Below are 115,343 nucleotides of genomic sequence, written 5' to 3' on the forward strand. Positions count from 1 at the left end.
TGGTGATCCACTCACAGAATCTATCCCATACGTTGGCGCTTTCGCGACGTTGTAAGGTTGTTGTCATTGTTTTATAAATGCGATTATTTGCAGATGAATTTTAGGTAGGTTTGACTACCTGTTACACATCTTAAAGAATTTATTGCGTTTTGTAAAGTACTTTCAGAAAAAACTTTCTCTTGGGATTTACGCACCCACAAAAAATCCCCAAACCTTTGTCCAAGGGGGACTTTGGATAATACCATTTTGGATTTTAGACTTCGGCTACGCTCAGTCGAACGATTTTGGATTGTGAAAAATGCACTTTATTCTTCAATTCGTTGCTGGCTGCTTGGATATGGAGTCTATACCCACTTCCGGCAAAGGTGGACGCACGGATAAATAAACCAATGGGCCGAATAGCGGTATCAAGGTTATTAACCAGAAAAACTGCGGTTTTTGCCAACCGCGACGTGCCATATCATCCCCCATTAATGTGGGAAATAATAGGGAGAGTAAGCAAAAATCTAAACTCATCACATTGATGAAGCGGTTAGTTTGCCACTCTTGCACAAAACTGCCCCAATCTCCTCCTCTTAAACCGTAGGTAACTAGAATAACCGTGGCTACCGTTAAGACTAAACCAGTCACACGAGAATCTAGCAGCTTGAGGAAGGTATTCTTTTGACCGATAAACTGATTATTTGGTTCTCGTAGGGCTAAGTACGGCAACAAAGCAAAAGCACCAACTGCCAAAGAAGCAGTAGAAAACAGCCAAGCAGGCATTTTTTGTCCTCTACCATCAATAAAAACTACTGCGCTATAAATAAGAGGCCAGATGCCCATGAGGTTGAATAGTGCTATGACTAATGGGTTAACGCCTTGCCACTGACCGATAGAAAGTTTTTTAATCAACTCGAACGTACCGGGTTGATCGGGAGGCGCGAGGAAAAAAGCATAGACAACAAATCCTAGCCACAGTAGACCAAAGGCAATTTTTCTAAGCATGAAAGATTTAAGTAGTATTAATTATTAATTTTGCCGCTACAAATCTGGCTATCTGCTTGCTATGGTATTGTTCACTCGCCTAGAGGCATAGCGGCTTGTTCCTAAATATCACCTGATACGATTTAAGGATTGAAATAACTGAAAGCTTCTGAGAGGTAATCAGCAGCAGATGCTACTACTGCGATCGCACTTTCATAATCTAGGCGCGTTGGCCCCAAAACCCCCACACTTCCTACTGGTATCGAACCTCGGCGATAGTTGGAAGAAATCAAGGTGCACGTACGTATCGGTTCTAATGGATTTTCTGCGCCAATGCGAACCGTTACCTTTGGTTTACCAGTATCCTCCGGTTCTGGTTCTTCAAATATTAATCGCCATAGTTGGTCTTGTTCTTCTTCCAGCAGGTGGATAATCGTTTGTACTTGCTGTAATTGGGAAAATTCCGGCTGGCGCAAAACTTCTGAAACACCCCGAACCATAATTTGTGTTGCAGTCGGTGCAAGAGTGCGACGAGTCAATTCGGCAACTGAGTTTTTCAAGAATTCCCCGTAGCGCTGGAACTCCTGATCTAGTTCGCTCCAGTTGAGGTAGGCTAATTCCAACAGACTTCGCCCCCGCAGGTGACTATTCAAAAAGTTAGAAACAATCTGCAACTCGCGATCAATTACCTCTGAATCCCGTTGTGTTTCTTCTGGTGTTGGCGACAAATCCATCAATTTGGAATGTGTCTCGTAACCATCAGTCACGACAATCAGCATGATCCGCCCCGCTTCAATTTGCACTAATTGCAGATGTCGCAATAGCGCTGTAGTGGTTTGCGGCATAGTGATCAAGCTAATGCAACCACTCAAGGTTGCTAAAATTTGCGCGGCTCCTTGCAGTAGGGTTTCTAAACTCCAATCTTCCCACTGGAGACGCTTTTGTAGTGCCATCTCTACTTCTCGCCCTAAAGTTTCCGTACCACTTCGTGGAAGCGAGCTACGCGTAGCGTCTCTCAGAGAAGGTGTAATTAGCTGATCAACATAAATGCGATAGCCTGAATCTGAAGGTACACGTCCAGCAGAAGCGTGTGGTTGGTAGAGTAATCCAGACTTTTCTAAAACGCCCATCACATTACGAATTGTAGCCGAGCTTACACCCAGGTCGTACTCTTCGACCAAAGCCTTTGAACCAACAGGCTCTGCCGTAGCAATGTAGTGACGTACCGTTGCCCAAAGTATATGCTGTTGTCGATTTGTTAGCTGAACTTCCATAGGTATGTTTTGCTGAAGCAAATTTTAATCAAACTCTGAAAAAATTTGTGGATTTAATCGAAAACAGAGAATATTAATAATTGATTAAGATAGCAAATTATACAATTATATTATGATAAGTATTTTTAAAGTTTATATACATACGGCAGTTTTTAAGAGTGCGATTGAAATAGTAGCTCAACTTTTTTTGCAAAAGCTGCTAATTCTAATGTACCCTTACTATGCTTCTTTATGACCGTATTTTTGCACAAACTTGCACTTGCAACAGTATTATTAGATACGTATTTTTTTGCAAGGTCTAATGCTGAACTGTGATTTGGACCAGTCGATAAGTTTTGTGCAGATGTACCTGATAACCAAATTTTAAGCTTTTCAGCAAGTCCCTAAAGCGATGTACTGCTGTTTTTAGCATAGCAAAAGCCAGATGGAAGAGTAAGTTCCATCTGAGGTATATGAGCAAAAGCTAATACTGGGGAATTGAAGGGTCTACTAATAAGGAATAGGCATCAATACCACCCGAAATATTTTGCACATTTGTAAACCCTTGAGCAATCAACCACTGGCACATTTGGGCAGAACGGATGCCGTGGTGGCATAACACAAGGGTTTCAGCTTGGGGATTGAAGAGAGTAGGTACTTGATCTCCCCATTCGGCAAATTGACTTAAAGGTAGGTTGACAAAGCCCTCAATGCTAGCGATCGCCAATTCTTGTGGTTCACGCACATCTACTAGCTGAATACTTGCATCACTAGAAGAAAGACGTTGCGCCAGTTCTTCTACACTAATTTGGTTCATGAGTTCCCTGTCATGAGGTTTTCGTAAACAGTCCTAATACTATTTTATGGTGACAGAAAATCTCTGCCTTGGCATGAGCATCCATTCTCAAGAGGAGACGGGGATATGGGGACATGGTGAGATGGTGATATTTTTATTCTCCGTGTCTCTCCCTGTTTGCGTCCTCTTCATCAAGAGGCTGGGCTTTCTGCTTAAATGGCTGTAAATTGTCTTTTTTAATAGGTTTAATGTGAATAGGCAACGTTCATTTATCGGTTTTATCGTAGCTGGTGCGATCGCCCTACTAGTAATTGCGATCGCTGGCTTTTACTGGTTTTTTGCCAAAAGTCCGGCTAATCTCATTGCTTCTAACTCTCAGCCTGGTGCAGCCATATTCGTGTCGAAACTTTCCCCTGTAATGGTGTCATTACTGGCAAATCCTGACCGTTTGCAGGCATTGGAGCGTGAAGAGGAACTATCTAAACTCAAAACCAGTTTATTTGCCAAGAGTGGCATAGATTACAAACAAGATATTCAACCCTGGTTAGGGAACGAAATTACATTAGCTATCACTACCTTAGATATTGATCGGGACTTAGAAAATGGACAGCAGCCAGGGTATTTGTTGGCACTAGCAACCAAGCAACCGGAGAAAAGCCACGAGTTTGTCGAGTTATTATTTTCCAAACGAGCGTTAGCTGGAGCAAACTTAGCTGTTGAACAATATAAAGGCGTAAAACTGATTTCTGACAATTCTCAACCAGAACAAGATTTGCTTGCAGGTGCTGTTGTCGGCGAAGGCTTTGTATTGTTTGCCAACGATCCTAAAGTGCTGCGAGATGCTATTAATAATGTCCAAGCGCCCGATCTGAACTTGACTAGCTCCCCCAAATACCAAAAAGCTAGTAAAGAACTGCCCAAAGGGGGTTTAGCTGTAGCTTTCTTAAATCTTCCCATCGTGGCAAAATGGCAAGGGTTAGAGCTGCCAGAACAAACCTATGACAGCGAAATCATTTCTCTAGCGTTAAACCCCAAAGGATTACTAGCAGAAACTACATTTCTGACTACATCGGAAATTGTCCCTCTATCTCCACCGTTATCTAAACCTGTAGGAGCATTGCAGTATATTCCAGGATCAGCAAGTTTAGCAATTTCCGGCTCGAATTTGAGCAATTTGGGTGACAGTGATTTAGCTAAACTCTGGAAACAAGCAACAGCAACTCTATATGGTTCTAAGGAAGATGTGGTTTCTCGTTTAGCAAAACCTTTAGCGGATGTTCAAAAACGCTGGGGCATAAACTTGCCAGAAGATATTTTTAGCTGGGTACAGGGAGAATATGCCATAGCATTGTTACCTGATAAAGAACAAACAACCCCCCATTGGATTTTTGTGGTGGAAAAATCCGAGAGTGTAGAACAAGGCGTTGCTCGTTTGGATGCGATCGCTTCATCCAACGGACTCAGCATCAGTCCCCTGATTATAGATAAGCAAAAAATCTCTGCTTGGACAGAGTTAACTACGGCGACAAAAAAAAGTGATGCCAAAGAGGGAGCATCTTTCAGCATTGAAACAAAAGTGCGAGGATTGCATACAACTTTAGGAAATTACGAAATTTTCACCTCTGACTTAGAGACGATGAATGAAATCCTTACAACGAAGGATAATTCCATAATTGACAATCCCAATTTCCAAGATAGTATCGCTGCAATTCCCCTACCAAACCAAGGCTATATCTATCTTGACTGGAAAAAGAGCCAGAATTTGTTAGAGCGACAAGTACCGATTCTCAAACTAGTGGAAGTCTTAGGGAAACCGTTTTTTAATAACTTGCGATCGCTCACAGTCAGTAGTTATGGAACTGACACGCGATCGCTTAAGGGTGGCGTTTTCTTCAAATTCCATAATTTGTGACATTTTCATAGAAGCTCAAAGTGCAAAAGGTAAAAACTTATTTTGCCTTTTGCCTTTTATTGACATGCAATATTTATGTAAATCTTATTATGTAAGTATTGTGTAATATTTATTATTCATATTTGTAATTTAGGGTTCACTTATTAAAATTAGCACATTTTGATTACAGGTTATCCTTTGTCTAAACATCCCAATTTCAGGAATTAAAATTATAAATTATATTGAAAATAATGATTATTAATTATAGCGTTTCCTAATCACATGAGGTACATCAGAGCAAGCTCCTCGCTTGCGAAGAGGGGGTTGGGAGTGGGGTTCTTGTACCTCACTCAACCGAGAACCGCATATCTTCATTAAGGAAATTATTAAATTTGCTTCTAGACCTACAAAAGTATTTTTTAATTTAGTGAGTATATCTCGCGTCGAGGGTTCTCTGTAAAAGAGAAAATCCTGCGTCCAACAGAGGTAATGACATCTAAATTATCGCTTGGAGAATTGTAGCTGCTGTCTAGACCAAGAAACAACCTAGCAATTAGCTGCCTGCTTTTCAAGCCATTACTTGTGGCACATTTTAATGTGGCACAACCAACTGAAATTTCACTGGAATTTTTTATTTAGAATATGTATATATCATTACTAATTGAAAAGCCTGTTGGAGGGCTACTATGAAATACTGTCGCCCCCGACTTCTTCACGGTGGTTGGCTGTTGGCCATACTTACCGCCATCACAGCTACGCCTGTAATAGCAGAGACAGCAAATTTTGGCAGTTTCAACTTATCAACAAACTTTAATCCAGCACAAGGAACAGTGCAGGGGTTTACTGGTGGTTCTTACTCATTGTCTGCCATAATTAACCGCGATCGCGATCAAAAAGCCTGTATTGGATTTGCCGATCCTAATCCCGATCATATTATGGTTTTGGACAAGGACTTTTCCCAGCTAACAATCCAAGTCGATAGCAACAACACCGACACCACTTTACTCATCCAAGGCCCAGATAACACTACGATTCGTTGCGGTGATGACACTGGCAAAAGTAAAGATGCTAGCGTTAGCGATCGCAATTGGAAAAGTGGCACATATCGGATTTGGGTAGGTACATTTAATCCTGGGGTCAAGCGGGATTATACTCTGACAGTGGAGCAGCAGTGAAGTCAGGAGTATGGGGTGTAACCAATGCCCCATGTCCCATGCCTAATCCCCAATGCCCCATTACCAATTTTTAGGTGTAACACTTGAGAGGATAATATGGGAGAGTAGCTTGTTGTGCTTTCCGAGGGTGCTATCTCGTGCTATCTACACTGCGTGCTGACTTTCGTATCATATTTGAACGTGACCCAGCTGCCCGTAACTGGTTGGAAGTTTTATTTTGTTACCCTGGTTTGCAAGCCCTGCTATTCCATAGGCTGGCTCACTGGCTGTATAGCGTTGGTCTTCCCTTTATTCCCCGCCTGATTTCTCACTTGGCTCGGTTTTTGACCGGAATTGAAATCCACCCTGGTGCAGCAATTGGGCAAAGTGTGTTTATTGACCATGGGATGGGTGTAGTAATTGGTGAAACTGCGATCGTGGGAGACTATGCCCTCATTTATCAAGGTGTCACCCTTGGGGGTACTGGTAAAGAATGTGGCAAGCGCCATCCTACTGTGGGTGAAAATGTCGTAGTCGGAGCTGGAGCGAAGGTACTGGGCAATATCCAAATTGGCAATAATGTCCGTATTGGTGCGGGTTCTGTTGTTCTAAGAGATGTGCCTTCAGACTGTACTGTGGTAGGCGTGCCTGGACGCATCATGTATCGTTCTGGAGTTAGGGTTGCACCTCTTGAACATAATAACTTACCAGATTCGGAAGCTGAAGTAATTCGGGCTTTAGTAGACCGAATTGAGGCGTTGGAAGAACAAATACAAACTCTTCAGCGCACCAACTCTTCTGCAAAAACTCCTGTGTTGGTAGGTTGTGTAGCTTCTAACCAAGCTGATTTACCACAAGATGCTCCTGTATGCAGCCTTAAAGATAAGGCAATACAACAGTTTCTAGATGGTGCAGGTATTTAAATAAGCAATCTGCATTTCTGTTTAGCTGCGACAAATCTAGGTTAATGACAAAAGAGCCACTCAGTAAAACTCATTTTTATCGTCAGAAGATACTAATAATTCTTCTAGTGGTGATTAGTGGCTCTTTACTCTAGGTATTCTGCAAATCAAAGACCTTTATCCCCATCCGCAATGGTCGAATTTCTTATGGCTTGACTATCCCAATACCCGATCTTGGCGAAAGTATTTTCAGGACAAAGCTAGCGGTAAGCTACCTTGGCATATTCCTATTGGCGGCGAAGTTGGGATACATGGTGTACCTGCGGGCAGAGATAACATGATTAGCGATCGCTACAATTGGACTTTGGGTTGCCCTTCCCTGAAAAACAAAGATGTACATGAACTATATCAATGGGTACAAAAAGGTACAGTTGTCGAGATTCTTCTTTAACTTGAAAAGGCTGTTCAAGGATTAATTTCTTCACAAGACCACTCTTGATTTTCGTCACGGTGATAAAGCCACCGATTTTGTGGTTCGCCGCGTAATTCTAAGTGGTCTACCTGCGCCGGATCGAGTAGCAGTAGACAAAAATTAGGCACTGGCTGTATGGGTTCGGGTGCTGGTAGTGCAAAAGCTTCTGGGGTCTGAACTCTGGGTTTACCAGGATACGGCCAACCAAACTGTAAACGCGCCGCATCACTCAATTCTTGCCACATAGCGATCCGCGCTGGCTGTAAATCCTGGTAAAAATCATCACCGCTTACCAGGGTCAAACAGCCAGCGATCCGGAATTGTTCTCGTGTATTGGGGAAGTACCAGCAAACTTCTGCCCAAGGTTGTTGCTGTATCTGGTCGGCTTTGGCGCTACGGTTATCGGTGATAAATTTTAGCTGGTTTGTTTCTTCTAGAAAGCCGCGAAAAACTAAGGTACGATTAGCGGGGTGACCATTTGCTTGTAGCGTTGCTAGTTGCAGGTAACGGGCATAAACAAGGCTGCGGTTGCGATGGAGTGCATGAGCGATCGCGCCTCGCCAAGGAGCAAGAGACATTATACAATTCTGTTGGTAATCTAGCGCCAGGTATTCCTGAACATACTACCACTTCAATACTCCTGGTTGAGCGCCAGTTAAATAATTTTGAGTCTTGCCACTCCCTACTGCTTTTTTATTTGCAAACATTGAGAAGCTCAGAACCCCGACTTCATAAAGAAGCGGGGTTCTTTTGCTGATTGAGTATTAGTTTTCCACTTGTTTGAGTTTTTGAAAAATTTCATCAAGTGGTGACTCGGATTCATCAGGACAAAATTCTAAAGCCAGTCTCACTTTTCCTTTTTTCCACCCCAAAGTACTAAATTGTAAAACTTCACAATTTAATCCTTGGGTATACAAATTTACTTCATCTGTTTCTTCTGCTCCAACATATTCCTTAATTGCTGTAATCAAATCACGAACTTTAAAAGTTTTAGCAATATTTAACTTATTAAAAGTGTCTGGTTCTATAGACACAACTTCATCATGGTTTAGTCTCTCGAATCCATCTTCCATAAAAATCTCCTGTCAATAAATCTATATTTTCAGAGATATAACAGTTCATCCGAAATAAAATGGTGATTCTATAGATTTAGTGCCGCTTAAATAAAAATTTACTAATAATTTTTGTCTCGCGCAATCTCTCTTAGCGATCTCGTAAGAGTAGGGGCAAAGAAAAACTCTGCCCTCCTCTGTGTTTCAACTTAAACACTCAACTCCCCATAGTTTTACGCAAAATTTTACTAAGTCCTGAGTTATGAGTAAAAGTAAAATACTCAATACTCAGTACTGTTTTAGTGAGATTCTTAAAAAAACCAACCGTAAGAATGCAAACCTTTACCCAAAAGATTTACACCGAGATAGCAAACCCAAACCACAAGCAAGCCGGTGGCGGCTAAAATTGCGGGACGACGCCCTTGCCAACCGCGAGTAATTCTGGCGTGAAGGTAGGCGGCAAACACTAACCAGGTGATTAATGCCCAAGTTTCTTTGGGATCCCAACTCCAGTAGGAACCCCAAGCTTCGTTAGCCCAAACGCCACCGGCAATGATGCCAATTGTCAGTAGGGGAAATCCTAATCCGATGATGCGATAACTAATGTTGTCGAGGGTTTCGGCAAGGCTAAGGCGCTGGGGTGAAAGAGGTTCAGCAGATGCTACGGCTTGAGATTCAGGGGTAGTTACTAAATTCAAAACAGCCGTATTACTGTTACCGTTGCCGTTGCTACTGCTTTCAAAACGGGCAAAGCCGTTATTTTCCACAGGAGGGGCTGATGGTTGAGAAATTAGTTCAGCGGCTTTGTGCAAGCGGTAGCCATTGCTACGATAGCCACCAGTACCAACAGAACTGCCTTGTAGTTGGATATTTTGACCGCGAGTGACAATTAAGAAAGCGATCGCTAATAATGATCCCACCATCAAAGCAGAATAACTTAACATCATGACGCTGACATGCATCATCAGCCAATTTGACTTCAAGGCAGGTACTAAGGGTTCTGACGCTTGCATCTGGGATGGTAGTGTCATGGTAGCAAAAGCTGCGATCGCCATTGCCACCGGAGCTGTCGCAACTCCTACTAAGCGGCTACGGCTACTATTTTCCGCAATCAGATGGACGGCAGTAATTCCCCAAGTTAAGAAAAACAGAGATTCATAGAGATTACTTAAGGGAAAGTAACCAGCTTCGATCCATCGTGCCCCTAGTAGAGTAGCAATGCACAAATTTGCGATCGCCATCCCAGCTGTCCCCAAAGCGGCTAGATAAGGCAGATTCGGAAAAGCCGCTCCTCCCCAATACACCAGCATTGTCAGGAATAATATGGCAAAGGACGCATTGTCCAGCCAGTTCTGGAGTACAACCAGATTCATAAAGTGTTCTCTCCGTGGATAATTTAAAATATGGATTCTGACTGTTCTGATCCTATATGTTTAAAGGGTCATGAGACAGGGGAAATAGGAAATAGGGAGTAGGGAATGGGGCAGAAGGGCGGGGAACAGGGGCAGAGGGTAAATTTCTTCTCCCTTGCCCCCTGCTCCCTTGCCTCTTTTCAATGCCCCACTCTCCTATCTAACAGAGTTGCTCTTATTACTTTCTGGACTAGGCAAGGTAGTCGTGTTCCTAACTTTTTTGAGTGCGATAAAAATGTCGTAGCGGTTACTACGACTGTCGCTGACAGCAGATGTCATCCCAATTGAGCGCGTTGCATCTAGCAAAGTTTGTTGATTGGGAATTAAAGTTGGTAAAGGGAAATTTTTCACAGTTCGTTCCACATCCAGGAAAAATTGACCATTTGTCGGATTGGGTTCTGTAGGAACTGTTTGTTGGAAGGGAAGAGTGCCACCTAGTGGGTAGTTAGGTTTGGGAACAATTTTATCAGTGATGGGAGCGCCCACTACCAAAAAGGCGACATCTTCATCTAACCAACCGTGGGTGGCGGTTAAGGTGCCATAAGGTGATACCCAATTAACAACGGGTTGACCTGCGACTTTCCCCGGTAGCACTTGGAATTGGTATTGATTTTTCATTACTTCATCCAGTTGACTGATGGATGCTTCAGCTGATTTGCGTAGGCTTTGCCCCCCGTAGGTATCGCTTGTCTGTACCATGAACAGCAAACCCGCACGAAAATCATTTGGTGAACCTTCTTTTGGAGTAGCAGGAATCACTGATAACGAAAACTCGCCTTTCATCCAACTAAGCAAATCTTTCTCTAAATCGAGATCGGTAAGCGATTTTATACCACCTCTGATCTGTTCTGGTGCGATCGGTGATAGAGGATTTCCCTGAGATGTTAAAACATAGTCTCTCCATAACCTCTGTAAGTTACCGCCAGCAAGCATCATTAAGGTTTCTGCTGGTACGCGGCTTTGCATTTTTCCAGCTTTGTTTTCCACCACCAGCACACGTTGACTATTAGGGTTTAACCAAGAAACGCCCTTGAAGCGAATTCCTTCTGACTCTAAGGTCATTGTCCCCGCTAAACCTTGGTTATTTTGCAGTTGAGCCAAAACTTGAGCAGGTAAAGGGCGATTTGGAGAAGCTGCGGCTATTTTAGCTGCTGTTGGCACATTTACATAAAACTGAGCAAAGGGTTGGTAATTGGCAATTTTTGGAAAATTCTCAGCAAAGCCCCCTGTTGTCGCTAGAGATGTTTTATTTTTGTAGGCGTCGATCGCTCGTTCTGTAGCTTTGGGACTATCAGTTATGACTAAAAAACGCTCATCTAGTAATGCCGCTGAGAAGTTTTCTCCTGCTTTTCCCTCACTTTGTTTAATGGCGATCCCTTGATAAGTACGGTCAATCCATTTGCCTTGTTTAAGGGTTTTTGGTTGTGCCAAAATGCTTTTGGCGATTTCAGGATTTTTCACTGGCAATACCATTACCATCGACTGCTGATCGCTAGCAGCATTTTCATTGGTGGTAACTGGTTTAGGTGCAGGTTTATTCCCTGTTGCTGGCGCAAGAATTGCGATCGTCACGTCATCGCCTACCCAAGGAGCGATGTCTTTCTGGAAGTCGTAACCATTATTAGTCAGAAAGCGATCGCGTAACTGGACTAAATTTTTGTCCAGTTCTGCTTGGGTATTTTTTGTCCCAAACTCCCGCAATTTCTGCCACTGTTGAGGATCTGTTGTCAGAGAAACTGCAAACAGAGCATCACCAGGAATAATATTTGCCCCTACTAGCAAATCGCTAGAAGATAGTTGTCTCTGAGCTAACAACCAGTATGCTGCACTCCCCGCACCAATCAATAGCCCAGCAGCCGAGAGCGTCAGCACCAGAGACGGTTTCTTATTTTTCTTCATCGGAACAGACACAAGAGGCAGTGCCATTGAAACCTATACCTCATACTTGCAAACTCATTACTTGCTTGATTGCTTAAGTCAACCAAAAAAGTTTCTCGTTATCTAGGGCAGCTAAGTGCATAAATTTCTCCATCCTAGACATTGATGATATTTCCGTAATCAACCTTCTCTACTGTTTCAAAAGCGTGTTTTCGTGGTTAGTTATCTTTTTTAACACGCTTTGTTTAATTTCGCAGGACACTTCCTTTTGATGGTTGCCTTTGCAAAAAGTCTCCAAGAGTTAAATCTGTCATTTCAAGCACTTCGAGGATATAACTAACTTGGGCATTGCTGCAAGTCATCAGCAACCCACACTACCTTCTATTTACATAACTTCCATATGTTGTATTGACTTTATCTAACCAAGATCAATTCAGTAATCGGGATTTCGCATTGATTACCAATCTTCCAAGTCAGATATATTCTGAATTCTCATTTTTGATATTTTCATCAAAATGATACAAAATTAATGTTGCTTTTACAGAGAAAATTCTGGTAATTCTTTGAAAAATCAAAAATTAAATACTTACATATAACACTTATCAGCCCCAGTTGCAATAACCGTAGGGTGGGCATTGCAAAAGAGGAAAAACTTTTAAATAAGGGACTTCCAGAAAATAAATTATCCAATTTACTCAGATAATATTCTTCTTTCTCCCCCTGCCCCCTGCTCCCTGCCCCCCTGCCTACACACCAATAGGATATTTTTTTAGTTGGAAGTCCCTAATACTAGGCTTGAGCATTAACAGCACTCAACTGCATAGACCCCAAATATTTGGTTAAATAAGGTGAAAAAACTTCATAAATTAATGTTAATGGCTGTCCATGATGCCAAAACAAGTAGTGGCGACCCCACAAAGGGCCAGTTACATTAAAACCCGACTCTAGGGCCAATGAGTCACCGTAGTAAATTCCTCGAACATCCCGATACAATTCTGTGCGAAGACGAGCTAAACTCGCCCAAATTGGTAATGAACGGTTTTGCAAATACTCATCTACATGACTAGCTTCCCACCATGAGGTGGCATAGGCTAATCGCTGACCAGAAGTAGTACGCAGCCACACTTGTCGTCGTAGTCGTGGGCCTGGGACAGCTTGGATTAACTCAGGAGCACCATCTAAGTCCATGCCAATCAATGACATATCAATAACATCTACTTCTACAGGCTCACCTGTGAGCAATTCTAAGTGACGTGTTGGGGAGCCGTCACCCAGAAGCATTAGCTGCCAAGCAGGTGCTAACTGAGTGTGAGGTAAACTTTGTTGAATTGTTTCCTCCCCTCCTTGCCAAATCGGAGTGAGGCGATACCAAGCTGGTGGCAGTGTTAGGTTGTTTGTCGGCGTAAAAGTAATAGTCAATGCTTTTTACAAAACTTCACCTATCTCTATAAAAGCATAAAAGACTAGTACTTTGGCAAGCCAACATTACTGTGTAGGAAGTAGGGAAAGGTTTTTTAGTTTTGTCAGATAGTCTGTACTTAGTAAGAGTTAAAGTCCTTACTAAAAACTCATTTACTTAGGGCGTGTCATCAGTTGATGTAAAGGAAGATAAAGTAGAAATGACCAAGCTACAAGGATTTGCTCGCCATGACTTGCCGTCGTTATGCTCTAAGGGATGACCAGTGGGAAAGGATCAAAGGCCTGTTACCAGGACGAGACGGTTATGTCGGTGGGACAGCCAAGGACAATAGGCTGTTCGTGGAAGCGGTGTTGTACCGCTATCGAGCCGGCATCCCTTGGCGGGACTTACCCGACAGGTTTGGGGACTTCCGAGTCGTACACACTCGTTTCAGTCGATGGAGCAAAACTGGGGTGTGGCAACGGGTATTTGAGGCGTTAGCCCAAGAGGCAGACAATGAGTACGCAATGATTGATTCCACGATTGTCCGCGCCCATCAACACAGTGCGGGTGTAAAAGGGGGGATGCAAACACCGAAGCAATTGGACGTAGCAAAGGTGGGTTGAGTACCAAGATACATGCGGTGGTAGATGCGTTAGGGAATCCGGTCAGCTTTCACCTCACACCTGGACAAGGCTGTGATCTAGATGGTGCAGATGTGCTGTTGCCTGACCTGAAAACTGACACTGTGTTAGCAGACAAAGGATACGATGCTGATGCACGGGTAATTGATGTTCTCCAAGCACAAGCCAAGACTGCCGTCATTCCCTCCAAGCGTAACCGCACCACTAAGCGCGACTATGACTCTTATTTGTACAAAGCCCGTCACTTAATTGAAAACATATGAGCCAAACTTAAGCAGTACCGTGCCATCGCCACACGTTACGACAAGCTCAAATTCAACTTTCTCGGTGCAATTTACCTCGCTGCTACCGTGATTTGGCTCCACTGATGACACGCCCTAGTAAAGTTGTGTTGAAGAAGTATTAGAACTATGTTCAGATTTAAGGGTCAATAGCCTAAGGTTTTTTAACCCTTGACTATTGACCCTATAACTAAACAATCAAAAATGCGGATGGGGAGACTCGAACTCCCAAGGCAAAGCCACACGCACCTCAAGCGTGCGCGTATACCAATTCCGCCACATCCGCATGGTTTCTCTAAAAATAGACTATAGCATAAGAAAATAATTATAGTAAGGTGATATCTAAATTCAGTTGCTCAAAAATATAAATTTTCTCAAGGCGGTATCAGACTGACAGAAATCTAGCAGCTGCACAAGTGATATTAAAAAGGGTAGAGCTACTGTATTAGGCAAGGTACGATGGCACAAGCCCAGTTACTAGGCTAGCCAAGACTTACAGCAGCAATGCTGTTAGTGTAGTAAGACCCGTAGAGCCAGCAAGCCTGCAATCTTAAGTTTGCTTAGAATCAGGGTGGCGAATCTCCTGTGATAATTTGAAATAATGCGGAAGTGTTGTTTCAAGTCGGATCAGAGAACATGTCAATCTACTGGTAATGATATCGAAACTAAAAAATGAAGTTTGACAAAATATTAATTGCCAATCGGGGAGAAATCGCCCTTCGCATTCTCCGCGCCTGTGAAGAAATGGGGATTGCAACAGTTGCCGTTCACTCCACCGTTGACCGTAATGCTCTCCACGTCCAACTTGCTGATGAAGCGGTTTGCATTGGCGAACCTGCTAGCAGTAAAAGTTATTTGAATATTCCCAATATTATTGCTGCTGCACTGACGCGCAATGCGACTGCGATTCATCCAGGCTATGGCTTTTTGGCAGAAAATGCCCGCTTTGCGGAAATCTGTGCCGACCATCATATTGCTTTTATCGGCCCAACTCCAGAAGCTATCAAGCTGATGGGGGATAAATCCACTGCCAAAGAAACTATGCAAAAAGCTGGAGTCCCGACAGTACCAGGTAGTGAGGGGTTGGTAGAATCCGAGCAAGAAGGATTAGGATTTGCCAAAGATATTGGCTATCCAGTGATGATCAAAGCCACAGCAGGTGGCGGCGGACGGGGTATGCGCCTAGTTCGTTCTGAAGATGAATTTGTCAAACTTTTCCTCGCAGCCCAAGGGGAAGCAGGAGCAGCTTTTGGTAATTCTGGCGTTTATATAGAAAAGTTTATTGAACGTCCCCGCCATATCGAATTTCAAATTTTGGCGGATAACTACGGTAATGTTATCCACTTGGGTGAACGAGATTGCTCAATTCAGCGTCGGAATCAAAAGCTATTGGAAGAAGCACCAAGTCCGGCTCTTGACCCAGACCTACGTGAAAAAATGGGGCAAGCTGCTGTCAAAGCTGCCCAATTCATTAACTACAGTGGGGCGGGCACTATCGAGTTTCTCTTGGATAGATCCGGTAAATTTTACTTTATGGAAATGAACACCCGGATTCAAGTTGAACATCCTGTAACAGAGATGATTACTGGAGTAGACTTAGTTGCCGAACAAATCCGTATTGCCCAAGGGGAAAGACTTAAACTTACCCAAGACCAAGTAGTGTTAAGGGGTCATGCGATCGAATGCCGAATTAACGCTGAAGACCCCGATCATGACTTTCGCCCTTCTCCTGGACGGATCAGTGGCTATCTTCCCCCTGGAGGCCCTGGTGTTCGGATTGATTCTCACGTTTATACAGATTACCAAATCCCACCCTACTACGATTCCTTGATTGGCAAGTTAATTGTTTGGGGGCCAGACCGAGCCACTGCTATTAACCGCATGAAACGCGCACTGCGAGAATGTGCCATCACTGGACTACCCACCACCATTGGGTTTCATCAAAAAATTATGGAAACTCCACAGTTTTTACAGGGTAAAGTCTATACAAATTTTGTGCAGGAAATGAACGGTTAAGGGAGTGGGGAGAAGGGGAGACAAGGTGATAAGGGGACTTGAGTGAGAACTTCCAACAAGTTTTTCCCCTTGTCCCCAATTCTGCTTGTTTCCTTGTCTTCTTCCCAATGCCCAATTCCCAATGCCCCATCTCTAATTCACACGAGATAGCATAGTCAGCAATCCTTGCTGACCTAATAGGATTTCTCGCAGCAGGCTGAAGATACCAACCCAAATAATAGGTGTAATGTCTACCCCACCTATAGGTTGCACCAGCTTTCGCAACGGGATTAAAAATGGCTCAGTGGGCCAAGCTATTAAATTAAAGGGCAAACGATTCAGATCCACTTGCGGATACCAAGTGAGAATGATACGAAATATAAATAAAAATGTCATTACCCCTAACACAGGACCAAGAATCCAAGCAGTCAAGTTAACACCAGTCATCGGTTTCAGGTACTATCTATCTGTAAAGAAAGAAAAAACTTAGGTGCAGACAAGCTGCGCTTTGCGTAGGCGTAGCCCGTCGTAGACATCGCCAGAAAATTTGAAGCTTTGTAAAGCACTCTCATCATCATTTTAACCAAATGCTGCCACTTCCTTCTGGAATAGAAAAGCAAACTCGCTCACAGCAGTTACCAAGTTTGGCAGTTCAGACTTAGAGGCTTCTCAAGAAAGTAATACACTATTAAAATTAGGATGAAGTGTGTAAAAAAAGGTTTAGAAGTATGACGCCTTCTTTAGCAAATTTTCTTTGGAGTCTGCTATGGGGTACTGCAATTGTTGTGATACCCGTTACAGTTGGTCTCATTTTCATTAGCCAAAAAGATAAAATTCAGCGTTCATAATCCTTATGAGAGTTAATTCAACTCTCATAATCGGTTGTCTGTCAACTATCTACATTAATTGCACCAAAACCAGCAGCTTCTGCGGCTGGTGGCAGTTGTAGATGAAAGACATAGGTGTTTTTACTTTTCGGTGAACAGCTTCAGAGCTTCTTTGCTAGAAGCTTTGAAGCTTCAATATATCGTGCCTAATTACAGTAGTGATTTTAATTGTGACTCGCTAACATAGATTTGATATTGGGAAAACAGCAATGATAAATTTTGGGCTGAACTCAGCCAGTTTTCTGGCTCAGGTAAATTTTGGGGCAAACTCAGCCAGTATTCTAGGAATTTTCCTGGCTGTGGCTGGGGCAGCACTGTATTTTCTCCGCACTGTGCGTCCGGAATTGTCACGGGATCAAGATATCTTTTTTGCGGCAGTCGGCTTGCTTTGCGGCTTCATTCTCGTGTTTCAAGGATGGCGGCTAGACCCGATTCTACAATTTGGTCAATTGCTTTTAGTTGGCACAACTGTGTTTTTTGCAGTTGAAAGTATTCGTCTGCGGAGTATAGCTACCCAGCAAGCAAAGCGCAACACTCCTATTGTGGACGAAGACCGGCCGGTTAGCGATCGCTATTCGTACAACGATCGCAGAAAGTATCAGGCTGAAATGGATGCAGACTTAGATCCATTGCCTTATGAAGACGAGGAGGAACGCCCCGTGCGTGCCCGGATTCGGGGTAGCAGGGATGAGATTTCAACTCGTGATGACTACTATGAGGAGCAACCCCCCCGTCGTTCAGAACGCCGTAACAGCAGCAGTAGTGAAAGACAGGCTCCAGCGGATAGAACGCGGCGGCGGACTTCTGGGCGTCCTGTGAATCGTCCTTCTGAAAGCTCTGAAGAAGAGAATTGGGGTTCTTCATCTAGGCAAGTTGATGATTGGCAAAGTTCGGGTGAGGAAGTCAGAAAACCTTCTCGGCGTAGTAATAACGGGTCTGGGCGTCCAGAAAGTCGTGAAGATGATGTCGCTCCCAGACCAAGAAGGCGTCGTCCACCCGCTGACTCAGCTCCTCGGAGAGGGCGCGAAGATGATGAGGCGATCCCAACTGATTATGTACCCTACAACCCGATTGAAAAGCCAAATGAGGGGCCAGATAATTCGACCGATTTTGATGATGATGTTTAAAACAGTTTGCACAGAAGTAGGTTTAAAGGCAACGGAAAACAGTTGAGGTGGAAAAATTTACGCCTACATTTTGGCTCCAAAGACCAATTCATTGGAGCCTGGTTTTTGGTTTAACAAGTTTGCTTGCATCTTGTGGTTCTAACAATATTCCCATAGGGCCTACTTCCCTCAACAGTCGCTACACCGAGGAGCAGCCTGCTTTGAGCGGAAATGGGCGCTTTTTAGCGTTTGTATCTAATCGGAATGGTAATCAGCAGCTACTGGTTTTCGACTTGGAGAGGCAACTGTTTATTGGCACACCGGGCATTAACCGAGCGGAGACAATTGCTGAAAGTCCTAGCTTAAGCTATACCGGGCGTTACATTGCTTATATTACTAGTGACCAAGGTAGACCTGTGGTGGCGCTTTACGATCGCGCTACGCAACAGTCGCAAATCGTCACACCAACCTATCGCGGCTGGGTCAGAAAACCAAATATCAGCCCAGATGGACGTTATGTTGTTTTTGAAACTGCCAGCCGTGGTCAGTGGGATATTGAAGTCCTAGACCGGGGGCCAAATATTGAGTTAGACATTCCTAATGGTGCAACCGTAGGTTCACCTCCGTAAGGGAGCAGGGGAAGTAGGGGGAGAATAATTACTGATTAATGATTAATGACTACTATATATATATGAAACGTGTTTTTTTTATACCTGTATTTATATGTTTAAGTTTATTGACTGGATGTTTTGGCTACCCTCGCATTTTGAGTTATCCCTTTGATCCGGGAGGTCGGAGTCTTAATAGTTTAGCGTCGGAATTAAACCCCCAAATTTCTGGGAGATACATTGTTTTTATAACTGACCGACGGGGTAGCCAAGATGTTTATATGTTTGATACGGTAACCCGTGATTTGGTTGATTTGCCAGGTTTAAACTCCTTTGATGCGATCGCAAATCATCCTAGCGTTTCCCAAGATGGTCGTTATGTTGTGTTTGCTGCTAGCCGTCAGGGGCGATCGGCTATTTTTCTCTACGACCGGGAAACACGCCAATCACGGAATTTGACTAATAATCTGCAAGCGGAAGTCCGCAACCCTACAATAAGCGCTGATGGTAGTAGGATTGCTTTTGAGTCCAGTAACAACGGGCAGTGGGATGTTTTAGTATATGACCGTTATGGACAGCCGTTGAATATACCTCAGGAACCGCGTTGAACTAGAGTTGTGAGTTGGGAGTTAAAAGTTAGGAATATTAACTCATAACTCCTAATTTCTAACTTTTGTTTTCTACTTGTTGCACAGATTCAATGAGTGATCGCACTTGTTCCGTCCCTTCTGAAGGTTCAAATGATAGGGGAAACTTACCCCGGAGGATCATCCGCAAACCGAGGGGTGCAAGACTCAGTAATCCTTTTAAATCCCGAAAATAATTACCGACAACTTGTAAACCAAATTGACGTTCATCAATCCAACCACCTTCTTTAACCAAATCCACCAATACTTTTCGGTGACGAATTGAGCGACTATCACTGGCTTGCTTGTGGGTGAGAATTTCTTGTTTAATTTTGGTGATTTGTTCTAATGGTGCAACTTCCATTGGACAAACTGAATCGCAGTACAAACAACGGGTGCAACCCCACACGCCTTTAGTACCTTCGTTGTAACTTTCTAAGCGATTTTCGGTGTCGCTATCGCGGGAGTCTGCTACCATCCGGTAAGCTTTGGCAAGAGCATGGGGGCCAACAAAGTTTGGATCGACTTCACGGGCGTTGCATTCAGAGTAACAAGCACCGCACATAATACAGTTACCAGTTTGATCGAGGCGCGATCGCTCTTGTGGTGTTTGCAAAAACTCTCTTTCTGGTACTTGTCGTGCTGCTGTACTTACATAAGGAGCAACTGCCTCTAGATTGTTCCAGAAACTGCTCATATCCACAACCAAATCTTTAATCACGGGCATATTGCCGAGAGGGGCGATCGTGATTTCAGCAATGGCATTTACTTTACTTTCTGATGATGGTATTTGTTGTATTCTGGCAAGTTCACTGCCAACATTTTCCTTACAAGCTAAAGCTGAACGCCCATTAATTCGCATCGCACAGCTACCACAAATGGTATTGCGGCAATTTTTGCGAAATGCCAAACTTCCATCTTGCTCCCACTTAATATGATTGAGGCAATCCAAGATTGTGTTACCTAGTTCTGCCTCTACAAGGTAGGTTTGCACAACAGGGGAGGAATTTTGTTGCTGTCGAATGACCTTAAAAATAACTTTCATGACCACTAACCAAAATTTTAAAATTGCTTCACTAGCCTCGAAAATCATGTGTCAAGGCAGGTAGTTGCGAAAAGTGAGCTATACATCTTTTTGCCCTTAATTCAAACCCTGGTGTTAATAGGCTGACGATTAAAGAGGGACTATTCTAGTTTAAGGATAACCATTAAAATTTTAGTTGTAGTAGTGCTGTAGACAAGATTTGTGTCAAATTCTGAGATAAAACGCCAAAAATCTAATTGCGGCTTTCCATTTAATTTACCTGTTTGGGAATGTAAAGGAAAGAGGGTTTGCTGAGAGAGAGGCTTAGGTTTATCTTTGAACTAGCGATAATATCCAAATTAAATGCATGTCAGGTTAGCAACACGTCTTGATGTCAATTTGAGTCAAGCAGTCTTGGCTGGAAAATTCCGTCAAGCGTTAGCGAAGCCGGAATTTTTTGATTATATGGAAGTATGAAAGCCCATGTTCAACATATATTAGTGGCAATCAAGCGCTAGGGATATGTTAAGAGATTTATTCTTCCCATAGACAGACGTGCAAAATCCTCTGATCGCTTTTGACCTTAGGATAATAAACCGAGGAAAAATCCTCACCACTTTCAAAGAAAAGTTAGAGCACCGGGAAACCTGGATGCGCGAGACTTTTCGCTTTTTGGCTTCCTCTCAATCAAGAAAATCTTGGATTGAACTCATAGGCCAAAATTGCTCGTCTCAATTACATAAATTTTTATAAAAGCCTGATGGCAATACTCGTGCTTGCAATAAAGGGTTAGGAAAATCGTCACTGCTTTTTTCTTCTTTAAGTCCAGGAATTTAAATAAAAATTTACCAGCAACTTTAATTCAAAATTAAACAACTATTTTGCTATTATTAGTCCATGCTAGTATTTAATATAAAATTACGAAGTCACAAAACCAGAATAAATAGCCGTATCAGCGCGGCTACTACTGCTTTGTTGATTCGTAATGTAGAGACAAGAAAATTCGCGTCTCTACTGGCAGGACAAAAGGGCTTATGCCCGTAGGACTCTATTGAAATACTATGCTGTCCAAAGCTTGAGAGTACGAGTAGAGAAAACTCTACTTGCTCATTGGCAAGAAAGGCAAGCATTGAAAGTGAAAAACCTGCAATTTCTTGGATCTACGACTTATTTGCAGTAGAACCTACCCAATTTGTAAAGGTGGCTGAAAGTTACACCGCTACAGTAGCGCCAAAGGAGAAAATAGTTTTCTTTCTGATGGTGAATAATGGTTAAAATTGCCGTAACATCACCAAAATAAATGTCTGTGGCAACTATGGCCTCTAGTTGGTTGTAGACAACCATAATAGAAGTGCTTTTGGCTCCTATCGGCAGGAATTCACACATTACACTAGGGTCTTAAGTAGCTCTATGCAAATGCTAAAAAGTCAAATGCTGGCATGAGACTACATCGTTTATCAGTTTGGAGAGAGTAAGGAAAATTTGAGCATAATGACTGAAACTGCAACCGCGCCATTAACCGGAAAAGCACTACTTGCTAAAGTAAAAGAACTTTCCACTTTACCACGCCGAGAAAGAGCTAAACAGTGCGGCTATTACACTGTTACTAAGAATAACCAGGTTCGTGTCAATCTCACCGATTTTTATGACGCTTTGCTATCTGCTAGGGGGATTCCTCTAAGTCCAGAAGCACCTAAAGATGGTCGTGGTCGTGAACCGACATATCGGGTTAGTGTCCATCAAAATGGTCAGATTGTGATTGGTGCTACATATACCAAAGCAATGGGCTTAAAGCCTGGAGATGAGTTTGAAATTAGGCTGGGATACAAGCATATTCACTTGATTCAACTCGGTGAAAGTGATAAAAAACTAACCTCACAAGATGTAGATTCTGACGAATCAGACGAAGATTTGGAAGACGAAGAGTAAGTTTGCTGATGGTAGGGATAAGTTTCAGGTGATGATAACTTGTCCTTACCCCGACAGCAAACTAGCAACTCTATTGAGAAAATTTTGTCTCAGGTAAAAAATACGATTAGACCCCTTGCAGAAGTCACCAAATTTAGTAGAGTCTTGATTAATCAGCAAGAAATCTATAATGCAAGAAGTCTATCGTGTTTTTTTGTTTATTTTGATAACTTTCTTTGAGCCATCGGTCAACGCCTTACTGGCCTTTATGGAAAATGCACCAGCACTAGTTATAGTGATGGCATTTTTTATTTGCTGGATAGTTTGCTGGTTACCAGTAGCAGCAGTCTCAGCAATATTGCTTAATTGGCAACCCCCTAAACATTTGCAGCCAGAGCAAAAGTTGCCGTTATTGGTCTCACTTTACCTATTAGCTTCTCTGATTCTCTGGGGAGTTATTTGGCTAACTAATAAATCTTTTTCAGATTACGGCTTTGTTGGCAATCTTTCAACTCTTGCTTCTTTAGCACTAGGTTTCGGTTTGGGAGTGCTGAGTCTAGCTATTGTATTTAGTGGGCAATTCGGGTTAGGTTGGTGTTCTTTTAAAAAATCGAATTTCAAGTTACTACTACCCATCTTGCTACCGATTTTCTTGATAGCATTGTTGGTGGGTGGGATAGAAGAGTTGGTTTTTCGAGGTTTCTTGTTCACTGAATTAGCACAGGATTACCCAGTTTGGGTAGCAGCAGCAATTTCTAGCTTGATTTTTGCCTTGTTACATCTGGTTTGGGAGCAACGCGAAACTGTACCCCAACTCCCTGGATTGTGGCTGATGGGAATGGTGCTGGTGTTGGCTCGCTTTGCCGCGAACGGTAATTTGGGTTTAGCCTGGGGACTGCACGCGGGATGGGTATGGGCGATCGCAACCCTAGACACAGCAGAACTAATTACTTACACAGGTAAAGTCTCTGACTGGTTCACAGGTAAGAATAAAAAACCCCTAGCTGGCTTGGCAGGAATCATTTGTGTACTAGGAACTGGAGTAATTATCTGGTTCTTCTCTAAGTATTTTTAATTTCGCATAATATAGAAAATGTGCGTTAACGCAATGTAACGCACCCGATTAATCTTTACTTAGTACTCAAAACCACTCACTCAGACCTTCTGATTCTGTCAATTTCCTGTTGTAATTCTTCAATTTGACGGCGTAAAGCTTCTGTTTCATTTGCGGAAGATTCTGCTGCAACATTTACTGATCCTGAAGCAGGCGATCGCTGATAATTTCCTCGGCGAATTTGCTGGTATTCTTCGGATACTGCCCACGCCCGTAAGTAATGCAAGCGCTCCACTGGGAAAGGATGAGTCAACATCGTACCCTGAGCGCCATTGTACATCAAGAATTTATATATCTGATTTAGTCCATCTTCATCCAGTGCCTGATAATTTTCTGACTGTTTGATAAACTCTTGTAAACTACACTCATTGGCATATTTGTTACTACCGCCAGAGAGTTTCATCATCGTTGACATCACGGGATTCAAGTCATCCATAACTAGTAGTGCAGCGCGATCTGACGATAGCTCGGCTTTACGCCGCCACTCGAAAAAGGCGTAAATCAAGCCTTGTGTTACAAAATTACCGATGCCGAAGGTCAATTCTCCCAAGGCGGAAGCAGCATTCATCGCCCACATCGCCATTTGAATTAAAATAGTATGACCACATTTAATATGCCCCAGTTCATGGGCTAACACCGCCCGAATCTCGGCTTCGTTTAGTAAGTCTAGTATCCCTGTATTTATGACTATGTAAGGATTCTCTTGCCCCAGTGCATAGCTATTTGCTTGGGGATTTTGCGAGACAAACAGTGTAGGTTCTGGGTAAATGTCCAAATCTCGGACGCATTCTCGAAACATCTGGTAAATAGTGGAATATTGACGCGGCCCGACTTGGATGGTGTTACCCATTAGATAGACTAACTGAGGGCGTTCGTAGATAAATTCCACAAATTTACGAGCAATTAAATCAAATCCCGGTAAATTTCGTAAAGCTTGCTCGGCTTGGCGATCTAGTGGATGCCTGAAGGCTTCGCTGGAAATTCCTGTGTAAGTTGGCATAATTCAGGGTGTTGGGTGATTGGTCATTGGTCATTGGTCATTAGTCATTAGTTTTGGACAAATGACAAATGACAAAGGACAACATAATGGAAATGGGGCTTTGTTAGTAAAAGTCACTTTGTATGGAATTAAAAGCGTGTGATTGAGGCAGAAGTTCATTTGTCACTACATAACTTTTTGCGATCGCAAGCGGGGTTCCCTTCCTGGCCCCATCATTTGACGATGGCACGGTTGGTAGCACGCGCCTTGCGCCTGGGACGTAGCGCCCTAATTCAAGTCGGGGCGGTTTGTGGCTATCAAGGGCGGTATCGTACCAGTTTCGTAGCATCAGCCCTGATGTGGCATGGCCCTGTAATTATTGTTGCTCAAGAAGCGGTGCAGCAACTTCTGCTGCGAGTGGAAATTCCCCGCCTACAGCAGTGGCTACCAGCCAACAAACCGATTAGGACAGGTGACGCTTGGCCTGGTGCTGAGTTCCAAGGGCTACTGTTGACCTCCCCAGAAGCTTGGTTAAGAGGACAATTTGCTGGTGGCGATCGGTTTCCTCAAGGTATTCCCACAATTATTGATGGGGTAGACGATCTCGAAGATTGGGTGCGTCATCAGCTTACCCAAGACATTCAACCCCATGATTGGGATCAACTCATGCTGGCTTACCCAAACCAAGCTGAGGCAATTCGCGAAGCACGGATACAGCTTACACACGAACTTTTTCAGCATCCTGTTAATCCCTATGAGTGCTATCTAATTTCCCAGCCAGAAATAGAAATTTTGAGTCGTCTGTATTTGGCTTTAGAGTCAGTACAAGCATTGCCAGAACCTTGGAAACAATTCTGGCAACAATTTCAAACCCTTGATAAAAATCTTTCTCCCCCTGCCTCCGCTGCTTCCCCTGCTCCCCCTGCTCTTTTCTGGGCGACTATTGCTCATCGACAAGGTTTATTCTCTTTGCACTACGCTCCAATGGTATTAGGCGAAATCCTCTCGCCCATTTGGCAGCGACAACCAGTAGTTTTAATTGGCAGCGCTATAGAACCGGAAACTGAGGCTCCGCTTTTTCGACAGCGCCTGGGTTTGGACGATTTAACTTGCCTGAAGTTCTCTTCGGAGAGTCAAGCGGAAGCAATTCAATTGTATGTACCCTATAAGTTACCCCTACCTAACACACCAGAATTTCAACCGGCATTTATTCACAAAGTCCGCACACTGGTTTGTCTAAGTGCTACAGCTCCAGGATTGACAGTTGTTTTGGTGGGAGATGTACCACTCAAGTCTCAAGTTGCGACAATTCTGGCCTCAGAGTTTGGTTCGCGAGTGCAAGTAGAAAAAACTTGTTTGGATGAAAATGGTATTTTGATTAGCGGTTGGGAATTTTGGCGAGAACATCAACGAGTTTTGCCCGCTCCCCATCTATTAATCATTGCTACTTTGCCCCTACCATCTTTGGAAAATCCACTCGTAGCTGGTAGGGTAGCTCTTTATAAGCGATCGCATCAAGATTGGTTTCGTTTATATTTGTTGCCAGCAGCTTTGAATGAATTACAACGTGCGATCGCTCCAGTCCGAGAAAGTCAAGGGATTGTTGCTTTACTTGATAGTCGTGTCGTTAACCGCAGCTACGGCGCTCAAATTCTTGCTGCCTTAAGTCCTCTAGCACGCATTAACTATCTCGATCCCAGTCTGTTTTCTAATACCGATGAGGAAAATTCCGCCTAAGTTCAGTTACCAATGCCCAATACCCAATTTACATTTTGTCAACCAAAGCGCGATCGCCTAAAAGCAAGCACTATTATCAGGTTATAAAAGATGATGCGATTCATCGCCTTTCTGTAGCCATCATTCCTGGCAAAATAAATTTAGAACCTAAGTAAAATTTGAGTTGCTGATTATGGGTGAAGCAAAGCGTCGTAAAACCACACAAGGGGAAACATACGGTCAAGAGACTCGAATCTTGCCTTGGGTTCCCATCACGAAAACTCAAGCCGAACTGTTTGTCAGTTGGACTACTCGTGGTGCCTGGATAGGTATTGGTCTTATGGTTGTAGGATGGGCAACTATCCGTTTTATCGGCCCAGCTTTCGGTTGGTGGCAAGTAGTCTCCTAATACTCCCACCCCTTCATGGGGTGGGATTCTTAACTAACTCATTGGGAGCGCAACCGCTTTCTCTTCAGTAACATAATCGAGTTGTTTAAACTTTTATTTTTAAGCTACTCGGTTTAATTGCAGTTGCTCAAATTCTGTATTTCGTGTTTGTTAAGCTACTTAATAATTTAAGCAAGTGATTAATAAAAAATAATTACTAACTTTTGACAAATAATAGAAATATATTATATATGCATTAAATTTAGCAAAACCAAACTAAGATAAGAATCTTTCCAAATTCTGGTAGTTTGGTTCGTACAAATTTTCGAGGATAATCCCAAATTACCTAAAAAATATTGCCTAAATGGCAACATTGCTCTGCTGAGTTTAGGTATTGTCAGTATTGAGTTGATCCATTGTAGAGTCTACACTCAGACTGATGTATTAGTTACGTAAAGTTAGTATAAAGGACTATAATTAATCTGCTTTTAGTACTTAATCTCAAATTTACACTGTTATCTGCTTGATTTTATATATACAGGAGGAACGAATTTGGTATACCTAATCATTTGTCTATACCAAAATCTACGTTAGAAAGAGAACAAATCAAACATTGATCTAAGAAACACTATAACGATGCAAAACTACGTTATAGCCTCTACACATAGTAAATTTGGCTGCATATAGTCAATAAAAGCGAAATCTGTAGCTTTTAGGTAGTTGACTAGTGCTAGATTTAAGTTACTCTTAAAGCGGATCGCTTCCTGTAAGAATCTACCCTGGCAGAAGTGTATAAAGATATAGTTAAATTTAGCAATTCTGTCCGAGATTTTGAATTTGCAAACTGAATAGTTTGATACGGCGCTCAAAACCCTGGTGCACTACCCTAAACAAGGTAGTCAATTAACGACTCAATATCATCTGTCTGGTAATTGTAATGAATAGTTTACAATACCAGTGGGTGAGAAAATCTAAAGAAAATATAAAAGAAACTCAAACGACTGTGGTGTCTGGAGGACAAAAGTGTTTCTGAGACTAGCACATCAACATCGACAATTCGTCCAAGACTTGGTAATGAACCTGCAAGCCTTGGCGGTTGTATTAGAGCGGCGCGGCTATCCTGCGTCCTGTTACACCTGTGGCGACCAAATGAATAGTGCATCATTTATGGTTAGCTTGGGTGATAACCATCTGATTCGGTTTTTAGTATCCGATTACGGAATTACTTGGACGGAAATGCGGGATGACCGCGAATTAATGAAGCTAGAAGGTGCAGAGGCAATTAGCCAATTAGACGAACTGGCTAATCTTGTCAAGCAATCTATGCAAACTGATACAGGCTCTAAAACTCTTGCCAAGAAGTATTAAGGTTCAAAGGTTGATGGCAAATTAAAAATTGATTATCGGTAACTGGTAATCGGTAATAGTGGCTTAGTTAGCGATCGCTCTTACCTATTCTCCATTACCATTAAGTGATTGGCTCGTGGCTAGCCCATCGCATATTTTTTTGTATCTGCCAAAACCTCACGAGCCGAATTTTAAGCCTTTAGCTGGAAGGTGTTAAAACACACCAAAGTCAAAGGTTGGGTAGTTGAGCGCTCCTCTTTTCCCCAAATCTCATCAAAACGCGATAACTTCTCTACGAGATGCTCTTGCTAGCTTGCTTCCCCGTAGGGGTACGTTAGCTCCGCTAACGCAGTTTTGGTTAATTATGTCTAAAATTTTTGCAGTAGCGATCGCCATTACCAGATTTTCCAATTGATCGTCAGCCACAAGCTTGAAAAAGACATCCTCTGGAAAAGCTAAAGTCCATTACCAATCAAAATAAAAGGTGCCCAATAGTACGGGTGACTAAAGCTACTAACTGCTGCTACAGTTTCATTGTGACTTAGAGACTTCCAGTCTCCAGTAATTAATGAGACTTGAGCTTGGCGTAAAGCTTCAGTTTTAGTTAACTTATCGGTGGAGAGGATACCATAAAAAGCACTCATGAGTGCTTGTGTACCACCATCATCTACAGACCACAAAGAGGCGATCGCGGCTCTAGCACCGGTTTGTTGCATCTGATAGCCAAAGCCTAAAATTTCCTCACCGTTACCTAACTTGCCCCCCAAGCCGGTTTCACAGGCGCTCAACACTACCAAATCGACATTGGGGAGTGACCAAGTAGCGACATTTCTAAAATTAACGCGATCGCCATTTCCGAATAAAATAAATGAATCTTCTGGTTTACCCACCACAAAAGCTGCATGAGTCGCTAAATGGACAATTGTATAATCATCCATTTGGGGTACAGCGACTTTAGGAGTAAAGGCATCATCTAAAAGCTTCGTAGTTTCAGGAACCGCAGCTGCTAGACTTTCCACTTCCCGCGTTGCAAAGGGTAAGCCAGCGAAAGCAACCTGCCGATTACCAACTTTGATTTGATAATTACCTTTAGTAAAAGCACCGGCTAGAACCCGCAAAGTAGATTGTTGTGGGGTATTTAAGTTAGTTAGGCTGGCAGATGTAATGTGATTCACATTGAAGCGCTGCACTAGCCATTGTTTGCCATCATATAAAGCAGTTAAAGGAATATAGCGTAACTGGTCATCTGGAGCGTAAATCAGAGTTTGTGTACCTGATAGCTTCAGGTCTTTTTCTATCGGCTTAATTAGCCAGTCATACAATTGACGTGCAGGTGCTTTGATATTTCGACTGGGATTGATTAAAGCTTGGCGGAAAGCACCAATTGTTTGATAGAGGTTTTCGCGTTTTACGGCAACGGTGCGATGAATTGGTGGAGATTCAGGAGTTACCAATACCAATTCCAAACTATCTTTTAAAATCAGTGGGTAGAGTAGTGCCGATTTTTGAGGTAATCGCGCCAAATTATCCCGAAGTTCGTTGAGACTCTCCAATTCCAAATTTTGCCGTCTAGCTGTACGGCTAATTTGCTCTACCTGTGCTTTTACTGAAGGACTATTGATAAATTCGTTAAATTTATCTAGAAGTTGCTGTTGATTTAAGACTAATTGCTCGATCCGTTGTTTCTGTTCAAGCGATCGCTGTTCGGGGGAAATTTTGCGTAGTGTTGTCAGTTCTTTACCCAGCACAACAGCATTATCCAGGCTTTGATCCAACTTTTGTTTAATTGGTTTTTCTGTTGCCGCTATATTAATACCTTTGACAGTACGTTGATTACCTGACACATTCTGGAGATATTCCTCTAGTTCTTCAACTTTAAGTAAATCCATTGTCCTTTGTGCTTCAACAACACGTTCCTGTTTGAGCAATCGTTCACCCAAAATGCGATATGTTTGGCTAACAGTTATGCTGTAAGCATCTGGTTGTGGCGCACTCAGTGTTGATGGATTCAAGCGAGCTTTCTCACGATTAATCAAGCAGTGCTTGTAGAAAAAAATTGCTAACTCTGGTTTGTTTTGGATATCGAATAAGTAACCTATGTTACTGTAGGTTTTGCCAAGTCGGACGAGATCCCCAAGTTCTTTGTTAATTAATATCGCTTGCTGATAGGATTTAAGTGCTTCGGGATACTTTTTTTGACTTTGGTAGATTCTGCCAATGTTGTTGAATGTTACCGCTTCCCAAGAGCGCTCTCCAAATTCTCTGCTGATCTCTAATGCTTTTTGTAATCTCTGCAACGCTTCTTTCAATTGACCTTGCCGAGATTCTTTAATAGCTTCTTCGTTGAGCTTTTCAATTTCTAAGAGCTGATTATTCTTGGGTAAAGCTTGAGCTTTTTCTCCAGAGTCGTACCTCAGCTTTGCATTTGTGCTTACCTGATTATTGTCTGGGTATACCATCCCAAAACCTAGTAAACTAAGTAGAGTCAAAGTAATAACACTCACATACCGGAGATTAGGCTGCATAACAAAACACTCCCTATACTCGGAAGGTAAATATTAAATCAATAAGTCCGGCAGCGCAATTAATTTTTATGCTATTCAATAATTTGGAAAATTTATAAGTGCTGAGAAATTTGAAGATGTCAGAAGAAAAACCCAGCCAACCAAAACTCCCACCAACCAGCGCCCTAGACAATCCATCAAGTCATGAATTTGGGAATTGGTTTGAATATCCTGTCAGAGTGCAACCCCACCACACTGACTATGCCGGTATTGTCTGGCACGGTTCCTATCTAGCTTGGATGGAAGAAGCACGCATTGAATGCTTGCGATCTATAGGGATTGAATTTGCTGATTTAGTTGCTATAGGTTGCGATTTACCAGTTGTGGAACTGTCAGTGCGCTATCACCGTTCAATTCAATTAGGTATGGCAGTGGTGGTAAAAACGCGCATGGCTGAAGTGACTGGTGTCCGAATTAATTGGGATTATGCAATTGTCTCAACTGATGGAGAACAATTGTACGTCACTGCCAAGGTTACTTTAGTAGCTTTAGATCGCGAAAGAGGGAAGATTATGCGTCAGTTGCCGGCGAGTGTTAAGGATGCATTAGCCAGGATTTCAGCATTAAATAACAATTGATCGAGAAAGGTTGTAAACACTACATAAACTTTGACGCCAGTTATGTCAAAGTTAAAAATTTTGTCACTTGATCTTTTATACTTCACTTTTGCATTAAAGGTGAAGTATACTTTGTTACTTTCCATTTTGGATCTGCGACAGATTTTGAGCAAACTGTGTTACGTAATGCCAAATATCTTGTGGAGTAATGCCAAAACTAATATTTAATAAAACAAGGATTGCCGCAAGAGTTAATGCAGTGCTCAGGGTTGCTTTCACCAACTTCCACAATATTATGAAAACTATCCAAGCTACAATCAACGTAACAATCATATATATTCATTCCTTAATAATTGCCCTTGTCTGAGAGTGGGTTGATTCAGAAAGGATAAGCTTTTGTTTTGGTAATAATCACTGGTATAAAAGATGCTAAACTCAATTTTGAATATCCACTAAAATGATTTTTTGTGATAACTAGCCTGGGGATATCTTACCTAAAAATGAGATAATTATTTATGTGTTATCCTGCTTTTTTTTGCAAAGCTTTTGTAAATTTTTTTAATTTTTCTTTGAATATCAATTATAAATATACATGAAAATTATGGCTGTTCCGGAAGCCACCAAGTATCTTCAATTTGTTAACTTTTTGTAGTTCAGTGAGTACGTCTTTGCGATAAAGTGAAATGATTTTCATATTAATTGGATTAGAGGTTGGGGATTAGAGATTGGGGACTAGGCATCAATTTCTAATCCCCAGTCCAATCTAAACTGAAGGTTTTTATCGCAGAGAAATTATCCGCGAGTGAGTTTCTAAATTTTCAGTCGCTGTTAAAACTTCTTGTCTTGCCCATTTATCTGCTGCCAAAATGTCATCTAAAGAGGGATTAGCACGGTTATCATTTTGATGGCGATCGCACACCCATTCGATACATCGGGGAATATCTAAAAACCGAATTTTTTCTGATAGAAATAAAGCTACAGCTTGCTCATTTGCGGCATTTAACACAGCTGGCATCGAACCACCAGCTTTACCCACAGCATAAGCCAACTGCATACAAGGATACTTTTGGTGATCTGGTTCACGGAAGGTTAAATTTCCAGCTTTGACTAAATCTAGTCGTTCCCAGTTGGTATAGATGCGATCGGGCCAAGATAGAGCATACAGTAAGGGTAAGCGCATATCCGGCCAACCGAGTTGGGCTAAAACTGAAGTGTCTTGCAGTTCAATCAGTGAGTGAATAATGCTCTGGGGATGAATGACAATTTCGATATCGTCATAATCCAACCCAAACAGAAAGTGAGCCTCAATTACTTCCAGCCCTTTATTCATCAAAGTAGCAGAGTCTACTGTGATTTTCCGCCCCATCGACCAATTAGGATGCTTGAGGGCGTCAGCAACCGTTACATCTGCTAACTTTTCTACATCCCAGTCGCGGAAAGCTCCACCTGATGCAGTGAGCAGAATTTTTCGCAAGCCTGCCTTTGGCACACCTTGGAGGCATTGAAAGATTGCGGAATGTTCGGAATCGGCTGGGAGTAATTTTACACCGTGTTTTTCAACTAGGGGAAGAACCACAGGGGCCCCAGCAATCAAGGTTTCTTTGTTCGCTAAGGCAATATCTTTACCAGCTTCAATAGCTGCGATCGTGGGTAGCAAACCAGCACAACCAACGATACCAGTGACAACAGTTTGGGCATCGCCGTAACGGGCGACTTCTATCACTCCAGCGTCACCTGCCAGTAGAATCGGTTGGGGATCGAGGTCTTTGATTGCTTCTTTGAGCGCTGGTAATTTCTCTTCTGAGCAAATTGCTGCTATTTTCGGCCGAAACTGCCGAATTTGAGCAGCGAACATTTCGACATTGCTCCCAGCTGCCAATCCCACAATCCGAAACTGATCTGGGTACTGAGTGACAATATCTAAAGTCTGAGTACCAATAGAACCAGTGGAACCAACAAGAGTAATCGCTTTCACAATTGCTTAAGGATTTACAGACAACTCCCACTATAAATTGCTGCGGACTCTTTAATAACAGCAATCACTATAATCGATACACTGACGAGGAGGAGGTGAGGGACAGAAGGAAGGTATCGGCGTGTCTCTATCTCCTCTTGTCCTCGTCCCTGCGCCAGCCCCAATCCGTTAATTTCAAGGTTTTATCACAGATAAATCTAAAATAATGGATGAATATTTACCATGACAAATAAACAACAAGATATGATAAATCTCCTGAATGAAATGTACTGGAATGAAAAATATTCTAATCCAATAGATTACTTTAGTCAGTTTATAAATGAATTAAAAAAATATGAGATTGCAGAAATATTAGTTTACCAAGATAAGTTCCCTTTTCAATATGTTCTTAGCTTTCTTTTATCGACTCCATTGTTATGGTTGAAGAAGTCTGTTATGGACTGGGTTGTAATTATGTCCGCATTGAACCCACAAAACCCTTCAGAATAGATATTGAAGATGCAGGTTATATAGATATTCATTTTCTGTGTAAATATATAAGAGCTAATGCTATAGAACTATTTTTACAACAATAAAAATTCAGCAAACAAGATAAGTAAAATCTACTTTATTACTGCAAAAAATAGCAGTAGATTTATTTATAGATGAGTTAGAAATTGAATTTCTAGATGGTGAGGATTTTGTACATCTAGATCAAATAGAAGTTGCAAGATTAAATCTTATTTATAGTGGAAGAATTAATCAACTTAAATATACTGAAGATGAACTTCGTGAATACATTCAAAAAGAGCTAAAAGCCCTTTCTATAGTTGAGGAGTAACAAGTGTGCCGTATACTGAGTGCTATATTAAACAGTATTTTGATATGCATTGCGTAATTCCTAAACTATTTCATCGGCTTTTAAAATACGCCCTAAAGCGGCTCACTTTTCATATAACTAGACAAAACCTGTATTTATAAATACTATATTTTTAAAGATAAACTCAGAAAGAATTGGCAAAAATAACTAAATAAGAAATATTTTCAAGTAATTGCCGATTTGTCCAGTTTGTTAATTATGTTGATGGAGGATTTAATATGCAAAATATTACTCATAAATTGCTGTGTTGCAGCCATAGGTAGAAGGATGCATAAAGGAGTTTGTTGAAGCACTCAACCTTATGGTGAAAGTTCAGATAGTTATAAAAAAAGTTTTATGGAAAAATGATTTCCTGTTTCCAGCAGCAATATGGCTTGCCAGCCGAATATTTATCTGGACTGCTATGTTACTGGTTGCACCAAAGCTACCGTTACCATCAGAAGAATTTTTGCCCCATTTTGGCTGGGGGGTTTTTGATGCCTGGGATAGTATGCATTATCGAGCGATCGCAACTTCTGGATATGAATTTGTGAATGACGGCAAGCAACATAATCTGGCCTTCTTTCCCCTGTTTCCCTTAAGTATTTGGGTTTTGATGAAGTTGGGCTTACCGTTTGAATTGGCAGGCACGTTAGTCAACAACTTGGCGTTTTTTGCAGCGCTTTACTGTTTGTACTTTTGGGTTAAGGAGCATTATGGCATCAATGCAGCGCAGTGGGGGACTGCTGTGGTTTCTTTGTATCCATCATCCATGTTTACCGGGGTGGTTTACACAGAGGGGATGTATTTGTTTTTGAGTACGGCGGCTTTGCGAGCTTTCGATCAAAAGCAGTATGGCTGGACTGCGCTTTGGGGGGCGATGGCGACAGCAACACGTCCTACAGGTATGGCACTAATTCCAGCATTTGCGATCGCAGCCTGGAAAGAACGCCGACCAGCCATTGCCTATATAGCTGGTTTGACTACCGCTATTGGCATACTTCTCTTCAGTTTGTATTGTGCGATTTATTTTGGCAATCCTTTAGCTTTTATCGAAGCACAGCGGGGATGGCGACCTTCCCTTGGGTTTGATTGGCAGGGTTGGTTAAATATGCTCATGCAAATTGTAGTCGGCACAAAGAATTGGCAATATGGTTGGATTCAAAACTCCTCTGGCGGCATTCAAGACCCTTGGTATCTGTTATTGTTTGGCATGATTGTTGCCAGTAGCTATCTTTTATGGCGTTTCCGTCAACATTTTCGTTCAGTGAAATTATTCTATGGCTTTTATGCTTTAGTCTTATTTTTGTTGATTTTGGCGAGTGCAGAGTGGATCAATAACTTGCTCAACTTGTTTATGGTCTTGGGTGGTGGTTATGTGTTATGGCGCTTACACACGCAACTGACCCCAGTTACAATTATCTATGGCTTTTGTGGTATTGGTTTGCTGCTAGCCTCTGGAGGTACTATCTCCTTGAGCCGTCTTGCCTATGGTATTGTGCCTTTGAATATAGCCATTGGTGTGCTGCTATCTCGCCATCCTCGTCAGGGATATTTAATATTGGGTGCTTTTGTGACATTACTAGCCAAAATAGCTGTAGGATTTGCCCAAGAGCGCTGGGTTGGTTAGAGAGTTTGATCCATTATTGCTAAGAAATTGAATTTAAATTTCCTAATGAATGTATCCAATCAAACGAAGATAGCGATCGCTTCATTATTCGTAGGTGTAGGTGCCATTTCTTTTGGCTCAATTTTTATGAAATTGAGTGAAATTGAACTCAGCCCCAGTGCCACTGTGTTTAATCGCCTTTGGCTTGCTAGTGTGGTCTTCTTGCTCTGGAATGGATACAAGGCAATACGGCAGCGATTCTCCTTAGAAAAACCTGTAGAACAGCAGACCTACACCAGTCAGGATCTATTCCTATTACTAGGCGCTGGTATTCTTTGGGCTGCTACTTTAGCTTTTTTAGCTTGGTCGCTGACTCAAACTAGCGTTGCGATTTCTAGTGTATTGCATAATCTCGCACCCATATTTACTAGCTTAGGGGTGTGGCTGTTATTTCGTCAGGGTTTTGAGAGCCAATTCCTGATTGGGATGGTCATTGCGCTTGGAGGAGCGATCGCCATTGAATTTGAAGAACTGCAAATCGCCACAGACGAAGTTCAAGGAGGCTTTGCTGCGATCGTTTCTGCGGTTTTCTTGGGTGCATACCTGCTGATCGTAGAAAAATTACGAACCAAATTTTCTCCCGCCACAATCCAGTTGTGGATCTGTGCGATCGCGTCTCTAGCCATCTTCCCCATACTTTTGTTCACTCAAGATCAACTTTTTCCCTCTACAGTCAGTGGGTGGCTTTGGGTCATTTTCCTAGCCTTGATTTGCCAAGTTTTAGGTCATGGGCTTTTGACCTATAGCCTTGCCAGGTTTTCCTCTGTAGTTGTCTCCTTAGTGCATCTGTTAGAGCCAGTATTTAGCGGCATTTTCGCTCTTGTAATATTTTCGGAAAAATTAACTGTCTCAAATTGGGTAGGTTTCGCTGTAGTTTTAATGGGTTTATACTTAGCCATATCGAGCCAATCTGCTGTTAATTTACCGTTCCAGGAATCAGTAAAAACTATAGTTAACACTTTCGTTAAAAGTATGACGACCAAACTGTCATTACTAAAGCAACAATTCACCGAAACACCAGCTTTATTAGGAACTGTCTCATTATTTATTGCCCTGATTCCCATATCTTTAGCACCATCTCTGACCAAATTATGTCAACAAGAAATTGGTGCAAATGCTGTAGTATTTCATCGCAGTTGGATCGCCACAGTTGTCTTTGCCCTGTGGAATGGAATTGAGGCTTTCCGGTACCAACAGTCCGATAACCAATCTATAGAACAGAAGCCTTTTACAAGTCAAGAAGTATGGCTATTGTTGGCAATGGGAACCGCTGCTGGAACCTACCTCCTCTTGTGGGCTTGGTCGCTGAGTCAAACAAGTGTTGCTAACGTGGCTTTACTATCTAATTTGAACTCCTTATTCGTTGCTTTGGCTGGGTATCTGTTATTTGGTCGGCGCTTCGATAACAGATTCGTGATTGGTCTGGTCATAGCCTTGGGAGGAGCGATCGCATTTGAACTCAATAAAGTGCAATTTGCAACTGACCAGATACTAGGTGATGCATTAGCATTACTAACTGCGATTTTCATGGCTACGTGTATGCTGCTGATAGAAAGACTCCGAACCCGATTTAGCACCGCAACTATAATGCTGTGGCGCTGTGGAGTCACAACAATGTTTCTACTACCCGTCCTCCCATTCCTCGAAGATAGGTTGTTGCCCTATTCGCCAATGGGTTGGTTTTTCATAATTTTCCAAGCTCTCTTTTGCCAAGTTTTGGGTCAGGGACTTTTGGCTTATAGCCTTAGCAGAATCTCTTCAGGCGTCGTCGCCGTCACACTTCTCCTCGAACCAGTCCTAGCCTCCATTTTCGCTTGGTTTATTTTTTCGGAACAGGTAGGTTTGTTTGACTGGGCAACTTTTGCTGTAGTTTTAGCGGGTATCTATCTAGCCCAATCTAGTCAATCCACAGTTCCAGTAACGAACGAAGGCTCGTAGCACTATCACAGCTAGTAAAAATTCATTTATCTCTCTGTAAAAATGAATATAAAGAAAAAAATTTTGGCAAATGGCTTATTTTTTGTCATAGCAATGTGGCTGTCTAGCAGGCTTCTGATCGCTATCGCTATGTTACTAATTGCCCCATTGTTCCCAACTTCATCAAATGGCGTTGCTGCCACGTTTAGTTGGGATGTTTTCCATGCTTGGGATAGTGTTTGGTATGAGAAAATTGTGACTTCTGGTTATGATTTCTCTAGTGACATAAAGGAAATTCACACAGTTGCATTTTTCCCTTTATTTCCATTGTTAACCCATATAATTATGTTCATTGGCTTGCCTTCTAAAGTTGCAGGTATATTAGTTAATAATTCAGCTTTTTTAGCTGCTTTGCTTATACTTTATTTTTGGGTACAGGAGCTTTACGACACAAGCACAGCACGATGGGCGACAGCTACTTTAGCATGGTGTCCCTATTCCCTTTATGGAACTGTAATTTACACTGAAGGCCTGTTTTTGTTGTGTACCACATCTGCCTTACGAGCTTTTTATAAAAAGCAATATATTTGGGCAGCATTCTGGGGAGCATTATCCACAGCAACCCGACTCCCTGGAGTTGCTCTTATCCCCGCTTTTCTGTTTGCTACTTGGAAAGAACGTAGAGGCATAAAAGCCTATATTGCCAGTTTAACTGTTGGTTTGGGTATATCTCTGTATAGTCTTTATTGTCAAATTAAATTTGGCGATGCTTTGGCTTTCATCCATGCACAAAAAGCGTGGCGTGGTGATGCAAGAGGGTTTGCTTGGGAAGGTTGGTGGAAGATGCTGATGCAAATTACAGTAGGCTTCACTAATTTTAAATCTGGCTATATTAAAGACCCTTTGCATCCGTTATTATTTTTAATAATTATTGTTAGCGGCTGTTTATTATGGCGCTTCCGTTTACATTTGGGGATAATAAAATTTCGCTATGGATTATATTTTTTATGGCTATTGTTGTGGATATTGACAGGAGATGAAATACTGAAAATTGCGCTAGTTTTTGGTGGTATTTATTTAATATGGTTATTACGAGCTAAAATTCCCCTTGTTGCTGTTGTCTATGGGTTTTCTTCCTTCGCTTTAATTTTAAACACCGGGATTACAGCCTCGGCTGAACGCTACGCTTACGGTATTGTATCACTGTCAATGGCATTCGGGTTATTACTTGCCCAGTATCCTCGTTGGGGATACCCAATTATGTACTTTTTTGGAATACTAATGTTCACTTTTTCTATTCGATTTGCCCGCGATCTTTGGGTAGCTTAGGTTGATTGGTATCATTCATTGGTGGTTTATCAATAAATAAGCTCCCAAACTTATTTGATAAGTCGAGCATCTGTAAGTTTTAGTATAATTAATTTTTGCTAATCAGTGTAAATCCGTTAGCTGTTCCTATAATTTTACTACCAGTTAAATTGATTTGCTCTAAAGCCTCATTGTCTAACAGCAAATAAGATTTATTAGATAACATTTTTTGTAAAATTGGCACAGTTGCAGCAGTTACCTTGCAATCGCTGTAAAAATCTAAACTAGGACGCCCATAAGCAAAAGAAGTATAAATTTGTGTTCCTGGTGAAACATTTGCCCGAATTAATTCCGCTACTGGTTTAACAGGAAAAGCTTCATTCAATTCCCAAATCCATGATTGCGAACTCATCAACAGTGCTAAAACTAAGTACATCCCAGAAAATAACACTGGAATAAAGTTGCGATCGTGCTGTTTCACTAGCCATGCTGCGATGCCCATACTTATTGCCAAAACAATGCTCATAACTATTAAAATAGGCTCTTTTTTAAGAAAAAAGTAAACACAACCTCCTAAACCAGCAATAGAAATAATAGCTAGAAATATTGTCCAACTTCGCACTCTAAAATTACGGGACTGCCAAACTTCGCTCAAATTAGCACCAATTGCCAAAGCTAAAAATGGATATATAGGCATGACATACCACGGGAGTTTAGTTTTCATAAAAGAAATAGTTCCTAAGTAAAGAATTGTACCCAACAGAACTAGAGAACCCCAAGTGTTATGGCGTTCTTTCCAAGCTAGATAAAGCCCTCCAGGTAAAAATAATAGCCAGGGAAAACCATATTTCAGTAATTCTAATAAATAGTACCAAATAGGCCCACTATTACCTTCAACAGGTTGTAAAAGGCGGTCAAAAGCTTGTGCTTGAAAATGCACTTGCAAGAAAGTATTACCGTAATGTTGCCATTGAGCAATATACCAAGCGATCGCTGGGGTATTTCCTAACAAAATTCCCACCCAGAGATAGGGACTTTTCAACAAAGCCAATTGTCGATCTGCAAGCAGGAATAAACAGGCGATCGCACCCAACAGCAAAACTATCGTCCCCTTAGTCAGAATAATTAATCCTAGACAAAACCCCACACCTAGAGCATATCTTCGGTTCTGACGTGCCTTCAAAAGACAAAATAACAACAGCAAGAAAAAAGAAATAGTCATCCCATCTAACATCGCCAGTCGTCCATGACGCACCACAGGCAACATTGTCAAGTAAACTAAAGCAGCAAATAGAGCCGATAAATTTTGGTTAAAAGCCAAACGCCCCACCAGGTAAAGCAAAGGCACTCCCAAGGCAGTTAAAACCGCGCCAGGTAAGCGTGTAGTTAACTCTTGCACTCCTCCTAGTTGGTAGCACCAAGCAATTAACCATTGCATCAAAGGCGGTTTTAATAAAAATGGTTCTCCTTGAAGGGTAGGATAAAGCCAGTTACCAGTACGGTAAATCTCTCTAGCGACTATAGCGTAAGTACCTTCATCCCAATCTCGTAAAGGGGAGTTTCCTAAAAATATCAACCATAGAACTAGAGATATTACCAGTAAGCTAAATAACCATTCTTTTTCTCGGAATATGACCGTTCTTTTTGTGAATAGCTTTACAATATTTGTGCGATACATTTAGGGCTAATTATGGTAGTGAATAATATTGCTAATTATGTCTCTAAAATACTCACAAAGGATACTTTTTTGATGGTATGAGGAAAAAACCAAATCAGCTTGGTTTTATTGGTTGGATAATTATCGTTAGTGCCTTAATTTTGTTTGGGTGCAGCATCTTACGACACAAGTTATTTCAATCAAACGCTTTTGACTTAGGAATTTTTGACCAAGCGGTTTATTTAATTAGTCAAAGGCAACCACCTATTAGTTCTTTCATCGGTTTTCATATTTTGGGCGATCATGCTGCTTGGATATTCTATCCCTTGGCTTTACTGTACAAAATCTACCCCAGTGTTTACTGGTTATTTGCTGTGCAAGCAGCTGCCTTGGCATTAGGCACTTTGCCTACCTGGCATCTAGCCCGTCAAGCTGGACTGAAGGAAAACCAAGCAGTAGCGATCGTATTTGTGTATCTCTTACATCCGTTGGTGTTTAACGCCAATTTATTTGATTTTCACCCGGAAGTGATAGCTGTACCACTATTATTGGCGGCGGTTTTAGCAGCACGGTTAGGTCAATTAGGGTGGTTTTGTTTAAGTATTTTACCAGTCTTGGGATGTAAAGAAGTATTGTCCCTCACTGTTGCTGGAATGGGAGTTTGGTTACTGTTGTTTGAAAAGCGGCGTTTATATGGTGCGATCGCTCTTTGTGCTGGTGTCGCCTGGTTTCTGATTGCTACTCAGATAATTATTCCTTTTTTCAACAGTGCAGAAGCAATAGCAATGGTACGTTACAGCTATTTAGGTAATTCAGTTCTAGGTATTGCTAAAAATATAGTATTTCAGCCAGGACTGATCTTGGGAAAGGTTTTTTCACTGGATAACCTAGAATATTTGGTTCTGCTGCTAGCACCTGTGATTTGGGGGCTTTCCCCACAAGGAATAAAACCTTTGGTAGGAGCTACTCCTTGTTTGGCGCTCAACATTCTAGCTGATTACCCACCTCAAAAGAACTTGATACATCAGTACTCTATTCCAGCGCTGCCATTCCTGGTGTTGGCTGTAATTTCCAGCCTCGCCGCAGGTAGGGGATGGCTACCAAATAAACGAGCGATTATCCTTTGGTCATTGGTGGCGTTTTTAAGTCTGGCAAAATTTACCTTTTTTGGAGGTAAATACTTAAAATCTATAGATACTTGGCAAGCTACAAAACAAGCGATCGCTCAGATTCAAACTAAAGGAAGCGTTTACACCACAGCAAAAATTTCCCCGCATTTAAGCCACCGAAAATTGATTACGTTTACAAATGGCGATTCCCCACCTGCTGATTTAAATACTTATAATTATGTATTGCTCAATGTCCGTCATCCAGGCTGGTCAAATAGTCAGGAGTTTACTACTAGCTTGGCCAATCAACTGAAAAATAATCAAGGATTTCAGTTGAAATATCAGCGTGATGATGTGTATTTATTTGTCAAAGTGTCTTGATAAGTTTTAGTTAAGCAGCCAATAAGTTTGCTGGATAGTCACCAGCTTCACCACTACTATAAGCATGGGATTTCCCTTCCGGCGACATTTCGACAATTTCCCCCTGAAGTAGTTCAACTTTGCGATCGCTCAAAATGCCAGCGTCAATCATACGGTGATATTGTCAATTGTCCACTTTGCCAGAATCACGTCATGACGATTGATTCCAATAATTCTTTATATTCTTCCATTTTAAAGAGACTTCAGGTCTGATCCAGAATCAATCGATTGATTGAAGATAAAGACATACCAGAAAGCATGTGATAAAACTGATACACAGGCTGGGGTTATAGCTTGGTAACTATAAAATAGTCGAGTACGCAATTATGTTAAGAGAAATTTCGTTGGCGATCGCTACTTTTGTTATTCCATTCACTAGTTACACCCATAATCAAGTAACTGCTACTACTACTTACTATCAAATTTCTCAGAATACTAATAATCAATCAACAGGAATAACTATTAAACGTCTAGGAATAGGTGGAGTGAAACTTTCTATGTCCGAGGCACAAGTCAGAAAAATTTTAGGTAAACCTGTAAAGGTAGAAAATGGCTTTATAGCCGCTATTGGTAAAGTTCGTACTCTGAAATATGCAGGCATCACAGTTGATTTAGATGAAGGTGCTAAACCAGATAAATTTACTGTTTATCAAATCAAAGCAACTAGTTCTAAATATTCCACCATAGATGGACTAAAAGCAGGTGACAGACAATCAAAAGTGATTAGAACCTATGGAAAAACTGAAATATCTCAAGATGGTAAAGTTACCAATTTAAATTACATAGTTGAAGAACCTAGCCCTGGAGGTTTAAATTTTACTATTGAAAAAGGTAAAATAACAGAAATTTTCTGTTTTTATCTGATGAATTAAGCAATTTTTACAATCAAACACCAATGCTATTTCAATCGCCTCACTTCATCTAGAGAAATCCCCCAATTCAATTTCAATATTAACGGTTGCACGTCCGTTCTTGACAATACCATAAATCACTGATAATCGCGCTCCATTTCACCACTGAAGGAAGCAGCGGCTTTGTAACCAATGCGAATGCCGAAAAGTCTAGCAAATGGGTTTTTAGTAAGTAAGTATCGCGCCGATTCTATACCTATTTTATCAATTGCGTATTCGCCTGTTTCTATATCAATAATCACCATTTTACCGATGTTTTCTTGTCGTTCAACTTGTTGACGAATACTGTTTTCATACAGTTCTTTCGCACGTCGTGCAACTTCTTCACGGCTTAAAAGTATTCTTTGCACGTTTTTGTTCTTTTGTTCCTACTGTGTACTAATTTTACTATGAAGCTATAATGCAATGGGTTTTAGTTAATCAATATCTCAGAACTTTGACAGATATTAAGCTATAAGCTAGTAGCATAGCTTACCCTTTCGACAATTTTTCCTTTGAGTAGTTCAACTTTGCGATCGCTCAAAATGCCAGCATCAATCATGTGGTGATATTCGTCAATCGTCCACTTAGCAACTATCACATTCATGACGATTGATTCCTCCCAGTGATTCTTTATATTCTCCCATTTTAAAGGCACTTTAGGTCGGATTCAGAATCAGTCGATTGATTGAAGATAAAGACACACTGAAAAGCATGTGATAAGACTGAGACACAAGCTGAAGTAACAGTTTAGTAACTATAAAATAGTCGAGTATGTAATTATGTTAAGAGCAATTTCGTTAATGATCGCTACTATTGTTATTCCCTTGACTAGCTATACCCATAATCAAGTCGTTTAATTCAACATAGCAACTATTGAGTTGTACCATATATAATTATTACTTCATACTAAAGTCGTAAAAGAAAAATTCTTATGTCAATTAAAGTTGAAAAGATTAATTATGAGCAGGTTAGTCAAATTCTCTCGTCTGAGGAAAGCCACTTTTTAGACTTGAAATCAATAGACATAAAGCCAGCGAAACTAACTCGCTCTCTATCTGCATTTGCAAATGCTAGCGGTGGTGAAGTTTATATTGGAATTGATGAAACTAAAATTGATGGAAAAAATCAACGTACTTGGCGTGGCTTTACTGATCAAGAAGATGCAAATGCTCATTTGCAAGTTTTTGAGGAACTATTTCCATTAGGTCATGACTATAACTATACTTTCTTGTCGTGTGATGGTTGTATAGGGTTGGTTCTTCAAGTAGACATTAATAAAACCCGACAAATAGTTAAAGCTTCTGACAATGTTCCATATTTGCGACGTGGAGCGCAAAATTTGCCGCAGGATATAGAAGAGAAACTTGCACGTCTCAGGCTTGACAAAGGTATAGATTCTTTCGAGACAGCTACAGTCAATACTGATATAGAAATGATTACAAACTCTCTTCCTATTCTTAATTTTATGCTTCGCGTTATACCGTCAGCAGAACCAGAACAGTGGTTAAAAAAACAACAGTTGATTATTAATGGAAAACCAACTGTTGCTGGTGTTCTTCTTTTCTCTGAAGAACCACAAGCTTTGCTACCGAAAAGATGTGGAGTTAAGGTCTATAGATATAAGACTACTGATGAAGAAGGTCGAAGGGAGAACCTAGCTGATGATCCAATAACCCTTGAAGGCTGTTTGTATGATCAAATTATTGTGGCGGTAAAGAAGACTAAGGAGATAGTTGAAGAAATCCCAAAATTAGATTCAGGAAAGTTAAAACACATCAAATATCCTGATGAGGTTTTACACGAAATTATTACTAATGCAGTGCTTCATAGGGACTATAGCATTTTGAAAGACGTGCAAATTCGTATCTTTGATAATCGTGTAGAAGTCGAAAGTCCGGGTAATCTACCAGGACACATTACAATAGACAACATTTTGAAAGAGCAATTTGCAAGAAATGGTACTATTGTCCGCCTTATTAACAAATTTCCTGAAGCACCCAATAAAGACGTGGGTGAGGGTTTAAACACAGCTTTTGAAGCAATGACTCGCCTGAGGCTTAAGGTTCCCATTATTGAAGAAAGGGAAAACTCAGTAATTATTTATATTCGACACGAACAACTTGCTTCCGTTGAATCCACAATCATGGAATACTTGAATAATCACGATACTATAAACAACCGAACCGCACGAGACATTGCGAGTGTAAGCTCAGAAAGTACTATCAAGGCCGCATTTAATAGGCTTAGACTTCAGGGGCTAATAGAAATAGTACCAGGAACTAAGACTGCTACCTCGGCTTGGCGTAAAGTTCAATAAGCAAATTATTAAATCAAGACAAAAAAACGGTAGAGCAATAAATACTCTACCGTTTTCTAATTTTCTATTTGAGACTTAAATCCCAAACCTTAAATCTTACTCAACACCTTGGGGTAACAATTCCCGACGCTGTTGAGAACTAACTTGCACAACGCCATTTTCATCCACATCAACAAGGGCTGTATCGCCATCCTTAATGCGACCAGACAGAATTTCTTCTGCTAGGCTATCTTCTAACAGGCGCATAATTGCCCGACGTAATGGCCTTGCGCCGTAGCTGGGACTGTAACCTTCTTGGATCAAACGATCCTTGAAGCGGTCTGTGACTTCTAAGGTGATACCCTTTTCCGTCAGACGACCAAATACTTCCTTGAGCATAATTTCGGCGATTTGGGTCACTTCTGGCTTGCTCAATTGACGGAAGACGATAATTTCATCGAGTCGGTTGAGGAACTCTGGACGGAAGTACTGTTTGAGTTCTTCGTTGACCAAAGAGCGAATCCGGTTGTAAGTGGACTCGCTGGCATCTTCGGAGAATTCAAAGCCGATACCGCTACCGCCTTTTTCAATTACCTTAGAACCAATATTGGAAGTTAAAATCAGCAAGGTGTTCTTGAAGTCCACCGTGCGACCTTTGGCATCAGTTAACCGACCGTCTTCCAAAATTTGCAGCAGCATGTTGAATACATCGGGGTGTGCTTTTTCGATTTCGTCGAACAACACCACGGTGTAAGGTCGCCGCCGCACGGCTTCGGTCAGCTGACCACCTTCGTTATAACCAACATAACCTGGAGGGGAACCAATCAGTTTGCTGACGGTGTGACGCTCCATGTATTCGGACATATCTAAGCGGATCATCGCTTCTTCGGAACCGAAGAAGTAAGCAGCTAAGGACTTCGCCAACTCGGTTTTACCTACACCAGTAGGCCCAGAGAAGACAAAGCTAGCTATGGGTCGATTGGGATTCTTCAAACCGACACGAGCGCGACGAATTGCCCGTGAAACTGCTCTCACAGCTTCATCCTGACCAATTAAACGCTGATGCAAGGTGTCTTCCATGTGCAGCAGCTTTTCAGATTCAGATTCGGTGAGTTTGTTCACCGGTACCCCAGTCCAGGAAGCGACAATGTGGGCAATGTCTTCTTCTGTAACTACAGGTTCTTCACCTTCTGTGCCAGTTGCATTGGTCTTGCTTTGAGCGATCGCCCGGATTTCGGCTTTGATTTCCATTTCGCGATCGCGCAATTCCCCAGCTTTGTCAAAGTCTTGAGAGCGCACCGCGTCATCTTTTTCTTTTAATATCTGACGCAGTTCTTTGTCTAACTCTTTGGCTGCGGGTGGCAGTTGGGAGTTAATCAAGCGCACTCTAGAACCAGCTTCATCAACTAAGTCGATGGCTTTATCTGGGAGGTAGCGATCGCTAATGTAACGGTCTGACAATTTCGCCGCCGCTACCAATGCTTCGTCGGAGATTTTCAGTTTGTGGTGTTGCTCGTAGCGTTCGCGCAAACCATATAAAATTTCAATTGTTTCATCAACTGTAGGTTCGCCAACCATTACTGGCTGGAAACGCCGCTCTAGAGCTGCATCTCGCTCGATGTGCTTCCGGTATTCATCTAGGGTTGTAGCACCGATGCACTGCAACTCACCTCTGGCCAAAGCTGGCTTGAGGATATTCGCTGCGTCAATCGCACCTTCTGCTGCACCCGCACCAATTAAGGTGTGTACCTCATCAATCACGAGAATGACATTACCCGCAGAGCGGATTTCATCCATGATTTTTTTCAAGCGTTCTTCAAATTCACCCCGGTACTTGGTTCCTGCTACGAGCAAACCAATATCCAAGGTGACGACGCGTTTATCTTCCAGGATGTCAGGGACATCTTTGGTGGCAATGCGTGAAGCTAAACCTTCAGCGATCGCAGTTTTACCAACCCCTGGTTCCCCAATCAGCACTGGGTTATTTTTAGTTCGGCGACCCAATATCTGAATCACGCGCTCAATTTCCTTGGCGCGTCCCACCACTGGATCGAGCTTATTGTCTATCGCCATCTGGGTCAGGTTTGAGCCAAATTCATCCAGAGTCGGGGTTTTTGTGCGCCCAGATGAACCACCTGGTGAAACTTCGGCAGTTTCTCCCAACATACGGATAACTTGGGTTCTTACCTTAGATAGATCCACACCGAGGTTTTCTAGCACCCTGGCTGCGACGCCTTCCCCTTCGCGGATTAGGCCCAACAGCAGATGCTCGGTGCCAATGTAGTTATGCCCCAGTTGGCGTGCTTCTTCCAAGGAGAGTTCTAAAACTCGCTTTGCCCGTGGCGTAAACGGAATTTCCACGGCAACAAAGCCTGATCCCCGTCCTATAATTTTTTCAACTTCAATTCGGGCATCTTTAAGATTGACGCCCATTGATTTCAGCACCTTGGCAGCCACACCAGTGCCTTCGCCAATCAGACCCAGGAGGATCTGCTCGGTTCCAACAAAGTTGTGACCTAAACGGCGGGCCTCTTCTTGGGCCAGCATGATTACCTTAATGGCTTTTTCTGTGAAGCGTTCAAACATGGCATTTTTCCCATCACCTGCGGTCGTGCCGGTATGCTGATTTTAGCACAGGCAAAGCTTTTGGATGCCTGTATAACAGATTATAGACATCCTGAAGCTATGACTTGGGTTAATGGGCTAATTGTTAACTATTGACTACTTTCATTTAGCTAGTGTACTGAGGAGCTTTAGTTCACCAGCGTTTTTGGGATTTATTACAAATAGCTGACTGCTTAGATTAAGAGTTTCTTGACTCAATCCCAAACATTTATATTTAACATATATATTTTTTTACGTCAATCGAAAATAAATTGTATAGCTTTTTATTATGCAAATATTTTTTACTATAAAATATTCAAATAGAACTAGGCAAAGCAAAGTTGCCTTTTTTTGCTGAAGCCGATCGCAAGCCTCAATAATTCAAAATTAATAATCCCCAACTACTTAAAAAGCAAGTGCCAAGAGGATTTGTTCAGGCGATCGCTGATTGTAGAATACCACTGGTCTAAAGTTGCTTGAAATTTGGGGTGTTGTAAGTCTGGGAGCCAAAGGATTAGCGCATCCTCATCGTTATCTTGGTAGTAACGCCGACGCCGCCCGGCTGTTTTGAAGCCAAATTTTTGATATAAAGATATGGCTCCTAAGTTGGAAGCTCGCACTTCGAGGGTAGCTCGCTCCATTTTGCGATCGCAAGCTGTCTTAATGAGTGAATATAATAAAGCCTGTCCTAAACCTTGACGCTGATATTGGGGATGAACCGCCAAAATTGTAATGTGGGCTTCCTCTAAAATTGACCAAAAGCAACCCATTCCTAGCAGTCTCGAATTAAAGACAGGGGAAAATAAACCCAGCAGTTCACTATTGGGGCTGTCCAACTCTCGTTGGTAGCCCTCCATTGTCCAGAGACCGCCAAAACAGGCTTGATCCAGTTCCAACAATGCACTTAGATGCTCTGGAGTCAGTAATTTAATTTCTAAGTCTAATGAAATCACATTTATTGAATAAGATTACAAACCCTTTGTAAACTGGGAATCGGGAGACGAACTCAAAGCCCGTAATTTGAACAAGGACAACTTTTATAGTTATGGTATCGACTCACCCCACTGGGGTTCAACATTCTGGAAGTCAATATTTACCTCAAAAGCGCGACACCAGCGCAAATCCATCGCCTAATCAAGAACTTTTACCCTTGACTGCCAGAGTTCATAATCATGACCTCCTGGAAATTGGTGGGTGTGATGTCACAACCCTAGTTGAGCAGTTTGGTTCACCTTTATATATTTTAGATGAAGAAACCCTGCGTTCGGCTTGTCAGCAATACCGAGATGCTTTCAAGCAATACTACAAGGGGGAATCTCAAGTATTGTATGCCTCAAAAGCTTGGAATTGTCTAGCAGTTTGTGCGATCGCTGCCTCCGAAGGTTTAGGAATCGATGTTGTCTCCGGGGGCGAACTTTACACAGCCTTGCAAGCGGGTGTTAGTCCCAATAAAATCTATCTCCACGGCAATAATAAATCTCGTGAAGAATTAATTTTAGCGATCGAGTCTGGTGTCACCATTGTGGCGGATAACTGGTATGAGTTGCGTACTCTTGTTGAAATAGCCCAACCTGCTCAACAAATCCGCATCATGCTACGGCTAACTCCTGGTATTGAGTGTCATACCCACGAATATATCCGCACGGGACATTTAGATAGCAAATTTGGCTTTGATCCCAACGATTTAGATGAAGTTTTTACCTTTGTTAGTCAACAATCTGCCCTTAATTGCGTAGGAGTACACGCTCATATTGGTTCCCAGATTTTTGAGCGCCAACCGCATCAAGATTTGGCGGCTGTCATGGTGCAGTGGCTGCGGGATGCTGCGAAGTATGGTTTAAATATTACAGAGTTGAATGTTGGTGGCGGTTTAGGGATTAAGTATACAGAATCAGACGATCCCCCCAGCATTGAAGAGTGGGTGAAGGCGATTTGCGAAGTAATCCAAGAAGCTTGTGCAGCCGAAAATCTGCCTTTGCCAAAATTACTGAGTGAACCAGGGCGATCGCTAATTGCTACAGCTTGCGTTACTGCCTATACTATTGGTTCATCCAAAGTCATTCCAGAAATTCGTACCTACGTAGCAATTGATGGAGGAATGTCTGACAATCCTCGCCCGATTACTTACCAATCAGTTTATCGGGCAGTTATTGCTAATAAAATGTCTTCTTTGTTAACCCAAACAGTGACAATTGCTGGTAAACATTGTGAATCAGGAGATATTCTGATTAAAAATGCCCTACTCCCAAAGACTGAAACCGGGGATATTCTCGTAGTTATGGGAACTGGTGCGTACAATTACAGTATGGCATCTAACTACAACCGCTTGCCCCGACCGGCAGCAGTCGTAGTGGCGAATGGCGAAGCAAATTTAATTTTGCAACGCGAAACTTATCAAGACTTAATTCGACAAGATCGCCTACCAGAAAGACTGAAAATTTAGTCATTTGTCCTTGGTGAGTCCAAGATTGCAGAAGGGTTTCCCTTCGCAGGTGACTGGCGTTAGCGTAGCATTAGCGACGCAGGAGCGTCACTCGCAGGATCATTAGTCATTAGCCAGGAACTAATTACAAATGACTAATGACTAATGACTAATGACTAAATGTAATTAGAGGTAAAAGTGTAATCCAGATGTCATGAGAGATTGGTGGAAGCAATGGCTGACAAACCTAGGATGGTCACAGTCCTTGCTACTTGGGACTCTGGATATTGTGTTAGTGCTGGCGCTGACTTACATGATACTAGTTATTATTAGTGAGCGCCGGACACTGTGGATGGTGCGGGGATTCATTATCTTAATGCTAGCCTCAGCACTAAGTGGCAGATTAGGACTTCCTCTGCTAAATTTTGTACTGGAAAAGTTGGTGATTGGTTGTGCTGTGGCGATGGCAGTTGCTCTACAGTCAGAGTTTCGGCGGTTTTTGGAGCAATTGGGGCGTGGCGAATTCCGCCAGCTGTTTCAACCCGATCGGCTGGCAATGCCCAAATCTGATAGTGTAATTGATGAAATTGTTGAGGCTGTTAAAGAATTGTCAAAAAACCGCATTGGAGCTTTACTAATTGTGGAAACCACAGGGCCAATTGATGAGCGAGATTTTTCTGTGCCAGGAGTAAAGCTAAATGCGGAGGTTTCTAAAGAACTGATCCAGACAATTTTTCAGCCGAAAACTTTGTTACACGATGGAGCGACACTGATTCGTGGCTCACGGATCGTGTCATCGGGTATAATTTTACCACTTTCGGGACGCACAGCCTCGCGCCAGTTGGGAACACGCCACCGGGCGGCAATGGGAATTACTGAGCGGGTCGAAAATTGCATTTGTGTCGTTGTATCTGAAGAAACGGGTTCTATTTCCTTAGCGGAACGGGGAACCCTAAATAGACCGCTGACGATTAGGAAGCTGAAAGAGTCATTAGAAGCTCTTTTGTCACCAACCGTCGATCGGGAAGCAGTTGCTCCTGGTCTATTGAGTTTTGTTCGTCAGATAGGTGGGAAGGCACTAGCACTGGTTTCACGTTTACTCGGATTACCATCGACCGCTTCTCGAGATAAAAAATGACAGCACAACAAACTAAACTGCAAGATTTGCCTACTGATTTAAAACGAGAACTATTGCCCCAGCACGTCGCGGTGATTATGGATGGCAATGGTCGATGGGCTAAACGTCAGGGTCTACCCCGAATTATGGGTCATAAGCGAGGAGTAGATGCTCTCAAAGATTTACTTCGCTGTTGTCAGGATTGGGGAATTCAGGCGCTGACAGCTTATGCTTTTTCAACGGAGAACTGGAAAAGACCGCAGGAAGAAGTGGATTTTTTGATGACTCTGTTTCAAAGAGTTTTGCGTCAAGAACTGCGGGAAATGGTCGAAGAGAATGTTCAAATTAAGTTTGTAGGAAATTTGCAAGACCTGCCGCGATCGCTTCAACAAGAAATTTCCCGTTCAATGGAAGAAACTAAGAATAATCGCGGTATCCGGTTTTCGGTGGCAACTAATTATGGCGGACGGCAAGAGATTTTACAAGCTTGTCAGGCGATCGCAAAACAAGTTCAGCAAGGTGTGCTACAACCTGATGAAATTGATGAACAGGTGTTTGAGAGCCACTTGTACACAGCCGGAATTACTGACCCAGATTTGTTAATTCGCACCAGTGGAGAAATGCGCCTCTCAAATTTCCTTCTCTGGCAAATGGCTTATGGAGAAATTTACATTACTGATGCTCTCTGGCCCGATTTTGACCGGGCTGAGTTTCACCGCGCCTTGTGTGCCTACCAGCAACGGGAGCGGCGGTTTGGGAAAGTATAAATTAAGTTAGAAGTTAAAAGTGAGGATTAAAAGTAATTCAGTAGGGTGGACATTGCTTTTAATCATTTTGACGCGATCGCGCATTTTTTGGAATACGCACCCGACAAAATAAGCGATCGCATTGTTATTTAGATTGTGGTGATTGCCGTTCTCGTTCTGCGATCGCGTTCTGATACTTACCGCTAGTGAGTTGGCGTTGAACTAGGGCTTCTACTTCAGGTGGCAGAACGATTTGCACGGATTTTTATCAAAGTAGGAGTAACTTTAATTGTAAGCGATCGCTTTTGTCAGCTATACCTTACAAAATCGGCGATGCCTACGGCAGTAAACTACGCACTTTTACGGTGAAATGTACTCAACACTTCCTTTATGGCCCAGAAAACACAGCTTGTTCTACATCATTCCGACTAAGAGAATACTTGAATGAACGTTGGATATCTTGTCCATTTTCCCCAGATTGGACATATCGCACTACGATTTGCTCAACATCGAGCCATAGTTCAGCTTTCCAGCTAGGTCGTTGCACATGCCAGCAATGCCTCTGTGTGTCATCTTGTTGACAGCCTTGGTCTTTTAGCCACTGTTCAATTTGTGGCAGGGGATGATTATACAAGGGGGTATCAGAGGGAAGAAGGGCCATAGAAATTTTGGATCTTAGGTTTTGGATTAGGAAATTTTTTAATTTTTAATTACCATAAGGGTAATTAGTTGCGATACATGGGTAATTTGCTGTTGTACAGATGGAGTTAGCTGTAGCAAATGCGTTTGGAAAGCAGTATCACCACGAGTTAAGCCAATGGTAATTGCTAGTAGCAGACAACCTACAAATGTTAACACCAGCATAAATAAAGCAAAAATTTCGCCAGATGAGAGGGGGCGATCGCTCGGATCGAGGTAAGCTGATTTTGACCAGTCATGAGAACGCGAGATGGGATGATTCAAGTCTGGAGGTGCTTGAATTACTCCAAAGCGGGAATAGCCAATTTTTAAATCGTAGCTTAACCGACGTTCTGGATGGCTAAGGGTGGCGTAAGCTTCGTTGATTTGCTGAAATTTGGGAGTGGCGATCGCAGTAGGTAAGTCTGTAGTATCAGGATGATAGCGTTTGCTCAGTTCCCGATAAGCGCGACGAATATCGATTACCGATGCCGAGGGATGCAGTCCTAGCAAGGAGTAATAAGTTGGTTTACTGCTTTGTGGTATTGCCCCGTTGTGATTCACGGCTGTTTGAGTCACTTTGCGATCGAGTTTTTTCTAATATTGTAAACCTGCTAATGCCATAGAGGGCTAACTGCCTTTAATTCCAAGATTTGATTTCAAACGCACAAGATTGCAGAGTTTGAGATTTACACCGTTGTTCGGGCATCAAGACCAAGATGCCAACAGCACGAATATTTTTCAGAATTTACCACGACCATTAGACTGATGGCTGATTAAATTTAAGCAAAAAGCAGCTATCAGCAATTGTGTTGTCCCTTTTGGATTAGCTGCCAAAAATAAAATCCGTTTGATGGAAATTTCACTATTCACTTGATTAATTTATACAGGATGAATATCAGATTATTGAACTAATCTAGATATACTCCCTCATCCCTAACGTATTAAATCAGCACGGGGTTTAAAGGTTTCAATTTGTCGTAACTTTTCATAAAGTTCTCGTTCTTCTTGACTAATATTTTTAGGGGTAACTATTTGAATTTCTACTAACTGATCGCCACGTTTACCGTCATCACTGGGATAGCCTTTATTCCCTAGTCGAAATTTTTGACCAGACCTAACTCCGGGAGGGGTGGTCATTTTCACAGGTCCATCAAGAGTGGGTGCTTCTACCTGTCCTCCTAAAACTGCCTCGCTGGGAGTAACAGGAACCTGGCAGAGGATATTTAAACCATCTAGCTTGAATAATGGATGAGGCTCAACAGTAATTTTTAAATATAGGTCGCCACCACCAACGCCTTGGTTTCGCAAACGGATGGTTTGACCTGTTACCATACCTGGAGGCATATTAACTTCTAGCGATCGCCCATCTTCCAAACGAATGCGTTCATTGCCACCTTGATAAGCTTTTTCTAATGGGAGCGTTAATCTGGCTTCTATATCCCGACGGGTTGTCCGAGGTGGAGTGTTAACAGTGTAGGCAACTTTTGTTCTGGGGGAACGAAACGGATCGCTATTGTTACCATTACTAGAATTACTGGCCCCACTCTTATTTTTGACGCCGATAACTTGATTAATAAAGCTTTCAAAGTCGGAGAATTGGCTGGGATCTACGTCCTGATTGCCATTGCGATCGCTAGCAGTACTCTGCCAAGTTTTAGCCTTTGGCGTCTGTTTATTGCCCGCAAAGCCTTTTTGCTTCCAGTAGCGGCTAAACTGGTCGTACTGCGATCGCTTGGCTGGGTCTGAAAGGACTTCATAAGCCTCGCCGATATCCTTAAATTTTTCCTCAGATGCTTTGTTACCCGGATTGAGATCGGGGTGATATTGCCTTGCTAACCGCCGATAAACCTTTTTAATTTCCTCACTAGAGGCGTCTTTAGATACTCCTAAAATCTCGTAGTAATCGCGAAAGTTCGGCAAATTTTGCATAGTTCAGTTATTTAAATTTTAGATTTTAGATTTTGGATTAATTAGGAGTTAAGAGTTAGGAATTAGGAGTTGAAAGATTTAATTTTTAACTCCTCACTCCTAACTCCTAACTTTTATTAAAAGTACTACAACCAATCATTGTCTTCTTCATCATCCCAGTTATCTTGGTAGCTGGGGCGTGATTTGCGTGAAGGACGGCTCTCATAGGAGGAAGAACGACTGTCGCGGCTATAGTCTCTGCCATAGTCTTTACCGTAATCTCTCCCATAGTCCTTACTGTATGAGTCGGGTTCTCGATATGTATCTCTGGGAAATTCGCGTTCCCGTTCCTTATCACCGCCAGTAAAGATGTCACGGATAGTACCAAACAAGTCGTCATCTTCATCTTCAGCATAAGTCTGGCGGACTTCCCGATTTAGCTCATAGAGAGCATCTTGCAAGTCGGCGTAGGCTTGATCAATACCGCGATCGCTATTTTCCTTAAGACTCTCTCGTAGGTCTCGGCAAATATTATCAATTCTTTGGCGGCGGCTGCGGGCAAACTGCATACCAAATTCCAGCGCTACCTCTCTGAGTTGTCGTTCCGCTTGGAAAATCAACGCTTCAGAACGAGTCCGCTTTTCTACTCTCTCTTTACGTTCGCGATCGACATCAGCATATTTCTGAGCGTCCTGAATCATCCGATTCACTTCCGACTCGTTCAATGTGGAAGCGCCTTGAATGGTGATACTCTGTTCTCGCCCAGTGGTTCTATCTAAAGCTGTTACCTGTAAAATACCATTAGCATCAATATCAAATGACACCTGAACTTGGGGAATTCCTCGTGGCGCTGGTGGGATGCCATACAGCTTGAACCGTCCTAAAGACTTGTTGTTTGCTGCCATTTCCCGTTCGCCTTGGACTACGTGGATTTCCACAGTATTTTGGTTATTTTCCGACGTGGAAAAAATATCAGAACGACGGACTGGGATAGTGGTATTACGGGGAATAAGTTTTTTCATCACGCCGCCGATGGTTTCCAATCCCAAAGAGAGTGGTGTGACATCCAAAAGCAGTATATCTTTGAGTTCGCCTGCAAGAATTCCTGCCTGAATTGCTGCACCCACTCCCACTACTTCATCGGGGTTAACGTTTTCGTTGGGTTCTGTACCAATCAAGTCCCGCACTAGCTGCTTCACCATTGGCATCCGTGTAGAACCGCCAACTAACACAACTTCTTCAATGTCTCTAGGTGAAAGTCCGGCATCTTTCAGGGCGCGTTTCACTGGTGTCCGCAAGCGCCCCACCAAATCACCACACAAACCTTCAAACTGAGAACGCGTTAGACGAGTTTCCAGATGTTTGGGGCCATCTTCAGTGGCGGTGATGAAGGGTAAGTTAATATCAGTAACGCTGACAGCAGAAAGCTCAATTTTGGCTTTTTCCGCCGCTTCCATCAAACGTTGCAAAGCTTGGCGATCGCGTCTTAAGTCCACCTCTTCTGTTTCCAGAAATTGCTCTGCTAACCAATCTACTATTTTTTTGTCAAAGTCATTACCACCAAGTTGCGTATCTCCACTGGTCGCCTTGACTTCAAATATCCCATCACCAACTTCTAAAATCGACACGTCAAAGGTTCCACCACCCAAGTCAAATACTAAGATCGTTTCCGTGTCACCCCGATCTAATCCATAAGCCAAAGATGCAGCAGTTGGTTCATTGAGAATCCGCAGCACCTCTAAACCAGCAATTCTGCCAGCATCGCGGGTTGCCTGCCGCTGAGAATCGTTAAAATAGGCGGGTACTGTAATCACTGCCCCTGTCACTGGTTCACCCAAATAGCGACTAGCGTCGTCTGCCAATTTCTTCAGCACCATTGCCGAAATTTCTTCTGGGGCGAAATCCTTATTGAGACGGGGACAGGCAACTTTAATATTACCTACTTCGTCTTTGCGGATGGTGTAGGGTACACGCTTGGAATCTGGACTAAGTTCGCCATACTTGCGCCCAATGAAGCGTTTAACTGCGAAAAAGGTATTTTGTGGATTGAGGACGGTTTGTCGCCGTGCCATTTGCCCAACCACCCTTTCACCTTCTTTGCTAAAGCCAACTACGGAGGGGGTTGTTCGCATTCCTTCTGCATTGGCAATCACCACCGGCTTGCCACCCTCCATAACGGCGACTACTGAGTTGGTTGTACCCAAGTCGATGCCGACTACCTTGCCCATGCGTTACTCTTCTCCTAAAGTGTCTTATATATTTATTATGATTGGGCGGAACTACCTCTAGCTTTGTGCTACAGGATAAAAACACCTCAATGGTATAATAGTCATCATTAAGGCAGTAAGCTAAGAAGTGCAGCTAGAGGAGATAGTTGCAAGACTAGGATAGCATTGAGATGGTTGGTGTGCCCAAGCAGCCTCAATTCTTGTTATCCGCCTAATTCTATGCACTGTCTCTGCAAGTTGCTAAATGCACCTTAATAATACTTGCTCTGCTTTTTTTAGTGACTGAAAACTCTAATATTGCCATTATTTTAAAGATTTGAATTTAACAGAGCGATTACAAACTTCCCTGAGTGAGATAGCACGAGAACGCGATCCTTACATGGCAACGGCTGGACATTTTTTTGTCCAAGAATACATCCGCCAGGAATTTTCCCAATGGGGGAGTGTGGAAATCCACACCTTTGAAGTCAGAGGTAAAGCTTGTAAGAACTTGATATTAAATTTACCTTCCCAAGCTAGACAGCAAAAAAAGGATTTGCCACCTATTTTAATTGGCGCTCATTATGATGGCGTTCCGGGAACACCAGCGGCTGATGATAATGCCACCGGGGTGGCGGTGTTACTGGAACTAGCGAGAAAGTTTACTGCCGAACCTGTAAGATATCCATTAAGGCTAGTTGCTTTCGATATGGAAGAATACGGCTTACTGGGTAGCGCTGATTATGCAGCTCTGTTGCATCAACAAAAGCAACAGCTACGCTTAATGATCTCCTTAGAAATGCTGGGCTACAAGGATTCTACACCTGGTTCCCAAAGTTACCCTCCTCCTCTGGAACGCTTCTATCCAGATAGAGGTGATTTTATTGCTTTAATTGGCAATTTGCGGACATTGGCTGACTTAATTAATATGAGCCGTAATATTCGCAAAGCTGGCGTACCTAGTCAATGGCTACCCGTGCCGAATCGAGGTTTAATAGTTCCCCAAACCAGACTTAGCGATCATGCACCTTTCTGGGATTTGGGTTATCCGGCAATGATGGTGACAGATACGGCATTCTTGCGAAATCCCCATTATCACAAACCTAGTGATGCGATCGCTAGTTTGGATTTAGATTTTCTTACTGGTGTATGTGAAGGGTTAGAGATAGCAATTCGGCAGTTATAAAAAGATATTAGGAAAGTTTTATCGTTTTATAGTTCGCTAAACAAGACAAAGCGATCGCACCTCTTTCTCGAATATGGTTTATCTGGCATTATGCTGACAAATACAGCATTCTTGGGTAATCTATACTATGCACAAACCGAGTGATGCGATCGCTACTTGGATTTATTATATTTTTACTAATCAATATTCTCGACTTTTTTCAATTGTTTATACTATCTTTATGCGATCGCGCATTTGGAGTCAAAGTAATTAAATCGTCAATATTACGTTTCATTGTCTCGCAAATTGTATCTAATGGTAAGTCGTTAGCATCATAACCAAAGGGATTTTCTATCTCCAAGCCGATGGCTTCAATGCCAAATACTGTAAAACCAACCAAAGCAGCAATTAAACCTGTCCACCAACCAAGACTCTCCACTATTTGAAACGGTAGAAGGAAGCAATATAGTATCAACAATTGCTTTAGATGAATGGCATACGCCAGCGGCATAGGTGTTTTTAAAATCCGTTCGCAGGAACCTAAATTATCCACAAGATTATTCAATAATTCTTGCATAGATGTTAGCTGGTAGCTATTAAGGCAATTACGATGATACTGTTCTTGCAAATAATCTCCTATCCAAAAGGCAACCTCTATAGGAGGATTATTCATAATCTTCAGTTTTATATACTTCGTAGATGGCATTAAGTCTTCTAACTCGCTATTGACAGCTTCTCCCCGCAAATGTAGTTTAGTTGTCACAGCAAAAGCTGCCAATAAGTTTAATGCCGTAATTTTATTGTCTTTATCTTCTGGGGAAATTTCCTCAACTGATACCCAAATTTGCCGCGCTAGATTTCGAACGTTATTTACTATAGAACCCCAGCATTTTCTCCCTTCCCAAAATCTCTCATAAGCAGTATTTGTACGAAAGACAAGTAACAAACCTAAAACAATACTAGGAATAACACTTCCTAAAATAGGCTGGGATACAGGTTTATCAAAATGGTAAAGCAGAGAAATCAAAAATCCAAAAGCTCCGCACCATAAAATATGTTTGAAAATTGCTTTCATCACTGAACCTTTAGGTTGTAATGCTGTACGGAACCATTTGATTTTTTCGGTTATCATGTAGTCACCCTAATAAAATATTTATTGAATCGATATGTTAAGCATTTGCTAGCTTAAAAATAATCACTATAGAAGTAGCGCGATTAGCAAAAAGGATACTTCAAAAAGTAATTTTAGTAAAGAACATTATATGCTAGCGGCAATGATTGTATTCTAGTTTCTGTTATATAATATCGAGTCCAGTTGAATACTTATCATGATGACTGACGCAAAGAGTTTTCTTGATTAGCAATTAGGCAGACATTATATATATAAAGTCAAAAGCGACGCTTACACAGTAATTATAAAGAAATGTAAAGATTTCTCCGTGGCTGCATAAATACCGCATTCCACCTTGATAAATCTATAGAAGAAAAGGTATATGCTTATCGATGATGCTTATACAGCATTGGTCGCTATCATATATTCGAGTAAATCAAAAAGTTCTAACCTGTACAAATCCTGCCCTGTAAATTAAATACTTAGGCATAACTAAGTAAGTTATGTCTTTTTTTTGGCGTTAGTCTCGAAACGTTGAATTTCAATCAAATAATTACTGGGATCGCGTAAAAAACAGTGGTAAATGTTGTACTTTTCATTTAGTGTAGGTGGCTTTTCAAATTCGACGCCACGTTCTTTGAGATATTCAAACCACTCATCCACCTGCTGTGTTACCAAGGTAAAAATGACACTTGATTGCTTGTCGGCTGGAGGATCTGATGTTTTAGTTACTTGGCACAATCCCAAGTATCCAGAGCCACTAACAGTATAAATTCGACAGGTACCTTGGTCAAGCCATAACTCCAAGCCCAGCTTTTGTTCATAGAATTCTGTGGATGCATTGAGATCATGGGTATAAAAGAAAGTAACCTGCTGTACAATTGGCGGATGATCAGACATAAAGTGCATTTGAGTATATACCCCAACGACATCTAGCGATCGCATAGGTAAAAATTGATTGATGTTAGAAACCTGTTACTGCTCCAGAATGCCTTAAGTGCATCTGGAGTTTCTTTTTGGAAAAAGCGATGTCTACGACGGGCTGCGCCTACGCAATTTTCCAAATCATCCGGATATGTCAAAACATGGCTGAATCAGGATGCATACTGAATTATCTATATCTAATATGGGGCATCAGTTATTGATGTACCCCTTCTGCCAAACAACTCTCGCAAAACAGCCTCAGTTTACCTGGGGCTGTTTTGCGTGACTTCCAACAGAAAAGGTGTGTAGACGAGAGCATAGTGAGTTATCCTCAGGTACCTTTATCTACATTTGAGTGTATACCCTGATGACGTAGGATTGTCTCACAGTGAAAATTTGGTATAGGTAAATGCGTATCTTTCCTGACTCCAGATTTGTCACAAACTTTTCTGGAGTTTTTTCATTACTAGAATTTAATATTACCCATCTAGTCTAAACTCCAGTGAATATTATACTTTGCTATAGATTAATAGGATGTTCCCACCTCCCAGATAATATTAGGCGCAAATTAACTACCCTATATTGATTTAATTACAGTCTTGTTGTATTTACGATTGTTGCAGCCTTAACAAGACAAAGCCAAGTTATCCAGAGTCGTATTTCCACCTTGACTTTTGGGTATTGATATATGCCACTGAAAATGGCTTGCGGACTCGCTAACGCTGCGCTATCGCCCTTGGCGTCTTCCCTTGGGAGAAGACCTCGCTGCTTCACCGCTGCGTGTCTACGCATCTAATATAAATGCTTATTTCGTTGTATAGGTCACAAAAATATCCTTTTTCATTTCGACTTCTGCTGGGGCATCTGGATTATAAGTCGGTGATAATAAAAAACTAGCAAAAGACGGTAAAGGAACTCCAGTTTTAGAACTACATGAGGGATAAAATAATGTGTAAAATGGTTCGGCTACAGAAGGAATATCAAGTTTAACGCCCATAGCAGTTGCTAAAGCCTGAGCGCGGCTTTGAGCATCTTTCATTGCTAATTGATAAACTGAACTCTGCAAAGTTTGACAGTCATTTACTGCATACTCAACGCCCACGCTCTTGACGGAAAGGTTTTTGAGTTCACTTGTCGCTTTGTTTGCTGTAGCAACAATTTCCTGGACGCTATCGCGTGTTGGTTTTTCCAATTTCACTAATATCTTGGCGTTATTTTCATTGGAATTAGTGCTAATTTGCACTTGAATTTTATCAGCCCTAATTCCTTTTGCAACTAGGCTATTAACTATAGGCTGGAGAGTTGCTTTAGTTAGGGATTTTGGGTTTGGTAAAGATTCTGCCGCTGTTTTGTAATTTAAGAGTAGAGTCCGTGAGGACAAGCGATGGGCTTCAGGTAGGGCTGATGGTTGCGTTTCTAACTCATCATTGCTACCTCCACTACTGAATACCAATTCAATATCCGCTGTATCTGCTGGCACTCTTACTACCCCTTGACCGATTACCATTAATGAATGGCGATCGCTTGCTGGTGGGTAAAATAATTGGGCATTAGTGACTTTGGGTGTTAATGCTCCCACCCCGACAGTCACGGTAATACTTACCAACATTAGAGCAGTTATTTTTCTCATGTCCTGGGAATTTCCTTTGAACTTAGTAATTGTCAAAGTTTACACCTCAAGAGCAGGATACTTAAAAAATATTGAGCAAATCCCACAACTAAAGGCTGTAGGATTAGCTCAAAAATTAAAAATTCACTGCGAACTATTAACCAAACCAGTGAGAGGGTTCAGAAGTTGGTTGAACTGTTTCACAAACATGATGGCTAATCCAATCTGACTTTTCTTGAACGATTAAACAAATGCCTTGGTGAATCAAATTCTGGAGGTGTAGTTGCTGCTCTAAGGGTTTACGAGGCAATTTGTAATAAGCCAAGCTTTCTTGTTCAGTCTCCGCTAACGGAAGATGTTCGTCAGACATCGCGGTGTAAAAGGAGGGAATACGATTGAGGACGAAAGCAATTAGCTCTTGGCGTAAGTCAGGAATCGCAAAGGCTTGTTGATATGGATGGTATGGATATGTATCCAAAACGCTTTCAATCTCTCCTATTACTGATTGCTGTGTTAAATTGACTACCGTTTTCATAATTTTTAAACTCCTTTTTTAATCCAGTCAATGGTTGGTGGAGAAAACAACTTTTTTAGATGGCAACGTCGTCATGACAATCAGTTAGAAGTGATTCAACTGATAGATGCAATAGACACTGAAACTAGCCTTTTACCTTAGTAGAATATTAGACATTTGGGTTTGCTTATTTTAGTTAAAGTTTATACTGTTTCACAGCATGACTTATTAAAGCAGCGTCCAATATGCTGGTAAGTTTGCGACATTTTATATTTATAATCCTAATTATTTCAAATTTCTGCCTTTTTGGCAGAAATCTACATAAAACGCAGCAAGAAAGCTAAGGGATCAATATTAACGGCAATAAAACAACTTGAATTAGGAACAAGTTTTTAATGAAGTTAAGCTTTGTTGGTAATTTACATCACATTTTACGATTACTGCAAAACTTGCTGTTTTATCTAAAAAACTTATTTGTTGCATGTTGATTTAGCAAGTCAGAAAAATAGCGACTCGCTAGAGTGCAAAATCAGTCTAGCGACAGATGAAAAGATCAGGTAAAAACGTTTAAAAAGTTCACATTATCTAAAGGTAGATGGTGCAACTGATGATTAATTTCATTAGCAGCAGCTAATCCAGAAAGCATCGCACTTTCGACAAGATTGCCGCCACACCAATCACCACAGCAAACTAAAGGTAGGGGAGTTCCAGTAGACAAAAAAGCTTCGTGCCAAGGACGGCTAGGAAAGGCATAACGCCAACGATGTACTTGCATCCATTCGGGAGTATTCAGCCAAGGAAGGGACAAAGATTCAGCTACTCGTTGCAACATATACTGTCCTACAGGTTGCAAATCCTGTGATTCTAGATGATGTTGAGCAAAATCAGCACTACTTTGCACCACAAAATGTGGTTGTTGAGGATTAGGACGCTTGCTACTGTCCAAACCAATCCATGCTAAATCAGCATCATCCACAAAAGTTACAGCTTTCCACTGAGGGAGGGGTTGCGATGTGGGAGGATATCCAGCGATCGCACTAATTGAGGGATAAAATTCTACAGAACGCAAGTTATCAAGAAAGACTGCATCCAATACACTTTCACCCAAAGGTGCCAACAGCATCTCAGCTTGGGGTGCAGGAATGGCGACGACTAAAGCTTTTGCAGTTAATTCTTCGTTACTAGATTCGAGAGTCAAACGCCAACTATCTTCCGGAGTTGAGGTAATACCAACGACACGCTGATTCAGTAATATTTCTAAACCTGGGGCAAGGGATTTAGCGATCGCACTCATTCCCTCAGGTGCAACATATCGGGGGCTGCGGTTTTTGGGTTCAGATAAAGGAGCATCTGCTGTGAGTTCGTAAACCTCCTCTGTCCAGACTTCGAGGATATGGCGCGATCGCAATATCTCCACAAAACGTCCCAATAATTCACCCTTTGGCTTCAGGTAACAAGCCCCATGATCCGCGCAGGTTCCATGCAAGCGGCGTGTAGCCAGTCTTCCTCCCAAACCACGGGACTTTTCCACCACTAGCACCGAATATCCAGCTTGACTTAACTCCTGGGCACAGACTAAACCCGCTATTCCGGCACCAATCACTACAATATCAGTCATGAGTCAATAGTCCCTAGTCATTAGTTATTAGTTATTGGTCATTAGTTATTCGTTATTATCAAAGGACAAAATTACTACTAATGACTGCTGAAAGCTAATAGTAGAATAAGGTACAGAAAGCTGCACGGAAGGGAGGATGGGAAATTGGATGAAATGAGGGCGGCGCTAGAGTTAGCGACCGAAGAAGAATTGCAAGATTTAACGGCAATTTTATTTAGTCGTAAGTTCAATCCCCTAGACTATGTACATACACCCGAACCCATCGAAGTACAAAGCCAAGACCGCAAAGCTTGGTTAGACGCACTAGAGGGTCGCTTTCGCTTTTTGGCAGCAGATGGGATGACGGTATTACGGGGACGCACAGGGCAGGTAACTTACCGACAAGCCTTAGTTCAAGTATGTAAGTATCTAAAAATTCCCTATTCTAATCAGCTGGCAACAATTGATTTAGAAGCAGAAGTATTTTTACATCTTTTAGGACAGGTGTGGAAAAAATTGCCGGAACAGGAAAAGCAAAAATTAACTGTACGAGTGCAACGTCAGCTGCTCAAGTCAGAACTAAAACAACCGTTACCACTTTTATTGCAACGTGACCCCTTGGGGTTACTTTTCAAAGGCGGTAGTGCGATCGCGGTTACTTCTCTTCTCCAGCCACTTGTACTTAAGCAAATTGCCCGTCAATTTGCCATCCACTTTGCCACTTATGAAGTAGCCAAACAAGCGGCGATTAAAGGCTCAGAAGCAGCTACAAAGCAATTTCAAAGCTATGTAGCTATGCAAATGGCTCGACGGGGTATGACTGTAAGTGCAGCTCGTTATGGAGCAGCCCGTAGTATGTTTGCTGTGATTGGGCCAATAATGTGGACTTGGTTTTTTGCGGATTTAGGGTGGAGAGCGATCGCCACTAACTATGGTCGGATCATTCCTACCATCTTCGCTTTAGCTCAAATTCGCCTCACTCGTGAGGAATGTTGGGAGCCAGCTTGAACAAGGTTTTTGACTATTTCAAGTCTCGTTGGCAATCTTCTTGGAACTACTCTCTATGGGCACTATTCATCTTCCCATTGAGTCCTTTAGTGGGGGCTGTGACTGTAGGTTTTGTGTCATTAATAACTTGGCTGAAACAATCCCGCAAAATTAGTCGTCGCCCCCTCAACTGGGGATTTGCCCTTTTGAGTCTCTTGCTGATCGTGAGTGCTGGGTTTGCCCAGGATAAGACAGCTGCTTTCCTCGGCTTATTTAATTTATTACCATTCTTTTTACTTTTTGCTGCTCATAGCGCTCTGATTCAAACATTTGCCCAATTGCGGCAAATGGCTTGGATATTGGTGATCGGTTCCATGCCAGTGGTAATTATCGGCTTGGGGCAGTTATTTTTAGGCTGGAGTTTGAAATTCGAGATTTTGTGGGTTGTGTTGAATTGGAAGATCGCACCAGGAGGAAATCCCCCAGGTCGCATAGCCTCACTTTTCTTGCACGCTAACACCTTTGCAGCTTATCTAGCAATAGTTTTCATCCTTGGTCTAGGGTTGTGGCTCGAACAATGGCAATTGGCTACAAGAGGCAGAGGAGCAGGGGAACTCGTGGCCCCCACTGAGTGGGGATTGGGGGAGAGGGTGCAGAAGAGAGGAATTTTCCCCCTGCTCCCTTCTTCCCCAGTCCCCCTCCTCTTCCTAACTGTGGCGGTGATTACAAATTTCATTGCCTTAATTTTCACGAACTCGCGTAATGGATGGGCGATCGCTATTTTTGCCTGTTTAGCTTATGCACTTTACCAAGGTTGGCACATTCTTGTGGGTGGTGTCGCTGCGATCATCTCTAGTGTGATTTTGGCAGCTTTTGCACCCTCACCAGTCGCTCAATTTTTTCGCCAGTACGTTCCTGCCTTCTTTTGGGCAAGGTTAAATGACGATATGTATCCAGATAGACCAGTTGCTTTAATGCGAAAAACTCAGTGGGAGTTTGCCTGGTCTTTAGCTCAACAACATCCTTGGACTGGCTGGGGGTTACGCAGTTTTAGTGGACTCTACAAAGCTCAGATGCATGTTCCCTTGGGTCATCCCCATAACTTGTTTTTGATGTTATCTGCTGAAACTGGTTTTCCCAGTACTTTTTTATTTTGTGGCTTACTCGCTTGGATTTTGATTACAGGTGTCCAATTACTACGAAAATCAAAATATATAAATACAGAAGACAGATTGATATTTTTCAGTTATCTTCTGGCTTTTGTGGGGTGGATTGTATTGAATACAGTAGATGTAACCCTCTTCGATTTTCGTTTGAATGCACTTTCATGGTTAATTTTGGCTGCCATTTGTGGAGTAGTACATCGTTATAACCAACAAGATAAGCTTGCATCTCATCCAAATTAATTAGGCGTCGAGAATAGCTATTAATTCATTTTCAGTGTATGCACTGGGGACATTTAGAGTTTTAAATCAATAAGATTACTATATTCACGTCTGTGACTGTGAGTGTGACTAATACCTAATTAGTCACTGTTGCTGATTGTTGGGAAGGTGTAGGGACATCCCTTTGGGGTTTTCCTGCATGACGGGCATCTCTTGTAGATGCCCTTTTGTATATTTATTATTTTTCTCTGTTAAACACAATTAAAATAAATATTTAAATTAATAGAAAACCAAAATTTATTCATGAAAATATCCTTACAAAGCTATACACTTTTAACTTCTTCATTAGGGTTATTTCTAATAAATTTTGCTTTTCCTCTGCCTGCTAAAGCAGCAATTGAGTGTGAAGCAGGCAATATGATTTATTATCCCAATGGTTCGCTGTTAACTTGCGTACTTGAGCAAAATATTACTGTGCAAGTTTCCAGTTCTCTTTCGGGAACATCCAATTTTTCCTGCCGAGGAAAAACTTATATATCTTTCAATGAAAAAGGACAGTTTCACACTTGTGAACTTGCCGATGACATCCAAATTAGAACAGGTAATTCATTTGAAAAATGTCCGGCAGAATATAGGATATATGTTTCAACTTCAGATGATGGAAATCAATCGATTATTTGTCGGCAATATTAACACTATCAAAATAATTTGTAATGACACTCGTGACGCTCGTTCGCGTAGCGCCTCCGACAGGAGAAGACTTGCTAACGAAACTCGTAGTTGCGATCAGTGCTTGCTCTGAACTCTCCACAGTTTTGTTGACCATTAAAAATCTTTCTCACTTTTTCTAATACACTTACATCAAGCGATGACTGCGATAACCCTTATGGTGTAAGCTCTCGGTAAAATGGGTGTGTCGGTAACGAAAAAAAGACGCCTCCATAACCAACCTTATGCTCACAACAGCTAACTTTCTTCAGTACACCCAATGGTCAGGTATAGCTACCTTGGTATTTGCTGCCTTAACAGTTTTGGCTTTTATTCTCAAATGGGGCATCCGCTTTCGGCTGGTGGGTACAACTGGCTTTATGCTGGTGCTAACGGCTGGTTTATTTGCACTCTCGATAGTCCCCCTGAGTCGGACTGTGATTCCAGGAGCAGCCAGGTACACTCTAGTTTATGACAATGGGTCAACACAAGCGGTGATTGCCACATCACCCCAAATTACACCCACACAATTAGAAGCAACTTTACGTCAAGCAGCTAGTAATTTGTTTTCTTACGGTCGTTCAGGTACACGGGAAGACGACAAGTTGACAGTTCGCGCCCGTACCATTATCCACCCAGAACCAGGGACTTCTGTACCAGTTTACTTGGGTGAGGTCAAGCGATCGCTCGTTTCTCATCAAAATTCCCCAGTCACAGTCAAAATTTACACAGACAATTTCGCCCAATTGCCAAAACCTACCGCTTAAGAAGCACGGGGGCAGGGGAAGCAGGGGAAGCAGGGGAAGCAGGGGAAGCAGAACCAATGCTCAATACCCAGTCCCCAGTCCCCAATCCCCAATCCCCAATCCCAGAAAACAAAAGTAATTTACCTGTTATCAGGATGACAAAATTTATTTTGTATTTACTGATACAATAATAGTTATTTTTAGATTAAGATATTCACACTTTAGTGGTTCTAGTGTGGAAAAAGGTTAATCAGCGTACGGGTAATGGGTACTGACAGTTGTGATTTGTCAGTTGTTGTCCTAGTTACCACTGTTGCCATTTTCAGAAATCTTTGCAGCAAATGAATAGCTTGTAGGGGCGTGAATTTGCACACCCCTACAAGCTATCTGTAGCTAAAGATTGTATGAAATAGTGTGAGCACTTACAAATTATCAATTCTCGACTGCTTTTCTTGAGAATCTGACAATGGTAATGTTAGTTAATTATACGGTTATTCAAAACTTTGATAGTTCGGAATTTCAGATCAATGGGCATCATAGATTTAAGCAACGTCGTCAAACTACTCAATAAGTCGGCAATAGGCTTTGTCTATTTCATTGCTTGGCTCAAATCCAGATGAGCGGTGTGTAAGCTTGGAGCCATCCAAAAACCAGCTTGGCAACAAGTATCGCTCCTCACTAGTCTATTTGATTAAGAAATATCAAGGTTTTGGCAAACTAGATTATATGCCCAATAATTTTACTACTCAACCTTCTTTGTCTACTCAAACCTCTAGTCCATTATTGACGCTCACAGTTGCCCCAGCAAAAGTAATCCGTGGTTCTGGGGTGTTGCAAACAGCCGCAGCAGAGATCGCCTGTTTGGGAAGTCGTCCCTTAATTGTGGCAGGTGAATCTACTCTCGCCATCAGCCGAAAGAATTTGCAACCAGTTTTAGAAACGCAACAGTTACATACTGCCCAAGCATCTTATGGTGCAGATTGCTGCGAAGCTAGCCTGAAATCTTTACAAAAAACAGCAAAAGAACATAAAGCTGATGTAATTATCGGTGTTGGTGGTGGCAAAGCCCTAGATACAGCGAAATTAGTCGCGCAGCAGTTAAAGTTGCCAGTGGTGACAATTCCGACTTCAGGGGCTACCTGTGCAGCTTGGAGTGCGTTGTCGAATGTTTATTCGGAAGATGGGGCGTTTCTCTACGATGTGGGGCTGTCTCGTTGTCCCGATTTATTGATACTTGATTATGACTTGATTAAAACTGCACCACAACGTACTTTGGTAGCTGGAATTGGTGATGCGATCGCTAAGTGGTATGAAGCCTCAGTTAGCAGTGGACATTTGCAAGACACTTTAATTATTGCTGCGGTGCAACAAGCAAGAGTTTTGCGAGATATCCTCTTGCAAAAGTCAGCCGCCGCGCTGAAAGAACCAGGTAGTGAGGTTTGGCGAGAAGTGGTAGACGCCACTGTGTTACTGGCTGGGGTAGTTGGAGGGCTTGGAGGGGCGCAGTGTCGCACAGTTGCTGCCCATGCCGTGCATAATGGTTTAACGCACATTTCGGGACACGGCAGTATTCATGGCGAAAAGGTTGCTTTTGGGATTTTGGTGCAACTGCGTTTAGAAGAAATGCTACAAGGCAATCAACTAGCAGCATCTGCACGACAACAGTTATTAAAGTTCTACGCAGAAATTGGACTACCCCAAAAATTAAGTGATTTGGGATTGGGCAATATTACATTAGGCGAGTTGCAAACAGCCGCTGAAATTGCTCTAGTTCCTAATTCTGACATCCATCGACTACCGTTTAAAGTCGCGTTGGAACAGTTGATGGCGGCAATGGTTTCCACCACCGCACCTATAGATAGTAGAGACACTACAAATCGAGTTTCGCCCAAGGGAATGAGTGACGAGGTTTTATGAGTTTAAATTGGATTGTCCCAGCAGAACGTATACAAAAACTACCACCTTATGTATTTGCCCGTTTAGATGAACTGAAAGCTAAAGCACGGGAACAAGGATTAGATTTAATTGATTTAGGTATGGGAAACCCGGATGGTGCAACGCCAGCACCAGTAGTAGAAGCGGCGATCGCAGCTTTAAAAGATCCCGCCAATCACGGTTATCCGCCTTTTGAGGGCACAGCTAGTTTCCGCCGCGCCATTACCAACTGGTATCATCGTCGCTATGGTGTGGTTCTCGATCCTGATAGTGAAGCTTTACCGCTACTCGGTTCTAAAGAGGGATTAACCCATTTAGCGATCGCCTACGTTAACCCTGGTGATTTAGTTCTGGTTCCTTCCCCAGCTTATCCTGCCCATTTTCGTGGCCCTGCGATCGCTGGTGGCAAAATCCACAGCTTGATTCTTAAACCAGAGAATGACTGGTTAATCGATTTAGCTGCGATTCCTGACGAGGTTGCTAGACAAGCCAAAATTCTCTATTTCAACTATCCCAGTAATCCCACCGCTGCCACCGCCCCCCGCGAATTTTTTGAAGAAATCGTCGCCTTCGCCCGCAAACATGAAATCTTGCTGGTGCATGATTTGTGTTATGCCGAGTTAGCTTTTGATGGTTATCAACCCACTAGCTTGTTAGAAATTCCTGGCGCGAAAGAAATTGGTGTGGAGTTTCACACCTTATCTAAAACCTATAATATGGCTGGTTGGCGCGTTGGATTTGTAGTGGGTAATCGACATGTAATTCAAGGTTTGCGGACGCTGAAAACTAACTTGGATTACGGCATTTTTGCCGCCTTACAAACAGCAGCCGAAACAGCTTTACAACTACCAGATGTGTATTTGCACGAGGTACAACAACGCTACCGTACCCGCCGCGATTTCCTCATTCAAGGGTTAGGAGAGTTGGGTTGGGATATCCCCAAAACCAAGGCGACAATGTATCTTTGGGTGAAGTGTCCCGTTGGCGTTGGTTCCACAGATTTTGCCCTGAACGTGTTGCAGCAAACAGGCGTTGTCGTTACTCCAGGTAATGCCTTTGGGGTTGCGGGTGAGGGTTATGTAAGAATCAGTTTGATTGCAGACTGCGATCGCTTGGGTGAAGCTTTACATCGCTTTAAGCAAGCTGGCATTCGCTATCAACCTGAAGCTGTAGTCTCTGCTTCACAATAGAGATAGCATCTCTTATCGAAATTTGATTCATGCAAACCCCCGCTGCCACTGTTCCTCATTTAATTGCTGCTGGCTTTCATGCCCTTTCCGATTCACTCAGGATTAGTGTGCTGGAATTGCTACGAAAGCGAGAATTATGTGTGTGTGATTTGTGCGAGATATTGGGGGTAAGTCAGTCGAAATTAAGCTTTCATCTGAAAACCCTCAAGGAAGCTGGCTTAGTTAACTCCCGTCAGGAAGGACGCTGGATTTATTACAGTTTAAATTTGCCCCAATTCATTATTTTAGAGGAATATTTGGCAGATTTTCGCCAAAATCAGGTAATTTCATCTGCGCGTCCCTGCTGCGATTAAGAAAGAGTTTAGATGAGTTAATTCATTGAAACCAGAATCTCACAGCTTCAAACCCTAAAAGTGTCAACTAGGACTGATTCCGTTTGCGCTGAATTAATTTATTTAGCTATCAAAGATGGTGATGGTTAATACCGCAACTGTAGTACTTAATGCATCAACTTTTTTTGATGTTTTTTATGTATAGTGCTATGCTTGGTATTGACACATCAAGTTTTTTTGAAATGAGATAAACATACTTCCAAAATTACCGATAACGGTGAAGTTAATGAATGCAATAGCAAAGAAATTGGCTCTCTTATTTAGAGTGTTGACTTTTGTCGTTGCACAACAACCACATCTAATTCTTCTACTTAACCTCAGTCGTTGTCAAAGGTTAGACAAGTCACATAATTCGAGAAAAGTGACGCTATTAAGATTGATGGTTCTTGCACAGTGTTATCTGAATAACGCAGGCGATCGCTAAAGAGACTTTGAATAATGTTAGCTGTATGAACTCTGTAATGAGCAAAAAAACTTCAAAACGCCTCTCCTTTATTGATCGCTTCCTGACCTTGTGGATTTTTTTAGCAATGGCTATCGGTGTTAGTCTGGGCTATTTCTCTCCGGGAGTAGAAGCATTTATCAACCAGTTCCAAGTAGGAACAACCAATATACCAATTGCCATCGGGTTAATTCTGATGATGTATCCGCCTCTAGCCAAGGTGCGATACGAAGAGTTAGGAGATGTGTTTCGCAACGGAAAAATTCTTGGTGTGTCACTACTTCAAAATTGGATCATTGGGCCAATTTTGATGTTTGCTTTGGCGGCTATCTTCTTACACGGTTATCCAGAATACATGACGGGATTGATTCTGATTGGATTAGCCCGTTGTATTGCAATGGTAGTTGTGTGGAGTGATTTGGCACGAGGTAATACAGAGTATACGGCTGGATTAGTTGCCTTCAATAGTATCTTTCAGGTCATCTTTTATAGTCCTTATGCATGGTTCTTCATCACTGTACTGCCGCCACTATTTGGGTTACAAGGCAGTGTTGTTAATGTCAGCATTGCCGAGATTGCCAAAAGTGTGTTTATCTATCTCGGTATTCCCTTTTTGGCTGGATTTTTCACTCGTTTCTTTTTAGTGAAAGTGAAAAGCAAGCAGTGGTATCACGAGGAATTTGTGACTAAAATCAGCCCGATCACGCTGATTGCTCTGTTATTTACAATCATGGTTATGTTCAGCTTAAAAGGGAATTTGATCGTTCAGATACCCTTGGATGTGGTGAAGATTGCAATTCCGTTGATCGTTTACTTCGTCATCATGTTTCTGGTCAGCTTTTACATGGCTTGGCGGATTAAGACAGACTATTCTATATCTGCCAGCGTAGCATTTACAGCCGCCGGAAATAATTTTGAACTGGCGATCGCAGTGGCGATCGCAGTGTTTGGCATTAATTCGGGTGTTGCTTTTGCTGCCGTTGTCGGGCCTCTGGTAGAAGTGCCTGTGTTGATTGGTCTGGTTAATGTTGCTTTCTGGTTTGAAAAACGTTGTTTTGCAACACCTGAATCGAGAAGCTTATAAATATTTCAAAAATCTACAAGGAGCAAAATTATGGTACTGCTGAAAACTCATGTGGCTTTGAATGTTACTGACATTGAAAAGTCTGTAGCATTTTATCGGGCAATGTTTGGTGTGGAACCTGTGAAATATAAGCATGACTACGCCAAGTTTGATATTTCTAGCCCAGCGCTAAACTTAACATTGAATTTAGCTCCCAGCATCCAGACTGGTGGTGCATTGTCTCATTTGGGCGTACAAGTTGAAAGTACAGAAGAAGTGCGATCGGCTATACAAAGGTTTACGGACGCTGGATTGGCATTATTTGCTGAGGACAATACTGATTGTTGTTACGCTTTGCAAGACAAAGTTTGGGTAACAGATCCAGATGGGAACCGCTGGGAAGTGTTTGTGGTGAAGGTGGGAGATACAGCGCCAGAACAAAATTTGGTGGTGGGACAGGCTGTTAATAAGTCGTGTTGTGGGTAAAGAAAAACCGTAGACGCAAAGCAGCTTGCCGCAGTCTACCGCAGAGAGTTTGAGAGGAGCATTTATGAAGAAGGTGATGTTTGTTTGTAAGCATAATTCCCGCCGATCGCAAATGGCAGAGGGATTTATGCGAATCTTCGGAGAAGGTAAAGTTGCTGTTGCTAGTTCAGGTTTGGCAGCAAGTGAGGTAGATCCTGTCACTGTTGAAGTCATGGACGAAGTTGGTATTGATATTAGCAATCAAACTTCTAAACCTTTAAGTGATTTCAATTCTGATGATTATAATGCTGTGATTTCATTATGTGGTTGTGGTGTTAATTTACCTGAAGAGTGGGTGTTAAGAGATGTGTTTGAAGATTGGCAACTTGATGATCCAGCAGGGCAATCAATTGAAACTTTTCGCCGTGTTCGAGATGAAGTTAAGGAACGAGTTGTAAAGTTAATTGATTCCCTCAATTAACAATTGATATCAATCCAATCTAGACACCCGATTTATCAAATAAGTCGGGGATCTAATCCAGGTTGCTACAACTATAAATAAGGTTAATGATCGCTTGAACTAACTTAGCTGGCTCTACAGGCTTGGTGATATGCTGACCAAATCCGGCGGCAATTGCCTGTTGGTAGTCAGCCTCACCAGCATAAGCGGTAAGAGCGATCGCTGGAATTTTCCCTCCAAGTTCTGGTGACATAGCTCTGATTTGGCGTATCAGCATATAGCCATCTACTTCCGGCATTCCAATATCGCTTAATAGCAGATTAGGCTGGAATTGAGGCATAATTTGTAGTGCTTCCAGAGCAGATGCGGCCTGGATTACTTGAGCGCCAGACTGCTCCAAAATGAAAGCAATTAAGTCTCGCGTATCACGCTCATCATCCACAACCAGAACTTTTACCCCATTTAGATTAGGCGAATCATCAGGTTGAGAGACAATCTGGTGGCTATTTAGATGAACCTTCATCAGCGGTAGCATGACTGTAAAGGTTGCTCCCTGTTCTTCACCCAAACTTTCTGCCTTAACTGTTCCACCATGTAGCTCGACAATGTGACGAACAATAGCTAATCCTAATCCCAGTCCGCCGAATTTCCTGGTAGTTGCACCATCAGCTTGTCGGAAATAGTCAAATACATAAGGTAAAAAGTTAAGGCTAATTCCCTTACCCGTATCACGCACTTGAAGTTGAGCCTGAGAACCTAAAGACTCTAAACTGATTTCTACCTCTCCACCTTGGGGTGTAAACTTTATAGCATTGGAAAGTAGATTCCAGATAACTTGCTGCAAGCGACTGGAATCACCTGTTACTAAGAATTTGGGATTTGAAATTTGAGATTTGAGATTGTCAGGTTGCTTGTTAAAATCGATAGATTCTAAATTTATTTGAGAATTTTCTAATCCAAAATCGTTCGACTGAGCGACTTGTGCCGAGCAAAGCCGAGGTAAGCCGAAGTCTAAAATCGTAAATCGCAAATTGATAGATTTGGCTTCAGCGGCTAGACGTACAGTTTCTATGGCTGCGGCGATCGCAGTTTCCAGATTCACAGGAGCAATATTCAGGCTAAGTTTACCTTGCAGAATGCGAGAGACATCCAACAAATCTTCGATTAATTGGGTTTGAAGTTTGGCATTGCGCTCAATGGTTTCGAGAGCACGAGTGGTGGTTGCTTCATCATACTTTTTAGTTTGTAGTAACTTCGACCATCCCAAAATAGGGTTTAGCGGCGTGCGAAGTTCGTGGGAAAGAACCGCCAAAAATTCATCTTTGATCCGATTCGCTTGGATCAATTCTTCTTTCCGTCGCTGTAACGAAGCCATTAACTGGGCCCGTTCCAGAGCAACTGCCACCTGATCGGAGGTTGCTTGTAATAAAGCTATTTCCCCAGAAGTAAAGTGGGTACGGGTGCGACTGGCAAAAGAGAGGACACCAAGCAGTTTTCCCTGAGCAATTAACGGTTGACCTGCATAGGCTGTGATTTCCAAAGCACGGAGAATGTGGGCATTTGGATGGGTAGAGTGCGGCACATTATTGACGACAATTTGATGGCGTTCTTGCACCACTAGTCCGCACATCCCTTGATTAAATTCCAGATATTCAATTGCTTGAAATACTTCATCAGTGATGCCGTTCCAAGCTACTAACCGAAGTTTTTGCTTATTTTCGTGTGTATCGATTAGATAGTGGAAGTAAAAATGCAAATCCATCTGCGCCGAGAGTTTGCTAAACAAACTGTTCATTAGATCCAAGGGGCGCTCGGTTGAAAGCAAATCACTGGTTGTTTCCGAAAGCAGTTTGAGTCGTTCACTGCGCTCTTGCAAGGCAAGTTCAGCAAGCTGGCGTTCACGAAGGATCCGTTCACGTTCGGTGATATCAACTGCAACCCCTCCTACCAGGCGTTGCCCAGAAGCATCGGCAATGGGAAACTTATATACCAAAAATTCCCCTAGAGTACCATTTGTGCGTGGGGCAGACTCGATCGTTTCAACAACCTGATTCGTCTCGGCAACCATTCTAATGTTATCGAGGAAGGGTTGAGCGATTTGGGCTGGGTATAGGTCAAAAATGTTTTTATTAATCGCCTTGTTTGTTGCTAAATCGAATGTGCTCAGATAAGTTGGACTGAGGTAAAGTACACGCCCGTCTGCATTCGTAATCCATGTTGCGGCGGGAATGTTGTCCATAAAAGCTTGAAATTGCTCTTGACTCTGACTCAGCGCTTTTTTCGCTTGTTTAAGATCGCTGATATCGAGAATGAATGTAACTGATTTTTGCCGAGATTCTCCTAAAAGGGAATAGCCAACTACAACTGGGACAATGGAACCATCCTTGCGAATACATTCCTTCTCATAAGGAGTACAGGTTCCCTTCGCTGTTGCCTCGGCAATAGCCAGTTCATCTAAATATTGATACTCTGATGGCGTGATATCAGCCCACCCTAATCTACCTGTCTGGATATCTTCCTGGGTATAGCCGACAATTCGCAAAAACTCATCATTGGCTTCAGTGATAGCACCATTCACATCACCAAAGAGAATGCCAACTACATTCGCTTGGAAAAAACTCCTGAGCCGCTCCTCACTTGCTTGGACTGCCTTCTCTGCCTGCTTGCGTTCGCTGATATCTGTAGTGCTGCCAACTAAGCGTAGTGGTTTTCCATCAGCATCTCGCTGCACCACTATGCCCTGATCCAATACATAGACGTACTCATTATCCTGGTTGCGAATTCGATACTCGGCAGTATAGCGATCGCTATTTGCCAAAGCACCTCCCGCCCCTTCTTGTACACGTTGCAAATCCTCTGGATGGACAAGCTCACGCCACCAATTACCAGAAGGTTCAGCTTCTGCGAGGGAATAGCCCAAAATTCGGGTTAACCCCTCGGTTCTTTCAACGGTATCTTGCTCTAGATTCCAGTCATAAATGAGACAGTTTACCGCCGATGCTGCTAACTCAAACCGCTCGTTAGCTAACCTCAGACGCTCCTCCTTTTCACGCAAGGTTTGTTCTACTTGTTTGCGTTCGCTGATGTCACGGAAGAAAATGTCAAGACCATCTTCACAAGGGTAGGCATGAATCTCCAGCCACAAGTCAAACTTTGGAGGTAAGTAGTAGTGATGCTCGAAGTGGACAGGAATTTGCTCTGCCATCGCCCATCGGTACTGGCGCTCTAGATTCGTGCCTACCGATACAGACCACTCCTCCCAGTGCGACTTGCCAATAACCTCTATCCGGGGTTTGCCATTAATTCGCTCTGCTTCGGCATTTTGGTAGATGATTCGCCAATCCCGGTCTAAAGTAATAAATGCATCACTCATGTTTTCCAGAGTGCGTGTGATCCGCTCATTGGCTTGCTGTAATGCCGCTTCTGCTTGTTTACGTTCGCTCAAATCAACAACAAAGCCAATCACCGTTTCTTGAGTGTTTCCCAGGACAACAGAACCCAGCAGAACGGGAATGCGATCGCCATCTTTACGAATGTATTCTTTCTCAAAGGGCTTACATACTCCGGTAGTTTTCAGTTCTTCTACTGAACGCTCACTCAAAAGAAGATACTCAGGTGGGGTAATCTCACGCCAATTCATCTGGTTAGCAGACAAATCTTCTCGCGTATAGCCGATCATCGTTAGAAAAGCCTCATTGGCTTCTACGATCGAGCCGGTGTTTATATCAGTGACAATCGCCCCAATGATGTTGGATTCTGCCAGTCGGCTAAACCGCATTTCGCTATTTTGCAACAACTTTAGGCTTGTCTCTGCCTTGCGTCTGGCAGTTTGTAACTCTGAAGAGAGGGCAGTAATTAAGAAAGATACTAGTGAGAACGTGGTTAATCGTACCAAGACGTTCTGGCTGAAGAAATCGAAGGAGTAGACTGGCTCGATCAAAAAATATAGCGCAGTTGTCACAGAAAGAGCGATCGCCAACACTCCAAGCCTCATGCCGCCATACCAGGCGCTGACTGCCACAGCAGCATAAAATAATGTAAATACGCTCGGATCAAAGACTGGCAGCAACAATTGCGTCAGCAGCAGCGCCACTATAACTGCCACAATCATCACACCATAAGCTATGAACCGAGAACGCATCATCAAAATTTTTTCAGGTACTTTCACCATCATCTTAAGAGTCCTCCCGATGCTCCGATTTTGGGAGATACTCGTTCACTAGTCTTTTACCTGGTTCACCCATTTTCTCTAACATTTCTTCAATAAGCTTTAGTGCCATCTGTGAAGGCACTGTAGATCCGTTCTCCCAGCGATTGATTGTTCGCAGAGAAACTCCCAACTTGCTTGCAAACTTCTCTTGAGAGAGATCGAGTTGCTGCCGAAGTTCACGGATTAAATCTGAAATTTTTAGTGGCTTTCTTAGTTCCATAGTAGGAACAGTAAGACAGGTGTCTCGCCATTTGTCTCCAGCTTGAGGAAGAATTTAAACAATCATTAGTTGTTATCAATTTCATCTTTTGGCGAAACGCCAATATTCACTTATCAATTTTCACTGCTTACTGTTCACTGAAAAAGGCATCTATAAAATAAATATTAAATTTGTCTAATATGTGATGCCACAATAGTATTATCTAAAACGGTTTGATAACTCTCAGCTATCACGCACTGCCAAAAATTCATGGTAAGTGCGTTATGTTTTCATACTTTATACCAACTTAATTTTTATGTATAGATACCCTCTATATATAAGTTTTGTTTAATATTTGGTATTGAGAAATTTATCTAAGATAATTGCTAATTTTGACAGCCAAATCTGAAATGGGTTTTGAAATATGTAGTTAATTTTACTTCTATGGTAGGATGCCAATGGCAAAATTATATAGCTATCATGCACTTTTAATAAAATTTTTGCCTAATCTTTAACTGTTTTGATTAATCAACACTCCGAAAACCTTCTAAACACCCAACTAGAAAATTTACCAGGTGAAGGTTATATATTTAGCTGGTTTGATTGGTTTTGTCTTTGGTATCCTCCAGGCTGGCTAATTTTATTCAACCGCCATTGGCAGCACTATCACACCGATCCGGATGGTTGGAATTGGCTAGAATATGGATTATTTTTAATTCCTGGCGGATTTTATCTAGCCCTGCTGAGTCGCTGGTTGCGTCTAGGTTTTCGTTCACCCCGAAAAGAAGTTGGTGAATTTGATCCCAAATATCAACAAGCTTTTCGCGAAGAAGTTCTTAGCCCCATCGTTAAATACTATTTTCGGGGAGAATTACAACAAGTCGAAAACTTGCCGCCAACAGGGCCATTGATTGTGGCAATGAATCATGCAGGGATGTGTTTTCCTTGGGACTTTTTGACCTTGGGTTATTTATTAAGTGAAGCCAGAGGATGGGTGGTACAACCCGTAGCAAGTCCAGTACTATTTGAGCATCCTTGGGTGGTTTGGTGGCTACCACCTAAATGGTCGCAGGTTTTGGGTGGTGTGCGAGCAGAATTAAATGATTTTGAGGCCGCAATCGCCCAAGGTAAAATTCTCTTATATGCACCCGAAGGTATCCGCGGCCCTCTGAAAGGTTGGAGAAGACGCTATCAACTGCAAAAGTTTGATGTGAGTTTTATTCAGTTGAGCGATCGCTATCATATTCCCATTCTTCCAGTAGTTTGCATTGGTAGTGAATCTTTACATCGTTGGGCTGTTAATTTCACCAAATTGCAACGACTAGTCAAATTACCATTCTTGCCTTTCTCGCCTTTGATGTTTGTCTTACTTCTGTTTCCCTCAATGGGAATTTGGGCAATGAGAACTCGTCTGCGTTACTTTATTCAGTCTTTAGAACCAGCAAGATTGGATAACCACTCAAACAAAGGGCGTGCAGTAGTCTATCAACAGGCGCAACAATTACGAGAAAAACTACAAATTCAAATTAATCAGTTTTTAGGTAAATCTTAATACTACAATCTGAAATTTGTTGATTATAAAACAATACAGTTCAGTGAAGGATAATTGTAGGTTGGGCTTACCGTTGTCGTACGGTAAGTAACAACAACGGTAAGCCCATTTGTTACAAACAAAGAAGCAGACGTTACAAATAAAGTTGCTTTAGTGACTACAGCTTACCCAGTAGTGACTACAGCTTACCCGGTAGTGACTACAGCTTACCCGGTAGCGACTACAGCTTCCCCGGTAGTGACTACAGCTTCCCCGGTAGTGACTACAGCTTACCCGGTAGCGACTACAGCTTGTCCGGTAGTGACTACAGCTTACCCGGTAGTGGCTACAGCTTGTCCGGTAGTGACTACAGCTTACCCGGTAGTGGCTACAGCTTGTCCGGTAGTGGCTAATGCTTACCCGGTAGTGGCTAATGCTTATGCTGGAGTGACTACAGCTTAAGCAAAACTTATCAATGAATTTTACAGATGATTAGACACCGACTCAAACAAAGGACGTGCAGCAGCTTACCAACAGGCACAAAAATTACAAGAGAAATTGCAACTTTAAATTAATCAGTTTTTGGGTAAAACTTAATACTACAAGCTGAAATTTGTTGATTATAGAAGATTTAGGATGTGGTTCAATTAAATGAAAACTGCTGTAAGTTTGTAGTGGATTTATGGAACCTGTGACGCTGACGGCTGTTGTAACTGCGATCGCTACTATACTTTTGACTAAGCCACTAGAGAAAATCGGTGAAAATATTGGTGATGCTACATGGGCGCTAGGTAGCAAGTTGATAGAATTACTGCGCCAGAAGCATCAAGCACCATCTCTCAGCAGTGCTGTAGAAGCAAATGAACCGCAACGATTAAATTATGATCAAGCAGTGCTGGAACTTAAAGCCGCAGCAGAACAAGACCCAGAAATTGCTCAAGCTGTTATGGAAGTCGAAGCACTAGTCAACAAAGACCAGTCTGAGACTGCTAAGGAAATTCAAAAATTAGCAGCAGAAATCAAGTCGCAGCCATCAGTTGTTAACAACTTTGCGAAGTTAGCAGAAGAAATTAAAGCAGAGAAAGGTGCAATGGTTGCCCAACAAATCATAATTGGGACACAGAACAATACTTACAACTGACTGAAGTCGTCCCCAGGGGAGGATGGGACAAAGTTAACTCCCGATGACTGGTGCCAAATCTGCCGTGAAATACTGGCACAACGGCGAAAGCTGACTACAAATCCTCTGACATCAACTGAAGGAGTCGCCTTGCAAGTTGATGATGTTTACGTACCACTCGGATTAGTTGAGCGCAAAAAACCATCCAAGCGTCAAGGTGATATTTCTCCAGAACAGGGGTCAGAACTGTACAAGGAGACAGAAATCACCAAAACATTTGAGCATGATGCTTTTCTTGAAGAAGTTCTCAAACAGAAGAACACGCCTAAAAGTCAAGGTAAGCGAATTGCAATTATTGGCGAACCAGGTGCAGGAAAGACAACACTATTACAGCAGATTGCTGATTGGATATCTCGTGAAATTGACCAGTCAATTGTCATTTGGGTCTCTTTAGCAGATTTGCGAGGTCAGGAATTAAAAGCTTATCTGTTTGAAACTTGGTTGACTCAGGTGGCTGAAAAAACAGGTAAAGCTGAAACCACTAAGCAACTAAAGGATAATTTTGTTGCTCTGTTTAATCAAAATAATGTGTGGCTGCTGCTAGATGGATTAGATGAAATGTCGGCATCTTCAGGTAATCCTCTAACCGAAATTGCCCGACAATTCCGTGAAGGAGGATTAATTTCTCAAGCGCGAATTGTGCTGACCTGTCGGGTTAATCTGTGGGATGGCAGCAGTAATGCACTTGATGATTTTGATACTTATCGCAGTTTAGATTTTGCTTATCCACAACAGGTAGAGAGATTTATTCAGAAATGGTTCGCTGCTATTCCCGAAACTGGAAAGCAGTTATGTACTGCATTGAAAGAACCAGGTAAAGAACGGATTCAGGATTTAGTAAAAAATCCTCTACGGTTGACGCTGCTGTGCTTGAATTGGCAATCAGGAGAAGGGAAGTTACCAGATACTCAAGCGGGACTCTATCAGCAATTTGTTGATGACTTCTACAAGTGGAAAAAGGAGGAATTCGCTACAAACTCTCACCAGCGTCAGCAACTTAATGTTAAATTGGGGGAATTAGCTAAAGAAGCAATAGACAAAGAAACAACCCGTTTTCGCTTGCGGCAGGATTTTGTTAGTCAATTCTTAGGGGATGCTGATGATAAAAATTCGCTGCTGAAACTGGCACTAAATCGTGGCTGGCTGAACTGTGTCGGGATAGATACAAATAGAAAACCTGTTTACGCTTTCTTTCATGCTTCGTTTCAAGAGTACTTTGCTGCTAAAGCAATTGATGACTGGCATTTCTTTCTTAACCACATTTCCAAAAATCCTAGTCAGGGAACTTATCGCATCTTTGAACCGCAATGGAAGCAAACAATTTTACTTTGGTTAGGGCGAGAAGAAGAAAATCTCAAACAGCAAAAGCAACAGTTTATCGATGCTTTAGTGAACTTTAAAGACGGATGTGGTAAGTGGAATAGGGAAGATGTAGATCAAAGATTTTATGAATATCGTGCTTATTTTTTAGCTACCACAGGAATTACTGAGTTTAAATATTATTCTAGAGTGGATAAAATAGTAGAACAAATTGTCAAATGGGGCTTTGGTTATTTCAACAATAAAAAACAGAAGTGGATAACATTTACCAATGTAATTGAAATCGAAGCTAAGTCAGCACTAGAACAGACAGACCGTACAAAAGCTATCAACGCCTTGGTGCAACTGCTGCAATCAAATCATGTGACTGACTACACCCGTAGGCAGGCAGCATCAAGCTTAGAGAAAATCGATCCAGGCAATGAAATTGCGATCGCTGCCTTGGTGCAACTGCTGCAATCAAATCATGTGGATGATGACACCCGTACGCAGGCAGCATATAGTTTAGGAGAAATCGGCACTGGCAATGAAATTGCGATCGCCGCCTTGGTGCAACTGCTGCAATCAAATCATGTGACTGAATACACCCGTAGGCAGGCAGCATCAAGCTTAGAGAAAATCGATCCAGGCAATGAAATTGCGATCGCCGCCTTGGGGCAACTGGTGCAATCAACTACTGTGGATGACTACACCCGTGAGCAGGCAGTATCAAGCTTAGGGAAAATCGCCATATACAATGAAATTGCAATCGCCGCCTTGGTGCAACTGGTGCAATCAACTACTGTGTCTGACTATACCCGTAGGCTGGCAGCATCTAGCTTAGGGCAAATCGGCACTGGCAATGAAATTGCGATCGCCGCCTTGGTGCAACTGCTACAATCAACTACTGTGGATGACTTAATCCGTAGGGAGGCAGCAGAAAGCTTAGGGAAAATCGGCACTGGCAATGAAAATGCGATCGCCGCCTTGGTGCAACTGCTGCAATCAACTACTGTGGATTACTCCACCCGTTACCAGGCAATATCTAGCTTAGGGAAAATCGGCACTGGCAATGAAAATGCGATCGCCGCCTTGGTGCAACTGCTGGAATCAAATCATGTGACTGACTACACCTGTAGGCTGGCAGCAGAAAGCTTAGGGAAAATTAATCCTGGTAATAAAAAAGCTATCAACGCCTTGGTGCAACTGCTGCAATCAACTGATGAAGACATCCGTGGGTGGGCAGCATCTAGCATAGGGAAAATCGGCACTGGCAATGAAAATGCGATTGCCGCCTTGTTGCAACTGCTGCAATCAAATCATGTGACTGACTACAACCGTTGGCGGGCAGCATCAAGCTTAGAGCAAATCATACAGAATAATAAGCATCGCTTTGAGGTAGTCAAAGCTTTAAGTGGTTATTGGCGATTGGTTGATGATTTCTACGATTTAGCCTGGAAATGCGCCCAGAATATGCCTTACTCCGATTTCTATCTAGCTTGGCATCAGCATAATATTGTTACTCGTGCAATGCGAAGCTTAAAGAAAATCCTCTTCACAAGAATAATTTAAGTACTTTTGCAGCAGTGACGTTACAAATGAAGTTACCGTGATAACAACAGCTTGTCCATTTGTTACCAAAACAGAAGGGGACGTTAAGAATAAAGTTGTTTTCATTACCACAGCTTGTCTGTTCGTTAACAAGACAACTTGTTTCGTTCAGAATGCTTATCCGTTAGTAACGAAAACTTGTCTGTTCGTTACCAACACAACTTGTTTCGTTCAGAATGCTTATCTATTTGTGACAAAGCTTATGTCTTAGTTACCAACGCTTAAACAAAACTTATCAATCAACAGCAAAATATAGCCATTGTCGTTTTGATGCTTGCTTGTGCGTGAACTTCGAGAGTAATTTCTTTCCCTCCAAAAATAGATTCACAATCTGTAAGGCATTTTTGATAATTATTGTAGAGACGGCGATTTATCGCGTCTTTGTGATTTAGAATTTTTATCAAAAAGCCATAACCGAAACGTATTGGGGCTACGCCTACGCACCACAATTTGACTGCATACTGAAGCGTTTCTAACGGGACAGGAAATATTTCACACCCTTCTGCAAAATCTTCAATTAAGTTTTGAATCTGCGAGTTATCAAAACCTGTTTTGCAGATTAAATTTGTACAAACCTCATTGATAACTTGTCTACTAACAACTAGGTTTTTTTGACTTGTAATGTTTGTGGCTATTTAATGATGATCAATAATGTCTGGTATTTCTTTAGGGCCTACGACAGATGTAGTTCAAATAAATAAAACCTACTGTAAATTGTTATTTGCAGAAATTATTTCATAATTCACTTAAAAAAGAATGGAAATCAAACAGATTTGCGTTATTGGGGCTGGAATCAGCGGTTTGGTGACAGCTAAAACTTTTATCGAGGAAGGCTACGACGTTACTGTATTTGAGAAACAAAAAGGACTTGGTGGTGTTTGGGAAAAATCTCGAAGTTACCCAGGATTAACTACTCAGAATACGGGTGACACATATAGTTTTTCAGACTATCCCATGCCTGCGTCCTACCCAGAGTGGCCCACAGCAGAACAGATGCGGGATTATTTAAATTCATACGCCCACAATTTTGGGGTTGTTGAGAGAATTCGCTTCCAAACGGAAGTGACCAATGTTTCCCGAAAAGCTGGAGAACGACCAGGATGGGTAGTTACCATCAGAGTGAAGGAAGGTAATGAAGGTGAAACAAAAGAAGAAAAGCACGAATTTGACTTTGTGTTAGTGTGCAATGGCACATATAGTATCCCTAAGTTACCTTCCTTACCAGGTAGGGAGGAGTTCGCCGCATCTGGAGGGCGGGTACTGCATTCTACCGAGTTTAACGATGCTTCAATCATTGAGGGTAAGCGGGTAGTGGTAGTAGGTTTTGGCAAATCTGCCTGTGACATTGCGACTTTGGCGGCGAACATAGCCAAAGAATCCACCCTCGTCTTCCGTCAACCCCTGTGGAAGATTCCTAGATTTTTCCTGGGTTTAGTAAACCTGAAGTATGTTTTATTAACCCGCTTTTCAGAAGCTTGGTTCCCTTACCGTAAGATGGGACGGATTGAAAAAGTGCTGCACACTCTGGGTAAGCCACTAGTGTGGGCTTTCTGGCGGACTAACGAGATGGTGCTACGCCTGCAATTCGGTCTTGATAGTTGCGGTATGTTGCCCAAACAACCAATGAATCAGGCTAACTGTGGCATTAGCATAGCTCCTCCAGATTTCTTCAAGTACGTACACTCTCGTAAAATTCAGGCAATTAAAACCAGCATCGCCAAGTTTATCCCTGATGGCGTGGAATTAGCCAATGGTCAGCAGTTGCAGACAGATATAGTAATTTTTGGAACAGGATTTCGCCAAGAACTTCCCTTTCTCGAAGAAGAATATCGCCGACAAGTAGTCGATGAAGATGGTAATTTTAACCTTTACCGTTATCTGATTCACCCTAATATTCCACAGATGGGTTTTGTTGGCTATAACAGCAGTTTCTACAGTCAGTTGACATCAGAAGTTGGTGCTTGGTGGCTACTAGAGTATGTTAAAGGCAACTTGTTATTACCTTCGCCGCCAGCAATGTATCAAGAAATGGCAGCAGATATCGATTGGATGAAAACTCAATACCATAGCGTTGTAGCGAGGGCGACATGCATCTCCTCGTTTTCCTTACGTTATACTGATCAACTCATGGAAGATATGGGTGCAAATAATCAGCTTGGTGTCTGGAAGGGGATTTCACAAATTATGATGCCTGTGGATTTATCTCTCTACAACAAACTTCGACAGGAATTAAAGTCGCAAAGACTGAGAAATATCAATGATTCTCCTAACCAATTAACCGAATTATTGTGAGTTGGAAGTAGACGGTTAAACTGACTCCACTGAAGAAGCACCGAAACGATAGCCTTTGCCGTAAACTGTGTGAATCAACGCAGTTTCTCTACCAACCTCAATCTTACGGCGCAGTAAACGAATTAATGCCGCGATTACATTACTACTGGGTTGTTCTTCCTCTTGCCACAAATTTTGCATAATCTGGGCATGAGTTAACAGTTGTCCAGTGTGTTCCATAAAATATTGCAACAACTGGCTTTCTTTTTGCGATAGCTCAATTATCCGTCCTTGGCGATAGGCTACTTGATTTTCACAATCGAGTTCTAAATCAGCGACGGTTAAACGTCCGGTGGTGGTTTCATAAATTTGGGAACCGGAACGACGCAACAGAGCACGGACTCTTGCTAGTAACTCCCGCAGTTCAAAAGGTTTAACCAAATAGTCATCAGCGCCAGCATCTAAACCTTGTACGCGGTCATCGAGAGTATCTTTAGCTGTGAGAAACAGAACGGGAGTGGTTTTGCTTTGGCGTCGCAATTCCTGACAAATCTCTAATCCCGTTTTTCCTGGCAGCATCCAATCTAAAATCAGTAAGTCATAACTACCTGCTTGTGCAAGTTTGCTGCCAGATGTCCCATCATAAGCGGCATCTACAGCGTAACCCTCACGAGTTAATAAGCGACTCAAGGGTTGAGTTAGTTCAATTTCATCATCAACTAATAAAATTCTCATGCTGCTTGTGGTAAGCATATAGAGATATTCTCAATATTATTCAACTGCCAAGACGCTAAGGATACCAATAAAAAGAATGCTGACTGTTGCATTGCCAAAAGGGGAACTACTTAAAAATAGCATCCGCTTGCTACAAGCTGTCGGGTTAGATTTTAGTGCTTTTTTAGATTCAGGAACTCGCCAACTTCAAATTCCTGACGCTAGTGGCCAAGCCAAAGGTTTGCTGGTGCGGGCGCAGGATGTGCCAGTTTATGTGGAATATGGTCAAGCACAACTGGGTGTTGTCGGTTACGATGTGCTGCGGGAGAAGCAGCCGCAAGTTGCCCACTTAGTGGATTTGCAGTTTGGGCATTGTCGGATGTCGGTGGCGGTAAAAGCATCAAGCTCTTACCGATCGCCTTTAGATTTACCACCGCATGGTAGAGTTGCTTCAAAATATGTGAATTGCGCTCGTGAATATTTCCACAGTCTGGATTTACCTGTAGAAATAGTGCCGTTATATGGTTCAGTAGAACTAGGTCCAATTACTGGAATGTCAGAAGCGATCGTGGATTTGGTTTCCACAGGGCGGACTTTGCGCGAAAATGGTTTGATTGAAATTGCTACTCTGTATGAAAGCACAGCGCGGTTAATTGCCCATCCTCTGAGTTACCGCCTGAACACGGGTAATCTAAGTGATGTGATTGCCAAGCTGCGGGAAGCCGTTTTGGTAAAGGTTTAATACCAATTTGTAATTCGTAATATTCCCTAGAGAAATCGGGAATGTTGTTGTACAGACTTGCATAGGGGTGCAGTTATGTGCATACACGTCAACGTAAACTAAAACTGCTTTAAAACCTTGTTTTCAGTCAGAGGCTGGAAATGCTGCTCATTGGGCTGCTGCCGCAAATAAGGGAGGCGGAGCCTCCTAGTAGGCATTCCCAGCCATAGTCTGGGAACGAGGTAATATCTCAAAGCTATGTTTAACCTGGCTTTCACATTAAATTAATACTAATGGGTGATGTGCCCCTACCTTGTGTTGCATATATTGCCTAGCCACTTCGCATATACAAAAATTAAATTTTTCATTTAACCCCTCAGCAAATGGAATCAAAGCCTCAGTGATTGCCGCAACTCCTCATCATACCTTTACATAACTTTAGTCATATCAATATAAACCTTGAAACACTTACCGAAAAAAGACTAGAGCACTTAGGTAACAATACTAACCCTAAAAATGTTCATTTTTAACAAAATACTCACGGCAAGGGTTATATATTTTTATTTGCAAAAAGAAATTAAAACAAGATTACGCCTCTACTTTTGCTAGTCGAGGTTGAGTCTGCATTCCCAAGCAAAATCTGGGAATGAGCCTAAGGCGAAAAGTATGAGGAGTTAATAATAAAATCATGAATAATTTATCTAACAAATTATCTATAATTCTCCGAGGAAGTATCTGCATATTTGGTTTAGTCAGTGCAGGAAATTTTTTAGCCGCGCCAGCAAATGCAGAACAAGCTACTGCTCGTGGTGCTGTTAGTCTGATTAGACCTTCTGGTACTTTTCTCAGTGTTAGTGGCGAGTTAATTTTACCTTCCGGCTCCTACTTTGATGGCGGTATAACAATTGCACCTATCTATGGAGGGATAGCAGGTGGAAATCAGGAAACTATCACTAGTCTGACTATTACTCCAGGAGTAGTTAAAACTACTACACTCTCTAGCCCAAACATATTTATTGATACAGCCGCGAATTTATTAAAAAATAGTGCCTCAATTGAAGATATGACAACCATAATCCAAGCAGGCACCAATAATAATGGCTTGGGTGCTTTAGATTAATCTGAGTTCGATGGGTAATATAGTGTTCGTCTAACCAGCTTAATAAAAAGACCTCTCCCAGATTTTACTACGCAAAAACTGCCTCTCTCCGATGCCGAGAGGGACAGACTTGAACAAAAGTTCAAAATAGGACGGGTTTGTCGAATTCACATTAGATTAAATGGGACTTACAAATCGAATGGTTTAGAGACGTTACAATGCAACGTCTCTATTTTGGTGCATTACATCAATACCATCAAAATCGATAACCCCCTTGAAGTTTTAGGTCAAACCCATTTTCGCCTGTACCAATTTGAGTTTCTATAAACACACTATTATCTGGAAAATTGTGCCTTACAATGAGTCCATAGTTGAAGCCAGAAACTCGGCTGCTCAAACCCACATTATTAATACTATAATTTTTTAGATAAGCACCAGCAGAAATATTCTTGCTGACTCTATGTAAACCCTGAAATTCAAAGAAAAATTCCTTGCCAATTTCTAGATTTGTTTTCAAATTCAAACCAGGACTAGTACTAAATTCTCCATTGAAAAGACCTAAAAACTCACCATTGCTGTTATTTTCAATAAAAGCGACACCAGGAGCTAAGGAAAAACCGAAATTCCTTTCTTGATGCTGATATAAATAACTTAAGAAAGTAGAAAAAGGATTGTTTTTATTAGAGGCACTATTCCAGTCAAGTCTCAAGTACGGTACGTGAGTATTAACAGCTACAGGCTTTTTGGCTGAATTTAAACGTACATCAGTTTTAATATAATTGAGTAGTATGTTAGTATATATACCTAGCGTTGGTTCTTCTATTCCTAAATTATTATTGGAAACACCTGGTGCCGAGTTAGCATCTATATTAAACCACGTTCCTAAATTAGCACTATAGTTAAAATTTCCAGAAGAACCCGCTGCTAATAATTCAACTGTCGGTAAAGATAGGTAACCGTTAAAGTTATTAAAACTGACACCTATTTTGTCAACTCTAGTGAGTTCCATATAATCGAATGCTAAATCAGCTGCTCGTACCTGGAGCGGTACTATCGTATTATCTGCTGAATTAAATTTTTGTACAAATTGTTGCCCTTGGGGATTTGTTAAAATTATTTCTACAGCAGAGGATTCATTAATAGGATCAATAGAAGTATCATTTAAAGGAATTGGGATTCCAATGTAAGTCAAAGGCCCAAAGTTTTCATTAGATAGTCTGAGATCAGAAAAAAAGGTATCACCTTCATCTAAAATAGAAACATTTCTTTCAAGAAACTGAACTGCTCGTTTGTGGTTTCCCGCTCTTACTTGCAATATGCTGGAATTATTAGGAGTGACTTGACTGGGAAGTGTGTAAGTTCCAGATACCTGTTCTAGTCCACTGGCTGCATTAGCATAAGATAAAGTACGATTAAGCCTGTTATTGATTTGTCTTCTTTGTTCAGCCGTAGCAGGTGTCTTTAAAGGAATAAAAGTTTCTCCATTCTTAAATTTATCTTTAGCTTCTTCTAGACCTTGTTGAATATTATCAATTTTTATAGCTTCAAAAACTCCACCTAATAGCAAACCTAAGGTAGAATTCACTGATTGAATAGCATCAATACTAGTATCGCTGAATTTAGCTGTTATAGATAATCCTGGAGCAGAGAAAATATTAGAGTAAGTAGCTTTAATTGCCGTTGTGTCATATTGAATTAAGCTGCGATTATGAGGATGGCTAACATAAATTCTATGCCAATCAGAAATTTCTTGAGTTTGAGATAGTGTCTCAAATACAGGATCTCTTCTTCCTAAAGATAGCCACATTAAAGAGTTAAGATAATGATAGTCTTTATCAGATTGAGAAAGAAAAGGATTGACTGCTACGTTTAACAAATCAAAGTTATCAAATTTTCCAAGTTGAGCAACCTTAATACCTGGGAAGGAAGAGACAGGAGCAGTAAAATCAAAACCTTTTCCCGTCAAAATATCTCCCCAGAAAATGCCAGCAGCTTCTAGAGCACTCTTAGGAATAATTTTACCTTCTTGGAGTCTAACATTTCCGTTATCTAGTATAGGTTGTATATTTGTTGTTGGAAAGCCTTGCAGAACCTTGGGAGCATTTATAGCATCTAAAGCTTGAAATAAAGCTTGCCCACCATCAACACTCAAAGTAGAGCCACTACCAATAATTGGAATAGGATTTTTGAGAACTGTAATATTAGGATTGTTTAAATCAATGCCGCTATTAATAATAACCCTGCCAGCAGGTACACCTTCAGGATTTACCAATTGTCCCGCTATGGAAGTTATAGAAAAATTATCAGTAGCAACTTCTCCAGCTAAATTCTGAAAATCTGTTGGTATGGCGAACAGAGTTTGCAATCCCCAAAATGCCTGCTGGGAGGTAACATTTTGGGTAATATAAGTATTAGTTTGTCTTCCTTGATAGAGAATTCCTGCTTGGGTACCTTTAGTTTCAACTACTATTCTATTGTTATCAAGAACCCAGTAAAACTGGTCAGTTTTAGGAAATTTAGCATAAGTAAATTTCTCAATAGTCTGATTTTCTGAAGAAAATCTTACACTTATATTCGTATCTATATAATTTTCATCTTCATTTGGCTTAAATAATTCTGTGGAAAAAGTAAGGTTGTCTGTTGGGTTAACAATCCAAGGATACTTATCAGCACTAAATGTAAGGGCGTCAAGAATTATTTGTTTTTGTTTTACTTGTTGTTGCTTTTTTGAACTCCGTAATTTTTCTATTAATATTTGTTGTGTTGGTGTGTATGGTTTAGTTGTATTTGGTTGAGTCTCTTCTTCAGCTTCATCAGGTGGTTTAGTAGGTTCTACTTTATATTCTTCAATTGGGATAATGTCAGCTATGGTAAATTCGGATAACTGTTTGGTTTTCTGTAAGTTAGAGTTATCATCTTTTAAAGTCTCTTTTAACAGAGGTTTGCTTTGATAATTATCTACTTTATCCGACTTTGATAAACTCTTATCACTAGCAGCTACATTATTTGCTCCAATTAAATTAATTCTGCTAAGTTCGGATAATTGTTTAGTTTCTTGTAAGTTAGATGTAGTATCTTTTAAAGTTCCTTTTAATAGTGTTTTGCTTGGGGAGTTATCTACTTTATCCAACTTTGATGAACTCTTGTCACTAGCAGTTACATTATTTCCTCCAATTAAATCAATTCTGCTAAGTTCGGATAACTGTTTAGTTTTTTTTAAGTTAGAGGTAGTATCTTTTAAGGCTTGTTTTAACCGTGTGGTACTTTTAGATTTACCTACTTTGTCCAACCGAAGTAAATTATTAGTATTTGGATTATTTTCTGCAACCAAACCAATATTGTTTTGACCATCCAACTCTAAGGCGATCGCAGAAAATTGAACTAGTATTATTTTGAATAATATAGTTGAAGACAAAAAGCAACTTACAATTATTTTTAGATTTTTTTTGAATCTCATTAGTGAGATTCTTACAGTTCTTCGAGTTGAAATTTTACAGGTTTCCACAATAGAAATATGCTGTTTGGTAGATTCAAGAGAAAATCAAATTAAATTCAAAGTAATGAAGATTAGCTACTATTTGTTTGGGCTAACAGGATAGATTTACATGCTTCAAACATTAGTCATAATTTATTTCCAAAACTCAGTTTTTTGTTGGTTAATTTAGACGTATTCAACAGTCATTTCGGTTAATTCGATATAGATAGCCAAAGAAAACCGATTTTTTTCCTGACTGTAAAGAATAAAATAGGATTAAGCAGATTTACTGCAACAAGAGTGTAATTCTTGAGCAAAAATTAAACCTCAGCAAAATCACCAGAGCTAGAAAAGTGAGCTAAGTTTTAACCGTATAAACACTTAATGTGAAGATATTTCAGTCAAAAAAGTAGGTAAAAAACATGTTTCAGGCAACTCGCCGCCGTCTTGCAATTTGGTACACAGCCGTCACTGCTGTATTACTACTACTGTTTGCCAGTGGCGTTTATTTATACGTCCGCAGTACATTAATTGAGCGGATTGATGATACCCTTAACCATGTAGTGGAAATAGTAGAGCGTTGCCTCACAACCACTCGCTGTGCATCTACGCTCATATTTGAGCCAATTAGTGCTGATGCAGATAAATTTCGCATTAATCTAGAAGCTAGTTTTCGTGACAATACCGAGACTGTAGAAGATGACCATATCGACCTAGAATGGTTTAGTCCGACTGGTAAATTACTTTGGTCAACGCTATCCGAACCACTGAATATTCCCATTCGTGCCAACCGCACTGGTGAAACTGTGCGTGTAGTCAAGGGAGAGAAAGAAAAAGGTGAAGATAATAAACTTCCCACTCTTAACTCCCTACTCCCCACTCCTCACTCCCCACTCTTATTGCGACAAATCACACAACGGGTAGAAGTGGGGCGGCAAGTATTAGGATATCTGCGTGTTAGTCATCCCTGGTTTGAAGTCACTAAACCCAGTCGGCAGTTAATTTTTGATTTGGCGCTAGGTATTGGGTTAATGGTGCTTTCCGTAGGCGCAAGTGGCTGGTTTCTTTCGGGTAAAGCGATGGAACCTGTAGGTGAGTCTTACCAACGCCTCAAACAATTTACTGCTGATGCTTCCCACGAACTTAGAAGTCCCATTACTTTGATTCAAACCAATGTGCAAGTTGCTCTTGCTGACTTAGATTTAACAGAGGCAGAAGCGACTACTTCTTTGCAGTATCGGCAACAGTTAAAGGTGGTGGAACGTTTAACTCAGCGTTTGGGTAAGTTAGTCAACGACTTACTCTTCCTAGCACGGCAGGATAGTGGTATCAGCAAAGATACTTTTTCACCTTGTCCGCTGGACGCTTTGCTGATGGAGGTAGTTGAAGAACAACAATTGTTAGTCCCTGAAAAAGAAATTGCACTTTCTCTAGACTTAGTTGACCCTCCTTCCTCCGAAACTAGCCCCGAATTACTGGAAAATTGGTTTACCTTTATCGGTAATTGGGATCAACTGGTGCGGCTGTTCACAAATTTAATTGCTAATGCTTTGCATTACACTCCATCAGGTGGACGGGTGAAAGTAGAATTGGCGCGGATAGAGGGAATAAATCGGGTTTCTGGACTACGTCACACCAGTGCCCAGTTGCAAGTTAAAGTGAGCGATACTGGAGTTGGAATTCCACCGGAAGCACTACCACGCTTGTTTGACCGCTTTTATCGGGTAGATCCAGCACGGACTCATCAGACTGGGAATACAGCTACAGCAAGCGCTACTGGTTCAGGATTGGGATTAGCGATCGCTCAAGCTATTGTCGAACATCATCAGGGTCATATTCAAGTTGAAAGTACCCAAGGCATTGGCTCCATATTTACTGTCACCTTACCAATAACTCTTGAGTCTTAATTTGGCAACAAATTTTTGTTTCCTGTGATAGATACAGAAAAATAAATAAATTTACTACTTTATATAACAATTGAATTGTTACAATTGAAAATTTCTGCTTTTCTTTGTTTAATTAGTTATAAATATTGCTATTTTTTTTGTCAAATATGCGTATATGAATAATATTTTGGATTAGTCAATAGCAACTTATTCCATTAATATAACAGCTATTGAATGATTTGAACTAATATTCTTAGGTTAGAACTTATGAATTTTTAATCCTTACAGTATAGTTTATAACCAAGTTTTTTTAAAGTTTACTTGTGCAGTTTATTACTAATGACTTAGCTGATCAGCCTTATGAATGAAATAGTTATGTCTAATTCTAGATGATTTTCTAGTCTTTAGCTAGATAAAAAAAATAGAGTTAAGAGTTAGGGTTATATATATCAATTCCAGATAAAACCCAATTTAATTTGTTGTTTAAAACTTCTTGCAAGAAGATAATTTGATGTTTTCCTATATGGCAACAAAAAATATGAATTATCAAAATTTTCGCAAGTCTGCTGAGTTATTTGGCGCTATTTGTGGAGGATTACTGATTAGTCTGCCAGCAATTCCTCAAGCAATAGCACAAGAGTCTACTCCAAAGATTAACCCTTGTCCTAGAATTTTCTACGAAGAACCACATAATAGTCGCGTTGTAGTGCCACAGGGATGTCCTCCTAATGCGCTAACACAAAGACTAGCGGCTCAAGGGCTTCTTCCCGTCCCTGCTACTCCCTCACAAGACCAAACAAGGTTGGGTGTCGGCGGTGAAGCTCCACAACCAAGTGCTATACCACCACGCCCAGCCACTGGAGATCAAACTCAACAGCCCTCACCAGGGGCGGCTTCCACTGACCAAACACCACTGCTACAACCACGGCAAACCCCCAGCGCGACGATCGCACTCGCTAATGGTAAGGTTAATATCAGGTTGAGAAATGACACTGCGGCTAATGTAACTTTCCAGGTGATTGGTGATACGGCACCGCGATCGCTACAAGGTAAATCCGATGTAACACTGCAAGGTCTAGACGCACCAGTAACAGTGACATTTGAACGAGAAGATGGCGGACAGTTGATAGTAACTCCACAACCGTCTTCAGAGCCAGGAAGTTTGGAAGTTACATTTAAGGAAGCTACGAATCCAGCACAGGGTAGAAGTGCTATGAGAATTGAGCGAAACGGTTCAGTGTTCTTGAATTAGCAGGGACAGGGTTGAATTATAGCTATTCTCAATTCAATAGGGGGGCACAGCTGCTGTGCCCCCCTATTTTCAACCATTAATAGAAAAGATTTCTGATGCGGTACTGCTACTTCCGCTGAAGCATTTTAGTTAGCTGATCCAGCAATTGCACTTCTTGCTTGCTGTCTTCCAATCTCCGCGCCAGTATAATCGCCCTTTCATAAAAATTGCGCGCAGTTAGGTAATTACCTTGTTGCTTGTATAACTGAGCATAAGACTCAAAAGATTTTAATTCTTCTCGCAAATTTTGCAATTCTTTAGCGAGTGCTAAACGTTGCTCTAGTAAATCAAAAGCCCGTTGGTAACGTCCTACAGCAGTATGAGCTTTAACTAAACCGTCAATTGCCCGTAATTCATTAGTGCGATCGCGGTTGGTTTTAGCTGTCCCCATTGCTGCACCATAAGTGGCAATAGTATCCTGATAATTCCCAGATGCTAGATAGGCATCACCTAAATTATTCAAGGTATTTGCTTCACCGATGGCATCACCAGTCTGACGGCGGAAAATTAAAGCATTTTCGTAAAGTTTAATCGCCTTGTTGTAATCTCCCAACCTGGCAGTTACCAAACCCAAATTACTCAAAGATAGTCCTTCACCTTCAATATTTTTGACATTATGAGCAATTGAGAGTGCATCTTCAACAGTTTTACCAGCAGCAGCGAATTCTCCTTGTTGCAGCAGAAATGTACCAATATTATTCAGCACAAAAATCTGAGATTGGAAGTCTTTAGTATCACGAGCGATCGCTAATCCTCGTCTTAAAGCATCTTCCGCCTCCTTGAAACTACTTAGCTGGACATAAGCCTTAGCAAGCAAATTGTACGTTAGACCTTGTGCTTTCAGGTCGCCAATTGAATGATATAGTTCTAGTGCCCGCAAGCAAGACGCAATCGTTTTGTCGGCATATCCTGAGGCGTATTGTTGTTCACCTATACGCAGCAAACTGTCTGCTTCATCTCTTGATTGTCGCCCAACGGAATTATTTAAAGGGCGGTGGAGTTGTTGCGTAATATCAACCGCACCCGCAGCTATCGGACTCAGCAAAAAAGTAACCAGTAAAAAGCTGTGTAGAAGAACCTGGGGACGAGAAATTGCACCTACACAAATTAAGCCTACCTTTTGCCTTGGAAATACAAGCGGTTGTTTCATAAAAATTACCCGTAAAGATGCGGGTTTAATTAGAAGGTTTAAGAAGAAGTTTTAATTTTTTTAAATTGAAGACAATGAATATACGCATTTACACTTAATAAATAATTAAGTAAAATCTTCGCCAAAGTATATGGAGCGGATATCCGTTGGTAATTTGTCCTCTAGCATACGATAGCCTTCCTGGAGAAAATTGGCTACTTCGCTAGGTGCGATCGCTTCTCCTTCGGCTTGGAGATAGGCAGCAATTCTAGTTTCGCTCCAGTGGAAAGTCTGAGCCATTAAAACGATTAATCGCAAAACTGGTGGTAGTTGGTCTAATGCCTGTTGTACATAACACCAGAGTGGCGGCGAAGTCGCTTGCAGAGAATAATGAATTGCTTCTGTGGGCGGTAGTTTAATTTCGTTAATACAGAATGCTGTCATATTAATTAACCAATTTTGCATGGTTAAGGTTTCCTCGCCGGATTCAGAATCGGTTAAATTTAGTCCACCGAGTTCGTAGTAGATATGCCGCCAGGTGAGGGCAAACAGATAATCAGCCTGCACAGGCGATCGCGCCGAATGCCGAATTAAGGTGTAGACTATGGGGCTATAGCGGCAAAAAATCACCGTAAAATACTTTCCGGCATCTGGATAACGCTGAAACAGAGTCAGTAGTTCATGGTCGCTATGATGGAACAGCGACTTCACCAGCGGGTGATTAGCTTCCGGAAAATGAGGAATTTGCATAAGCCTTTCGATTGATAATTGTTAAAATAGTTTTGGGAATTGCACTCCCCTAGTTAATCGCATAATATCTTGGTGTTGCTCAGTTTGTAGATAAGACTCAGACTACTTGAGTATTGATAAACTAGAAACAAAGACTTAATTTTAGTCTTAATCGACAATCATAAAATTGACTCCCTTATAGAATCCTTATTTGTTCATGGTTATAGCAGTTAGTGTGATATCGTTCCTGCTCAGTCCCCTTACCTTAGGCTCCTTTTTGCCTTCCCTGCCCTTGGATAGCCTGTTCTCCACCCAAGGCATTATGGTGATGCTGCTAGCAGCTTACGCTGGTGCCATGTGGATGTTTCTCACCAGTGCCCCAAAAGTACACACTGTAATGGTGTCAGATTTGGAGATTGCCCGACAGTTGTATGAAGGGCTGCTAGATTTGCCAGCAGCTGAGGTGCCCTTGCACTACTACTACAATTACGAACAAACTATAGGCGCAACTGGCATTGATCCACTATATATGTCTACTGGGCCGAGCTTGTCTAGCAAAATGATGAATAATGCCAATGATGGGCTGTGGTATCAATTGAAGAAAAATACTCAGCTACACGTCATTACTGGCGCGAGTTTAGGTAGCAAAAATCAGCAACGCCACGTTTGTTTTGACCACGACTGCCTGGAAATGATTTTAATGCGAGTCGAAATGCGCGGTTTGAAATTGAAGATTCGCAACCAGAAGCCCTTGAATTTTTTGGTCAAGGACTATGAAGGGCGGGTTATTGAGGTGGCTGAAGTAGCAAATTAGTTGTGAGTTACAGCAGAATTCAGGAGTAGAACAGGCTTTGAGACTTAGCTTGTGTACTTTACCTTCGTTGAAATCTCCTGTATTAGATTATTTGGGGTTGGGTGGTGCAATCGTACCACCCAATATTTTTGGATTTTAGATTTTGGATTGGCGTAAGCAACAAATGGAAGTATATCGACGCGAACAAGCGAGTTTAAAGTTAGTTGCTACATTATTCAATGGTGATGAATTGAGTCCACCCATATTGCCTGATTTTACTTGTGCGATGTCTACGTGGTCACTGAGCGGCTTGCCCTGACTTGTGCCGAGCATCTCGACTTACTTCGACTGCGCTCAGTACAAGTCGCTCGATGGAATCGGATCCGAGGTAGCGTAGTCGTTGGCGTTGGCGTTCGCGTCTCTGAAAGAGAAGCCTCTCGTAAAGAAGGGAGTCGAACCATGCCGTATCACTTGCCTACGGCACGCTACGCACAGCGTTTCGTAGAGAAGTACGGGCTACACCTACGCTCAATTATTTACTTAACATAAATTACGAATTACGTTAGCGAGTCTACGTACTAGTACGGAGAGCAAGCTACGCGCAGCCTCTTGTAGAGAGCGTCATTACGAATTATGAATTAGTTAACTGTGCTGTAAAAACTCAACTTTGGGCAATAACGGATCAGTCACAATACCCACACCGTTAAAACCCCAACGTTTGAGCAAATTTCCCAACTGTGTACGCGCAATAGATTCCACAGCAAAGCGATTTGCTACTTCTCCTGCGTGGGTGTTGAGATAGCTAAGGGCATCAAAGTTTTCCTGAAACAGCAATAAATAACCCGATGTTTCGGCGTCAGGACGAGCGATGAGATAATTACCGTCAGTTTTTGAGCGCACTAAGTAATAGATTTCGGACACCATGAAGATGAGAATGGGGAGAGTGGGGGAGATGGTGAAGCAGGGGGAGAATTCCTAACTATTGACTATTAGACCTCTTGCTCAATTATTTTATAGTAAGATATAAGGTTTTTAGCTTGATTCAACTTCATCCTGAAACGGAGAGTTGAGAAGATAGCGGCTACCAAAAAATTGCCAAGTTACATAAGGAATTGTCACTTGCCAAAAAAACCCAGAGGTCGCAAGTTGACAAATGTTGATAAGCAGTACAATCGTTCCTTGGCTAGCCGTCGGGTTGTTATTGAATATGTCAATCTACGGAAAGAAAGTTTTTCGGATTTTTAGTCAAGTTATCGCAATCATAGGAGACGCTTAAGATTACGTTGTCACTTAATAAGTATGATTTATAATTATCATGTTCACAAAGCTAATGAACCTAAGATTTATTAAGTTCGATATTATACCAGATTTTCCGCAATAATTCTAATTCAGCGATCGCCAAGGTTGGCGAACAAATAAAAAACTAGAGGAATATCTTACAGTTTTAATTTCCGAGTATCCCTCATTGTTTTAACATCAACAAGTTAAGATATTTATCCAAATCTGCCACTAACGTAATCTCGGGTGTCTTGCTGTTTAGGATTATTGAAAATTACTTCTGTTGCGTCGTACTCTACCATGTAGCCGTTACGACCACCTGTCTCTGTAGTTCGGACATTAAAAAAGGCTGTCTTATCAGAAACCCGTGCTGCTTGCTGCATATTATGGGTGACGATAACGATGGTATATTGCTCTTTAAGTTGGTGAATTAGTTCTTCAACCCGCAAGGTGGAAATAGGGTCGAGGGCGGAGCAAGGTTCATCCATCAATATAACTTCAGGTTGTACTGCGATCGCTCGAGCAATACATAACCGCTGTTGTTGTCCACCAGATAAAGACGAGCCACTTTGTCGCAGTTTATCTTTGACTTCATCCCACAAAGCTGCTTGCCGCAGACTCCGTTCTACTAATTCATCCATATTACCTTTGTAGCCATTGATCTTGGCTCCAAAAGCAATGTTGTCATAAATTGATTTTGGAAACGGGTTTGGTCTTTGAAACACCATCCCAATCCGACGCCGCACTTCTACAGGATCAATGTCAGATGCATACAAATTTTTATCGTAAAAAAGTATTTTACCTTCTGCCCGAAATGACTCAATCAAATCATTAAGGCGGTTATAGCATCGCAACAACGTACTTTTACCACAACCAGAAGGGCCGATAAAGGCTGTCACCTGATTTTTTGGTATATCTAGCCAAATATTCTGCAAGGCCAAAAACTTACCGTAATAAACGTTGAGGTTTTCGGTGTGTAAAACTGTTTCAGTATCATTCACGGTGCTAATATTAGTAGCCATAAATTAAGTTTAGTGTTAGTTTGATCGATCAGGATCTGCACTGTGGATGTTTGTTTACTAAGCTCTTTTACGAGTTGCCCAGCGAGCGATGATACTTGTAATTAGAACCATTAACACCAAAATCAAAGACGCTGCCCAAGCTAGTGATTGCCAATTTTTAAATGGAGAAATGGCATATTTGTAAACCAAAACAGCAAGGGAAGCTGTTGGTTGGAATAAGCCATCGGGCCAAAAGTTGGAAAACAGAGCAGTAAATAATAAAGGTGCGGTTTCTCCAGATGCTCTGGCGATCGCTAGCGTTGCCCCAGTTACAATTGCTGGTAAAGCTGCTGGTAAGACTACTTGACTCACTGTTTGAAAGTTAGTCGCTCCTAACCCTACAGATGCTTGTCGCAAATCTTGTGATACTAACTGCAAAGCTTCATCAGTAGTTCGCAAAATAATTGGCAACATCAAAATTGCCAGTGCAAACCCTCCACCTAGAGCTGAATATGATCCTAAGTTCAACTTTACCAGTGTCAAAACTACAATCCCATAGGCAAATACCCCAGCAATAATTGAGGGGACTCCACTAAGGACATTAGCCGCAAAACGTACCCATCTGGCTACTTTAGCCGAACTAAATTCTGTGATGTAAATCGCCCCCAAAACTCCAAACGGGATGCTAATCAAGGAAGCAATTCCTACCATCAGCAGCGTGCCTAAGATTGCATTACCAAAGCCTCCTCCCTTTTGTAGAGCTTTGGGTGGCAGTTCAACAAACACGCTCAGACTCAAACTGCTAAAGCCTTTAATAATCACGTAAGAGAGCACTGCTAGTAAAGGTAAAAGTGCCAATACTCCGCAGGTAAATGCCACTACGGTCATTACTGTATTAAACAGTGTCCTCTGAGACATAGGGGAGCGAGTTAAACTGCGCTCTGGAAAACTAGAAGTCATAATTTAACCCAAAACTAAGCTATATTCGCTTGACTCTCAGAACGATCAACTCTGCCAGAATATTGACTACCAGCGTCAAGAAAAATAGAACTAAAGCCGCGTACATTAAAGCCGCAACTTGTAAACCACTCGCTTCTGAGAATTGATTTGCCAGTAGAGAAGAAATCGTATTAGCTGGTGCTAAAAGAGAGATACTGATGTTGTTGGAGTTGCCAATTAACATCGTTACAGCCATTGTTTCTCCCATTGCCCGACCAAGCGCTAACATCACAGCACTAACTATGCCTGAAAAGGCTGCTGGGATGAGAACTTGCAAAATCGTTTCCCAGCGCGTTGCTCCTAGTCCTACGGCGGCTTGACGCAAACTGGGGGGTATAGAAATCAAGGCATCGCGGGATAAAGCTGTAATGATGGGCAAAGTCATAATTGCTAATATTACTCCCGCCGGCAACATTCCTGGCCCTGTAGGAGAAGTACTAAAAAATGGCAGCCAGCCAAAATAACTATTGAGCCATTTTCCCAAGTTGGTTAATATTGGCACCAAAACAAAAATACCCCACACGCCATAGACAACGCTGGGAATAGCTGCAAGCAGTTCTACTGCGAAAACTAGTACTAGCTTCACTTTAGCGGGCAAAAAATCCTCGCTCAGTACAACAGCAGTACCAACCCCAATTGGTACTGCTATCAGTAGACCAATAAAAGAACTCAAGAGAGTTCCATATATTTGAGGTAGCACCCCGTAGCTATCATTAACCGGGTTCCAAGTGGTGTTGGCTAAAAAGCTGACACCAAATTTTTGGATGGCAGGCCAAGCGCCAATAGCAACTTGCGACCCGATCCATAATAAAGTGGCAGCAACCCCAAAAGCGAAAATTTTAGTCAGCCAAATAAAACCCTGATCTAGGGACTTTTCTGCGTCAGAGCGATTTTTCATCGCTGATGACAGATTTTGAGAATTTGTAGTCATGAATACCGACTTTAACAATTAAATCAGAGAAAAATGTAGGAGGCAACTATATTAAGTAAATTGTCGCCTCATCATCTATCTAATACTGATACAAGTAACTACCTATTCAAGTTACTACTTATTAGGCGTGTTTAATGCTTACTTGTTAGCGCTAGTACCATTGCCAACAGCGATTTTATACTCTGGACTGATTTGATCGGCAGCAGCAGCCACCTTTGTGATGACGTTTTGAGGTAGAGGAACATACCCTAGTGTAGTTGCCTGCTTCTGACCCTCAGTTAAAGCGTATTCGATCGCAGCTTCAATCGCCTTGGCTTTTGCCGCATCGGGATATTTCTTGTAAGCCAAAATCCAGGTATAAGTAACAATGGGATAAGAATCAGCCCCTTCGGGATCGGAAATGAAGGCGCGGAGATTTGGCGGTAGAGTTACTGATTCGAGAGTTTTGGAGGCTGACTCTTCAGTAGGTACAATAAACTTACCGCCTTTGTTTTCCAAAGCAGCAAACTTGAGACTATTTTGTTTGGCATAGCCGTACTCGACATAACCAATAGAACCTTGAGTTTGTTGAATTTGAGCGGTAACACCCTCATTACCCTTCGCACCAACTCCCACAGGCCAGTTGACAGTTTTGCCCTCACCTACTTTACTCTTCCACTCCGGGCTGATAGCGCTGAGGTGTTTTGTAAACACACCCGTGGTTCCGCTACCATCGGAACGATAAACAACTGTGATCGCCTCTTTAGGAAGTTTTGCACCTGGGTTAGCCTTGGCAATTTGGGCATCATCCCAAGACTTGATTTTGCCTAGTAGAATATCGGCGTAAACGGCTCGTGGTAGCTTGAGTTCTGGAACATCTGGCAAGTTGTACCCCAGCACGATGCTACCAGCAGTCACAGGCAGTAAGATAACACCCTTATCTGCTGGTACTTTCTGGATTTCTTCATCCTTCATAGCAACATCGCTGGCACCGAAGTCTACAGTACCTTTGATAAATTGCTCAACTCCAGCACCACTACCAACTGATGCATAATCCACTTGCAGATTTGGATATTTTTTGTTCAAATCCGTGAACCAGGTGTCATATAGTGGTGCCGGAAAAGACGCACCAGCCCCGGTTAACTTTATGTTTCCGCCAAGGTCTAATTTGGCCGGGCTAGAGGCAGTAGTATCTGTAGCAGTGCCAGAAGGCGTATCTTTGGTGGCTGTACTATCTGGTGTTTGCTGTCCGCCACAAGCTGCTAGGCTGATTGTCAGTGCTAACACTGAAATTGAACCTGTGAGGCGATGAGTTTTTATTGCACTAAGACGTGAGAGCATCGCTATCAATTTTGTAGTAACTTTTCAGGTGAGCGTTTCTAAGATACTTCTAAAGGACAACAATAAAGATTAACAATAGGTTAATAAAGTAAAAAAGATGCTTGTTTTTTTGATGAAGAGCAAACTCTTATTTCTAGTTTTGCTTGATAAATTTTATACTTTTGCTTTATTTGTAAGATACAAATAGCACTATAGTAAATTGGTTCTACTTATTTACAAAACTTTATTGTTGTTGTAATTTCGTTGGTCGAGTCATAAAAAAATAGATATAAGCACTTTGTAGCCAATTTTAGGCAATGCTTTGAAATATTAGTATAAATACTAAACTCAATGATATCGATTTTACTATATTTTAGGTCAAATACCAGAATCCAGGATATGCCTCAGTCAATAAAATCAGACAATAGACACCTCAGTCGCAATTTACAAAACTGAAAAATTACATAAAGAAAAGGCAAAAGAAAATATGCTAGTTCTTAAGATGTCAGCACAAATTTCATTTCAATATTAATGAATATACTGGTTGGTGTTGGTTTTCCCTTTTGCTTTTCGTTGGTTGCCTGATAAATGTTTGCTGCTTCCAATCAATTACTCTGGTCTATGATTGGCTTACTCCTGACAATGGGTGGTACCTTCCTAGAAGCTTATGGCATCACCTTACCTTGGACTTGGAGTCAGCACGGAATTCAGACTTTTTCTTTAGGTGTCACTTTTCAAATTGGCGCAGTACTGTTGGTGGGCTGTTTAGGGGGCAAAAATGCCGGTGCGCTCTCACAAATTGCCTATTTAGTCATGGGATTAACCTTATTACCTGTATTTGCCGATGGTGGTGGTATTGGTTATGTTAAGCTATCTCAGTTTGGCTATTTACTAGGCTTTATTCCTGGAGCTTGGATTTGTGGCTTAGTTGCCTTTAAAGCTAGACCTCGACTAGAAACTCTTGCCTTTAGTTGCATCTGTGGCTTGTTAACTCTCCACCTATGCGGTATTACTTATTTGATTATTAGCTATCTTTTTCAGTGGAAAGGCACAGAAAATTTACCCTTAATGCAAGCAATCCTCAGATATTCCTGGTTTGCACTACCAGGTCAACTAACTGTGGTCTGTGCAGTTACTGTAATAGCATATGTATTACGTCACTTAATGTTTTATTAGTTTATTGTCCTTCGTCCTTTGTCATTTGTCAAAAACTCATGACCAATGACCAATGAATGACCCTTACGGGTGACGCTCGATAGCGTTCGCGCATAGCAACTGGGCGTAGCGTCTGACTCTCTAACGCTACGCTATCACCAGTAGCTGCCCAGGAACAACTGCGTTGGGTGCACAATGCCCGACTGTACTCCTTCCCTACGGGACGCTGCGCGAACGGAGAAGCAAGCTACGTGCAGCGGCGACCAAAGTTGTATCAAGCCGTGTGGAAGCCACGTCACTTACTACAACTTTGGGAAAGTTTGCAACGCAGTGGCTCCGGTTCTTCCAAGGGGAGAGACTAGCGTTAAGGGAGAAGACTGCGCTGGCTCATCAATGACCAATGACCAATGACTAATTCGCCATGCGTTTAAAAAATCGCCTTTTCTGGATCGCTGCCTTCATAGCTTTTTTCTTAGACCAAATAACAAAATATTGGGTGGTGCAAACCTTTAGTTTGGGGCAGACACTACCAGTCTTACCTGGGATATTTCATTTCACCTATGTCACTAACACTGGTGCCGCTTTTAGTCTGTTAAGTGGGAAAGTAGAGTGGTTGCGCTGGCTATCTTTAGGAGTGAGTTTAGTATTGATAGCGTTGGCCTTGTTTGGCCCAACGTTAAATTTGTGGGATCAGTTGGGCTATGGCTTGATTTTAGGTGGAGCGATGGGTAATGGTATTGATCGCTTTGTTTTAGGCTACGTCGTTGATTTTCTTGATTTTCGCCTGATTAACTTTGCTGTATTTAATGTGGCAGATTCATTTATTAGTATCGGTATTGTTTGCTTGTTAATTGCTTCCTTGCAAAAAACGCCAACTTCAACTGGTAGGTCGCATTAAACTATTAAGCCTGGGATGATTAATCCCAGGCTATTGATTATTCAAACCCTTGCTCAGTGCTATGTGCGAAGACTTGATATATCAGATTTTTAACTGTTTTTATTTGTTATCTTGCATACATAACTAGTGCAAGATGTCAAGAAAGATGCACCGACGATCGCTGATGGCAAACTAGTATTCACATTATGCCCCAGCTTTTAATTTAATTACCTGTGGTAGGAGTTTTTGGCGAACTAGAACCGGGAGTACTGGGAGAGCTACCTGGTTCGGTAGTGCTGCCAGGAGTGCCAGATTCAGGCGGGGTAACGCTTCCTGGTTCGGTAGTGCTGCCAGGAGTACCAGATTCAGGTGGGGTAACGGTTCCTGGTGCTGGACTTAAGTTACTAGGAGCGCTAGGTTCAGGTGGGGTAACGGTTCCTGGTGCTGGACTTAAGTTACTAGGAGCGCCAGGTTCAGATGGAGTAACGGTTCCTGGTGCTGGACTTAAGTTACTAGGAGCGCCAGGTTCAGATGGAGTAACGGTTCCTGGTGCTGGAGTGCTTTCGGGAGTGCCAGATCCAGGTGGTGTTATGGTTCCTGGTGCAGTTGTGCTATCTGGAGTGGTGGTGCTATTGGGCGTGGTTTCTGCTGGTACCGTAGTGCTACCAGGAGCGCTAGTAGGGGTGGCTGCTGTACCGCCGGGACAGCGGGAGTTGAGCGGAAAATACTCGCACAGAATTTTCATCCCTTCTGGCGACATCTTAATTTCCGTTGGTGCACTAGTGGAGTCGCTACTGGATTGGGCTATGGGGGATTTACTGGATTCGGCTACAGCAATGTTAGCGGTGAGCGCTAAAGATAGAGCTGTACCAATCATGGTCAGAGATTTTCCCATCATTCTGAAATTAACCTCAACGGAACACTCGGCCCATTAAAACAGACAATAAGATTTAGAAAATCTTCCTAAATGAATATATTTAGGTTTATTTCAGAATATGTGGATATGTAAAATTGGTAAAATTTAAATCTGTTGTTTATTGACGTCTGGTGTTTAAAAACACAATAAATAGAAGTGAACCTGTAGTTATAAAACTAGTAATACTTGATAAAATAAGCTTTTGATAATGGAAAAAAAAATCATGTCTCTGTAAAAGAGTAGCAAAAATAACAAATTAATTCTGTTATAAGCTAGTAAAAAGTATAAAATAGCTCAAAAAGTTCCGTATAAGAAATTTATGCTTTGGCTTATGAGTAAAATGATGAAAGACTAACATCTAAATCTAAAATTGTAATTCGCCCGATTCTTCATTAAAAACTGTGATGTGAATAGCCGATGAGTTCTCCCCAACCCCCTCACAAGCCACAAACGTTACTAGGTCAACTGACTCAAGCAGTACATACGATTCAAGCTAGAGTCGATTTTTCTAAATTGGCGCTCAAGCCTAATGCCAAAGTACCGGAACTTTGGGTGCAGGATGCGGGGGCGGATAAAGCAGAGGTATATCCACTGTTGGGCGATCGCTATATTCTAGGTCGTAGCTCCAAATCCAGCGATATCGTCATCCGTAACCCTGTTGTCAGCCAAATTCACCTGTCGCTATCGCGGAATTCTACTCAGCGCACACCAGTTTTCGTCATCAAAGACGAAAACTCCACCAATGGCATTTATCGTGGTAAGCGTCGTGTTAGTTCCCTTGAACTGCGTCATGGCGATATTTTTACTCTCGGGCCCCCAGAACTCGCCGCTTCTGTGCGGTTACAATACGTCGATCCACCAGCCTGGTATGTCAAAGCTGCAAGTTGGACAGCTTATGGTGTCGGTGGTGTCAGTGCCCTGTTAGCATTAGTGATTGGCGTCGAATGGCTGAAATTTTCAGTTAAACCTCTACCTACAGCTACACGCGCCCCAGTAGTTGTTTACGCCCGTGATGGAGCCACTCCCCTGAGAGAGCCTCGGACTACTTCTCATGTAGACATGAAGCGATTAGAGGAATTTGGCCCTTATTTACCTGCTGCGGTGGTGGCTTCAGAGGATAGTCGTTATTACTGGCACTTTGGGGTTGACCCTCTGGGAATTTTACGAGCTGTGTTGATCAATAGCCGTAGCGGGGATGTGCAACAAGGAGCCAGCACTGTTACCCAGCAAGTTGCCCGCAGTTTGTTCCGCGAGTATGTAGGCAGACAGGATACCCTTGGACGCAAATTGCGAGAGGCAGTTGTCGCCCTGAAACTAGAAACCTTTTACAGCAAAGATGATATTTTGCTGATGTACTTAAATCGGGTTTTTTTGGGAGGTGATACCTCTGGCTTTGAGGATGCAGCCCGATATTACTTTGAGAAGTCGGCTAAAGAATTAACTTTGGCAGAAGCAGCAACATTGGTAGGAATTTTACCAGCCCCTAACGCTTTCGATTTTTGTGGGGATGGGCCAAATAAGCTAGAAGCAGCTGAATACCGAAATCGCGTGATTAAGCGGTTACTGGAGATGGGCAAAATTAAACCTGAAGATGCAAACCGAGCCAGACGCTCCACTGTCCAAGTAAATCCCAAAGTCTGCGAACAGCAAGCTAAAACTATCGCTCCTTATTTTTACAGTTACGTCTTCTCTGAGCTTGAATCAATTTTGGGGGAGGGAGCCGCAAGAGAAGGAAACTATATCATTGAAACCAATCTCGATCCAGCGATACAGAGCCAAGCAGAAGCAGCGTTGAATAATTCGGTGAACAATTCTGGTAGAACTTTTAATTTTTCTCAAGGGGCAGTGGTCACTCTTGACTCTAGTACAGGCAGTATCCTCGCAATGGTAGGCGGGACTGATTACAAAAAAAGTCAGTTCAATCGTGCTGTTCAAGCTAAAAGACAACCAGGTTCCACCTTCAAAATTTTTGCTTACACCGCTGCTATTCAACAGGGAATTTCAGCATCAAAAAGTTATTCTTGCGCTCCTTTAAATTGGCAAGGCTTTACTTATAAACCCTGTCGTGCTGGTGCTGACACTAGCTTCGATATTGCTACTGGGCTGGCGCTTTCAGAAAATCCCATAGCCCTGCGAGTCGCCAGAGAAGTTGGGTTGGATAAAGTTGTGGCAATGGCACAGCGTTTGGGGGTAAAGTCAAACCTTGATCCGGTTCCTGGCTTAGTACTAGGTCAAAGTGTAGTCAATGTTTTGGAAATGACTGGTGCTTTTGGCGCTATTGGTAATCGTGGTGTACGGAATCCTCCCCATGCCATTAACCGAATTTTAGACAGTGGTGATTGCCGCGATCGCAATGATATCAAAACCTGCCGTGTGATCTACTCCTTCGACCAAGATCCAGATGCCAACAAACGAGTGCTGGCAAATGGTGTTGCCGATGAGATGACTAGTTTGATGCGCGGTGTAGTTACAAGAGGTACTGGTCGTAGTGCTGCCATTGGACTAGGGGAAGCTGGTAAAACTGGCACGACTGATAAAAACGTTGACTTGTGGTTCATTGGTTTTATTCCCAGTCAGCGACTTGTAACTGGCGTTTGGCTGGGAAACGACAATAATTCTCCTACATCTGGCAGCAGTGCTCAAGCAGCTCAGTTGTGGGGAAATTATATGCGGAGAATTACAAGGTAAACGGACATTGGGCACAAGAGGCAGAGGGGTAGGGGGAAGAGTGCAGAGGAGAAGAATTTTCCCCCTGCTCCCTGCTCCCCTGCTTCTTCTCTAATCCCCAATTATTGATATCCCTGCCAAGGAGTGACTTCAAGTTTGCCGCTAGGCTTGAATATCACTTGAAAGTGGGCGAGAGGTTCTTTATTGTTGGGAGCTGCTACATTGGAACCGTAGATATCGTTGAACATTTTGGGAAGGGGTGTTTCCCGGAAATAGTCAAAGGCGACTTGGTTGAGTGGTTCATAGTCAGCGATTACACCAGCTTTGTTGACCGCTACCCGATATTTCAAATCTCGCGTAAAGGTGGGGGTGCCACTCCAGGTTTGGCGAACTGTATTATAAAGCTTTTGATTTAAACCTTTAGTTATATTAGAGTCAGTAATTTTTGCACCCACTACCTCTGGTGTCCTAGCATATCCCCGCCAAGGGCTAACTTGCAGCACACCTTGTGTAGTAAATACTAGTCGGAATTGGGCGATCGGTTCATTGGAAATAGGAGCGCGGTTAGCAGGATTGTAAAGTAGATTAGGCAGAGGAGTTTGCCCGACTCCTTGATTCGCCTCTTTATTCACCGCCTTGTAACCAACGATCGCTCCATCCGCAGCTACACCCAAACGATAGATCAAATCCTGTTGCAATCGTGAGCGATTAGTCCAAGCTGGATGAACTTGATTATACACTTGGCGATTCAATGCACGCAGCTGGGATGGATCAGTAATTTCCGAAACTGTATTTAAAAGTGCTTCTAAATCTTTAACTTCTGGCTTTGCACTAGCCGTGGGTGTTGGTGTGGGCGTTGCAGCAGCAATGGGTGTTGGAGCAGCTGATGCTGGAGGAGTGATGCTTTTTGTTGTAGAGCTAGTTTGCTCATCTGGTTTAGGCTGCGGTGGACGCATTTGGGGAGGTGGAATCAAGTTAAAAGCGATCGCTGCTACTGCTAAACTTGATACTCCTACAGCAGCCGGAACAACCTGCCTGATCAAAGCCTGACTCGCACCACCATAGCGTCTGGTAACTGGTTGTAGTTCTAGGGATAATTCTGGTAAAGTCTGGGTATCAGCAAAAAACTGATCCACTGCTTCCACTAAATCAAACAACTGTACCGTATTTAAATCTATTTCAATAGGCGGACGTTTGGAATTGTTAGAGTGAGACTCAAATCCCTCTGGAGTACCTTCTGAATGTATGATTAACCTGTGTCGGTTGCTGTCAATTTTCTGAAACTCTACTAGCTCCGATTCCTGGTTGTGTGCTTGCGGATTGGGTACACTACTTAAAAATTCTTGGGCATAGCCACTAACAGCTCTCACCAAACTTTCAAAAAATTCCCGCCCTCCCGTTAAAGGTTGATTGTAACCAGATAAATAGCATTCTGCATTTACCAATATTGATAATTCTGGGCGCATTTCCTGGAAGTGTGCGGCCCTCGTGACATCACTTAACCCTTCTAAAAGCAGTGTACAATTAGGTAGACTGTACTTACGTTGAATATTCATTCCACTTCACCGTCAAAAAGACTAATCCAGAACCGCTGCATTCCAGCTGTACCAGTACAAAATAGTAATTGTCCTAACAAATTTATCGCTAGCGCATCTAATTTTTCATCAGAGGTTAATGCTAGTACACCAGAACGTCGAGCATTCATCCGGCTCTTAAAATGCGCCCTAAACCGCTCTAGGTAATTAGATAGCCGCAAATTCTGTTCTAATGGAATCTGCTTCTCTTCCATTTGTTGACATATCATTAGTAACTGGCGGATGACAACAGTTAAACGGCGCGCTATGTAGCAAGCAATGACCACCAGAGCTTTTGCTTCCATAATAGTTAAGGGACGGCGCATGTGCGCTCTTCGTAGCGGATTAGAGCTACGCATCCGCCATAAATTCACCCTATCTTTAACAATTCCTTTTAGATCCAACTCTTGAGCAAAAGCCAGGATTGCTTCCGAACTACCAAGCTCTAAAGCTTCAATTGCCAGTAAAATCAGGTCAATTTGCAACCGGGTTCTTCGAGGACACGTTTTGGAAGCGATCGCAGGATCTGGTAAAGTGTCCAGAATCATCGGCAGTGACTCTTGGGTTGAACTGTTGAACGGCGTTAAACTTGCGGAGACATTCATTCTATAAATACCTTGTGCGGTTCCAACAGACTAGCTAAAACAAATTTAAGATCGGTAGCCAAGACTTGAACAATAGACTTGTGGCAGTAGTATGACTACCTGATATATACATTAGTTAACTCTTTCTACTCAAAGGTTTCCCTATATTGAAATCAAAATTTTAAAACATAACTAAATTCACCTCATTTATTAGTGCAATACCTTTTCTAGCTTGGTTTAGATTCTAATTATCGTCAATGAAGGACGAAGTTTCAGCCTTGACCCCCAGCGTATGACATTATAGTGTACGATTTTTCAGGTATCTGAAATTGGGGACTAGAAACTGGAGACTGGAGACGGGGACTGACATAGCTATGAATTTAAATTAATAACTCCTCACCCTTCACTTCTAACTTTCCCTAATCCTTACTCCTTACTCCCCATTCCCCATTTTATGGATTTGAAGTCTCTCGTTCGTGACATCCCAGATTTCCCAAAACCCGGAATTTTATTTCGGGATATTACTACACTGCTTCGCGATCCAAAGGGATTGCGCTACACTATTGACTTTTTAACACAAAAATGCACTGAAGCTGGAATAACAGCAGATTATGTCATTGGTATGGAGTCGAGGGGATTCATTTTTGGTTCACCTCTGGCTTATAAATTAGGAGCTGGTTTTATTCCCGTCCGCAAAAAAGGTAAGTTACCAGCAGCCGTTCACTCAATTGAATATGAACTAGAGTATGGTACAGACTGCCTAGAAGTGCATCAAGACGCTTTACACCAAGGTAGCCGAGTTTTGATTGTGGACGATTTGATTGCCACAGGTGGAACTGCGAGTGCCACAGCAAAGTTGGTACAGAAGATTGGCTGCGAACTAGTAGGTTTTGGGTTTATTATCGAGCTACGGGATTTACAAGGGCGTAAATATCTACCGGACGTGCCGATTATCTCTGTAATTGAATATTAGTCATAAGTGATTGGTCATTAGTCATTAGTCATTGGTCAGTAGAAAAGAACTGACAGATGATGAAGGGCAAAGGACAAAGGACAAAGGAAAAAGGACAAATGACATCTACGAGAATTTCCTTGGAGACAGGGCGGGATTGGCTTATCAGGCTAGTCACTAGCGAAACTTTTATTTATGTGGTAAAGCGGCTATTGCAGGCACTGCTGACTTTGTTGTTGGCGTCAGCGTTGTCGTTTTTCATAATTCAACTCGCTCCCGGTGATTATGTAGATACGCTGCGGCAAAATCCAAAGATATCTCCAGAAAGAATTGAAGAAATCAAGCGGCAGTTTGGTCTAGATAAGTCTTGGCTAGAGCAATTTTGGCTGTGGCTGTGGCGAATCTTAACAAAAGGGGATTTTGGCACGAGTTTTATTTATCAACGTTCAGTAGCATCGCTGTTGTGGGAACGGGTACCAGCGACTTTGCTATTAGCGATCGCATCTTTAATTGTCACATGGGCGATCGCCATCCCTTTAGGCATCTTTGCCGCTGTTAACCAAAATAAGCTAGCAGACCGCATTTTACAGGTGATCAGTTACGCTGGACAAGGCTTTCCCAGTTTCATCACTGCCTTAGCACTGCTGGTTTTAGCCCAAATCACCTCACCACTGTTCCCAGTGGGAAGTATGACTAGCATCAATCACTCAGAACTATCGTGGTTTGGCAGAATCTTAGATATTGGCTGGCACATGATTTTACCCACAATCGCCCTCTCAATTACTAGTTTTGCTGGTTTGCAACGCATCACTCGCGGCGAATTATTGGATGTTCTGCGTCAAGATTACATCCAAACGGCTCGTGCCAAAGGTCTACCAGAAAACCGCGTAATCTACGTTCATGCACTCCGCAACGCCATAAATCCCTTAATTACCTTATTGGGTTTTGAATTAGCTGGTTTATTAAATGGTGCCTTCATTGCCGAATTTTTCTTCAACTGGCCCGGTTTAGGGAGGTTGACTCTACAGGCTTTACAAGCTCAAGATTTATATTTATTAATGGCAAGCTTGGTAATGGGCGCAGTGCTGCTGATTGTTGGCAATTTAATCGCCGACTTGATGCTCAAAGCAGCCGATCCACGCATTCGCCTGGAAAATCTCAATTAATAGCAGCAATTCTAAATTTCAAAAAATCAAGAAGTATTAGGCAATTTCCACGCTGCTCACTCCGAAATCATAAACGGGATTAAGTGCTAGCAACTATCAAACAAAAAGTAGGTGTTCAGACTGGGGAAGTCGTTGAAGAAAGTCTTCACCCTGTATTGAATTTGGCTGCTTTTAGTGTCAAGTTATTTCTGCACAATGTCAAATTTTGAATTTAGTATTGCTGTTTAAATAGGTTATTTCACCAAGCCCAGACTTACTTACTCTACTAGTGCATTTCAGAGTTTTTTCTAAGCGGGCGGCGGGAATCGAACCCGCATTAATAGCTTGGAAGGCTATAGTTTTACCACTAAACTACGCCCGCAAATTTCCAACCCTATAAATGTAACACAGCTTTTGCAAAACTTCAAGCATTTAGTTGGAATTGGCGGGTTGGATTTTAATCCGTACAAACAGATCGCTCCAATCTGGTTTTGTGCCATCGTTGTTGTGCGCAGCAATAAAGTTTTCTGTTTTAAAAACTTCGCTGAGGACTTGCTCGTATGTACTTTTTTTACTTTGTAGCGTTGCTGGTTCTATTTCTAGAACTACAGCCTGTTGAAATTTGCCATTCTTATCAATTATCAAGTTAGCCAAGAGTTGTGCTGGCTCAAGTCCAGAATTGTGAACAAGAAAACTTGAGTCTAATTGTTTTGTGTCGCTTCCGCCGTATAAAGCGATAACGTCAGGTAAAGCATTTGGTCGTAATCTTCCTGCTTGTATCAAGTTACTCACTTCATCTCTAAGTAAAGGATCTACTATTGCTAGCGATCCTCCCTGAGTTGGAGTTGGCGGAGTTTCTCCTGTGGGATTACGTGGAGTTTTCCTAGTAGGAGTTGGTGAAGTTTCGCCTGTAGGATTACGTGGGGCTTCCCTAGTAGGAGTTGGTGAAGTTTCGCCTGTAGGATTACGTGGAGTTTCCCTAGTTGGAGTTGGTGAAGTTTCTCCTGTGGGATTACGTGGAGTTTCCCTGTTTTCAGGTTCCGAAACTGGTGGATTTGATGGAACACCTGTTGGTAGTAGCGTTCCCTTGCCCAATTTGATTTCTTGACGACGGTTCCAAGGTAGATTACCGACTGGAACTATAGGTCTTGGTGTAACTGTAGGTCTTGGTGTAGCTGTAGGTTTTGGTGTAGCTGTAGGTGTCGGCGTAGGAACTACCTGTTGTTTCAAGGGTTTGCTATTAGGTTGAGATGCGTAAATTTGGCTCTTTTGCCGGAGATTACCCGCAGAATTTATTGCGCCAAAATCTTGATTTCTGAGCGTAGTTCGTGCTGTTTGTGGTGAACGTGCTGGTATAGACTTTTGAGTTGAAGATAGTAGCTTTGGTGAAACTGTTTTGGCTGTTGATTTTGATTTGATTATTGATTTTGTTTTGGGAGCAATATCTATCAATTCAATGGGAACAGCAGATTGACTTTGCTGGGGAAACCACAGACTAAATGCATTAGATGAGCGCATCAGCCAGAACGCCAGCAAGTGCAGAGAGACTGAACCGATAACGATAGAAATCCACAAACCTGGTGGGTCAGTGTGTCGTCTCCAGACCTTGGCTGGAATTGGAGTTTTGTCTGCAACCGATGGTGTCATATTATAGAAACTGGATATCATTAGCCATTCTTACTCATTGCTAATGCTTTAAAATACCAGTCTAAATTTTAGCGATTAACCATTACCTCTGGTGTAACAGCGAAAGTCAAAACTGTTTCATCTACTCCTTTAAGTTCTAGCGGACTACCTTTAGTAATTTCTTCTTCCTGCAAATAATCTGCCACAGCAGCAGAAACCAGGATCGTACCGGGAAGAGCGGCAGCTTGCAACCTTGCAGCAATATTCACGCTTGGACCAATAGCAGTATAATCGGCACGTTCAGCGCTACCAAACATCCCCACAACAGCAGTACCTTGGTGGATACCGCACCGAAACTGGACGCTAGTAAGTCTGTCACCATCGAATACACCTTGGTCTCGCCAGCGCTGGTTTAAGTCAGCCAGTGAGCGGTGCATTGCTCTTGCTGTATTGATGGCACGGCGCACTTGTTCATTGGGGGTTAGCTCTTCTGGCGCTCCGTATAAAGCTAAGATAGCATCTCCCATAAATTTATCTACAGTGCCGCCATTGCCAAATACAACCTTGGTCATAGCTTCTAAATATTCATTTAGCAATTCTGCGACTCGTCGGGATCTGAGAGTATTTGATAACTGTGTAAAACCCACGATGTCACTAAACAAAACTGTAATTAAGCGTGGTTCTGGGCGCAAATCTAACGTTAAATCTCCGGTTGCAGCTTTTTGCACCAATACAGATGGCAAAAAGCGTTTTAGCACCGATTCTGTTAGATAAGTATTTAACTCCACAATTCGTCGTTCATTTTCTTTCAACGCTAAAAGA

Annotated in this window: 100 protein-coding genes, 2 tRNA genes and 3 pseudogenes (1 of these 105 running past the window's edge); 56 read left to right on the top strand and 49 right to left on the bottom strand. The window is 42.0% G+C overall.

Going from position 1 to position 115,343, the window contains the following annotated elements:
• Nucleotides 1-312: 312 nt before the first annotated feature.
• The 3 genes from RM347_RS06625 to RM347_RS06635 form a co-directional block, all read right to left on the bottom strand.
• Entirely contained in the window at nucleotides 313-987 is a 675-nt protein-coding gene (locus RM347_RS06625) for a DUF2834 domain-containing protein (RefSeq protein ID WP_322721223.1), read from the bottom strand.
• Between the two features lie 122 nt (nucleotides 988-1,109).
• Nucleotides 1,110-2,240, bottom strand: a complete 1,131-nt coding sequence (hrcA, locus tag RM347_RS06630) for a heat-inducible transcriptional repressor HrcA (protein ID WP_322721222.1) — start codon at nucleotides 2,238-2,240, stop codon at nucleotides 1,110-1,112.
• A 463-nt stretch (nucleotides 2,241-2,703) separates the two neighbouring features.
• A complete protein-coding gene (locus tag RM347_RS06635; protein ID WP_322721221.1) occupies nucleotides 2,704-3,036 on the bottom strand; it encodes a rhodanese-like domain-containing protein in 333 nt (110 codons plus the stop codon).
• 229 nt (nucleotides 3,037-3,265) lie between these two features.
• Between RM347_RS06635 and RM347_RS06640 the strand changes: the two genes are divergently transcribed.
• The 4 genes from RM347_RS06640 to RM347_RS06655 all read left to right on the top strand — a co-directional run bounded on the left by RM347_RS06640 (nucleotide 3,266) and on the right by RM347_RS06655 (nucleotide 7,413).
• Complete coding sequence (locus RM347_RS06640) at nucleotides 3,266-4,927, top strand: DUF3352 domain-containing protein (RefSeq protein ID WP_322721220.1); 1,662 nt, start codon at nucleotides 3,266-3,268, stop codon at nucleotides 4,925-4,927.
• Nucleotides 4,928-5,592: 665 nt separating this feature from the next.
• Entirely contained in the window at nucleotides 5,593-6,081 is a 489-nt protein-coding gene (locus RM347_RS06645; RefSeq protein ID WP_322721219.1) for a hypothetical protein, read from the top strand.
• Between the two features lie 137 nt (nucleotides 6,082-6,218).
• Nucleotides 6,219-6,983: a serine O-acetyltransferase gene (gene cysE, locus RM347_RS06650; protein ID WP_322721218.1), complete on the top strand. Its 765-nt coding sequence runs from the start codon at nucleotides 6,219-6,221 to the stop codon at nucleotides 6,981-6,983.
• 145 nt (nucleotides 6,984-7,128) lie between these two features.
• Nucleotides 7,129-7,413 (top strand): L,D-transpeptidase family protein, encoded by a 285-nt coding sequence (locus tag RM347_RS06655; protein WP_428850527.1) that lies wholly within the window; start codon nucleotides 7,129-7,131, stop codon nucleotides 7,411-7,413.
• Nucleotides 7,414-7,427: 14 nt separating this feature from the next.
• On the opposite strand, the gene RM347_RS06660 is transcribed toward RM347_RS06655, so the two are convergent.
• The 5 genes from RM347_RS06660 to RM347_RS06680 form a co-directional block, all read right to left on the bottom strand.
• Nucleotides 7,428-8,012, bottom strand: coding sequence for an Npun_F5749 family FMN-dependent PPOX-type flavoprotein (locus tag RM347_RS06660; RefSeq protein WP_322721217.1), 585 nt, complete (start codon nucleotides 8,010-8,012; stop codon nucleotides 7,428-7,430).
• 186 nt (nucleotides 8,013-8,198) lie between these two features.
• Nucleotides 8,199-8,507, bottom strand: a complete 309-nt coding sequence (locus tag RM347_RS06665; RefSeq protein ID WP_094350095.1) for a KGK domain-containing protein — start codon at nucleotides 8,505-8,507, stop codon at nucleotides 8,199-8,201.
• Between the two features lie 290 nt (nucleotides 8,508-8,797).
• Nucleotides 8,798-9,859: a c-type cytochrome biogenesis protein CcsB gene (gene ccsB / locus RM347_RS06670; RefSeq protein WP_322721216.1), complete on the bottom strand. Its 1,062-nt coding sequence runs from the start codon at nucleotides 9,857-9,859 to the stop codon at nucleotides 8,798-8,800.
• A gap of 195 nt (nucleotides 9,860-10,054) precedes the next feature.
• Nucleotides 10,055-11,824: a DUF3352 domain-containing protein gene (locus RM347_RS06675; protein WP_322721215.1), complete on the bottom strand. Its 1,770-nt coding sequence runs from the start codon at nucleotides 11,822-11,824 to the stop codon at nucleotides 10,055-10,057.
• Nucleotides 11,825-12,565: 741 nt separating this feature from the next.
• Nucleotides 12,566-13,195 (bottom strand): chorismate lyase, encoded by a 630-nt coding sequence (locus RM347_RS06680; RefSeq protein WP_322721214.1) that lies wholly within the window; start codon nucleotides 13,193-13,195, stop codon nucleotides 12,566-12,568.
• 228 nt (nucleotides 13,196-13,423) lie between these two features.
• Here RM347_RS06680 and RM347_RS06685 point away from each other — a divergent pair.
• Nucleotides 13,424-14,187 (top strand): annotated as a pseudogene (locus RM347_RS06685) (IS5 family transposase).
• A gap of 118 nt (nucleotides 14,188-14,305) precedes the next feature.
• On the opposite strand, the gene RM347_RS06690 reads toward RM347_RS06685, so the two are convergent.
• Nucleotides 14,306-14,386 (bottom strand) — tRNA-Leu (locus RM347_RS06690).
• Nucleotides 14,387-14,772: 386 nt separating this feature from the next.
• On the opposite strand from RM347_RS06690, the gene accC reads away from it, so the two are divergent.
• A complete protein-coding gene (gene accC / locus RM347_RS06695) occupies nucleotides 14,773-16,116 on the top strand; it encodes an acetyl-CoA carboxylase biotin carboxylase subunit (RefSeq protein WP_322721213.1) in 1,344 nt (447 codons plus the stop codon).
• 132 nt (nucleotides 16,117-16,248) lie between these two features.
• Here the strand turns inward: accC and RM347_RS06700 are convergent, their stop codons facing one another.
• The gene (locus RM347_RS06700; protein WP_094350101.1) at nucleotides 16,249-16,542 is read right to left on the bottom strand and encodes a YggT family protein; all 294 of its coding nucleotides are present in this window, start codon (nucleotides 16,540-16,542) and stop codon (nucleotides 16,249-16,251) included.
• A gap of 281 nt (nucleotides 16,543-16,823) precedes the next feature.
• Between RM347_RS06700 and psbX the strand changes: the two genes are divergently transcribed.
• From psbX to RM347_RS06720, 4 genes are all read left to right on the top strand, one after another.
• The gene (psbX, locus tag RM347_RS06705; RefSeq protein ID WP_012412183.1) at nucleotides 16,824-16,943 is read left to right on the top strand and encodes a photosystem II reaction center X protein; all 120 of its coding nucleotides are present in this window, start codon (nucleotides 16,824-16,826) and stop codon (nucleotides 16,941-16,943) included.
• 248 nt (nucleotides 16,944-17,191) lie between these two features.
• A complete protein-coding gene (locus tag RM347_RS06710; protein WP_322721212.1) occupies nucleotides 17,192-18,109 on the top strand; it encodes a Ycf66 family protein in 918 nt (305 codons plus the stop codon).
• Nucleotides 18,110-18,156: 47 nt separating this feature from the next.
• Nucleotides 18,157-18,717, top strand: coding sequence for a TolB family protein (locus RM347_RS06715; protein ID WP_322721211.1), 561 nt, complete (start codon nucleotides 18,157-18,159; stop codon nucleotides 18,715-18,717).
• Between the two features lie 62 nt (nucleotides 18,718-18,779).
• A complete protein-coding gene (locus RM347_RS06720; RefSeq protein WP_322721210.1) occupies nucleotides 18,780-19,304 on the top strand; it encodes a TolB family protein in 525 nt (174 codons plus the stop codon).
• 58 nt (nucleotides 19,305-19,362) lie between these two features.
• Here the strand turns inward: RM347_RS06720 and RM347_RS06725 are convergent, their stop codons facing one another.
• Nucleotides 19,363-20,367 carry a succinate dehydrogenase/fumarate reductase iron-sulfur subunit gene (locus RM347_RS06725; RefSeq protein ID WP_322721209.1) on the bottom strand — a complete coding sequence of 335 codons (1,005 nt, stop codon included), beginning with the start codon at nucleotides 20,365-20,367 and terminating at the stop codon, nucleotides 19,363-19,365.
• Nucleotides 20,368-21,513: 1,146 nt separating this feature from the next.
• On the bottom strand, nucleotides 21,514-21,732 hold the full coding sequence (locus tag RM347_RS06730; RefSeq protein ID WP_428850521.1) for a hypothetical protein: 219 nt from the start codon (nucleotides 21,730-21,732) through the stop codon (nucleotides 21,514-21,516).
• 105 nt (nucleotides 21,733-21,837) lie between these two features.
• Between RM347_RS06730 and RM347_RS06735 the strand changes: the two genes are divergently transcribed.
• Together RM347_RS06735 and RM347_RS06740 are read left to right on the top strand one after the other, a co-directional pair.
• The gene (locus tag RM347_RS06735) at nucleotides 21,838-22,275 is read left to right on the top strand and encodes an AbrB family transcriptional regulator (protein ID WP_322721207.1); all 438 of its coding nucleotides are present in this window, start codon (nucleotides 21,838-21,840) and stop codon (nucleotides 22,273-22,275) included.
• Nucleotides 22,276-22,444: 169 nt separating this feature from the next.
• Entirely contained in the window at nucleotides 22,445-23,329 is an 885-nt protein-coding gene (locus RM347_RS06740) for a CPBP family intramembrane glutamic endopeptidase (RefSeq protein WP_322721206.1), read from the top strand.
• A gap of 76 nt (nucleotides 23,330-23,405) precedes the next feature.
• Here RM347_RS06740 and RM347_RS06745 read toward each other — a convergent pair whose 3' ends face one another.
• Nucleotides 23,406-24,368: a M48 family metallopeptidase gene (locus RM347_RS06745; protein ID WP_322721205.1), complete on the bottom strand. Its 963-nt coding sequence runs from the start codon at nucleotides 24,366-24,368 to the stop codon at nucleotides 23,406-23,408.
• A 138-nt stretch (nucleotides 24,369-24,506) separates the two neighbouring features.
• On the opposite strand from RM347_RS06745, the gene RM347_RS06750 reads away from it, so the two are divergent.
• From RM347_RS06750 to RM347_RS06760, 3 genes are all read left to right on the top strand, one after another.
• Nucleotides 24,507-26,084 carry an ATP-dependent DNA helicase gene (locus tag RM347_RS06750; protein WP_322721204.1) on the top strand — a complete coding sequence of 526 codons (1,578 nt, stop codon included), beginning with the start codon at nucleotides 24,507-24,509 and terminating at the stop codon, nucleotides 26,082-26,084.
• A gap of 172 nt (nucleotides 26,085-26,256) precedes the next feature.
• Entirely contained in the window at nucleotides 26,257-26,472 is a 216-nt protein-coding gene (locus tag RM347_RS06755) for a DUF2839 domain-containing protein (protein WP_322721203.1), read from the top strand.
• A 1,002-nt stretch (nucleotides 26,473-27,474) separates the two neighbouring features.
• Nucleotides 27,475-27,819: a DUF1815 family protein gene (locus RM347_RS06760; RefSeq protein WP_069074034.1), complete on the top strand. Its 345-nt coding sequence runs from the start codon at nucleotides 27,475-27,477 to the stop codon at nucleotides 27,817-27,819.
• 252 nt (nucleotides 27,820-28,071) lie between these two features.
• Here the strand turns inward: RM347_RS06760 and RM347_RS06765 are convergent, their stop codons facing one another.
• A complete protein-coding gene (locus tag RM347_RS06765) occupies nucleotides 28,072-28,224 on the bottom strand; it encodes a hypothetical protein (protein ID WP_322721202.1) in 153 nt (50 codons plus the stop codon).
• A 29-nt stretch (nucleotides 28,225-28,253) separates the two neighbouring features.
• Nucleotides 28,254-30,323, bottom strand: coding sequence for a CHAT domain-containing protein (locus RM347_RS06770; protein WP_322721201.1), 2,070 nt, complete (start codon nucleotides 30,321-30,323; stop codon nucleotides 28,254-28,256).
• Nucleotides 30,324-30,439: 116 nt separating this feature from the next.
• Here RM347_RS06770 and RM347_RS06775 point away from each other — a divergent pair, with 116 nt between their 5' ends.
• Entirely contained in the window at nucleotides 30,440-30,940 is a 501-nt protein-coding gene (locus tag RM347_RS06775) for an acyl-CoA thioesterase (RefSeq protein WP_322721200.1), read from the top strand.
• 114 nt (nucleotides 30,941-31,054) lie between these two features.
• Here the strand turns inward: RM347_RS06775 and RM347_RS06780 are convergent, their stop codons facing one another.
• On the bottom strand, nucleotides 31,055-31,252 hold the full coding sequence (locus RM347_RS06780; RefSeq protein WP_322721199.1) for a hypothetical protein: 198 nt from the start codon (nucleotides 31,250-31,252) through the stop codon (nucleotides 31,055-31,057).
• A gap of 445 nt (nucleotides 31,253-31,697) precedes the next feature.
• Nucleotides 31,698-32,894 carry a 1-deoxy-D-xylulose-5-phosphate reductoisomerase gene (locus tag RM347_RS06785; protein WP_322721198.1) on the bottom strand — a complete coding sequence of 399 codons (1,197 nt, stop codon included), beginning with the start codon at nucleotides 32,892-32,894 and terminating at the stop codon, nucleotides 31,698-31,700.
• Between the two features lie 222 nt (nucleotides 32,895-33,116).
• Between RM347_RS06785 and RM347_RS06790 the strand changes: the two genes are divergently transcribed.
• From RM347_RS06790 to RM347_RS06805, 4 genes are all read left to right on the top strand, one after another.
• A complete protein-coding gene (locus RM347_RS06790) occupies nucleotides 33,117-33,383 on the top strand; it encodes a hypothetical protein (protein ID WP_322721197.1) in 267 nt (88 codons plus the stop codon).
• 671 nt (nucleotides 33,384-34,054) lie between these two features.
• Entirely contained in the window at nucleotides 34,055-35,362 is a 1,308-nt protein-coding gene (locus tag RM347_RS06795; protein WP_322721196.1) for a mannosyltransferase family protein, read from the top strand.
• A 45-nt stretch (nucleotides 35,363-35,407) separates the two neighbouring features.
• Nucleotides 35,408-37,339: a DMT family transporter gene (locus RM347_RS06800; protein WP_322721195.1), complete on the top strand. Its 1,932-nt coding sequence runs from the start codon at nucleotides 35,408-35,410 to the stop codon at nucleotides 37,337-37,339.
• A 42-nt stretch (nucleotides 37,340-37,381) separates the two neighbouring features.
• The gene (locus tag RM347_RS06805; RefSeq protein ID WP_322721194.1) at nucleotides 37,382-38,647 is read left to right on the top strand and encodes a hypothetical protein; all 1,266 of its coding nucleotides are present in this window, start codon (nucleotides 37,382-37,384) and stop codon (nucleotides 38,645-38,647) included.
• An 88-nt stretch (nucleotides 38,648-38,735) separates the two neighbouring features.
• On the opposite strand, the gene RM347_RS06810 is transcribed toward RM347_RS06805, so the two are convergent.
• A complete protein-coding gene (locus RM347_RS06810; protein ID WP_322721193.1) occupies nucleotides 38,736-40,304 on the bottom strand; it encodes an ArnT family glycosyltransferase in 1,569 nt (522 codons plus the stop codon).
• A 77-nt stretch (nucleotides 40,305-40,381) separates the two neighbouring features.
• Between RM347_RS06810 and RM347_RS06815 the strand changes: the two genes are divergently transcribed.
• Complete coding sequence (locus RM347_RS06815) at nucleotides 40,382-41,773, top strand: DUF2079 domain-containing protein (protein WP_322721192.1); 1,392 nt, start codon at nucleotides 40,382-40,384, stop codon at nucleotides 41,771-41,773.
• A gap of 19 nt (nucleotides 41,774-41,792) precedes the next feature.
• Here RM347_RS06815 and RM347_RS06820 read toward each other — a convergent pair.
• Nucleotides 41,793-41,977: pseudogene (locus RM347_RS06820) on the bottom strand (Uma2 family endonuclease); the annotation flags it as partial.
• Nucleotides 41,978-42,138: 161 nt separating this feature from the next.
• On the opposite strand from RM347_RS06820, the gene RM347_RS06825 reads away from it, so the two are divergent.
• Nucleotides 42,139-42,684: a hypothetical protein gene (locus RM347_RS06825; RefSeq protein WP_322721191.1), complete on the top strand. Its 546-nt coding sequence runs from the start codon at nucleotides 42,139-42,141 to the stop codon at nucleotides 42,682-42,684.
• A 116-nt stretch (nucleotides 42,685-42,800) separates the two neighbouring features.
• On the opposite strand, the gene RM347_RS06830 is transcribed toward RM347_RS06825, so the two are convergent.
• Together RM347_RS06830 and RM347_RS06835 are read right to left on the bottom strand one after the other, a co-directional pair.
• Nucleotides 42,801-43,073: a hypothetical protein gene (locus RM347_RS06830; protein ID WP_322721190.1), complete on the bottom strand. Its 273-nt coding sequence runs from the start codon at nucleotides 43,071-43,073 to the stop codon at nucleotides 42,801-42,803.
• A 128-nt stretch (nucleotides 43,074-43,201) separates the two neighbouring features.
• A pseudogene (locus RM347_RS06835) lies at nucleotides 43,202-43,309 on the bottom strand (Uma2 family endonuclease); the annotation flags it as partial.
• Nucleotides 43,310-43,636: 327 nt separating this feature from the next.
• Between RM347_RS06835 and RM347_RS06840 the strand changes: the two are divergent.
• The gene (locus RM347_RS06840) at nucleotides 43,637-45,022 is read left to right on the top strand and encodes an ATP-binding protein (protein ID WP_322721189.1); all 1,386 of its coding nucleotides are present in this window, start codon (nucleotides 43,637-43,639) and stop codon (nucleotides 45,020-45,022) included.
• Nucleotides 45,023-45,118: 96 nt separating this feature from the next.
• On the opposite strand, the gene RM347_RS06845 is transcribed toward RM347_RS06840, so the two are convergent.
• Nucleotides 45,119-47,587 (bottom strand): ATP-dependent Clp protease ATP-binding subunit, encoded by a 2,469-nt coding sequence (locus RM347_RS06845; protein ID WP_012412218.1) that lies wholly within the window; start codon nucleotides 47,585-47,587, stop codon nucleotides 45,119-45,121.
• A gap of 419 nt (nucleotides 47,588-48,006) precedes the next feature.
• Nucleotides 48,007-48,558, bottom strand: coding sequence for a ribosomal protein S18-alanine N-acetyltransferase (gene rimI, locus RM347_RS06850; RefSeq protein WP_322721188.1), 552 nt, complete (start codon nucleotides 48,556-48,558; stop codon nucleotides 48,007-48,009).
• Nucleotides 48,559-48,650: 92 nt separating this feature from the next.
• Between rimI and lysA the strand changes: the two genes are divergently transcribed.
• The 3 genes from lysA (at nucleotide 48,651) to RM347_RS06865 (ending at nucleotide 51,911) form a co-directional block, all read left to right on the top strand.
• A complete protein-coding gene (gene lysA / locus RM347_RS06855; protein ID WP_322721187.1) occupies nucleotides 48,651-50,048 on the top strand; it encodes a diaminopimelate decarboxylase in 1,398 nt (465 codons plus the stop codon).
• A gap of 193 nt (nucleotides 50,049-50,241) precedes the next feature.
• Nucleotides 50,242-51,165, top strand: coding sequence for a diadenylate cyclase CdaA (cdaA, locus tag RM347_RS06860; protein ID WP_322721186.1), 924 nt, complete (start codon nucleotides 50,242-50,244; stop codon nucleotides 51,163-51,165).
• The gene (locus RM347_RS06865) at nucleotides 51,162-51,911 is read left to right on the top strand and encodes an isoprenyl transferase (protein WP_322721185.1); all 750 of its coding nucleotides are present in this window, start codon (nucleotides 51,162-51,164) and stop codon (nucleotides 51,909-51,911) included. Before cdaA ends, RM347_RS06865 begins: the two co-directional genes overlap by 4 nt.
• A gap of 367 nt (nucleotides 51,912-52,278) precedes the next feature.
• Here the strand turns inward: RM347_RS06865 and RM347_RS06870 are convergent, their stop codons facing one another.
• From RM347_RS06870 to dnaK, 5 genes are all read right to left on the bottom strand, one after another.
• Nucleotides 52,279-52,551 carry a DUF3143 domain-containing protein gene (locus RM347_RS06870; protein WP_322721184.1) on the bottom strand — a complete coding sequence of 91 codons (273 nt, stop codon included), beginning with the start codon at nucleotides 52,549-52,551 and terminating at the stop codon, nucleotides 52,279-52,281.
• Between the two features lie 38 nt (nucleotides 52,552-52,589).
• On the bottom strand, nucleotides 52,590-53,114 hold the full coding sequence (locus tag RM347_RS06875; RefSeq protein WP_322721227.1) for a J domain-containing protein: 525 nt from the start codon (nucleotides 53,112-53,114) through the stop codon (nucleotides 52,590-52,592).
• 195 nt (nucleotides 53,115-53,309) lie between these two features.
• Complete coding sequence (locus tag RM347_RS06880) at nucleotides 53,310-53,441, bottom strand: hypothetical protein (RefSeq protein WP_322721183.1); 132 nt, start codon at nucleotides 53,439-53,441, stop codon at nucleotides 53,310-53,312.
• A gap of 63 nt (nucleotides 53,442-53,504) precedes the next feature.
• A complete protein-coding gene (locus RM347_RS06885; protein ID WP_322721182.1) occupies nucleotides 53,505-54,500 on the bottom strand; it encodes a DnaJ C-terminal domain-containing protein in 996 nt (331 codons plus the stop codon).
• A gap of 125 nt (nucleotides 54,501-54,625) precedes the next feature.
• On the bottom strand, nucleotides 54,626-56,707 hold the full coding sequence (dnaK, locus tag RM347_RS06890) for a molecular chaperone DnaK (protein WP_322721181.1): 2,082 nt from the start codon (nucleotides 56,705-56,707) through the stop codon (nucleotides 54,626-54,628).
• Between the two features lie 316 nt (nucleotides 56,708-57,023).
• Between dnaK and RM347_RS06895 the strand changes: the two genes are divergently transcribed.
• On the top strand, nucleotides 57,024-57,872 hold the full coding sequence (locus RM347_RS06895; protein WP_322721180.1) for a M28 family peptidase: 849 nt from the start codon (nucleotides 57,024-57,026) through the stop codon (nucleotides 57,870-57,872).
• Nucleotides 57,873-58,071: 199 nt separating this feature from the next.
• Here the strand turns inward: RM347_RS06895 and RM347_RS06900 are convergent, their stop codons facing one another.
• The 5 genes from RM347_RS06900 to RM347_RS06920 form a co-directional block, all read right to left on the bottom strand.
• Entirely contained in the window at nucleotides 58,072-58,983 is a 912-nt protein-coding gene (locus RM347_RS06900) for a bestrophin family protein (RefSeq protein ID WP_322721179.1), read from the bottom strand.
• 480 nt (nucleotides 58,984-59,463) lie between these two features.
• A complete protein-coding gene (locus RM347_RS06905; protein ID WP_322721178.1) occupies nucleotides 59,464-59,907 on the bottom strand; it encodes a VOC family protein in 444 nt (147 codons plus the stop codon).
• Nucleotides 59,908-60,691: 784 nt separating this feature from the next.
• Entirely contained in the window at nucleotides 60,692-61,516 is an 825-nt protein-coding gene (locus tag RM347_RS06910; RefSeq protein ID WP_322721177.1) for an SIMPL domain-containing protein, read from the bottom strand.
• 136 nt (nucleotides 61,517-61,652) lie between these two features.
• Nucleotides 61,653-62,030: a hypothetical protein gene (locus tag RM347_RS06915; RefSeq protein WP_322721176.1), complete on the bottom strand. Its 378-nt coding sequence runs from the start codon at nucleotides 62,028-62,030 to the stop codon at nucleotides 61,653-61,655.
• Between the two features lie 532 nt (nucleotides 62,031-62,562).
• Nucleotides 62,563-63,627: an NAD(P)/FAD-dependent oxidoreductase gene (locus tag RM347_RS06920; RefSeq protein WP_322721175.1), complete on the bottom strand. Its 1,065-nt coding sequence runs from the start codon at nucleotides 63,625-63,627 to the stop codon at nucleotides 62,563-62,565.
• Between the two features lie 144 nt (nucleotides 63,628-63,771).
• Between RM347_RS06920 and RM347_RS06925 the strand changes: the two genes are divergently transcribed.
• From RM347_RS06925 to arsC, 11 genes are all read left to right on the top strand, one after another.
• Nucleotides 63,772-64,614, top strand: a complete 843-nt coding sequence (locus RM347_RS06925; protein ID WP_322721174.1) for a YaaW family protein — start codon at nucleotides 63,772-63,774, stop codon at nucleotides 64,612-64,614.
• Nucleotides 64,596-65,999, top strand: a complete 1,404-nt coding sequence (locus tag RM347_RS06930; RefSeq protein WP_322721173.1) for an O-antigen ligase family protein — start codon at nucleotides 64,596-64,598, stop codon at nucleotides 65,997-65,999. Before RM347_RS06925 ends, RM347_RS06930 begins: the two co-directional genes overlap by 19 nt.
• A 282-nt stretch (nucleotides 66,000-66,281) precedes the next feature.
• Nucleotides 66,282-66,671 (top strand): hypothetical protein, encoded by a 390-nt coding sequence (locus RM347_RS06935; protein WP_322721172.1) that lies wholly within the window; start codon nucleotides 66,282-66,284, stop codon nucleotides 66,669-66,671.
• 20 nt (nucleotides 66,672-66,691) lie between these two features.
• Nucleotides 66,692-66,829 (top strand): hypothetical protein, encoded by a 138-nt coding sequence (locus tag RM347_RS06940; protein WP_322721171.1) that lies wholly within the window; start codon nucleotides 66,692-66,694, stop codon nucleotides 66,827-66,829.
• A 102-nt stretch (nucleotides 66,830-66,931) separates the two neighbouring features.
• Nucleotides 66,932-67,453, top strand: a complete 522-nt coding sequence (locus RM347_RS06945) for a Ycf51 family protein (protein WP_322721170.1) — start codon at nucleotides 66,932-66,934, stop codon at nucleotides 67,451-67,453.
• Nucleotides 67,454-68,158: 705 nt separating this feature from the next.
• Nucleotides 68,159-69,349, top strand: a complete 1,191-nt coding sequence (locus tag RM347_RS06950) for an iron-containing alcohol dehydrogenase family protein (RefSeq protein ID WP_322721226.1) — start codon at nucleotides 68,159-68,161, stop codon at nucleotides 69,347-69,349.
• Nucleotides 69,346-70,557 carry an aspartate aminotransferase gene (locus tag RM347_RS06955; RefSeq protein ID WP_322721169.1) on the top strand — a complete coding sequence of 404 codons (1,212 nt, stop codon included), beginning with the start codon at nucleotides 69,346-69,348 and terminating at the stop codon, nucleotides 70,555-70,557. The genes RM347_RS06950 and RM347_RS06955 overlap by 4 nt, the downstream gene beginning before the upstream one ends.
• Nucleotides 70,558-70,586: 29 nt before the next feature.
• Nucleotides 70,587-70,910 carry an ArsR/SmtB family transcription factor gene (locus RM347_RS06960; protein ID WP_322721168.1) on the top strand — a complete coding sequence of 108 codons (324 nt, stop codon included), beginning with the start codon at nucleotides 70,587-70,589 and terminating at the stop codon, nucleotides 70,908-70,910.
• Between the two features lie 500 nt (nucleotides 70,911-71,410).
• Complete coding sequence (arsB, locus tag RM347_RS06965) at nucleotides 71,411-72,475, top strand: ACR3 family arsenite efflux transporter (protein WP_322721167.1); 1,065 nt, start codon at nucleotides 71,411-71,413, stop codon at nucleotides 72,473-72,475.
• A 30-nt stretch (nucleotides 72,476-72,505) separates the two neighbouring features.
• Nucleotides 72,506-72,940, top strand: a complete 435-nt coding sequence (locus RM347_RS06970) for an ArsI/CadI family heavy metal resistance metalloenzyme (protein ID WP_322721166.1) — start codon at nucleotides 72,506-72,508, stop codon at nucleotides 72,938-72,940.
• A 64-nt stretch (nucleotides 72,941-73,004) separates the two neighbouring features.
• Entirely contained in the window at nucleotides 73,005-73,400 is a 396-nt protein-coding gene (gene arsC, locus RM347_RS06975) for an arsenate reductase, glutathione/glutaredoxin type (protein WP_322721165.1), read from the top strand.
• Nucleotides 73,401-73,452: 52 nt separating this feature from the next.
• Here the strand turns inward: arsC and RM347_RS06980 are convergent, their stop codons facing one another.
• Nucleotides 73,453-77,553 carry a PAS domain S-box protein gene (locus RM347_RS06980; RefSeq protein ID WP_322721164.1) on the bottom strand — a complete coding sequence of 1,367 codons (4,101 nt, stop codon included), beginning with the start codon at nucleotides 77,551-77,553 and terminating at the stop codon, nucleotides 73,453-73,455.
• A gap of 1 nt (nucleotide 77,554) precedes the next feature.
• Entirely contained in the window at nucleotides 77,555-77,809 is a 255-nt protein-coding gene (locus RM347_RS06985; RefSeq protein ID WP_322721163.1) for a helix-turn-helix domain-containing protein, read from the bottom strand.
• A gap of 499 nt (nucleotides 77,810-78,308) precedes the next feature.
• Here RM347_RS06985 and RM347_RS06990 point away from each other — a divergent pair, with 499 nt between their 5' ends.
• From RM347_RS06990 to RM347_RS07010, 5 genes are all read left to right on the top strand, one after another.
• The gene (locus RM347_RS06990; protein WP_322721162.1) at nucleotides 78,309-79,340 is read left to right on the top strand and encodes a 1-acyl-sn-glycerol-3-phosphate acyltransferase; all 1,032 of its coding nucleotides are present in this window, start codon (nucleotides 78,309-78,311) and stop codon (nucleotides 79,338-79,340) included.
• 153 nt (nucleotides 79,341-79,493) lie between these two features.
• On the top strand, nucleotides 79,494-79,781 hold the full coding sequence (locus tag RM347_RS06995; protein WP_322721161.1) for a hypothetical protein: 288 nt from the start codon (nucleotides 79,494-79,496) through the stop codon (nucleotides 79,779-79,781).
• A gap of 220 nt (nucleotides 79,782-80,001) precedes the next feature.
• The gene (locus tag RM347_RS07000; RefSeq protein ID WP_322721160.1) at nucleotides 80,002-80,460 is read left to right on the top strand and encodes a hypothetical protein; all 459 of its coding nucleotides are present in this window, start codon (nucleotides 80,002-80,004) and stop codon (nucleotides 80,458-80,460) included.
• Nucleotides 80,461-80,589: 129 nt separating this feature from the next.
• The gene (locus RM347_RS07005) at nucleotides 80,590-83,370 is read left to right on the top strand and encodes an NACHT domain-containing protein (RefSeq protein ID WP_322721159.1); all 2,781 of its coding nucleotides are present in this window, start codon (nucleotides 80,590-80,592) and stop codon (nucleotides 83,368-83,370) included.
• Nucleotides 83,371-84,165: 795 nt separating this feature from the next.
• Entirely contained in the window at nucleotides 84,166-85,701 is a 1,536-nt protein-coding gene (locus RM347_RS07010) for a flavin-containing monooxygenase (protein WP_322721158.1), read from the top strand.
• A gap of 15 nt (nucleotides 85,702-85,716) precedes the next feature.
• On the opposite strand, the gene rppA is transcribed toward RM347_RS07010, so the two are convergent.
• Complete coding sequence (gene rppA, locus RM347_RS07015) at nucleotides 85,717-86,415, bottom strand: two-component system response regulator RppA (protein WP_322721225.1); 699 nt, start codon at nucleotides 86,413-86,415, stop codon at nucleotides 85,717-85,719.
• Between the two features lie 76 nt (nucleotides 86,416-86,491).
• Between rppA and hisG the strand changes: the two genes are divergently transcribed.
• Entirely contained in the window at nucleotides 86,492-87,136 is a 645-nt protein-coding gene (gene hisG, locus RM347_RS07020) for an ATP phosphoribosyltransferase (protein ID WP_322721157.1), read from the top strand.
• A 667-nt stretch (nucleotides 87,137-87,803) separates the two neighbouring features.
• The gene (locus RM347_RS07025) at nucleotides 87,804-88,235 is read left to right on the top strand and encodes a hypothetical protein (RefSeq protein ID WP_322721156.1); all 432 of its coding nucleotides are present in this window, start codon (nucleotides 87,804-87,806) and stop codon (nucleotides 88,233-88,235) included.
• A 235-nt stretch (nucleotides 88,236-88,470) separates the two neighbouring features.
• On the opposite strand, the gene RM347_RS07030 is transcribed toward RM347_RS07025, so the two are convergent.
• Complete coding sequence (locus RM347_RS07030; RefSeq protein WP_322721155.1) at nucleotides 88,471-91,671, bottom strand: hypothetical protein; 3,201 nt, start codon at nucleotides 91,669-91,671, stop codon at nucleotides 88,471-88,473.
• A 440-nt stretch (nucleotides 91,672-92,111) separates the two neighbouring features.
• On the opposite strand from RM347_RS07030, the gene RM347_RS07035 reads away from it, so the two are divergent.
• Nucleotides 92,112-93,596 carry a sensor histidine kinase gene (locus RM347_RS07035; RefSeq protein ID WP_322721154.1) on the top strand — a complete coding sequence of 495 codons (1,485 nt, stop codon included), beginning with the start codon at nucleotides 92,112-92,114 and terminating at the stop codon, nucleotides 93,594-93,596.
• A 517-nt stretch (nucleotides 93,597-94,113) separates the two neighbouring features.
• Entirely contained in the window at nucleotides 94,114-94,827 is a 714-nt protein-coding gene (locus tag RM347_RS07040; protein WP_322721153.1) for a hypothetical protein, read from the top strand.
• A 106-nt stretch (nucleotides 94,828-94,933) separates the two neighbouring features.
• Here RM347_RS07040 and RM347_RS07045 read toward each other — a convergent pair whose 3' ends face one another.
• On the bottom strand, nucleotides 94,934-96,016 hold the full coding sequence (locus RM347_RS07045) for a tetratricopeptide repeat protein (RefSeq protein WP_322721152.1): 1,083 nt from the start codon (nucleotides 96,014-96,016) through the stop codon (nucleotides 94,934-94,936).
• 105 nt (nucleotides 96,017-96,121) lie between these two features.
• Entirely contained in the window at nucleotides 96,122-96,745 is a 624-nt protein-coding gene (locus RM347_RS07050) for a sigma-70 family RNA polymerase sigma factor (protein WP_322721151.1), read from the bottom strand.
• Nucleotides 96,746-96,941: 196 nt separating this feature from the next.
• Between RM347_RS07050 and RM347_RS07055 the strand changes: the two genes are divergently transcribed.
• The 3 genes from RM347_RS07055 to RM347_RS07065 all read left to right on the top strand — a co-directional run bounded on the left by RM347_RS07055 (nucleotide 96,942) and on the right by RM347_RS07065 (nucleotide 98,066).
• A complete protein-coding gene (locus RM347_RS07055; protein WP_292719211.1) occupies nucleotides 96,942-97,538 on the top strand; it encodes a glyoxalase-like domain protein in 597 nt (198 codons plus the stop codon).
• Nucleotides 97,539-97,680: 142 nt separating this feature from the next.
• Nucleotides 97,681-97,836 (top strand): hypothetical protein, encoded by a 156-nt coding sequence (locus tag RM347_RS07060; protein WP_322721150.1) that lies wholly within the window; start codon nucleotides 97,681-97,683, stop codon nucleotides 97,834-97,836.
• Nucleotides 97,812-98,066, top strand: a complete 255-nt coding sequence (locus tag RM347_RS07065) for a hypothetical protein (RefSeq protein WP_322721149.1) — start codon at nucleotides 97,812-97,814, stop codon at nucleotides 98,064-98,066. The genes RM347_RS07060 and RM347_RS07065 overlap by 25 nt, the downstream gene beginning before the upstream one ends.
• Before the next feature lie 93 nt (nucleotides 98,067-98,159).
• Here RM347_RS07065 and RM347_RS07070 read toward each other — a convergent pair whose 3' ends face one another.
• The 5 genes from RM347_RS07070 to pstS all read right to left on the bottom strand — a co-directional run bounded on the left by RM347_RS07070 (nucleotide 98,160) and on the right by pstS (nucleotide 103,046).
• Nucleotides 98,160-98,441: a hypothetical protein gene (locus tag RM347_RS07070; RefSeq protein WP_322721148.1), complete on the bottom strand. Its 282-nt coding sequence runs from the start codon at nucleotides 98,439-98,441 to the stop codon at nucleotides 98,160-98,162.
• A 569-nt stretch (nucleotides 98,442-99,010) separates the two neighbouring features.
• Nucleotides 99,011-99,817, bottom strand: a complete 807-nt coding sequence (pstB, locus tag RM347_RS07075) for a phosphate ABC transporter ATP-binding protein PstB (protein WP_322721147.1) — start codon at nucleotides 99,815-99,817, stop codon at nucleotides 99,011-99,013.
• 57 nt (nucleotides 99,818-99,874) lie between these two features.
• Entirely contained in the window at nucleotides 99,875-100,756 is an 882-nt protein-coding gene (gene pstA / locus RM347_RS07080; protein ID WP_322721146.1) for a phosphate ABC transporter permease PstA, read from the bottom strand.
• Nucleotides 100,757-100,775: 19 nt separating this feature from the next.
• Complete coding sequence (pstC, locus tag RM347_RS07085) at nucleotides 100,776-101,726, bottom strand: phosphate ABC transporter permease subunit PstC (RefSeq protein ID WP_322721145.1); 951 nt, start codon at nucleotides 101,724-101,726, stop codon at nucleotides 100,776-100,778.
• A gap of 138 nt (nucleotides 101,727-101,864) precedes the next feature.
• Nucleotides 101,865-103,046: a phosphate ABC transporter substrate-binding protein PstS gene (gene pstS, locus RM347_RS07090; RefSeq protein ID WP_322721144.1), complete on the bottom strand. Its 1,182-nt coding sequence runs from the start codon at nucleotides 103,044-103,046 to the stop codon at nucleotides 101,865-101,867.
• A gap of 567 nt (nucleotides 103,047-103,613) precedes the next feature.
• Between pstS and RM347_RS07095 the strand changes: the two genes are divergently transcribed.
• The 4 genes from RM347_RS07095 (at nucleotide 103,614) to RM347_RS07110 (ending at nucleotide 108,661) form a co-directional block, all read left to right on the top strand.
• Nucleotides 103,614-104,201 (top strand): biotin transporter BioY, encoded by a 588-nt coding sequence (locus tag RM347_RS07095; protein ID WP_322721143.1) that lies wholly within the window; start codon nucleotides 103,614-103,616, stop codon nucleotides 104,199-104,201.
• A gap of 400 nt (nucleotides 104,202-104,601) precedes the next feature.
• The gene (gene lspA, locus RM347_RS07100; protein WP_322721142.1) at nucleotides 104,602-105,078 is read left to right on the top strand and encodes a signal peptidase II; all 477 of its coding nucleotides are present in this window, start codon (nucleotides 104,602-104,604) and stop codon (nucleotides 105,076-105,078) included.
• Nucleotides 105,079-105,290: 212 nt separating this feature from the next.
• Nucleotides 105,291-105,992 carry a hypothetical protein gene (locus RM347_RS07105; protein ID WP_322721141.1) on the top strand — a complete coding sequence of 234 codons (702 nt, stop codon included), beginning with the start codon at nucleotides 105,291-105,293 and terminating at the stop codon, nucleotides 105,990-105,992.
• A gap of 398 nt (nucleotides 105,993-106,390) precedes the next feature.
• On the top strand, nucleotides 106,391-108,661 hold the full coding sequence (locus RM347_RS07110) for a transglycosylase domain-containing protein (RefSeq protein ID WP_322721140.1): 2,271 nt from the start codon (nucleotides 106,391-106,393) through the stop codon (nucleotides 108,659-108,661).
• A 101-nt stretch (nucleotides 108,662-108,762) separates the two neighbouring features.
• Here the strand turns inward: RM347_RS07110 and RM347_RS07115 are convergent, their stop codons facing one another.
• Both RM347_RS07115 and RM347_RS07120 read right to left on the bottom strand, forming a co-directional pair.
• On the bottom strand, nucleotides 108,763-110,196 hold the full coding sequence (locus RM347_RS07115) for a DUF4335 domain-containing protein (RefSeq protein WP_322721139.1): 1,434 nt from the start codon (nucleotides 110,194-110,196) through the stop codon (nucleotides 108,763-108,765).
• Nucleotides 110,193-110,819: a DUF3038 domain-containing protein gene (locus RM347_RS07120; protein ID WP_322721138.1), complete on the bottom strand. Its 627-nt coding sequence runs from the start codon at nucleotides 110,817-110,819 to the stop codon at nucleotides 110,193-110,195. Before RM347_RS07120 ends, RM347_RS07115 begins: the two co-directional genes overlap by 4 nt.
• 433 nt (nucleotides 110,820-111,252) lie before the next feature.
• Between RM347_RS07120 and RM347_RS07125 the strand changes: the two genes are divergently transcribed.
• Together RM347_RS07125 and RM347_RS07130 are read left to right on the top strand one after the other, a co-directional pair.
• Entirely contained in the window at nucleotides 111,253-111,771 is a 519-nt protein-coding gene (locus RM347_RS07125; RefSeq protein ID WP_322721137.1) for an adenine phosphoribosyltransferase, read from the top strand.
• 98 nt (nucleotides 111,772-111,869) lie between these two features.
• Entirely contained in the window at nucleotides 111,870-112,916 is a 1,047-nt protein-coding gene (locus RM347_RS07130) for an ABC transporter permease (protein WP_322721136.1), read from the top strand.
• Nucleotides 112,917-113,206: 290 nt separating this feature from the next.
• Here the strand turns inward: RM347_RS07130 and RM347_RS07135 are convergent.
• From RM347_RS07135 to RM347_RS07145, 3 genes are all read right to left on the bottom strand, one after another.
• Nucleotides 113,207-113,277, bottom strand: a tRNA-Gly gene (locus RM347_RS07135).
• A 50-nt stretch (nucleotides 113,278-113,327) separates the two neighbouring features.
• Nucleotides 113,328-114,563 (bottom strand): hypothetical protein, encoded by a 1,236-nt coding sequence (locus RM347_RS07140; RefSeq protein ID WP_428850522.1) that lies wholly within the window; start codon nucleotides 114,561-114,563, stop codon nucleotides 113,328-113,330.
• Nucleotides 114,564-114,610: 47 nt separating this feature from the next.
• Nucleotides 114,611-115,343, bottom strand: partial view of a response regulator gene (locus RM347_RS07145; RefSeq protein ID WP_322721134.1) — the final stretch only. 2,810 nt of this gene lie beyond the right edge of the window; the window shows 733 of its 3,543 coding nt (coding positions 2,811-3,543); the start codon falls outside the window, past its right edge; it ends in the stop codon at nucleotides 114,611-114,613.

It is taken from the genome of Nostoc sp. ChiQUE02 (assembly GCF_034531305.2).
GTDB lineage: Bacteria > Cyanobacteriota > Cyanobacteriia > Cyanobacteriales > Nostocaceae > Nostoc.

Excerpts from the sequence above, each read along its gene's own strand:
- RM347_RS06625 (WP_322721223.1), bottom strand. The coding sequence starts at position 987 with ATGCTTAGAAAAATTGCCTTTGGTCTACTGTGGCTAGGATTTGTTGTC.
- hrcA (WP_322721222.1), bottom strand. The coding sequence starts at position 2,240 with ATGGAAGTTCAGCTAACAAATCGACAACAGCATATACTTTGGGCAACG.
- RM347_RS06635 (WP_322721221.1), bottom strand. The coding sequence starts at position 3,036 with ATGAACCAAATTAGTGTAGAAGAACTGGCGCAACGTCTTTCTTCTAGT.
- RM347_RS06645 (WP_322721219.1), top strand. The coding sequence starts at position 5,593 with ATGAAATACTGTCGCCCCCGACTTCTTCACGGTGGTTGGCTGTTGGCC.
- RM347_RS06660 (WP_322721217.1), bottom strand. The coding sequence starts at position 8,012 with ATGTCTCTTGCTCCTTGGCGAGGCGCGATCGCTCATGCACTCCATCGC.
- RM347_RS06665 (WP_094350095.1), bottom strand. The coding sequence starts at position 8,507 with ATGGAAGATGGATTCGAGAGACTAAACCATGATGAAGTTGTGTCTATA.
- ccsB (WP_322721216.1), bottom strand. The coding sequence starts at position 9,859 with ATGAATCTGGTTGTACTCCAGAACTGGCTGGACAATGCGTCCTTTGCC.
- RM347_RS06675 (WP_322721215.1), bottom strand. The coding sequence starts at position 11,824 with ATGGCACTGCCTCTTGTGTCTGTTCCGATGAAGAAAAATAAGAAACCG.
- accC (WP_322721213.1), top strand. The coding sequence starts at position 14,773 with ATGAAGTTTGACAAAATATTAATTGCCAATCGGGGAGAAATCGCCCTT.
- RM347_RS06700 (WP_094350101.1), bottom strand. The coding sequence starts at position 16,542 with ATGACTGGTGTTAACTTGACTGCTTGGATTCTTGGTCCTGTGTTAGGG.
- psbX (WP_012412183.1), top strand. The coding sequence starts at position 16,824 with ATGACGCCTTCTTTAGCAAATTTTCTTTGGAGTCTGCTATGGGGTACT.
- RM347_RS06710 (WP_322721212.1), top strand. The coding sequence starts at position 17,192 with ATGATAAATTTTGGGCTGAACTCAGCCAGTTTTCTGGCTCAGGTAAAT.
- RM347_RS06720 (WP_322721210.1), top strand. The coding sequence starts at position 18,780 with ATGAAACGTGTTTTTTTTATACCTGTATTTATATGTTTAAGTTTATTG.
- RM347_RS06725 (WP_322721209.1), bottom strand. The coding sequence starts at position 20,367 with ATGAAAGTTATTTTTAAGGTCATTCGACAGCAACAAAATTCCTCCCCT.
- RM347_RS06730 (WP_428850521.1), bottom strand. The coding sequence starts at position 21,732 with ATGTGTGAATTCCTGCCGATAGGAGCCAAAAGCACTTCTATTATGGTT.
- RM347_RS06735 (WP_322721207.1), top strand. The coding sequence starts at position 21,838 with ATGACTGAAACTGCAACCGCGCCATTAACCGGAAAAGCACTACTTGCT.
- RM347_RS06740 (WP_322721206.1), top strand. The coding sequence starts at position 22,445 with ATGCAAGAAGTCTATCGTGTTTTTTTGTTTATTTTGATAACTTTCTTT.
- RM347_RS06745 (WP_322721205.1), bottom strand. The coding sequence starts at position 24,368 with ATGCCAACTTACACAGGAATTTCCAGCGAAGCCTTCAGGCATCCACTA.
- RM347_RS06755 (WP_322721203.1), top strand. The coding sequence starts at position 26,257 with ATGGGTGAAGCAAAGCGTCGTAAAACCACACAAGGGGAAACATACGGT.
- RM347_RS06770 (WP_322721201.1), bottom strand. The coding sequence starts at position 30,323 with ATGCAGCCTAATCTCCGGTATGTGAGTGTTATTACTTTGACTCTACTT.
- RM347_RS06775 (WP_322721200.1), top strand. The coding sequence starts at position 30,440 with ATGTCAGAAGAAAAACCCAGCCAACCAAAACTCCCACCAACCAGCGCC.
- RM347_RS06780 (WP_322721199.1), bottom strand. The coding sequence starts at position 31,252 with ATGATTGTTACGTTGATTGTAGCTTGGATAGTTTTCATAATATTGTGG.
- RM347_RS06790 (WP_322721197.1), top strand. The coding sequence starts at position 33,117 with ATGACAAATAAACAACAAGATATGATAAATCTCCTGAATGAAATGTAC.
- RM347_RS06795 (WP_322721196.1), top strand. The coding sequence starts at position 34,055 with ATGGTGAAAGTTCAGATAGTTATAAAAAAAGTTTTATGGAAAAATGAT.
- RM347_RS06800 (WP_322721195.1), top strand. The coding sequence starts at position 35,408 with ATGAATGTATCCAATCAAACGAAGATAGCGATCGCTTCATTATTCGTA.
- RM347_RS06805 (WP_322721194.1), top strand. The coding sequence starts at position 37,382 with ATGAATATAAAGAAAAAAATTTTGGCAAATGGCTTATTTTTTGTCATA.
- RM347_RS06810 (WP_322721193.1), bottom strand. The coding sequence starts at position 40,304 with ATGTATCGCACAAATATTGTAAAGCTATTCACAAAAAGAACGGTCATA.
- RM347_RS06815 (WP_322721192.1), top strand. The coding sequence starts at position 40,382 with ATGAGGAAAAAACCAAATCAGCTTGGTTTTATTGGTTGGATAATTATC.
- RM347_RS06825 (WP_322721191.1), top strand. The coding sequence starts at position 42,139 with ATGTTAAGAGAAATTTCGTTGGCGATCGCTACTTTTGTTATTCCATTC.
- RM347_RS06840 (WP_322721189.1), top strand. The coding sequence starts at position 43,637 with ATGTCAATTAAAGTTGAAAAGATTAATTATGAGCAGGTTAGTCAAATT.
- RM347_RS06845 (WP_012412218.1), bottom strand. The coding sequence starts at position 47,587 with ATGTTTGAACGCTTCACAGAAAAAGCCATTAAGGTAATCATGCTGGCC.
- lysA (WP_322721187.1), top strand. The coding sequence starts at position 48,651 with ATGGTATCGACTCACCCCACTGGGGTTCAACATTCTGGAAGTCAATAT.
- cdaA (WP_322721186.1), top strand. The coding sequence starts at position 50,242 with ATGAGAGATTGGTGGAAGCAATGGCTGACAAACCTAGGATGGTCACAG.
- RM347_RS06865 (WP_322721185.1), top strand. The coding sequence starts at position 51,162 with ATGACAGCACAACAAACTAAACTGCAAGATTTGCCTACTGATTTAAAA.
- RM347_RS06870 (WP_322721184.1), bottom strand. The coding sequence starts at position 52,551 with ATGGCCCTTCTTCCCTCTGATACCCCCTTGTATAATCATCCCCTGCCA.
- RM347_RS06885 (WP_322721182.1), bottom strand. The coding sequence starts at position 54,500 with ATGCAAAATTTGCCGAACTTTCGCGATTACTACGAGATTTTAGGAGTA.
- dnaK (WP_322721181.1), bottom strand. The coding sequence starts at position 56,707 with ATGGGCAAGGTAGTCGGCATCGACTTGGGTACAACCAACTCAGTAGTC.
- RM347_RS06900 (WP_322721179.1), bottom strand. The coding sequence starts at position 58,983 with ATGATAACCGAAAAAATCAAATGGTTCCGTACAGCATTACAACCTAAA.
- RM347_RS06905 (WP_322721178.1), bottom strand. The coding sequence starts at position 59,907 with ATGCGATCGCTAGATGTCGTTGGGGTATATACTCAAATGCACTTTATG.
- RM347_RS06910 (WP_322721177.1), bottom strand. The coding sequence starts at position 61,516 with ATGAGAAAAATAACTGCTCTAATGTTGGTAAGTATTACCGTGACTGTC.
- RM347_RS06915 (WP_322721176.1), bottom strand. The coding sequence starts at position 62,030 with ATGAAAACGGTAGTCAATTTAACACAGCAATCAGTAATAGGAGAGATT.
- RM347_RS06920 (WP_322721175.1), bottom strand. The coding sequence starts at position 63,627 with ATGACTGATATTGTAGTGATTGGTGCCGGAATAGCGGGTTTAGTCTGT.
- RM347_RS06930 (WP_322721173.1), top strand. The coding sequence starts at position 64,596 with ATGTTGGGAGCCAGCTTGAACAAGGTTTTTGACTATTTCAAGTCTCGT.
- RM347_RS06935 (WP_322721172.1), top strand. The coding sequence starts at position 66,282 with ATGAAAATATCCTTACAAAGCTATACACTTTTAACTTCTTCATTAGGG.
- RM347_RS06940 (WP_322721171.1), top strand. The coding sequence starts at position 66,692 with ATGACACTCGTGACGCTCGTTCGCGTAGCGCCTCCGACAGGAGAAGAC.
- RM347_RS06945 (WP_322721170.1), top strand. The coding sequence starts at position 66,932 with ATGCTCACAACAGCTAACTTTCTTCAGTACACCCAATGGTCAGGTATA.
- RM347_RS06950 (WP_322721226.1), top strand. The coding sequence starts at position 68,159 with ATGCCCAATAATTTTACTACTCAACCTTCTTTGTCTACTCAAACCTCT.
- RM347_RS06955 (WP_322721169.1), top strand. The coding sequence starts at position 69,346 with ATGAGTTTAAATTGGATTGTCCCAGCAGAACGTATACAAAAACTACCA.
- RM347_RS06960 (WP_322721168.1), top strand. The coding sequence starts at position 70,587 with ATGCAAACCCCCGCTGCCACTGTTCCTCATTTAATTGCTGCTGGCTTT.
- arsB (WP_322721167.1), top strand. The coding sequence starts at position 71,411 with ATGAGCAAAAAAACTTCAAAACGCCTCTCCTTTATTGATCGCTTCCTG.
- RM347_RS06970 (WP_322721166.1), top strand. The coding sequence starts at position 72,506 with ATGGTACTGCTGAAAACTCATGTGGCTTTGAATGTTACTGACATTGAA.
- arsC (WP_322721165.1), top strand. The coding sequence starts at position 73,005 with ATGAAGAAGGTGATGTTTGTTTGTAAGCATAATTCCCGCCGATCGCAA.
- RM347_RS06980 (WP_322721164.1), bottom strand. The coding sequence starts at position 77,553 with ATGATGGTGAAAGTACCTGAAAAAATTTTGATGATGCGTTCTCGGTTC.
- RM347_RS06985 (WP_322721163.1), bottom strand. The coding sequence starts at position 77,809 with ATGGAACTAAGAAAGCCACTAAAAATTTCAGATTTAATCCGTGAACTT.
- RM347_RS07000 (WP_322721160.1), top strand. The coding sequence starts at position 80,002 with ATGGAACCTGTGACGCTGACGGCTGTTGTAACTGCGATCGCTACTATA.
- RM347_RS07010 (WP_322721158.1), top strand. The coding sequence starts at position 84,166 with ATGGAAATCAAACAGATTTGCGTTATTGGGGCTGGAATCAGCGGTTTG.
- rppA (WP_322721225.1), bottom strand. The coding sequence starts at position 86,415 with ATGAGAATTTTATTAGTTGATGATGAAATTGAACTAACTCAACCCTTG.
- hisG (WP_322721157.1), top strand. The coding sequence starts at position 86,492 with ATGCTGACTGTTGCATTGCCAAAAGGGGAACTACTTAAAAATAGCATC.
- RM347_RS07025 (WP_322721156.1), top strand. The coding sequence starts at position 87,804 with ATGAATAATTTATCTAACAAATTATCTATAATTCTCCGAGGAAGTATC.
- RM347_RS07030 (WP_322721155.1), bottom strand. The coding sequence starts at position 91,671 with ATGAGATTCAAAAAAAATCTAAAAATAATTGTAAGTTGCTTTTTGTCT.
- RM347_RS07035 (WP_322721154.1), top strand. The coding sequence starts at position 92,112 with ATGTTTCAGGCAACTCGCCGCCGTCTTGCAATTTGGTACACAGCCGTC.
- RM347_RS07040 (WP_322721153.1), top strand. The coding sequence starts at position 94,114 with ATGAATTATCAAAATTTTCGCAAGTCTGCTGAGTTATTTGGCGCTATT.
- RM347_RS07045 (WP_322721152.1), bottom strand. The coding sequence starts at position 96,016 with ATGAAACAACCGCTTGTATTTCCAAGGCAAAAGGTAGGCTTAATTTGT.
- RM347_RS07050 (WP_322721151.1), bottom strand. The coding sequence starts at position 96,745 with ATGCAAATTCCTCATTTTCCGGAAGCTAATCACCCGCTGGTGAAGTCG.
- RM347_RS07055 (WP_292719211.1), top strand. The coding sequence starts at position 96,942 with ATGGTTATAGCAGTTAGTGTGATATCGTTCCTGCTCAGTCCCCTTACC.
- RM347_RS07070 (WP_322721148.1), bottom strand. The coding sequence starts at position 98,441 with ATGGTGTCCGAAATCTATTACTTAGTGCGCTCAAAAACTGACGGTAAT.
- pstB (WP_322721147.1), bottom strand. The coding sequence starts at position 99,817 with ATGGCTACTAATATTAGCACCGTGAATGATACTGAAACAGTTTTACAC.
- pstA (WP_322721146.1), bottom strand. The coding sequence starts at position 100,756 with ATGACTTCTAGTTTTCCAGAGCGCAGTTTAACTCGCTCCCCTATGTCT.
- pstC (WP_322721145.1), bottom strand. The coding sequence starts at position 101,726 with ATGACTACAAATTCTCAAAATCTGTCATCAGCGATGAAAAATCGCTCT.
- pstS (WP_322721144.1), bottom strand. The coding sequence starts at position 103,046 with ATGCTCTCACGTCTTAGTGCAATAAAAACTCATCGCCTCACAGGTTCA.
- RM347_RS07095 (WP_322721143.1), top strand. The coding sequence starts at position 103,614 with ATGTTTGCTGCTTCCAATCAATTACTCTGGTCTATGATTGGCTTACTC.
- lspA (WP_322721142.1), top strand. The coding sequence starts at position 104,602 with ATGCGTTTAAAAAATCGCCTTTTCTGGATCGCTGCCTTCATAGCTTTT.
- RM347_RS07110 (WP_322721140.1), top strand. The coding sequence starts at position 106,391 with ATGAGTTCTCCCCAACCCCCTCACAAGCCACAAACGTTACTAGGTCAA.
- RM347_RS07115 (WP_322721139.1), bottom strand. The coding sequence starts at position 110,196 with ATGAATATTCAACGTAAGTACAGTCTACCTAATTGTACACTGCTTTTA.
- RM347_RS07120 (WP_322721138.1), bottom strand. The coding sequence starts at position 110,819 with ATGAATGTCTCCGCAAGTTTAACGCCGTTCAACAGTTCAACCCAAGAG.
- RM347_RS07125 (WP_322721137.1), top strand. The coding sequence starts at position 111,253 with ATGGATTTGAAGTCTCTCGTTCGTGACATCCCAGATTTCCCAAAACCC.
- RM347_RS07130 (WP_322721136.1), top strand. The coding sequence starts at position 111,870 with ATGACATCTACGAGAATTTCCTTGGAGACAGGGCGGGATTGGCTTATC.
- RM347_RS07140 (WP_428850522.1), bottom strand. The coding sequence starts at position 114,563 with ATGATATCCAGTTTCTATAATATGACACCATCGGTTGCAGACAAAACT.